Consider the following 115,343-nt stretch of genomic DNA (forward strand, 5'->3'; position numbering starts at 1 on the left):
AATAGTAGGCACAGGGCTGATCAGTTGTGGTGATCTGCTAAAGACAAGAAGCGGCCGTTCATAGAAACCTAATTTGACGTAAGTTTTATTACTTTCTGAACGAGAGAGTTTCTCTCCAGATCATATTGTCATCCACGATCAGATCACCTTAAGTCACAGCCGTTTCGCCCTTTTTGAAGCGCAGCAACAGAGGTTTAATGCACTTGTGAGACAACAACGAAAGAGGGGCAAACATCAATACACCGACAAATGGGATAGCAGGACCAAACACAAATGTTGAGCCAATAACATGCCCAAGAATACATTCCATTCTGTAAAGCGGTAAAAATAAAGCTGAAATTATAACACCTAGAGCCAGGTACATTGTTACGTTCGGAAGGCCAATAACAAAGACGATTGATTGAACTGTGCTTACCAGCAGCATGCCAAAGAATCCTAGTAATACAGACCAGGGAAGTGTTTTTGCGTCCGGCTTAGTAGATATTCTTTTTTTGATTGCTGTAGAGGATAGCAACACAAGAAGAGGCAAAATCAAAAGTCCCCACCAATTCGACAATCCAGGGAGATCAGCCCGCATGAAAAGATAATGAGTAACTACGCCGCCATTAAAGTATTCCCATGTTAAATGACACACTGCGAAAAGTACTACTGCCAGTAACATGCCATTTCTTATTTTATTAAATTGCTTCTCTTCCATTTCATTTTTTCTCTCAATCGGTCACAGAATGTGATAGAGGCTGCAATCGCCGCACCATAAATAAAAACAAATAAAATCAATTAATTACAACAAAGGTATGTTTCCAGCGCTGTACGTTTACTCAGATATTAGCGTTATTGACCAATTTGACGCATTTAAGTACCAACATTGTTCGCACGATTTGCTACCTATCATATTGAATGTCTGATGGTCCGGAATACGTACATTCCTGCTGTTAAGTGCCAGACCCCGAACTGCAGCCTTTGGCACATTCCTGACAGTTAGATTAAGTCTAAAGCATTTGACCATAAACACCAGATCGAGTCTTAGCAACTACAAATAACTTATTTCAAGAAGATATTCTGCCCCGATCACACACCCATTTGGTTGACCGCGGCTAGTGCGTATTAGCAAATGGAGCAGTTGATTATCTGCTAATGTAAACCAAGCTCTTGTTGTTTTGCTTTACTTAACCCTTGCGAGACTAAGCGATAAGATTCAATTAGGTAATACTCTAACTCTTCGTTACTGTGTGAGTCGGATTCAATTTGTTGAATCCACTTCATACCTCGATTGGCGAAATAAGGGGCTGGAATGTATCCTTGCCGTTCGCACAAAAAATAATAGTTTTGTTCAGAAGTTTTGAAGGTAAACGCGGGTTTTTTATCTTTACTCCAGCCTCCAATCGCAAATACTTTTCCGCCAACTTTCCACACATGTGAATTGCCCCATTGCATAACATAGGTCGTTGCTTTGAGTGCGCCACAAAAATGATTAAACTCGTCGTAATTCATATTGATTGTTTAGGTTCACCGTTTAAAATAATGCTCAACAGCCTGTTAATCTTCGGCAATCAAAGAGAAGATCACACTTGATTCATAAGCTGTTTAAATAACACCCCTGCTTGAGTTCGATTATTTAGCTTTAGCTTTTTAAGAATGGCTGAACCATGCTGTTTTATGGTGGTTTCTTTAATGCCTAGTTCATAAGCTATCTGTTTATTTAACAGGCCATCAGCCATCATTTTAAGTACCACAAATTGTTGTGGAGTTAATTGTTCTAAATTTTTCGCAAATTCAGACTCTTCTGCGGGTAACTTTGCTTCAACCTGAGCAATCAGATGTTCTGGCAACCATTGCAGGCCATCCAATACTTGTTCGATGGCATTTGCAATTTCAGACAATGAACTGGATTTGGGAATAAACCCACTGGCTCCCAAGTTAATCGCTTTTTGGATAATAAGTGGTTTTTCCTCACCTGAAACAATCACCACTAACACATCAGGATGCAACAAGCGGATTTGGCTCAATCCAAATAAACCGTCATTGCCAGGCATATTCAAATCCAAAAATACCAATTCAATTTGGGGATCATGATTTAATGCCGACAAGGTTTCTTGCAAGGTTGAGGTTTCAGTGATGTCGTCATCCAATAACGCACTCACGGCCTGCTTAAGGGCAATGCGAAATAATGGATGATCATCGGCGATAAGCGCTTTAACTGACATAATGAATGATTTTACAAGACTACTATGACTGGCAGCATATGAAAGGTTACTGCCAAGCTCAAGTTATATTAATAATAAAAACAAAAAAAGGGCGACCAAGTCGCCCCTTGGGAACAACACAAAGTGCCGTTAGAAAGTGTAACCTACGGTTAGGTGAACAGTACGGGGATCGCCGTAATACCCGATCAACGTTGTATCACCACCTAAGCCAGGTAATAATTCACCATCGGCAGTTCGGCCACCGGTAAAGTTGTAACCACCCACTCGATATTCTTCGTCAGTCAGGTTCTTGGCATGCAATCCAGCAGTCCACTGACCATCATCGCTATACCAATTTAAGCTTAAGTTCACTAATCCATAGCCTTCTTGACGTAACAATTCATCAGGTGATTCGAATAGTTCGTAATCATCGCGATAGTAATAGTTACCATTGAAAACGAAGTCGCCCATATCAGTGGTAAACTCGTATTTCACACCCGCATTAAAGGTAAAGTCAGGAGTATTTGAAATCACAAAATTATCAGATAAATCAATGGGGTTACCCGCTGCATCTACCGAGAATACTTCGGTGAATTCTGCATCAATTGTACCTAATGCACTGGTGAAGGTTAGCCCTTCGGTGACAATATAAGTCAGTTCAATTTCAAGACCATTCGCATCAGACTCCCCTACGTTAGCGATTCGTTGTGTAGGCTCCGCTAAATCGTCCGAAGGTACATTTACAACATACTGTCTGTCGGTGTAATCCAATCTAAATAAAGTAGCGTTAAGTCTAAATGAATCGGTCACATCACTTTTCATACCGATTTCATAAGAATCGACAATCTCAGGCGCAGCTGCTGGTTGGAAGAAAGTCGCGCGAGGGTTGTACATTCCAGATTTGAAACCTTGTGAGTAACTTCCAAAGAACATGGTTGAGTCAGTCAAGGCATATTCCAAACCAAGTCTGGGGGTTAAACGAGACCAAGTTTCAGTATCATCAATCACCACATTTGGCGCATAATCAGGTCTGACATAACCATCAACCCAACCAGAGTTTGGATAAGCTTGACCCAGTCTTGTGCCCGCTTCCACTACGCCGTGTTTTTCGTCTTTGGTGTAACGAAGTCCTACTGTGGTCGAAAGCTTATCTGTAATGTCATAAGACACTTGACCATATAGGGCTAGACTTTTTGTATCTGTACAACCGCTTTGCTCGATTGAAATTCCAAATGCCATCAAGTAAGCGTCGTAGATACCACAAGCTTCTGCATCATAATAATACGCGCCAGATACAAAGGTAATGTCATCGCCAACATAGTTAAGTTGGAATTCTTGGGAGATCTGTTCATCGGTATAAGTTGCTGGCGTATCAAAAATACCTAGCGGCGTGCTGTCAAAATCAATATTGGTTGGCGAGTCACCTTCACGACTAGCAGTAACCGATTTAAATGCCCAACTATCGTTGATGTCCCACTCAACTGTTAAGCTCATGCCTTCGGTTTCAACTTTGTTCCAGGTAGGTAAGCTTGAATAAGAGTCGTAAACACTATCAGGTTGCGGAGCATCCGTTAGGATACTATCTGACAATCTGTAACCACCTTTGGCATTTGACTCGTCTTTGGTTTTGTCATAGTTAAAGCGAACAAATACGTCCTCGTTTGCTTGGTACTCCAAGGTAAAACGTGCAGCCTGAACATCTTTATTATAGTTTTCAGTATCTTGACCTTCTGGCGCAACAAGAAATTCACCAAAACCATCACGATTTAACGTTGCAACCGCAAAACCAAAGAATAAGTTGTCAGTGATAGGGATTTGGCCCATTACTTTTAAGTCTTTTTGTGAGTAACTTCCCACTGTCGCATTCACGGACAGTTCAGTATCACCGGTCATTTTCTTGGTAACGTATTTAATTGCGCCACCAATTGTATTTTTTCCGTATAAGGTACCTTGAGGTCCACGAAGAACTTCCACTCGTTCCAAATCAAACAGGTCTAAAACTGCGCCTTGAGGTCTAGAAATATAGACATCATCAATGTACACACCAACACCTGGTTCAAAACCCCAAACAGGATCTTGCTGCCCCACACCACGAATAAATGCAGTTAATGTAGAGTTCGTTCCGCGACTCACTTGTAAAGTTGTGTTGGGTGATTGCTGTTGGATCTCAGTCATCACTGACATCCCTTTTTCCATTAACTCTACTGCTCCAAGAGAGGTAACAGAAACTGGAACTTCTTGCAGACTTTCTACGGTTTTACGCGCAGTAACTTCTATTCTTTCTAAACCACCTTTAGATTCTTCTTGTGCCGCTACTTGCCCTGAAAGACAAGATAAAGCAACAGCTGATGCGAGTGTCGAAAGTTTTAAAAACTTTCCCTTTTGAACGATAGATTGTGTGTGTGTGTGTTTCATAGAGTGTCCTTCTTACACAGTTTCTTTTTATACAATTATTCGATTCGCTGCGGTCACAGTGACAGTGTGATTACTCTAATCTACTTCAAAATATTTTACCTTAGTACCATAGTACTATGTCCCAAAAGGTAAAAAAGATTAACACTATATACCGCGCTCAAAACTGTATTTAGATACACGAAAGAGCAAAATGGTATGACTCTCTGCGGTCACAGATTTTTGTATCATTAAAAAAAAGGGAATAAAAATGCTGAGTCTAATTGGCTTAATCGGCGGCTTATTTTTGCTCATAGTCTTGACTATCAGAGGCATGAATCTTTTTATTGCAGCCCCTCTATGTGCTCTAATTGTTGCGTTAACGAGTGGTTTACCTGTCTTTATCGGCGATACCAATTTTGTAGAAACCTATATGTCGGGTTTTTCTGGATTCGTAGCAAACTGGTTCTTCATGTTCTTATTGGGAAGCCTGTTCGGTAAATTCATGGAAGATACTGGCGCAGCTGATGCTGTGGCAAAGGCAATTATTGGGCGCTTGGGTAAACAACATGCGGTAGCCGCAGTGGTCATTGCCTGTGCAATCCTAACCTATGGTGGGGTGAGCGTTTTTGTCGTGGCATTCTCTGTTTACCCCATGGCTTTGAGTCTGTTTAAAGACGCCAACTTACCAAGACGATTCATTCCTGCGGCACTGGCTTTTGGCTCTGTTACGTTCACTATGACATCAGCAGGCTCACCCGAAATACAAAATTGGATCCCGATAAAATATTTAGGTACATCCCCTTTTGCTGCATGGGAAGTCAGTTTAGTGGTGGCAATTTTCATGGCGACATTGGGATTCTGGTGGATCAGAAGAATGATGAACAAAGCGTTAGCCGCCGGTGAACGATTTGAAAGCAAAGATCACGACCCTAAAATTTCAGAACGAGATTACCCTCATTGGGTCACAGGTTTAATCCCCTTGTTGGTGGTACTGGTTTTATCCTATACCTTCCATGAATCGTTACAACAAATGGCGCTGATCGTTGCGTTAGGTGGCGGAGTATTAACCTTGATGATAATCAATTTCAAATACTTCCATAACCTAACCGCAGCAGTTGGTGTGGGTACAACAGGTGCGCTTATCGCCATTGGTAACACCGCAGCAGTGGTTGGTTTCGGCACTATTGCTAAATCTACCGAAGCCTTTCAAACAGCAGTGGAAGTCATGACTCAAATTCCAGGAAACGAATTAATAGGCGCAGCGATTGCGGTTAGTGTTATCGCAGGCTTAACCGGTTCGGCTTCAGGAGGACAAGCAATAGCGTTACCTTTAGTTGGGCCACACTACATGGATCAAGGTGTCGATCCTGAGCAGTTACATAGAATCGTTTCAATCTCTTCTGGGGCGTTGGATTCACTGCCCCATAACGGTTATGTTGTAACAACCATTCGAGGCATTTGTCATGAAACACATCAACGTGCTTATTGGGCAGTAGGTGCATTGACGGTGGTTATTCCACTAATTGGATTAAGTTTAGCCATCGCACTGTTTACTTTCTTTTAAATTTGTAAGTGGATATGAGGAGAATAGAGTTGAGATTACATCCTACCATCTGGCTAAAAGTCTGTTTTTTGCTGGTATGTTTAAGCATGCAATCGGCTTGTGCGAATACCCAAAGTAGCGCAGCCAATGTGGTCAGTTCTGCTGAGGTTGAACCTTTACCTTTGGTTCAAAAAAAGTCATTTACGACTAAAAACTTCCAGACATTTGGCGGAAAAAGTATTGAAACGGTCACTGTAGGTTGGGAAAGTTATGGCCGCCTGAACGCCAACAAAGACAACGTAATATTAATAACTCACTATTTTACCGGCAACTCCCATGCTGCCGGAAAGTATCAACACAGTGATAGCGCAGCGGGATATTGGGACGCCATCATTGGCCCAGGTAAAGCCATTGATACCAATCGTTTTTATGTTGTAAGTGTAGATAGCCTAGCCAATTTAGGTGCCCATGATCCCAATGTGATCACCACCGGCCCGGCCTCAATGAATCCAAAAACAGGTCAGCCATACGGTCTTGATTTCCCGGTAGTAACCATTCGTGATTTTGTAAACGTCCAGAAACAATTGCTAACGTCGTTGGGAATTTCAAAATTATATGCCGTAGTAGGTCCCTCTATGGGCTCAATGCAAGCTCTGGATTGGGCAGTTGCTTATCCTGACTGGGTAGAACGAATGATATCGGTTATCGGTTCAGGTGAAGCAGACGCATGGACATCGGCTAAACTCGAACATTGGTCGACACCCATCAAATTGGATAAAAACTGGCAGCAGGGAAATTATTATTCTGGCCTGCCGCCAACAGACGGATTAGTGGCCTCTTTAATGCTAATAACCCAAGATGCACTCTACCCTGATTTTTTTAATCAAGTTGGACAATCTATTGATTTCTCCCCATCCGAAGTAGCGCCACTTGAAGATATTCGACAATCACCAAGCATCGTTAATTGGTTGCGAGCAAGGGCTGAGGCACGGGCGGAGGCGATGGATGCAAACCACCTATTGTATTTAGTTCGAGCCTGTCAGTTGTACATTGCTGGCCACCAAGGTGATTTAAACAATGCGCTAACAAAAGTTAAGGCAAAAACCTTATTTTTACCGGCAGCCACAGATCTTTTATTGATGCCATATAATTTGCAGGCTACACATCAAATGCTATTGGATAATGGTAAAGACAGTCAGTTATCGATTTTGCCGGGAACCTTAGGGCACTTAGAAGGTGTCACAGGTATTACTGATCACGCCGCGCTAATCCAATCTTTTTTAAATAACTAGGTTAACAAGCATATGAGAAAATTACGTAATTTGGCTATCTGTATGGGATTAACCACTAGCCTGTCCATTAACGCCGTTGTTAATGCCGAGACTGTAGAATTGGATTTAGATATTGACAAGATCACTGTGTCAGGGCTATCTAGCGGTGGTTATATGGCAAATCAGTTTCACATTGCTTATTCTGATTGGGTAAAAGGTGCCGCCATTATTGCAGCTGGCCCCTATTATTGCGCTCAAGGAAGTATCACTACCGCGCTATCTGAATGTGTTAACAAACAATCCGCAGAATTCTCGCTGGATGTATTAACAAACCAACTAAGCCAATATGCAGAACAAGGATTAATTGCCCCGTTATCTCATTTACAAGACAGTAAAGTTTGGTTACTACATGGCAAATTAGACGCAAAAATCTCGCCCCCAGTAGCCAATGCCCTTTATCAGCAATATCAAGGGTTAGTTAAAGACGAAAACCTAACTTATATAAAAGATAAACCTTTTGCCCATCACTTCCCTACCCTGGCAACGGGATCTTCTTGTGATACCTCAGAATCGCCCTTTTTAGGAAATTGTAACTACGATGCAGCGGGTGAGTTGCTTAATTTTTTATACCCAGATTTAACGGCACCCTCAGCTTCATCTAGTGGCCAGATCAAACAAATTGACCAACATGAATTAGGCGGAGATCCTGCCAAAAGTATGGCCGAGAAAGGTTTTGTATACGTGCCTAAGAGCTGTGCACAAGGTGAAGAGTGTCAAGTGCATGTGAACTTTCACGGATGCAATCAAAATGCTCAAACTATTGGTCAAGATTATATCAAAAACAACGGTTTGAACCGTTGGGCTGATAATAATCAGTTAATCATTTTATATCCTCAAACCACTACATCAATGATGCTTCCAATGAACCCTCAAGGATGTTGGGATTGGTGGGGGTACACTGACAAAAATTATGCTACAGCCCAAGGAAAACAACTCGAAGCTGTAAAAAATATCGTGAAATCACTTGCCGTTCAATCGAAATCTAAAGGATAAAAAATGCAAAATAAAACCATATTAATCACCGGCGCTGCAAGTGGGATTGGCTTTGGTATAGGCCAATATTTAGGAAAAATGGGACATAAGATCATTGTTGCCGATATTAATGCCCAAGCCGCTCAAAATGCAGTTGATAAATTAGTTGCAGAGAATATTAATGCTCAGTCTGTTGAATTAGATGTGAGTGACGCCGCCCAGATAGAAGCGTTACCGGAAAAACTGTTGCCAGATACTGTCGATGTGCTGATCAACAACGCAGGCATCCAACATGTATCTCGTTTAGAAGATTTTCCCGCACAAAAATGGCAACAACTAATCAATATCATGCTTGTTGGCCCCGCACTATTAAGCAAAGCGTTTTTGCCCCATATGCGCGAACAAAATTACGGACGCATTATCAATGTTGGTTCCTTGCACTCGGTTGTCGCCTCCCCCTACAAATCCGCTTATGTCGCTGCCAAACACGGGTTATTGGGATTTGCTAAAACCTTAGCGCTAGAAACAGGTGATTGCGACGTGACGATCAACACCTTATGTCCAGGCTACGTTAAAACCCCTTTGGTCGAGCAACAAATTGCCGCCCAAGCAATAGAAAATGGTATCAGTGAAGAAGATGTTATCAATAAAATCATGCTTGAGCCTATGCCTAAAAAAGCCTTTATAGAAATTGAAGAACTGGCCAGCACAGCGGCTTTTCTAATCAGTGATGCCGCTAAAAATATGACCGCTCAAGCGCTAGTAATTGATGGAGGTTGGACCGCTCGGTAAACATTTATTGAGACAGTGTTAACTATCATGCTTGGTTTTCATTACTAAGCATGGTTATACTGAGTTTTTGAATTTAAATAGAAAGTTATGCCTTTTAAAACTATTGGTCTGATTGGAAAGCCTGCACATGAAGGTGCAAACAAGAGCCTTAACGCTATATTGCAATTCCTTAAACGAAAAGGATGTCGAATTCTTGTCGAAACAAAGGTTTCTGGCATGCTACAAGGAAATGGTTTTGAAACGGCTGAGTTAGAAAACATCGGCTTACAAGCAGACCTAGCCATTGTTGTGGGTGGTGATGGCAACATGTTAGGGGCTGCCCGAATACTGGCTAAACACGACGTAGCAGTGGTGGGTGTCAACCGTGGCAACCTTGGTTTTTTAACAGATATCCACCCAGACGATATAGATCGTCAGTTAACCTGTTTGTTCAATGGTGAGTTTGTCAAAGAACAGCGCTTTATTCTGCAAGTTGATGTATTTCGTGAAGGTATGCAACAAAGCTCCAATTCGGCTATTAATGAAGTGGTGCTGCATCACGGAAAAGTAGCCCATATGATGGAATTCGAAGTATATATTGACGATAACTTCGTTTTTAGTCAGCGCTCCGACGGACTCATTGTGGCCACACCCACAGGTTCCACAGCATACTCCCTGTCTGGTGGTGGCCCGATTCTAACGCCTAACTTAGATGCCTTAACATTGGTGCCAATGTTTCCCCACACCTTGAGTAGTAGACCAATAGTGGTGGATGCCAACAGTGTAGTGAGAATGAAAGTGTCTAATGATAACACCGATAATCTACAAGTAAGTTGTGACAGTCACATTGCACTCACTGTGTTTCCTGGTGATGAAATCCATATCAAAAAAAATCAAGACAGATTGTCTCTGATCCATCCAAAAGATTATAACTACTTCAACGTTCTTCGCACCAAACTAGGCTGGGGTTCGAAACTCTATTAACTTTTAGCGTGCAAATAGCAATTCTACTTTACAACTAGAAATTTATGTATATATTTACAGTTACTGTATGTATAACCATGTGTTTGTTTTTATGTTAATTCACTTATCTGTACAAAATTTAGCAGTCGTAAAGTCATTAGACGTCGATTTTAAGCAAGGTCTTAGCGTTATTACCGGTGAAACCGGGGCTGGTAAGTCTATTGCTATTGATGCCCTTGGGTTATGTTTAGGAAATCGTGCCGATGCTGGTATGGTGCGACCTAGTTGCGACAAAGCGGATGTTTGTGCAACCTTTGATATAACAAATCTTCCCAAAGTTAAATCTTGGCTAAATGAGAATGACTTAAGTGAGCATGAAACATCGGAAAACGAACATCAAGAGCTAATGATTCGGCGCGTAGTTTCCTCTGAAGGCCGTTCAAAAGCCTATGTAAATGGTTATCCCGTTCCGGCACAACAACTCAGAAGTTTAGGCTTACAATTAATTAGCATTCATGGTCAACATGCCCATCAATTATTGCTTAAATCTGAAATTCAGAAGCAATTGGTCGATAATTTTGCAGAACATGGCAATTTAGTCAGTGACGTTAAGCAGCAATATGAATTACTTAACACTGCCCAGAAGCAAATGGCCGTGCTATTGGCTGGTACGCAAAAACGTTCAGATCGTCGAAATTTACTGCAATATCAAGTGCAAGAATTAGATGAATTCAATATCGCTGAAAATGAATTTATTGAACTGGAATTAGAGCATAAAAAATTAAGTAACAGCCAAGCTTTGTTAGAACAATCACAGAAGAGCTTTTATCAACTATATGATGCTGATGAAGGCAGCGCTTTAAATGCAGTGCAAAGTAGTATTGATATGCTCGGAGAATTGCAAGAGCATGATCCTGAATTAGCGCCTATCGTTACCATATTAAACGAAGCACTCATTAATATTGATGAAGCCTCTAGCCAATTGCGCGCCTATACTGACCGCTTAGAAATTGATCCCATGAGGATGCAACAAATTGAACAACGTTACTCTCAAGCGTTAGATTTGGCTAGAAAGCACGGTGTGCGTCCTGAAGGACTGTTTGAGCATCATCAACAATTGTCTACTGAGTTAGCCGAATTAGATAATCAAGACGAGTCTCTGGAGGAATTACAGGGCAAACTCACGGTATTACAACAAAATTATATCAGTGCAGCAGAAAAACTAAGCGCCAGTAGAAGCAAGGCAGGCAATAAATTAGCAAAATTGGTCGAACAACATATTCAAGAGATGAATATGTCGCAGGCAAAATTCTCAGTGTGCGTAGAATTTGATGCCGAACTTGCTCCCTCCCCCTCAGGTTTAGACAAAGTGAAGTTTTTAATTTCCACAAACTTAGGCATTAAAGCGGATACTTTAGAAAAAGTAGTCTCCGGTGGTGAACTTTCTAGAGTTGGTCTTGCCTTACAAGTGATTAGTGCCAAAGGTAACTTAATTCCAACTATGATTTTTGACGAAGTGGATACAGGTATCAGTGGACCAACGGCATCTGTAGTTGGAAAGTTATTGCGGAAACTAGGTCAAACAAGCCAAGTCATTTGTGTAACCCATTTACCGCAAGTAGCAGCAAGTGGTCATCAGCAAATGTTTGTGACTAAGTTTTCAGATAAAAAAACCACTGAAACACACATGATTTGTTTACAAGAAAATGAACGAATTGAGGAATTAGCTCGCCTACTAGCTGGGGACACTTTGACCAATTCAGCTATTGCTAATGCAAAAGAATTACTCAGCAGTTATCATTAGTCTCGATTAATTATTGATTGCAGACCTAATGCTGAGTTAGCATGCGTGTCCAGAAATAAGCTGGCTCATTGGGCTAAGCTAGATTAATTATTTAACTTAAATGAAAGAATGAATGAAGTATAAAAGTATAATAGCGGCTGTTGTAACAACATTGTTTTTGTCTGGCTGCACAGATTGGATATACCGTATTGACGTTCCCCAAGGCAATTTCCTGCAGGATAAAAGCGTTAAACAACTGCGTGTTGAAATGACCAAAGAACAGGTTATTTACGTACTAGGGCGTCCAGTGGTTCAGGATTCTTTCGACCACGATACTTGGTATTACATATACGAGATGAAACGCGGTATGAGCAAGCGAGGTGAAGACTTTCGCAAAGAATTAATCATTCATTTTGAAGATGAAAAAGTGGCTAGCGTAACTGGTGATTTTGAGCTTTCCGAAGATTTTAATACACCGCTAGATCAATAGTTCTTCTCTAATTTATCGAACCTTTCCCCCACCTGACATATTTAATGGAAGGTGGGGAAATCGATGATTTCTTCTATCACTGTGCTGCAATCTAATTGTTAGTTAACCTATCTTATTGATAATTCATAAAATCCCACCCTTACCCTAGCCCAAAACGCGATTAACGGGTTAAAACGGTGCTTCGCGATTTAAATCAACAAACCCCATCAAAATAAAGTTATTTGTGGCATAATCCTGCGCAAAATTTATATGTCTTTAATCTATAGGAATTGCCAACGTGTTAGCTACTGCCAATATCACCATCCAATTTGGTGCCAAGCCTCTTTTTGAAAATGTGTCCGTCAAATTTGGAGAGGGAAATCGTTACGGTCTTATCGGAGCTAACGGTTGCGGTAAATCCACGTTTATGAAAATTCTGGGCAATGATTTAGAACCATCGTCAGGTAACGTCACCAAAGATCCCAATGAACGAATTGGTAAACTAAAACAAGACCAATTCGCCTTTGAACAGTATTCTGTAATCGATACCGTCATTATGGGCCATGAAGAGTTATGGAAAGTAAAAGAAGAGCGTGATGCGATTTATGCTAATCCGGAAATGACAGAAGAAGATGGTATCAGAGCAGCCGAACTGGAATCTGAATTTGCCGAAATGGATGGATACACTGCTGAGTCTCGCGCGGCTGAATTGCTTACCGGTGTGGGAATAGAAGAAGCTTTACATTACGGTCCAATGAGCGAAGTAGCACCAGGTTGGAAATTACGGGTGTTGTTAACCCAAGTTTTATTCGCAGACCCGGATATTATGCTGTTAGACGAACCGACCAACAACTTGGATATTGATACCATTCGCTGGTTGGAAGATACGCTAAATTCACGTAACTGTACGATGATTATTATTTCTCACGATCGTCACTTCTTAAACAGTGTTTGCACCCATATGGCTGACCTCGATTATGGTGAGTTACGACTTTTCCCTGGCAACTATGATGAGTACATGACCGCTGCTACTCAATCCAGAGAACGTTTACTGTCTGACAACGCCAAGAAAAAAGCACAAATTGCAGAGCTAAAAACCTTTGTCAGTCGCTTCTCAGCTAATGCGTCAAAATCTAAGCAAGCTACATCTCGTGCCAAGCAAATAGACAAAATCCAACTGGATGAAGTAAAACCTTCTAGTCGTCAAAATCCATTTATTCGTTTTGAACAAGATAAAAAGCTGCATCGATTAGCCCTAGAAGTAGAAGGTTTGAGTAAATCCTTTGAAACTCCCCTATTCTCTAATCTGGATTTAATGATCGAGGTAGGCGAACGGGTTGCGATCATTGGTCCCAATGGCGCAGGTAAAACAACCTTAATGCGTTGTTTATATGGAGACATTGCAGCCGACAGCGGGAATGTAAAATGGTCTGAAAACGCATCTATAGGCTATTACGCGCAAGACCACGCCCATGACTTCGAAGAAGACAAAACCTTATTAGATTGGATGTATCAGTGGGGTAAAGAAGGCGATGATGAACAGGTTATTAGAGGAACACTAGGCAGACTATTGTTTTCTCAAAAAGAAATTGATAAATCAGTTAAAGTCATATCTGGTGGTGAGCAAGGTCGAATGATTTTCGGCAAGCTTATTTTGCAAAAAAATAACGTATTACTAATGGACGAACCAACCAATCACTTAGATATGGAGTCCATAGAATCGTTAAACTTAGCCCTTGAAAACTACCCAGGCACACTGTTGTTTGTTAGCCATGACCGTGAATTTGTATCTTCATTGGCAACCCGGATTTTAGAGATTACTGAAGATGGGATAATCGACTTCAAAGGCAACTACGAAGATTATCTAAGCAGTAAAAAGCTCGTTTAAACAAACTAACTTAAATAACCTGTGGGCGGTATCAGTATGCAAAATAAAGCTAAAAACATCGGCGTTTTTGTTGATGTGCAAAATGTTTACTACACCTGCCGACAGGCTTATCAAAAACAGTTTAATTATCGCCAGCTTTGGCAACAACTTTCAGAACACGGCAATATAGTTGTAGCCAACGCTTATGCGATAGCCCGCCAAGATGACCAACAAATTAAATTCCAAGATGCCCTTCGGCATATTGGTTTTGAGGTTAAACTAAAACCCTTTATTCAACGCAGTGATGGTACCGCCAAAGGTGATTGGGACGTCGGTATTACCGTTGATATGATCGACCAGTCAGCGCATTTAGACGAAGTTATTTTACTCAGTGGGGATGGCGATTTCGCGGTACTGATGGGCTACATTAAAACTAAGTTTGGCGTTTCTACACAGGTTTATAGCGTGCCTAAATTAACCGCCAAAACATTGAGTGATTGTGTCGATGTGTATCATTCAATTGAGGCTAATTCTCCGTTACTCAAATAAATAAACATCAATCACAATTAATACTGTCCAAACATACAGTAGTTTGCTATATTTAATTTCGACGGCACAAAACCTACTGAAATTTGAGGATATATTATGGCGATTATTGTGAAATATGTTGTTGAGCGAAATGGAGAAGAGAAACTTGTGACTTCAGACAAAAAAGCCGCTGACCAATATGACAAAATGCTTGATGTAGCGGATAACCTAAGTACCTACATTCAGGCTAAAGGTATTAAATTACCTAATGATGTATCTGAAGAGCTGACTATTTTACTGTCTAAAAACAAAGATGTGATTAGTAAGTTGTTTAAAGGTACAGATGCAGATTCAATTTTAGAGCAAGAAAAAGCAGAAGTGGTAAAAATGGATAAGAAGAAAGCCTGAGCAATAATTTAACTTCTTATTTCAATACCAAGTATTGAGCAACTGTGCACGATTTAGCGAAGCCCTCCTTGCTAATTAGTTACGCTGATTAAATCGGATAATAGGCCTTTGGTAAAATATCAAAGGCACTCTTTTACTCAGTTAGTAATACTTAATTAAAAATACTCAACTAAAAATTCTCAGCCCAAAAATAGTAATTGAAGTGACGGCGACAAAACGCAACGATTACAACAATTCCAATCTACTTAGAACGCCAAAATAGCCACAGAGTATTGTGTTTTGCAGCATGCAATTACAGATAGATTTTATTCCTGATCAATCGTTGCTTTAACACTATCAATAAACTCAAAACGTTTCCGATCTAGATTAGCATCAGTGGCAGTTGGCCAATTGCCATTAAATGCAATCACTAGGTCTCTATTCGGATCAATAAATATTGTTTGTCCAAATATACCTCGAGCAGTATAACTGCCATCTTCAAACGTCCACCATTGATAGCCATAACTTCTTTTCGAAGTTGGAGAAGTCTCAACTCGGTTAGTCGTCGCTTTGCTAACCCAGTCTTGTGGGAATACGGACTCTCCATGTATGTGACCAGCCTCTAACATAAATAAACCGTAACGCGCAAAATCACGCAGGCTTGCTTGAATGCAACAACCGGATATTTCATTGCCATCAGGGCCTAAAATCCAAGTCGCTTTGTCAGCCATACCAAAAGGTTGCCAAATTTTCTCCGTCAAATAATCGGCAAGTGTTTGGCCTGTGGCTTGTTCAACCAAAATGCCAATTAGATTTGTCTCACCAGTGGAATAATGCCAAGTTTCGCCAGGTGGGTTGGCTCTTGATAATCTGCGCATGTAGCTGACGATTGTCGGTAAACCATCTACTGCTTTGTGATTGTTAAACAAAGCAACGTCTGAATTTGGATCAGAATAATCCTCATTCCACGCCACTCCTGATGTCATAGTAAGCAATTGTTCAATGCTCACATCATCATAAACAGAACCTTTTAAGCCCGAAATGTAATCTGAAACACTATCATTAAGACTGCTTATAAGACCCTCTTTTAAAGCGATACCAACAAGACTTGAAGTAAATGATTTCGCCACTGAAAAACTCGTCCATCTAGAATCAACAGAATGGCCAAGTCCGTATTTTTCCAATCTAATTTTACCTTTGTGCAGGATTAAAGCACCGGCTAATCGTTGTTCTTTAAAAAAGTCATCAATATTTTGATTTAGTACTAACTCATCGCCCACTGCTAATTCTCTGCTATTACTACTTGGTGTAATTGCAAGAGACTTAACCAGAAAGGGAGCCTGATCCAACACTTTAAAACCAGCATCTCGCTGACTTAGATTCCAAAAAAGAATGTCAGTATTTTTAGGTGGGTCAAGTATTAAGGCGCGCCAAGCTGGACCTATCCACCACCAGCCTATTGCAACAATTAGAGCAAGGCCGAGGAAAGTACTGATGGTCCATTTGAAAAAGGTTTTCATATTAATTTGTCCCTGTAACTACCGTGAAAAGTATTCGTCATCAATGAAGAATTAATATAAATACTAAGTTAGTATGTTTCGATTGCTTATTTTAAATCAATTAATAGGCAGTAAATTAATCACTTTCCCCCCAACCGTCAGTCTCTGAACAATGAGTAACTAAGCAGCCGATCCAGCTTAATATACAAGACTAACAAAGTCTAAAATATGATGGTTGTCTTAAAGGTACGCTAAAAGTGCGCCGAAGGTTCGATATTATTATGTAGTCTGGCATTTGTCTGCTCAATCAAACACTTACCAGAAACAAAAAAAGCCAGTCGCGTTAGCAACTGGCTTAAAATAGTTAACCTTCAATTGTCGTCAACAATAGGCCTATTTACCACTTTTCAAATGGTCTGCTACTAAAAATGCCATTTCTAACACTTGGTCAGCATTCAAACGCGGATCACATTGGGTTTTATAAGCCTGGGCAAGATCGTCATCACTGATTTGATACGCGCCACCAGTACATTCCGTCACATGCTGGCCAGTCATTTCTAAATGAATACCACCTGGATGTGTACCTTCAGCACGGTGAGCAGCAAAGAACTGCTGAATTTCGCTTAAGATGTCATCAAAGTTTCTAGTTTTATAACCACTAGATGCTTTTTTGGTATTGCCATGCATTGGATCTGAACTCCACACGACTTTTCGTCCTTCCGCTTTTACTCGGCGCAGTAATTTTGGCAAATTTTGCTCAAGCTTATCTGCCCCCATGCGCGTAATGAACGTCAAACGACCAGCGCTATTATCTGGGTTCAAGGTGTCGATTAATCTCATCAATTCGTCTTCTTGAATTGTTGGACCAATTTTAACCCCAATAGGATTATGTATGCCGCGGAAGAACTCAATATGGGCGTGATCCAATTGACGGGTGCGCTCACCAATCCACACCATGTGTGCAGAGCAGTTGTAAGGCTTACCTGTCAATGTATCAATGCGGGTTAACGCTTGTTCGTAATTTAGTAGCAACGCTTCATGGGAAGTAAATAAATTAGTTTCATGCAAAGTTGCGTTATTCACATGATTAATACCAATCACATCCATAAATTCCAATGCATCTTGCAAGCGGTTGGTGACGTCTTGATAACGATCACGTAACGGATTGTTCTCAAGAAAGGTCATATTCCAACGATTCACCTGATGCAAATCCGCTAAACCACCTTGGGCAAATGCGCGCAATAGGTTTAAGGTTGAAGCGCCTCTATGGTATGCCTCTAACATCCGATTAGGATCAGGCATTCTAGACTGCTCTGTAAATTCAAAGCTATTGATGATATCACCACGATAACTCGGTAAAGAAACACCATTAATCGTTTCTAAATCAGAGGAGCGTGGCTTTGCATACTGCCCTGCCATTCTCGCAACTTTTGTTACTGGGCATTTTCCAGCAAAGGTTAAAACAATTGCCATTTGCAGAATAACTTTAAAGGTATCTCTTATTTTAGGCGCATTAAATTCGTCGAAAGATTCCGCACAATCACCACCCTGTAGTAAGAAACCTTTGCCTTCGGCTACATCACCAAGTTGTTTGTATAGTTGCCTTGTTTCTTCAGCAAAAACCAGCGGAGGATAACTATGAAGTTTGCTCTCTACTTCTTTTAATAAAGCTTGATCTTGATAAGTAGGTTGTTGCTGGATAGGTTTAGATCTCCAGCTATCCGGTTGCCATTGGCTCACACGCATTCCTTAAATACAGTCAAAAAAAGCAGGCTATACCTGCTAAATAAAAATTACGGGGAAATTACCCTAAAACGCCTTTATAGTACAATGTCAATACGCGCTAATCTATTCAACTATGGACTATAACATCGATTTAAATTGTCATAGACAATATAGACAATGAGATGGGAATAAATTCAAACGTACTTACGATTGTTAATCATCTAGAACAATCAGAGCAGATATATGCTCGATAAGACCATCAGCTGATGCCTCGATTAAATCAAGAACATACTCAAAGCCTTTCTTTCCGCCATAATAAGGATCTGGGATTTCCTGTTCCTCTAACCCAGAAAAAGACATAAACAACTTTATTTTATCTTGATACTCTTCTGGGCATTCACTTTGCAAACCACGAAGATTCATTTCATCCATGGCGATCAGAATATCGAAGTCACTAAAATCTTGTTTGGTGATTTTGCGACAATTTATCCCTGAAAAATCATAACCTCGGGCTTCCCCCACGGCAACAGAACGCTCATCGGGTTCCGCGCCAGTATGATATCCTTGGGTTCCCGCTGAATCTATTTTCAACAGCAAACCTTTTTCATGGGCTTTTTTCCTAAATACTGCTTCTGCGCTAGGAGAACGACAAATATTGCCCAAACATACAAACAATACAGAGCGAATTGTTACAGCCATTCGAGTTGTTTCCTATTCCTGATTCTCTTATGCTTAAGAGTCTATTCTATCTAGCTAAAAAAGCGCGTCTAGCGTTAAATTCATTTCAAAGGAAAAAAATGTCAGAAAAACGTGTACTCATGTTGAGCAGTTCAAAAGTTGGCAATGAAGAATACCTAGCTAACCCCAGAAAAATGATATTGCCGTTTTTAGATAAGGTTAAAACTGCGATTTTCATCCCCTATGCAGGCGTCACTATGTCATGGGATGACTACACTGAAAAAGTGCAACAGGCGTTACCAGAGATACGTATTACTGGTATCCACACATTGCCAAATGCAGCCGATGCAATCAATAACGCCCAAGCAATTATTGTCGGTGGAGGCAATACCTTTAACTTGCTTTATCAATTGCAGAGCAATGACATAATAAAAAGTATCCAAAATAAAGTGAATTCTGGTACCCCTTATATCGGCTGGAGTGCAGGTTCAAATATTTGTGGTTTGAGTATTAAAACCACGAACGACATGCCAATCATTCAGCCTGAATCATTTTCCGCTTTAGCCTTTGTTCCGTTACAAATTAATCCCCATTATAGCGATTATCAGCCACCTGGTCACAATGGTGAAACAAGGGCTCAACGGATTGCTGAATTTTGTGTATTGAACCCAGACACCCATGTAATTGGGATAAGAGAAGGAAGTGGTTTGCTGCTCCAGGGCGATACATTTACGCTAATTGGTGAACTCGACGGTGTTATCTTTAAAGGGAATCAACAACAAACCATAGCTGCTAATACAGCTCTAAATAACTTATTGAAATAACCTATCAATCGACAAATACTCTGCAGCTTGTTCGGTGTTTTTTAGCTTAGGCACAACACCGAGACAAGGTGCGGGGATCAATTGCTTTAAACTCTCAATATTGTCCTGTAAATACAACATCTGCTCATCAATCTGATTAGCTACCCAACCGATAACCTCTAGACCATCAGCGCAGATAGCTTGATAGGTGAGTAATGCGTGATTCAAACAGCCCAACTTTATACCAACCACCAACACCACAGGTATTTTTTGTTGGATCGCAAAATCTGATAAGAATGCCCCTTCGCCTAATGGCAAACGCCACCCACCCGCTCCTTCGGTTAGCAGTAAATCAGCATTTGCAGAGAGTAAATCTGTATAGGCTGAGGTTATTTGTTGTAAATCGAGGGTCACTCCCATGCGCTGAGCGGCTAAATGGGGTGCGACAGGATCAGCAAACGCGATGGGATTAATTTTTTCATAGGGTAATTGCAATGTGCTAACACGCTGCAGGGCCACTGCATCATCGTTTCTAAGACCTTCCGCGGTTTCAAAACAGCCGGCAGAAACCGGTTTAAAACCTATGGTGGAAAGCCCTCTTTTTGCCGCAAGCTGCAAAATGGCTGAGCCAATAACGGTTTTTCCTGCATCGGTATCAGTACCTGCAATAAAAATAGAGTTGATCATATATCTTTGCTCAAAATCAAAAAACTAACTTGGTAAGACAAGGGTAACTGGTCTTCAACGGCAAAACGTTGCTTATAAATCCGTTCAAATTCAGCTAAAGACTGTCGACTCAGTTTTGAGTGGTTACCGGTTTGAGGCACAACATTTGCGCCAATATGGCGAATACTATTTAACACGCTAATCGCGTTAGGGTGCCAGGTAGTATAGGTTTTTTGTTGCTCAAGCACTTTAAACCCGCACTGTTGTGCTGCTTTTACCAATTCGCGATGGGGAATGAATTGGTTGACTCTAGGGACGGAATCAATTTCCCCCCAAGTTGCCTGTAATTCTGACATAGAACCTTCGCTAAGCAGCGCTAAGACGGCGCGGCCATCATCGGTTAAGACCCGATTCGCCTCCGCTAAACTCTGCTGAATTGGCGTACACCACTGTAATGCCATACAAGAAAAAATCGAATCAAAGGACTTATCTGGAAATGGCAAAGATTCCGCGTCTGCTATGTGGAAGTCAATGAATCCTTTATTGTCGTCAGTTGGATTAAGTTTTTTCGCCTGCTCAATCATGCCCGCTGCTAAGTCTATGCCGCAGACATGTTGAAATTTGTCCACCAGCATTCGGGTTAAACGAGCGGTCCCACAACCAATATCCAACAATTTTCCGAGTGTATTAGCTTGCACCAACTGAATTGCATCAAAACCAATATCTAATTGCACTTGTGCGACATCATCATAACGATATGCTGATTGACTAAACTGGTAGGCTATTCTGCGCTTTTTATCCACAACGGTGTCAATCATGGGTTAATACCTGATAACGCTTAAGCACTATTACTAAAGCATCAACAAATGCATCTATGTCAGTGTGTTTATGACTGGCTGATAAGGTAATTCGTAGCCTGTCAGTTCCCTTAGGAACAGTGGGATAACGTATGGCTGTGACCCAAAGCCCAAGCTGCTTCAAATCCTCACTAATTTTCACACACTTAACTGGGTCGCCAATAACAATAGGTTGGATGGCAGTTTGTGAATCAGTTATCGGCACACCCGTTTGCAAGCATAACTGTCTAAACTGAGCAATTCGTTGGGTTAACGTTTGCTGCTTGACACCATCAGCTAACGATTGAAAACTCGCATAGGTTGCCATCGCCATAGCAGGAGGCATTGCGGTGCTATATACATAATGCTTGGCAAAGTTCACCAAGTAGTCGATAAGCACTTGCGAGCCTGCGACAAAAGCACCAGAGGTGCCAATTCCTTTGCCAAAAGTCCCCATTAATATCGGCACCTGAGATTGACTTAGATTCAATTGTTCAGCGCTGCCTAAGCCGGTTTTACCCAATACTCCCATGCCATGCGCATCATCTACCATTAACCAAGCATCATATTGCTGAGCCACTTTGTGCAGTTCATCTAAACGTCCCAAATCACCGTCCATACTAAATACCCCTTCGGTGGCAATAAGGTAATCCTGAATGTTAGCTTGAGACTGTTGCGGTGCTTGTCGGTTACTCGAAGCGAATAACGTTGTCAGATGATCAATATCATTATGCCGAAAGCGCTTGTATGTGCCGTCACAATGTTTTGCCGCTTCCACAAATGATGCATGCATTAACTTATCCGACAAAATACACAAATTCGGGTTTGCTAATGCCTGACAAATAGCTTGGTTGGCGGCAAAGCCAGAATTAAATAATAAAGCGGCTTCACGCTTTAAACCACTGGCTAAAAACTCTTCCAATTGCTGATGCGCACGAGTATGGCCGGTAACAAGTGGCGAAGCCCCACTGCCCACACCATAGCTGGAAATGCCTTCCACCCAAGCTTGCATAACAGCAATATCTTGACGTTGTCCTAGATAGTCATTGCCGGAGAAACTCAAAAAGTGCTGCCCATCAACCTCAATCATTGCGCCAGCAGAAGAATCGATTATCCGCCGTTGACGCAACAAACCTTCACGTTTACGTGCATTCAGAGCCGCTTGTAAATAAGCAAAAGCCACTGACTAATTAGTCGTCTCAGGCACAGCGACGACAGGTTTACTGGCATCGTAGAATAATTCATTTCCAGCTTGCTCTGACTCACCCGCCTGAATCTCTTCCATTAAAGCGGCTTCATGGGCTTCATCAGAATACTCACGAGTTTGTTTAGAGTTGATTCCCAATTTTTTGAATAGCATGACATCTTCATGGGTCTCTGGATTAGAGGTGGTTAACAATTTACAACCGTAAAAAATTGAATTTGCGCCAGCCATAAAACACATGGCTTGCATTTGTTCATTCATAGCCTCACGCCCCGCCGACAAACGAACAAACGACTTAGGCATTAAAATACGGGCTACAGCAATAGTACGAATAAATTCGAAAGAATCTAAATCTTCCACATCATCCAATGGTGTACCTTTTACTTTCACCAACATATTGATCGGTACACTTTCTGGGTGATGTTCTAAATTGGCCAATTGCATCAACAAACCAGAGCGGTCATCGGCCTCTTCACCCATGCCGACAATACCACCAGAACAGACATGCATACCGGCATCACGCACATTTTGCAGTGTATCTAAACGATCTTGATAGGTACGGGTTGTAATGATATCGCCATAATATTCGGGTGACGTATCCAAGTTGTGATTGTAATAATCTAATCCAGCTTGCTTTAGTGCTATCGCCTGATCACGGGTTAACATACCCAAGGTCATACAAGTCTCTAGGCCAAGCTTTTTAACTTCTTTGACCATTTCCAAAACATATGGCATATCACGCTCTTTTGGATTTCTCCAAGCCGCCCCCATACAAAAACGCGTTGACCCTGTTGCCACAGCCTCTTTGGCGCGCTGAATAACTTTTTCAATTTCCAAAAGGCGTTCTTTTTCTAGGCCAGTATCGTAACGCGCACTTTGCGGGCAATATTTACAGTCTTCCGGACAAGCCCCAGTTTTAATCGACAATAATGTGCTGACCTGCACATAATTAGGATCAAAATGTTGGCGATGAATACATTGGGCCTGGAAAAGCAAATCATTAAAAGGCATAGCGAATAATGCATTCACTTCGTCTAATGTCCAGTCGTGTCTTATCTGTGCTGCACCTGAAAAATCTGCTGGGAACGCCATATTTGGTCCTTTACTATCGAATTATGTTGGCTTAGTCTAAGGCCGACTTAAACATTGTCAACTCTTACCAGATACTTCGATTTACAAGTGAGCATTATTTGAACAAATCTAACCTAACTGATATCGAATTTGACCAAAAACATATTTGGCATCCATACACATCTGCGATTAACCCTCTTCCTTGTTATGAAGTTGAATCAGCAGAAGGGGTTTTCCTGAAACTGAAAGATGGCGAACGTTTAGTCGATGGCATGTCATCTTGGTGGGCAACCATTCATGGCTACAATCATCCAGAGCTAAATAAAGCGGCCAATAAACAGTTAGAAAAAATGTCTCATGTGATGTTTGGCGGAATCACTCATAAACCCGCTATCGATCTTTGCAGAACACTAGTGGATATTACACCTGAAGGCTTGGAGCGCGTGTTTTTAGCTGATTCTGGCTCAGTTTCGGTAGAAGTCGCAATGAAAATGGCATTGCAATATTGGGCGTGCCAAGGTGCTCCAGAGAAACACCGTTTTATATCCCCTCGCAATGGTTACCATGGTGATACCTTTGCGGCTATGTCGGTATGTGACCCGGTAAACGGTATGCACAGTTTATTTAACCAAGTGTTATCTTCACAAATATTTGCCCCAGCACCACAAACTCAATTTGATCAAACTTGGAATGAAGATGATATCGGACCCCTTGAGGATTTGATTCTTACCCACAAAAACGAAGTCGCAGCACTTATTATCGAACCAATAGTGCAAGGAGCCGGAGGTATGCGCATATACCACCCAGAATATCTTCATCGTTGTCGACAGTTATGTGACGAACACAACATTTTGTTAATTTGTGATGAGATTGCTACTGGGTTTGGTAGAACAGGTAAACTGTTTGCGTGCGAACATGCTGGTATAAGTCCAGATATCATGTGCGTAGGCAAAGCGTTAACCGGTGGTTATATGACACTTGCAGCAACGCTTTGCACAGAAGATGTTGCATTAGGGGTCTGTGCGTCTGAACCGGGCGTGTTTATGCACGGCCCTACGTACATGGGTAATCCGTTAGCTTGCGCGGTAGCTAATGCCAGTTTGGCTTTGTTGGCACAGAATAAGTGGCAAGCACAGGTCGAAAGAATTGAAAAACAACTGCAACATCAGTTGTTCCCCTTAAAAGACCATGTTGCTGTAGAAGACGTCAGAGTATTGGGCGCAATTGGTGTCGTTGAATGTAAAAAGGCGGTTAATGTTGCTGAGTTACAACGTGTTTTTGTTGATAACGGCGTTTGGATCCGACCATTTGGAAAACTCATTTACATTATGCCGCCGTTTATTATTAATCAGCAACAACTGACTCAACTGACCGCCGCTATTGCGATCAGTTTACAGACACTCAATTAGTGATATTTCAAAGATCAGATAAGATCCAAACTAATACCACTACGCTGATTGCCAATAAAATAACTACGTTTATACCAAAATAGTCATTTCGGCGGCGAGTTCTATATCGCCGCATGAAAAGTACAAACAGACTCATGAATGTGCATAGGCAAAGTAACATAATTAGATAAAGACTAAGAGACATAGCCCAATCTTGTCGACCAGATACTCCCCAATATTCTTGCACGCCAGATATCAATTCTGGCCGTGCATAATGGAAAACTATCAAAGAAGCGACAAATATCACCCAAGCAACAATATTCAATCCCAATACAATTTGGTAAAATTTATCGCGGCTTCGAGGCGTTTTTCGGCGGTTTTCGCCCTGCCAAGGGAATTGTTCAGACATATTCTCTATTTAGCGCCTATTTTTACTTGAGTCTGTCATTTAGCTAAGTAAGATTACACACCTTATTTATGCGACAGATTCTAGTGACATTTTAATTATCCAGCTTTAGTTACTGTAGAGCATTAATTTGGTTTCATCTAGGTTATTGTTTATCCTAGTCGTTTGTCTTATTTTAGTTTGTAATCAAAAATTTGCAGGTTAACCCTGCTGTAGTGGAGAATATCAATGGCGCATGCCCCAGTGGTTGACGTGTTAACTGGCAAGTACCCAATCGGGGAACAAGTAGTTTTAAAGGGATGGGTGAGAACCCGCAGAGATTCTAAAGCAGGATTATCTTTTATCAATTTGCATGATGGAAGTTGCTTTGACGCTATTCAGGTTATTGCACTGAATACAATGCAAAATTACAGCGATATCCAGCGTCTCACTACAGGTTGCTCAGTTGCAGTTACTGGCGAAGTGAAAGAATCACAAGGTAAAGGTCAGTCGTTAGAAATAGAAGCGACCCAAGTTGACATCTTAGGTTGGGTTGAAAACCCAGACACTTACCCAATGTCAGCAAAACGCCATAGTATTGAATACCTGCGGGAACATGCGCACTTGCGTGCTAGAACCAATGTCATTGGTGCGGTAACCCGTGTTCGCAATTGTTTATCTCAAGCTATCCATCGCTTTTTCCACGAACAAGGCTATTTTTGGATCAGCACTCCCATATTAACTGCCAGTGATACTGAAGGGGCTGGTGAGATGTTCAGGGTTTCGACCTTAGATATGATGAACATCCCTAAAACCGAACAAGGTGAAGTCGATTATTCACAAGATTTTTTCGGAAAAGAAACCTACTTAACAGTATCAGGTCAATTGAACGTTGAAACCTACTGTACAGCAATGTCCAAAGTGTACACTTTTGGGCCGACCTTTAGAGCTGAGAATTCAAACACAAGCCGCCACTTAGCGGAATTTTGGATGATCGAACCAGAAGTCGCCTTCGCAGAATTGTCTGACGTAGCGCAACTTGCCGAAGATCTTTTAAAGTATGTGTTTAAAGCCGTATTGGAAGAACGTGCCGATGATATGGCTTTCTTTGCGCAGCATATCAATAAAGACGTTAAAGATAGAATGGAAAAAGTGATCGCCCAAGATTTCGTCAGAATGGATTACACCGATGCCATTGAAATACTCAAAAACTGCGGTAAAAAATTCGAATTCCCAGTTGATTGGGGTGTGGACTTGTCGTCAGAACATGAGCGTTACCTTGCAGAAGAGCATGTAGGTGCGCCGATTATTATGCAGAACTATCCAAAAGATATTAAAGCATTTTATATGCGCATTAATGACGATGGCAAAACAGTGGCAGCAATGGATGTATTGGCCCCGGGTATTGGTGAAATCATCGGCGGCTCTCAACGTGAAGAACGCCTAGACGTATTTGACCAACGACTTGAAGAAATGGGACTGGATAAAGAAGACTACGCTTGGTACCGAGACTTGCGTCGCTATGGCACAGTTCCACATTCTGGATTCGGCTTAGGCTTCGAACGCCTAGTTGCTTATGTCACAGGTATGCAGAATATTCGTGACGTAATCCCCTTCCCTCGCTCGCCAGGTAATGCAAATTATTAATCGATAAAGTTTATTTACTTTTCTCGCAGACAAAAGCCATCTTAAAGATGGCTTTTTTTTACTTATTTTTCCTAAAAAACAACTACATTTAGTGATAACGTTAGCCTTACCCTCAACTAAGAAGTACGACTATGTCAAAAATACAAAAACACATGTTCGAGCAAGTTCGTACTTCTGCTCTGTTAAAACAAGCCTGCAAAAGTGCACTTGAATACCAGACAGATACAGATGAAAAAACAATCTATCCAAGCAATAAGGATTTGGATCTGCTCAGCGCATTTGATGGCGACTTACCGGAAAATATTGGCGACGCAAACGCGCTGTTAGATTTACTCGCCAATCAAGGGGCACAAAATACCGTACGTTACTCAAATGGTCGTTATTATGGTTTTGTTAATGGTTCGGCACTGCCCATAGGTTTGGCGGCAAAATGGTTAGCTGATGTTTGGGATCAAAATGCAGCGCTATTTGTCATGTCACCAATAGCGGCAAAATTAGAGAGCGTTTGCCAACAATGGTTACAACAACTATATCAATTGCCGGAAAATACTGTGGCAGGGCTAGTTGGAGGGACTTCAGTTGCCAGTTTATGCGGTTTGGCGGCTGCCCGTTATCGTCAATTAACGCATTTAGGATGGGACATTGCACAACACGGACTTTTTGCAGCGCCTGCCCTTCGCATCATTTTAGCTAAACAAACCCACGGAACTGTGGTGAAAATGTTGAATCTATTAGGATTTGGTCAACAGCAAATTGAATGGGTTGAATGTGATGAACAAGGTCGCATGCGCGTTGATGCGATTCCTCCGCTTGATCATAGTTGTATTCTCGTTTTACAGGCTGGAAACGTTTGTAGCGGGGCTTTCGATGACTTCCAAACCATCATTCCTAAAGCCCAAGCCGCTAAAGCCTGGGTGCATGTTGATGGCGCTTTCGGCTTATGGGCGGCAGCATCCGCAAAGTTTAATGAACTAACCAAAGGCGTTAATCTGGCGAATTCATGGTCTGTTGATGGTCACAAAACCTTAAATGCGCCCTACGATTGTGGAATTATTTTATGTGCAGATCCCAAAGCGTTAACGCAGGCTCTGCATCAACAAGGTTCCTATATACAAACCAGTGAAAACCGCGACAATATGATTTTTACACCTGACATGTCTAGGCGTGCCCGTGGAATAGAATTATGGGCATGTTTGGCTTATTTGGGTAAAAACGGTATTGCAGAACTTGTTGAGTTATTGCATCAACATGCCGTCTACTTCGCCAAAAATATCCGAATTGCGGGTTTTAAAGTACTTAACGATGTTGTATTTAATCAAGTTATAATCTGCGCTGATTCAGATGAAATTACGGTTAATACACTCAAAGCAATTCAAAACTCTGGTGTAACCTGGTGTGGTGAGGCGACATGGATGGGCCGAAAGGTGATTAGAATTAGTATATGCTCTTGGGCAACCACAGAGACTGAAATAGATAAAAGTATCGCGGTATTTTCTGAATGTTTGGATAAACACATACAACTGGCTAACGGTGTTTATAAATGAGTCAACACTTATCCGATCCTATCCACAGCGGGCAAACGGTCTGCCAACAATGTGATACATCAGTAGAAATACCTCGTTTAGCTCATCGCCAGAAAGCAAAATGCCCATGTTGTGGGCACGTATTGACGCAACACCTCGCAAGGGCCAATCAAAGAATAATCATGTTCGCCCTTAGCGCTTTAATTTTTTTACTGTTATCAATGCCATTTAACTTTCTTGGATTTAGCAGCAACGGGCAAAATCATGCAATTGGGATCATTTCCGGCTTAGACGTATTAATCGTCAATGATTATATGTTTTTAGCGGTGATCCAATTGCTGTCTATTATCATCGTCCCCGCCATAGTATTGCTGGGTTTACTGCTAGTCGTTGTGCCATTGCCTGTAAATAAAAATCCAGCCACTTCAAAGACTATCTTAAATATCGTTTACGCCCTCATTCCATGGAGCATGGCAGAGATATTTTTAATTGGAGTACTCGTAAGTTTAATCAAAATCAGTTCTTTTGCAGATATCAGTATTGGCCTATCATTTTATGCTTACATCGGTTTCACCTTATGCATGGTAGCCACATTGTTATCCATGGATAAACACCAACTTTATATCAACGCCACCCAAACCCAACACCGCCGTAAAAGACTTCCGAAGTCCGAAAGTATACAGCGTACTTGGGCGTTATTACTGACCTCGATATTGTTATATATTCCAGCTAACACTTTACCTATTATGCACACGGTATTTTTAGGTACCGATGAACCCAGCACCATACTGGGTGGGGTCATCTCCATGTGGCAGAACAAGTCGTATCCAATTGCGTTGGTCATTTTTATTGCCAGTATAGTTGTGCCCATAGGTAAGTTGGTAATATTAATCTGGCTTAACTATTGTGCGCAAAACGGTACAATCAAAAAACAAAACACCCGTATATTTTGGTACCGATTAACAGAGTTTATAGGTCGGTGGTCAATGGTTGATATATTCGCCGTTGCGATTTTGGTTAGTCTCATTCAACTAGGTAATACCATGAGTGTATTTCCTGGTCCTGCTGCAATGGCATTTTGTGGTGTGGTGATACTAACAATGCTAGCAGCGATGACTTTCGATCCTAGATTAATTTGGAGCAATTCGGACGCACAAGATGATAGACAATAAAAACCAACAAGTAAGCGCGCAAGAAGCAGATGTAGAGTCTAGTCGAATAATCTCAAAATTTTGGCTGATTCCATTAGTCGCCCTGTCTATTGGAATGTGGATGGTGTATCACCAGTGGGCAAATCAAGGCCCGTTAATTAACATTGAGTTTGTTTCAGCCTCTGGTATTGAAGCAGATCAAACAAAGATAAAAACCAAAGATGTCGAAATTGGTGTGGTTAAAAAGGTAGAACTAAAACCCGATTTAAGTGGCGTAATTGTAACCGCAAGAATGAGCCCAAGTGCCGAAATGCTGCTTGGAAAAGATAGTAAGTTTTGGCTGGTGAGGCCCCGTGTCTCTCTTAATGGTGTATCTGGATTAACCACCCTATTTTCCGGCCCTTATATTACTTTGGAACCAAGCACCGAGGGCGAACTGTCTACTGAATTTATCGCATTTGAAAATCCCCCTGCCACAGCAGCTGGCACACCAGGATTACAGATAACCTTAAATAGTGACGAAGAACTATCCTTTAAAGCCGGTGATCCGATTATTTATAAAGGATTGAAAGTCGGTGAATTTGAAGACATGCATTTTGATGTAGATAGACGCATAGTTTCTTACAATGCCTTTATCCAAGCGCCTTACCACAAACTTATCACTGAAAATACCAAGTTTTGGAATGCCAGCGGTATGAGTCTTGATCTTGCCGCCAATGGGATAGAAATAAAAACAGGAAGTATCGAAACCATTCTCACTAACGGTGTCACATTTGGCATTCCTGAGGGTATGTCAACGGGCAAGCTAGTCACAACACAAGCGTCATTTGAAATATATAAAGACTATAAAAGCGCTTCAAACAAAAGATATAAACTGGGGGTTAATTTTGTATTGATGATCAAAGATAGTATTCGCGGATTAACTGTCGGCGCACCTGTAGAATACCGAGGTTTGCAAATTGGTAAAGTGATTGAAATTAACCTACCAGGCGCAGCGCAGAGTAAATTACTTGATGATGAATTTGCGATTCCAGTCCTGATCAACATCCAGCCAAGCAGAATGCAGCAACCCGATGACCACACGGGTGTAGAGATTGTTAGAACACAAACATTACGTGGAATAGAACAAGGTCTTAGAGCATCCCTTAAAATTGGTAATATTGTGACCGGCGGCTTGTACGTTGATTTACAGCATTATGAGGATGCTGAACCGGAACCTCTGAGTAAGTTTCTTGGCTACAATGTGATTCCTACAACATCAGGGGAATTTGCGCAAATCACTCAAAAAGTAAGTGGTGTTTTAGACAATATAAATGCCATTCCTTTTGCCCAAATGTCTGAAGATGCGAGTCAACTAATGCAAACCTTTAATGCCACAGCTGAGGCATTAAAAGAGACCGTTGACACCCTCGATAGCCTGCTGGTTGACGTGAAGGACCAACAAACAAGTCAGAATATTAATCAAGCTGCCGAATCGCTAACTAGCTTACTCAAAGATTACTCTGCAGGGTCTAGAACTAATCAAGAATTAATTTCGACAATGCAAAGGTTTCAAACGACCTTGCAGCAACTCACTCCATTATTGCAACAACTCAACCAAAAACCGAATAGTTTAATATTCAGCGACGCTACGCAGCCAGAAGTTGAACCCAAAGCGCAATCTTTAAATCAGGAAACCGACAATGACTAAGCCAACCTTTTACCTATTCGGGCTGACTCTGCTGCTAGCGGGTTGTGCGAGTGAAGTGAACACAAATGTGCACTATTATCTACTCGATAACGCAGCCTCTATTTCAATGCCCGATGATATTGCACAGCGCCCTACTACAGTAGCAATTCAGACTATTGAGTTGGCCGACTACCTCAAACAAGCCAGTTTGAATATGCAAATGGATAATCATCAAGTGTTCTACTCTAAACAACATTATTGGGCGCAACCATTACAAACGAGCATTCGTAATTCATTACTAAATGATCTCAATAAAACGTCGAAAACTGCCTACTTTGTTGATCCACAATTAGTTAATTTCAAACAAGCAGACTTAACATTAGGATTAAAAATAAACCACTTTCTGCCTACATATGAATCAAAAGTGGTGTTAGCTGGACAGTATTGGATATATAATGATCAAAGCAACAGAAATTTAACTGACTCAATATATAACTTTAAGTACGAACTACCACTGGCAGAAAATGGTTATGGACATGCGGTGGGCAAACTACGAAATTTACTAGAACAGTTAAGCAAAGATATCGTAATAAACATGGAAAACGTTGAAATCTAATGATCAGAAAAATGACCAAGTGGATGCTGGCTTATCTTTATTTGGGTGTTGTTGGCGATAGAAATAGCGAATCTAATCAACAAATATTTGTCTCCAATCTTTTCTCCTGCATTGGCTATAGCCTCACTCTTGTTTTAGGTATTTCCGCCGCTTTCGGTGGCGAAATGGTGTTATCCATCTCTCTTTTTTCAGCCTGTTTTTTATTCTTTTTAAGTCACCAAATCCATCGTTTTAAACGAATTAAAAATACCTACAAAATATCTACCCGCATTATTTTTATATGTTTGTTATTTTTAATGCTTTATTTAGTTTACACCGGTGGCCATGCCAACACTGGACCATTATGGATTTATATTCTGCCTCCTGTAGCTTTCTTTTTTGGCGGTTTGCGTAAAGGCTTAGTCAACATTGGCCTATTTGTTATTTTGATTAGCATCATGTTGTTCTATCCAGGCGAAGTTTTATTAAATACATCCTACACCCACGAATTTAAGTCACGTTTAATTTATTCCTTTTTAACAGTTACTTTATTATTTGGCTTCTACGAATTTTCACGGCAAAAATTCATTACTTTTATGCAAAAATTAAGTGACCAATTCGAACGACAAGCAATGCAAGATCCCCTTACGTTGTTACCAAACCGTAGGGCCATGAAAGATTATTTGGAACACGAATACAATCGTGCACAGCGCAGTAAAGTCAATATGTCGTTATTGCTGTGCGACATTGATCACTTTAAAAAAGTAAATGACCTCCACGGCCACGATGGTGGAGACTACGTACTGCAAAACTTATCGGCGCTATTTACCTCAACGTTGCGTAAACAAGACAAGATATCTCGTTGGGGAGGAGAAGAGTTTTTGTTCCTTTTGCCAGAAACTAGCGAATCTGATGCACACTTTTTAGCAGAAAAAATACGCAAAAAAGTGGCTAATCATATTTTCAAATATGCTGGCAAAGAATTTAGTGTTACCTTGAGTATCGGTGTTAAAGAAGTAACCAAGAATATAAGCGTAGATAAAGCTATCACAGCTGCGGATAAGTTTTTGTATCAAGCTAAAGAAGAAGGACGTAACCGCACCATGCCTAAAGTCGTCCACGCCCATGCAGATTAAACCACTTCTTTCTAGACCATCATAAAAAGGCTCTAGCAGTTTAACTAAACGCATTTTTGAACCACTGCAAGATTTTCAAACGACGAAAAGCTGTCTCAACAATATGCATCAATGTTATCTAAACTAGATATGGCACTTATATTGCTATACTGATACATATTATAAAAAATCTGTTGGGTTTCATGAAAAATATAGCCGATAATTTAGTGCATTTATGCACTCACAAACCTAAATCTGTATATGCAATATTGTTGCTTTTTGTGGTGTTATTAGCGGCCCAGATCCCTCGAATTCAAATAGATACAGATCCAGAAAACATGCTGGATGCAGAGCACCCTGCACGAGTGTTTCATAATCAAATTAAGCAAACATTTAGTATGCACGATGCAATAGTTGTTGGGGTGGTTAATACACAAGATGAAAACGGTGTGTTTAAGCCTGATGTGCTTTCTGACATTTTTGACATTACAAAGACAATTATGTCATTGGACGGGGTTGTTTCCGCAGATGTCATGTCAATTTCAACAGTTGACAATATCAGTCAGGAAGGAACAGGTGCGATTCGTTTTGAATGGATGATGCCCACCCCACCGGAAACCATTGCAGTTAGTCAACAGATACAACACAACTTGTCCCGTCTGCCCTTGTTACAAGACACTTTGGCATCAAACAACGGTAAAGCCGCTGCGATTTACGTACCTATTTTAGATAAAAACCAAAGTTTTAATATTGCTGAACAAATTCGCGGCGCAATCGAAAACCGTGATAGCAGCGCACAGTGGTATATTACTGGGTTGCCTGTTGCCGAAGACCAATTTGGTTTCGAGATGTTTGTGCAAATGGGAATTTCAGCGCCCCTAGCAGGCTTAACTATATTCATTCTATTGTTTATTTTCTTCCGCAACATTCCGTTAATTATCGCGCCTATGATAGTGGCGATGGCAACCGTCATTATTACCATGGGGGCATTAATAGGAATGGGATTCACTGTTCATATCATGTCATCCATGATTGCGATTTTTCTAATGCCGATTGCGGTGGTAGATTCAGTACATATTTTATCGGAATTCAGTGACCGTCATAAACCAGGAGAAGATCTTCAGGCCACGATTGAGGAAGTGGTAGGACATTTATTTACGCCCATGCTGTACACCTCAATAACCTCTTCCGTAGGGTTCTATTCATTAATGTTAACTCCTATTCCTCCGGTACAAATATTTGGTGCTTTTGTAGGTTCAGGTATCCTACTCGCGTTTTTAATTACCATTACGTTTATGCCTGCTTATCTGTCGAGAATGAGTGAAAAGTCGCTACAAAGTTTACAGGATGTGATGCATAGCCAGCAAAGTGGCGGTACTAGAATTGCAAAACTTGCAGGCGCTTTGGGTAAGATTGCAATGAACTTCAAAGGCGCATTGATATTGAGTTTTTCAGTGGTGTTCGCCATCTCCGTGTGGGGAATTACCCAAATTCAAATAAACGATAACCCGGTGCGATGGTTCAAACCTGATCATGAAATTCGCATAGCCGATAAAGTCTTAAACGAAAATTTTGCAGGTACTTACGATGCCTACATAGTGCTAAGTCAGCATTCATCTTTGGTGCCTGTGGAGAACTTATTATCAAAAAATATCCCTGCAAGCTTAACCAATTGGCAACAGGAAACTTTAGAAAAGCTTAGAGATGAGCCGCTAAATGAACAATATCAGCAACTTATCATTGAAATAGAAGATAAGATGTTTACTGATTTAAGCTCACAAGAAGAACAATTTTTAAACGACTTGTTAAACCTGACAGAGAAAGCCCTGAGCCAGTCAAAAGCTTTTCAGTCTCCGCAATTACTTGCCTACATAGAGTCTTTACAAACAGCTTTGCAGGCATCAGGCTTGGTCGGTAAATCTAATTCCCTAGCCGATGTAACTAAAGTGGTGAATCGCGAACTCAGATCTGGCGAAGCCAAGGATTACCAGATCCCGAATTCACCGCAAGCTGTGGCGCAAACCCTAATGCAATATCAATCTTCTCATCGTCCTAATGACTTGTGGCATTTTGTCACGCCCGATTACCAACAAACTCTGGTTTGGTTGCAATTAAGCAGTGGCGATAATCAAGATATGACGGAGGTAATCCAGTTAGTAGACGATTATGTAGCCAACAACCCACTGCCAGCGAATATTGAACTAGGATGGGCAGGCAAAGCCTATATTAATGTCATTTGGCAAGAAAATATGGTTGCAGGCATGCTCGATAGTTTAATAAGCGCATTTATTATTGTATTTGTGATGATGGTAATTTTGTTCAGATCCTTAGTATATGGTGTGCTTGCGATGCTGCCGCTAACAATTACCATCACCTTCATTTATGGATTGATTGGTATTATTGGCAAAGATTACGATATGCCAATCGCAGTGTTGTCTGCATTAACACTTGGTTTGTCTGTTGATTTTGCGATCCACTTTTTAGAAAGGGCCCGCGCCTTATTTAAACAAACCAAGGATGTGAAACAAACATTGGCCTTGATGTTTCAAGAACCAGCCACCGCAATCACTCGCAACGCGTTAGTTATCGCCCTAGGATTTACCCCCTTGCTCTTTGCTCCACTTGTTCCCTATATCACCGTGGGAGTATTTTTAGCTAGCATAATGGCAATTTCGGCCTTGGTGACGCTACTTATCTTGCCCGCTGTGATGTCGTTAGCAAAACAATTGGTTTTTAAAAACTAGATGATTAGGAGTTTTAGAATGCCTAGATTTACATTATTTACTTTATCGTTATTTATGTCGTTACCGACCCTTGCTGCTATTGATGTTGCCGAATTAATTAGCAGCGCTGAAAAAGTGGCTTATTACAGTGGAGAAGACGGTCGCTCAGATGCACGCATGATGATTGTTGATTCTCAGGGACGCAAACAAATGCGTCAATTCACCATTCTCAGACGAGATGTTGAAGACAATGGTGATCAACAGATGATGGTATTTTTCAGTCGTCCAACAGATGTAAAAGACACTGTATTTAGAGTGGAAAAACATGCAGATATTGCAATAGACGATGACCGTTGGCTGTACTTACCTGCGCTGGATTTGGTTAAGCGCATTTCGGCTGGCGATAAACGCACGTCCTTTGTGGGATCGCATTTTTTCTATGAAGATGTGTCAGGCCGTGCCGTATCAGAGGATAACTTTGAATTACTGAATGAAACCGCTGAACACTACATCTTAAAAGCAACCCCGAAGTCAGCAAATAGCGTTGAATTTAGCTACTATCAAGTCAGTATCGATAAACAATCAAAGCTACCTGTGAATATTGATTTTTTCAATGAAGATGGGGTTAATTACCGACGTGTTGAAGCGATTAAAATCGAAGATATCCAAGGTTTCCCTACCGTTGTCCGCTCGAAAGTAAGTGATTTGATTAACGGCGGTTATACATTAATGGAATTTAGAAATATCAGTTACGATTTAGGACTTCCGGATGATGTATTTTCGGAACGCAGTTTACGTACGCCTCCACGTCAATGGCTAGACTAATGAAAAAAATTTCATCCCTCGCCAGCGGTTTATACATAACTGTAATGCTCTTCACATTCAATGCTGTAGCGCAAACTTCAGAAGATGAATGGGATATGGGCGATTGGTCGGAAGAAGAAGTAGCAAAGCCGCTATTTACCGGCTTTGTCGACTTTAGTGCTGGCAACAGAATATCCTCTGATCCTGAAATTGATCAAGCCAAAACCCTCAGAGATATTCGTTTACAAGTACAATGGGAAAAACTGCTCAGCCATTCTAGCGTAACTATTACTAGCGACTTATATTATGACGGTATACTCGATGAGGTAAAAGTAGATATTAGGGAGTTTGCTTGGCAAGGAAGATTGGACTCCTTAGGCGAATGGGGAAAATATTTTGATCTAAAATTAGGTCAACAAGTGCTGACCTGGGGAACGGGAGATTATTTATTTCTAAATGACCTTTTCCCAAAAGATTATCAATCATTTTTTGCAGGTCGTAATGATGATTATCTTAAGGCCCCTTCCCTATCTGCAAAGTTATCTGGATTTTTTGATTGGGGTAATATCGACTTGGTTATTACCCCTGAATTTGCACCTGACAACTATATTAACGGCGATTATTTTTCCTTTTTCTCACCACAATTTGCTAAAAACATTGCGCCTGGTTTTGACGTGAGCCCACCCTACCGACCTGAGTCGCCAGAATATGCACTGCGTTATTACAAAACCTTAGGATCATCTGAAATTGCTGTATACGGTTACCATGGATTTCATAAATCGCCTAGCAGTCAAACGGCACAAGGCCAACCTTATTTTGCTAAACTCAACGTTTATGGCGCCAGTGTAGTCAGCCCTGCTTTTGCAGGTTTAATCAAAGCTGAAGTCGCCTATTATGCCTCTGGTTATGATAGCCAGGGTACTGAAGCATTGATCCCTAACGATCAAAGTAGAGTGTTAATTGGTTATGAACAAGAACTAATAAAAGATTTATCGGGGAGTTTACAGTGGTATATGGAGCGCACTCATGATTATTCAGCACTGCGTTTAAATTCACTTACGCCACAATATGATCCTAACCGCAGTCGTATCGTCGTTACGCAGCAACTGGTGTACCGGTTAATGCAGCAAACCTTAACCATTAATGCATTTAACTTTTACTCCACCAGTGATCAAGACGGATTTTTGAAACTGCGTGCCGATTACAGCCCTGTAGATGAGTGGCGACTGTCTGCTGGAATGAATCTATTTTACGGTGAAGAGCAATACACCTTTTACAATCAATTCGAAGATGCTAGTAACCTTTATGCTAGTTTCAGATACTTTTATTAACTATGGCTATCCGATAAAAAAGAGGATGTTTATGTCTGCAGAAAGAGCGTTAACCGCATTTGCTGGTTTTATGGTGTTAGTATCCGTTGCATTAACCGTTTGGGTTCATCCAAACTTTGTATGGTTTACGGTGTTCATTGGTGCCAACTTGTTTCAACAAAGTTATACTGGCCTTTGTCCTGCAACCTTTGTTATTCGCAAAGTATTTGGTTTTAAAACTGAAAAGGAATTAGCTAACGGTCAATGAATCGTATACTTTATTATTAAATATCAAAATCTTATATCAGTCTGAGGCGAGATTTAAGCGCACTATCTCAAGTCAGACGCCCTCGTATTTTAAGCCATATCTCTGAAGTTTACGGTAAAACGTTCGAGGGCTGACGCCCAATTTCTGAGCCAGTTCATCTACCGGTAAAGTGCTTGCAAAACACAATTGCGATAGATATTGTTTTTCCATATCGTCCAAGGAAATAATTTGATTCACTTCTTTGGCTTCAAAACCACCGGTGTTAATCACGAGTTCCGGCAAGTCCTCCACTTCAATAATATCTTCATTTGCGAGCAATGCCGAATGTTCAACAATACTTCTTAGTTCACGAATATTACCGGGGAAATCATATTGACACAGCGCAAGCAGCGCTTTTTCACTAAACTTTTTGCGATTCATCTCAGATTGTTTCAAAAAGTGTTCTGCCAAAATCGGGATATCAGAGCGTCGCTGAGCCAAAGACGGCAACATTATTGGAAAGCCAGCAATGCGATAATACAAATCTTTCCTAAACTCGCCTGACGCTACCAAATCAAGCAGGTTTTTATGGCTTGCACAAATCAGCCTAAAATCTGCCTTTTTCTGCTTAATTCCGCCAACGGTTCGATAACAATGGGTTTCAAGAAGACGTAACAATTTCACTTGCATTGCTAATGGCACATCGGCGATTTCATCAAAAAAAACGGTACCACCATTGGCCATTTCTATCAGTCCCTTTTTGGCATGGGTTGCACCAGTAAAAGCCCCCTTTTCATGACCAAATAATTCAGATTCGAATAAGTTTTCGTTAAGGCCTGTGCATTCAATTATAACGAAAGGCTTTTGTGCCCGAGCGCTCGACTCGTGAACCGCTTTAGCAACTAGCTCTTTTCCTGTGCCGGTTTCACCATGCAGTAATACCGCGATATCGGCCTTAGCAGAGCGGTTAATTTTATTCAGCATGGTTTTAAACGGCTCTGATGCACCTATCATCAGCTGTGCATTAGACTCATTAGAGGCAAACCTTATGCGATCAAGCACTTCTAGAAAACCTGTGGTTATGCCATTTTCATCTTTAATCGGTTTCATCAAAATATCGCAATAGGTTTTACCATAAGGCGTATCGTGAATGTGAATGACACTGCTGGTTCTATTGGTTTTTTTACATTGCTCCATAGGACAGTCTTCGCCATGTTTATCGCAAGGAGATGAATTACCGTGAGAAATTTCAAAACAACTGCTTTTACCAACAATGACTTCATTTTCGTAAGTATCTCGATAGGCGGAATTTACCGCTAAAATACGATATTCAAGATCGATAAAAATTGCCGGTTTTTCCATGGCATCGATCATCGATTGCACTACACCAATATTCATATCCAGATAGCTCGCCAGTAAGTCAATATTGACTCATTCTGTGACAAAAATGACAAAGGAATCAAGGTTTATCTAAGCTAGTTCATCAATACTTAATAAACTGCATACTTTTCAACATGTTAAATTTTTTGAATTTATAGCACGCCTCTTGCTTACATAATGTTCACATATCGTAACTATTAACAACGATAAGATAAGTGAGGAACTAAAATGGCTAAAGTAGTGATCTTAGGTGCAGGAACCGGTGGCATGCCAGCGGCTTATGAAACAAAGGAAATACTCGGTAAAGAACATCAAGTCGTTGTCGTCAATGAACGACCAGAGTTCCGTTTTGTGCCATCGAACCCTTGGGTCGCAGTTGGCTGGCGGGAACCTGACGCCATAACAATGCCGATTGAAAAATATCTGAACAAAAAAGGCATAGAGTTCATTTGTGCAAAAGTGGACAAAATTGATGCCGCAAACAAGGTTATTTTAACCCATGAAAATGAAAGCATAAGTTACGATTATTTGATAATCGCTACAGGTCCAAAACTCGCGTTTAGTAATATTAAAGGAGCTGGCCCAGATTATTATACCCAATCCATATGTACCTTAGATCATGCCAAACAATGTTATCTAGATTTCGAAAAACTGCTGAAAAACCCCGGTCCAGTTGTGGTTGGTGCGTTTCAAGGCGCAAGTTGTTTTGGGCCAGCTTACGAATATGCGTTTATATTAGATAAAGCTCTTCGCGATGCCAAAATCCGCCATAAAGTTCCAATCCATTTTGTTACCAGTGAACCCTACATCGGACACATGGGATTAGGTGGTGTTGGAGATTCCAAAACCATGTTGGAGTCGGAACTCAGATCTCGAGATATAAAATGGACATGCAATGGCACTGTAGATGAAGTCTGTGAAAATATGATGCATGTATCCGAATTAAACCGTAAAGGAGAAGTGGAATTAGAACATCAGCTGCCTTTTCATCACGCCATGTTAATACCGCCTTTTAGTGGCGTGGATGCAGTCGCAAATGTTGACGGCTTGTGCAATCCAAAGGGATTTGTTGTTACCGATGAATTCCATCGTAATCCAACTTATCCAACTATTTTTTCGGGCGGTGTTTGTGTTGCTATTCCACCAGTTGAGACAACACCAGTGCCCACAGGGACGCCTAAAACCGGTTACATGATAGAAACAATGATGACAGCTATTGCGCACAATCTAAAAGCTCTCATTATTGACAATCAACCACCGCAAACCAAAGGTACTATGCACGCAATTTGCCTAGCCGACATGGGAAATACTGGGGCAGCATTTGTGGCAATGCCGCAAATTCCTCCCCGCAATGTCGCTTGGTTTAAAAAGGGCAAATGGGTGCATTTAGCCAAAATCGCATTTGAAAAGTATTTTATGCGCAAAATGCGCACCGGCACCAGTGAACCTGTTTACGAAAAGTATGTGTTAAAAGCACTTGGAATAGAACGTTTAGAGTAGGAATAATTATGAACAAGATTTTGGCAATATATTCAACGACAGTTAGCTTATCGATCATATCCGGTTTTGGGTTATATATGACGCTAGCCAATGCAAATGAAATAACAAAATCAAATATACCATTGGCCAACAATAAAGTTGAAAATCAACAAGATAATGCAGCGTATAAACAAATCGCCAAGGAAAAAATGGCGCAATTTGGAAAGCAACTCAAAAGCGCATTATTGGACGCAATTGCTACTGGCGGTTTTGAAAATGCAGTGGAAGTTTGTCAGAATGAAGCACCGAAAATAGCCGCCGAACTATCCACTGATGGCTGGCAATTAAGTCGCACTAGCTTAAAAACTCGTAACCCTCTTAATCTGCCAAATGAATGGCAAAAGCCTGTATTACTTGAGTTTGAACAACAAGCTCAAAATGGAAGACCGATAGATAAATTAGTATTCAGCGATACCGTAAACGGTCAATTTAGGATGATGAAAGCGATTCCTACTGGCCAGCTATGTATCGCCTGCCACGGCACAAATATTTCACCTGAATTATCCAACAAAATTAACCAGCACTACCCACAAGACACAGCAATCAACTTCTCTTTAAAGGATATTCGCGGTGCTTTTAGTGTCACAGCGCCTATAGGTCAATAATCTACTTGTGATTAAATCACATATTGTCACTTATGACAGAACCTCTGTCATAAGTGACAACCACCCCCCCTATTTAGAGCCATGGTAAAAATAAAACCCTCGTAATTTCATATGGTTACATGAATTTCAAAATTTGGCACGTTGAATGCAATTCTGTTGATTAGGATCAACTCCGAGTTAGAAATCTTCGGAATATAATAAATTTCGCTAACTCTTTATGCGCAAACACATTTTTAATCACTAGGAGAAACAGTATGAACGAGACTCTTATCGAGTTATCTCGTTGGCAATTTGCCTCTACCGTCATGTTTCATTTCATATTTGTTCCATTAACCTTAGGGCTGAGCTTTATGCTTGCCATAATGGAATCAGTTTATGTTTTGACTGGCAAAGAAATCTACAAACAAATGACCAAGTTTTGGGGTAAGTTGTTTGGGATCAACTTTGCCATTGGCGTTGCCACAGGCTTAACCATGGAATTTCAGTTCGGTATGAACTGGTCTTATTATTCCCATTATGTCGGTGATATTTTCGGCGCACCTTTGGCAATTGAAGGGCTCATGGCGTTCTTTTTAGAGTCTACATTCGTTGGTTTGTTTTTCTTTGGTTGGGACAAAATGACCAAGGTAAAACACTTAATGACTACTTGGCTGGTTGCAATTGGATCTAACTTCTCAGCACTTTGGATTTTAATTGCAAATGGTTGGATGCAGTTTCCAGTAGGAGCTGAATTCAACTTTGAATCCATGCGGATGGAAATGACCAGTTTTGCAGAGGTAATTTTCAACCCCGTTGCACAGGTTAAATTTGTACATACCGTTTCTGCAGGATACGTCACAGGCGCTATTTTTGTATTAGCGATTTCGTCATATTATCTACTGAAAAATAAAGACGTTGCTTTTGCTAGACGTTCTTTTGCCATTGCCGCCAGTTTTGGTTTGGCCTCGGTGATTTCGGTCATTATATTGGGTGATGAAAGTGGCTACGAATTAGGTGATGTTCAAAAGGTAAAATTAGCGGCAGTAGAAGCAGAATATGAGACACAACCTGCTCCAGCGGCATTTACCCTATTTGGGATACCCAACGATGAGACCCAAACAGTCGATTATGCAATTCAAATTCCCTATGCCATGGGTATTATTGCCACTCGTTCTCTAGACGAAGAAGTGGTCGGATTAAAAGAGCATAAAGAGCGTCACAGAGAACGAATTTTATCTGGAATTATAGCCTACGACTTACTAGATAAAGTCAGGAATGGAGAAGCGACTGTCAATGAGCGCGCTGACTTTGAACAACACAAAGACAATTTAGGCTTTGCCATGTTGTTGCAACCATTTACCGAAGATGTCAGCAACCCGTCGGAACAAGCTATTCAACAAGCAGTAGACTACAGCATCCCTAAAGTTGCTCCGTTATTTTGGAGTTTCAGGCTGATGGTTGCATCTGGGTTTGCGATGTTAGTACTGTTCGCCCTTGCGTTTTACTATTCCACTAAGCATCAGATTACCAAGCCTCGTTGGTTGTTGAAATTTGCACTTTACAGCCTGCCGCTTCCTTGGATTGCCTCTGAAGCCGGATGGTTTGTAGCAGAATATGGCCGTCAACCTTGGTCGATTGCAGAAATACTACCCGTACATGCATCGGTATCAAATTTATCTGTGACTGATGTCGTCATTACAATAATTGCCTACACATTTTTCTACGCAATTATGTTTATTGCAGCCTTCTATCTCATGCAAAAGTACGCCAAAAAAGGACCTAGCGAGACCTTCGCTGACGCCGAGCGTGAATTAGAAGAAGCCGCTCAGTTACTGAATAATGAACAACCTCAAGGAGCAAACTCATGATTGACTATGAAACGCTGCGCGTTATCTGGTGGGTGTTAATTGGTGTATTACTCATAGGCTTTGCTGTTACCGACGGTTTTGATTTAGGCGTAGGCGCATTGTTAACGCTGATTGGCAAAACCGATCAAGAACGACGAGTTATGATCAACACAATTGGTCCCCATTGGGATGGAAACCAAGTATGGTTTATCACTGCCGGTGGTGCCATTTTTGCGGCTTGGCCAATGATTTATGCCACTGCTTTTTCCGGTCTATACTTAGCGTTAGCCTTAACCTTAATCGCACTTTGGATGCGTCCACTTGGGTTTGACTATCGCAGCAAACTAACCAATAAAAAGTGGCGAATGATGTGGGATTGGGCACTATTTGCTGGCGGATTCATCCCTGCCCTAATATTTGGTGTGGCATTTGGTAATTTGCTACTGGGTATCCCATTTGAGTTAGATGAGACATTGAAATCAACCTATACAGGCTCATTCTTTGGTTTACTCACCCCTTTTGCTTTGCTTACTGGCCTAGTTTCGGTTGCCATGCTGCTAAATCATGGCGCAACTTGGTTACAACTTAAGTCTGATGGTGACCTGTATCAACGAGCGCGCTCTGTTGCGGTGATATTGGCTTGTACAAGTGCGGCGCTTTTCGCTTTAGCAGGTGTTTATTTAGCCCTGGGAGTCGATGGTTATCAAATCACCTCAACCATAGATGTTGCCGCTACGAGTAATCCATTACATAAAACCGTATCGGTTGTCAGTGGTGCATGGTTGCAAAACTACAGCATTTATCCATGGATGGTAGTCGCTCCTGTTCTAGGTATCGTTGCAGCACTCGCCTCTGCCTTGTTTTCAAGTAAAGGAAAAAGTGGTTGGGCGTTTACTGCAAGTGGCTTAAGTATTGCTGGCATCATTTTAACCGCTGGGTTTTCGATGTTTCCGTTTCTACTACCAAGCAGCATCATGCCTGATGCAAGTTTGACTGTGTGGGACGCAACGTCTTCATTTTTAACCCTGCAAACTATGTTTATTGTGGCCTGTGTTTTTGTACCTATAGTGCTGTTTTACACCGCATATGGTTTTTGGGTCATGAGAGGTCGAGTAAAACAAGCTGACTTAAGTAAGTCACACGCAATTTATTAATGTAAAAGGAAAAAGATTATGTGGTATTTCACGTGGATTTTAGGCGTTTTATTGGCTTGCTCATTTGGCATCATTAATGCCATGTGGCTTGAGTCAACAGAAGATATGGATCGTACGGACGAATCATAATGGAAAATCAAATAACACCTCAAGCTATACAATGGTTAAAGCGGCAAAGCATGGATTTTCGCGTGCCGCAAATGAAGGTGTTTTTGGTCAGGCTAATACAGTTTATTGCTCAAATCTTCACATTCTGGTTATTTGCCGAAATGATGATGTCGATTGTTGTTGAGCAACAAGCATTTGATGGGCGCAAGGTTTTATACTTAGCGGTCGCATCATGTATTTGGTTGGTCAGTGTATACGTTGCAGATAGCTTATCGGCTATCTGCAAAAATAAAATTGAAAGCCAAATTGAATCGGATATCCACGCAATTTGGCAACAACAACAAACTTCATTAATACGCCGATACTCGTCGGCTTATTGGCAACAATTAATCTTTGATCACATTGCTGATGTAGGAAATTACGTCAGTCAGTACTGTGTCCAAAAATGGATGGCCGGGATAACGCCACTGGTGATCTTATTGGTGATCGCCCCCATCAATTACGTGGTAGCAGTTTCTCTACTGCTTTGTATGCCAGTGGTTCCTTTGTTTATGATTATCGTCGGCAAAGGCGCTGCGGCACTGCATCGTAAACATTTTATCGCTTTAGAACGTTTAGGCGCGATGTTCTCAGATAGATTAAAAGCCTTGCCGCTGATTACCAGCGCTAATCAGCATCATGAGCAACAGATGCGCTTAAGTCATGCCAGCAATATTGTAAATTCAAAAACCATGAAAGTGGTATCTGTGGCTTTTTTGTCTACCACGGTTCTAGATTTTTTCTCGACCTTATCAATTGCACTGGTGGCCGTATTTATCGGTTTCAGTCTAATTGGTGAATTTGAATTTGGACCGTCAATGAATCTACACACTGGTCTGTTTATGTTACTGGTTGCACCGTTATTATTTGCCGAATTAAAAACATTAGGCCGATATTACCACCAAAAATCCAAAGCCGAAGCGAGTGCGGAAAGGTTTGCAGAGATATATCAAGAGGTTAAACCTAACGTCATCCAACAAAACTTCAGCGGAATTGATTGGCTTAATTTTCAAGTTAAACAACCAAATATTTGCGCAAAAAAGATTTCCATCCAGCCCAGTGAATGGATATTTCTCGAGGGTCAATCCGGCGCAGGCAAAACCGTTTTGCTAGAGGCATTGATGGGTTTTAGGGAAGCTTCACATCAATTCCCTGCGCTAAGTTACTTGTTAACTCAAGATACCGTAGTGCTAGATAATACGCTGAGATATAACCTCACCCTAGGGCGCGATTTCGCCGATCACATGCTTTGGGAGGTGTTAGTCGACGTAGAACTGAATGACTGGGCGATCAAACTTGAACAGCAATTAGATACACCTTTAGGTGACTACCCTCCACTTTCCGGCGGTGAAGCCCAGCGTTTAGCCCTTGCGCGCATCTTACTGATTAACCCCGAAGTGGTTTTTCTCGACGAACCCACTGCTCACCTGACTCAGGAACAGCATAGAATCCTAAGTTTACTGCTGCGTCAACGCTTGCAACACAAGACTGTAATTTGGGCATCACACAAGTCCATTCCAGATCACTGGTTTACACAACATTGGCAACTTGAAAATGGTGTATTGAGGATCCCAAATGAAGCATAAAAAGCTATTAGCCGTCAGTTTGTTTCTGGCCATAGTGCACTTTCTGGTGGGATTCACTATTTTACTGGTGTCTTCTTGGTTTATTGCCGCCTCAGCCATTGCTGGCATAGGCTTCAATTACATGTTACCGGCTGTCATCATCCGCGCCCTTGCTATATTGCGGATTGCGTCTGGCTATTTCAGTATGTTGTTTGGCCATCAGCACTTGCTTGGCTCTTTGGCAGACATTCGTTTATCGGTGTTCAAGTCCCTCGCCGACAATAATGTTACAGCTAGAGATGTATCCTTAAACGCACTTGCTTATCAAAGTGAAGAAGTGGCTTCTATTTGGATTGCTTGGGTGGGGCAAAATGCAGGTGTGTTATTATCCATCAGCGCACTTATGTTTTGTGCTGTTGTATTTACACCGACATTAAGTTGGCCATTAATCGTTTTCTTTAGCGTATTTAGTCTCATTTACGCCACTTTAGTACTCACAACTTTGCACAACGCTAAGCGCTTAGCCAAATATCAAAAAGCGACGCAATTACGCTTAATTCAGCATATTGAAAGTGCGCCTATCTGGCATATGCAAAATCAACTGCAACCACCACAACTAAATAGCATTAGAAAAATACAAAACCGAATCCAACAACACACAAGATTAGCTGCTTTGTTGACCTCTATAACCAGTATCTCAACCTTGTGTTTTATTTTAGTAAGTCACGCTAGTACTCACTTAGGAAACAGTTTGTTTGTGATTATTCCTATGGCGTTACTGAGTGTAAATGATTGGTTGGGTCGCTCAATCGAATCTCAAAACAAGCTGGCAAGTTATCAGGTTGCCAATAACAACATTGCTCAATTAGTAAAAGAGTCAGTGCCAATTTCGCGACTTAATCCCCATGTTAAGAATGTCGAAGTTTCGAACTTTAAAGCTCAAAATACAGTAATGCCGGAAGTGTTTGGCACATTCAACATAGCAAGTTTGAGCTTACTGGTGGGAAGCTCTGGCTCTGGGAAAAGTCGTTTTTTACAGGCTGTCGCAGGCCTTATCCCCAACCAAGGTAAACGTTTGATCAACCATAGCGATATGCCTGAAGGGTTACTTAATGACAGCTTATACATAGAACAATTTCCATTTTGTTTATCAGATACCTTAAAAAGTAATTTACTTATTGCCAATCCAGAGGCGTCCGATAGATGTTTAATTGAAACCCTGAATGATGTTGGTTTGGGCTACATGAGCGATATTAATCAATGGATTGGAGAAAACGGTAGACGTTTTTCTGGCGGTGAGAAAAAACGTTTGGGCTTGGCTCGAGCACTATTAAGTAAAGCAAATTTAATTTTGATTGACGAACCATTTGAAGCCTTAGATGAAACCAATATTGAAATTGCCTGCCGCCAACTCAACACATTGGCCCAACATAAAATCGTGTTGGTTGCCTCTCATATTATTCCACGTCAACTGAAAATCGATCAGCAAATATCTCTTGATCCTCCATTGCATTCGGAATTAAACAAAGAAGGTGCCATTCATTATGAATAAACTCATCATTCAACCATTTTTGGATGAAACAACCAATACTGTCACATATGTGGTAACTGACAAAACATGTAACCTATCCGCGATTATTGACCCAGTATTAGATTTCGATCCAAATTCCGGCACGCTTTCCTCCACCAGTGCCGATAAAGTGATCAAGTATTTAGATGACAATAATTTATCCTTGGAATGGATACTGGAAACTCATGCTCACGCTGATCATATTACTGCGTCTCAATATATTAAGGAAAAACGTGGTGGCGAAATCGGCATAGGCGAGCATATACGCAAAGTCCAATCGACCTTTAAAAAAATCTTTAATTTACAACCAGACTTTGCTTGTGACGGGAGTCAATTTGATCACCTTTTTAGTGACGGTGAAATGATCAATTTAGGCCATCTAAACATTCAAATAATGAATACCCCAGGTCATACACCTGCCTGCATTAGCTACTTGATTGAAGACACTGTGTTTGTTGGTGACACACTGTTTATGCCCGACTATGGTACCGCGCGAGCAGACTTCCCCAATGGCAGTGCCAAAGCCTTGTACCAGTCCATCCAGAAAATACTTTCACTACCTGACGAAACCCGTATTTTTGTCGCTCATGATTATAAAGCCGAAGGTCGTGACGAATATGCGTGGGAAACCACGGTATTTCAGCAAAAACGCAACAATATCCATGTAAAAAATGGCACCACTGAAGAGGATTTTGTCAATATGCGCAATCAACGTGACAAAACATTAGCCGCGCCAAGACTTCTGCTGCCATCAATTCAACTTAATATTCGCGCTGGACTGCTGCCAGATAGCGAGGATAACGGTGTTGCGTATCTCAAAATTCCGTTAACCACAAAATTGGCTTAAACCATGAACGATCCAATGATTTGGTTAGGTGCAATTGCTATGGGATTGAGTCTTGGGCTACTGGGCTCCGGTGGCAGTATATTGACCTTACCCTTACTGATTTTTATTGCCAAAGAACCTGAAAAGTTAGCCATTGCAGAATCTCTACTTATTGTAGGAATAGTGGCGTTAGTTGGCACTATATCCCACTATCTAAAAGGTAATATCATCTACAAATTGGTATTGTATTTTGGCATTCCTAGTATGTTTGCGGCATATGGAGGCGCTTATTTAGCGCAGTTTGTCAGCGCAAAATTACAACTGCTTACTTTTGCAGTAATAATGCTTTTAGCGAGTTTTTTTATGCTCAAACCGCTCGCCCCTAACCTCACCCAAACAACCAGTCCGCAATCAGGGTTTTGGCTAATTCCTGCGAGCTTGTTGGTGGGCTGCTTAGCCGGCTTAATTGGTGTAGGTGGTGGTTTCCTGATAGTGCCGGCACTTATGTTTATTGCCAAAATTCCCATCAAGCAGGCAGTGGGTACCAGTTTAGTCATTATTGTAATGCAGAGTATTAGTGGCTTTTCCCAGTACTTAAAAGTATTTCAAAATGCTGATATCAGCTTAAATTGGCCGTTAATCTCGCTGGTCAGCAGTTGTGCAATAGGCGGAATATTAGTCGGGTTGCGAATCGCAGATAAACTTCCCCAATTGGTGATAAAGCGCCTATTCGGTGCTGGGCTAATTGCGCTATCGGCCTACACCTTTATGACCAACGTTTAAACCAGGATTTGCCATGCCTATCATCAACCTAAACGACCACTTTTCAATATCTGGTGAGCTCGATAATGAATTACTCTCACAGTTAGTTGAAAATGGCTTAACCATGCTAATTAATGTTCGCCCCGATAATGAGTCTGCCACTCAAATAAATAGTCACCAATGGCAACAGATATGTCGTTCACTTCGAATTGAGTATCAGCATATTCCGGTTAAATCGGGTATTTACTCAAATCAACAAATTGCGTTATTTAAACGCTTGCTTGAACAACATAAGGGCTTAGTACATTGTTTTTGCAGAAGTGGCACTCGTGCAGTGCACCTTTGGGCGTTGAGTCAAAAACAACAGGCCAGCTTCCAACAGTTACAACAACTATGTTCCTCAAAAGGTTATGATTTGTCAGCAATTAAAGACTATTTTAAGTGATTAAGTTTTGAATCAACAAAAATAGACTAGACTGAAAGAAAAAGCATAACGCGGCAGCAAGCGTCGCCTAAAAGTTGGGCTGCAATAGTCGAGGAATTAGCAATGATATTTTTACGCAATTTTTCATTGATATACCGATTAAGTTTTATTGTCATTTTAATGGTGCTCGTACTGGTACTTCTGAGCTTCAGTGTGTTGAACCATCATTATGAAGCACTGGAACAACAAGCCTACAAAGAAAACAAAAGCGTTGTGGATGTCGCATACAGCGTAATTGAACACTTCCATCAATTAGCCAGTACCCAACAACTCAGTGAAGACGATGCAAAAGCAATGGCGATTGCAACTGTGAGTGAGCTTAGATACGACGACAATAATTATTTTTGGTTACAAGATGCAACCCCCAATATGATTATGCATCCCTTCAAACCGGCGTTAAATGGAGAGTCTCTATACAACAGTACTGACGCCAATGGGAAAACGTTTTTCCGAGAAATGTCGCTATTAGTCAAAAAACAAGGCAGTGGTTTTGTGACATATGTTTGGCCACTACCAGGTGAGGAAGAACCAACCTCGAAAATATCCTACGTCAAAGAATTCCGGCCGTGGGGATGGACTATAGGCTCGGGAATTTACTTAGATAAACTTGACGCCTTTTACGCCAAACTGCGTAATTCATATATCCTCGAAGCTTTTATCGGATTGCTTGTTATTCTTGGCGCTACTTGGTTAATTAGCAGGAGTATTACTGCGCCGATTCAAGAAGCAAGTGAACGAATGCGTGACATTGCTCAAGGTGAGGGAGACTTGACCCGTCAATTGCCGGTAAAAGGAAATGATGAAATAACCCAGCTAAACCAGTTTTTTAATCAATTTACCTCCAAAATACGAGAATCTCTTCTGCAAGTGCGCACAATCGTTGAAGAGTTAATAGAACAATCCAATTCGGTTGCCAGTGTTAGTCAAAGCAGTAACACCTTTGCCCAACAGCAAAGTGACGCCACCTTACAAGTAGCAGATGCTATTGATCAAATGACGAAACAAATTAGCGAAGTTAGTAGCAGTGCATTGAATGCTGAAAACACCACAACTGATGCTAAAACCAATGCCCAATCGGGAGCCGTAGCGGTGAATCGCACCGTAGAGGATATTCAATCATTAACCAGTAACATCGATCAGGTTAATTCGGTTGTATCTCAACTGGCCAAACAAAGCGAAAACATAGGTAGCGTACTCGATGTGATACGAGCGATTGCAGAACAAACCAACCTGTTAGCATTAAACGCGGCGATCGAAGCGGCTCGCGCAGGAGAGCAAGGCCGAGGATTTGCTGTCGTTGCCGATGAAGTCCGTACCTTAGCCAGCCGCACCGGGCATAGTACTGACGAAATTCAAACCATGATTGAGAAATTACAGAGCGATGCTAAAGCCGCAGTGGAAGCAGTAAAAACCAGCCAAGACACTTCTCAAAAAACAGTAGGAAACATAAACGAAGCGAATGAAACACTGCAAGAAGTTGCAAGATTAATGGGCCAAATGTCGCAAATGAACAGCCAGATAGCCCAAGCGACAGAGCAACAAACTCAAGCCGCGCAAGCCATTAACTTGCGACTTAATGATTTAAATGATGCCTCAGAACAATCTGTCACAACGGCAGCCACCTTAAACCAAGCTAGTCAGGCGCTAAAAGCCCTCAGTGATAAAGTGCATACTGTAGTTAATCGCTTTAAATTGTAGTTTTACAAGCTGTTTAACCTATTTAGACTTTTGCTGACTGTGCCGCGGCGAGCTCAGAAAAATGAAAAAGCTCTCATAAAATGTAAACTTAAGAGTTTTAAAGGTTTTTTGTTAAGCCGTTCTTAAGGTTAACAATATAAAGTTCATACATACATTTATTGGTGGTTGTATGAACTTAAACCTTTTCACTGTTTTTATTATAATTTGCGCGACTTTATTTTTGCCGTCTAAGCTGCTCGCTCAGCAAGAAAAGGAGTGTAGTCAAACTGACAAGGTTCACTTTAAACCCAACGATATATTCAACTTAGAAGATGATGACAGTATTTTCATACACGATTGGGCCAACTTTCTACATATCAAAACCAAGCAAGATACCCTCGAAAATGAAGCTGCTTTTTTCCTCAAAAAATGTGAGGTTAACTACGATGATTTACTCGAACTGGAACGACATCTACGCAATCAAAAATACATAAGAGACGCGAAAGTAAAATATGATGAGAATAATTTAGTTTCGGTAGAAACTTGGGACAACTGGACGTTATTGCCAACCATAGATTTCAGTCGTAAAGGCGGTAAAAATAAGTTTGCTATTGGTATAAGAGATCGTAATTTGCTTGGTTTGGGAATAGGTGCAGAAATAGAATATTTCAGTAATGAACAGCGCACGGGTTATAGACTTGATACCCAATTCCCCCTTTATCTAAAAAACAATATTAATGCCTCTATCACGCTAACGAGCAACGATGATGGCAGCTCAAAGGCTGCATTTATTAATAAGCAATTTGTGAGTTTCGATACCCAATATGCATATCAAATAGGGTTTGATAATTTCAGTCAAATAGACACACAATTCGAATTGGGCCAGCAATCTAACCGCTTTAGCCATGAACAAAGATTCTCCACTATTGCGTGGCAATGGCTGCAAACAAATTCATCCACAGATACGTTACGCTTTGGTGTCGGTTACACGCGGGAATCACATCGTTTTTCAGATTTAATCAAAAATGCACTCAACGAGACTAACCTTTTGCCCAACGACAGAGAGTTTAATTATCCCTTTGTTTCCATCGAGTATTTGCAGAAAGATTTTAGGAAATTAACCAATCTGCACTTAATCAACCATATCGAAGATTACAATTTAGGCTGGCATGTCAGTGCTAGTATCGGTACTGATTTTTCAGATAGAGATAACGCCCCTAGCCTAATCTGGCAATCCAACTTATCTAAAGGAATCGAACTATCTGAAAATGCGTTAGTGTATTTTGATGTCTCACTTGAAGGCGAGCAATACAACAATTCGCAACAACAAGACAGAGTCCTACTCAAAACCAGTGCTGAGTATTTCTACAAGTTCAATCAGCATTGGGGGGCATATTTTAAAAATGCCAATGTAATAAGTGACAATCAGTATTTAGACTCACCTGTGGTTTTAGGTGGTGAAACTGGTGTACGAGGTTACCCATTGCAATATCAGCACGCCACAAAGAGCACACAATTTACCGCTGAGGCCCGCTATTATCCGCAGATTAATATCTACAAATTATTGGAGTTAGGTGGCGCTGCATTTATAGATTCCGGTAAAGTATTTGACCAATCAGAGTCATCAGAAAAGCAATCTTCATTAATGACATCCGTTGGCCTTGGAGCTCGATTTTATTCCACCCGTACCAGTGAAGCACGGGTAATTCATATTGATGTTATTAAGCCGATTAGTTCAGATCCGAATGTAAACAGTGTTGAATTTAGAGTGACCACTAAACATAGATTTTAGCTAATCTATAGTGTTTTACTTAAGACAAGCGATTGCCCATCACTTTAATCGCTTATCACTATGGTTAAAGCAGCATTTCCGCGTATCGAATAACATCACTTTAATCGTGCTAATAACTGAAAATTACTTAGCTCGACAACTGATACACGCAAATATTCACTGCACTGGCTAAATTAAGTGAATCAATTTTTCCACTTCCAGCAATAGTAAAGGCGTCGGCATCACAGGCCGATAAGGCATTAGTAGGCACGCCACGCGCTTCGTTGCCAAACAAATAACACTGGTATTTGGTAAAATCTGTACTTTGAATTTGTTTGCCTTGCATATCTAAATAGGCAAAGCGCTTAAAGCGTGTTTGTAGATCAACCAATTCAACCTCCAACTCAATGGGCACATGAAATATCGCGCCCATACTGGCCCTTACCACTTTGGAGTTAAACGGATCGACACTGTTGGGACTGAGCAATAAGCGAAAACCACCAAACCAAGCTAAGGTTCGTAAAATGGTACCTAAGTTACCGGGATCTTGTACTTCATGAAGATAGATACAGCGTTCACCCTGCAGGTTCGCTTGCTGCAATTTAGCGGCCTTTGGCAATGGCACACAAGCAATAATGCCCTGCGGGGTTTTGGTGTCACTGAGCTGTGCCATTTGCTTTTTATTCAACACAACTAAAGCACATTGATGAGTAAATCGTTTGCCCCAATCTTGATATTCTTCAGTGACATACAAGGTAATATCATCTAATCCATGTTCTGCTTTTTGAAGCTCTAAAACCAGATGTTCACCTTCCACAAGGTAATAACCAAACTGCGAACGATATTTCTTTTGGTGGAGCTTTTTTACATCATCAAATTTCATATTAACTTGCCTTTATAAATTGGTGCAGCATGGCACAAGTTAAATACTGCAAGTTCGGTCATGTAAAATCCTAGTCTGTAGATTGGCTAAACGAAATAATAAATACTCAAGGTTGATAATTGTAACGCTTTGCTCAAATCAAGTCAGGGAAAACAAGTTAAAGCAAATAAATTACCGTTAAAAACGCTATTTTCGCCTAGGTAATTTGCAAATTTGCCGTGCCAGCTTACAATAAGCGCCGTTTAAACCATCAAAAATAGCAGACTCACTTTATGGCACGCTCTAAAACCAGTAAAAAATGGCTGGACGAACACGTTAACGATCCCTACGTAAAAAAAGCACAAATTGACGGATATCGTTCCCGTGCTAGTTATAAACTTATCGAAATTAATGAAAAAGATAAGTTAATTCGCCCCGGTAGTATTGTCATGGATCTAGGTTCAGCTCCTGGTGGTTGGTCACAAATAGTCGCTCCCTTAGTAGGTAAAAAAGGCCGAGTGATAGCCTCAGATATTTTGCCAATGGATTCGATATTGGATGTAACTTTTATCCAAGGTGATTTCACCGAAGAAGCGGTTTACGATCAAATTGTGGCAACCTTAGACAACGAACAAGTTGATGTGGTGGTGTCTGACATGGCGCCGAACATCAGTGGTGTCAATGCCACTGACCAATACAGCTCAATGTACCTTGTCGAGTTAGCACTAGATATGGCCCGCAATGTATTAAAGCCTGGCGGCAGTTTTTGTGCAAAAGTGTTTCAAGGTGTTGGCTATGAAGAATATTTGAAAGACGTTCGTAGTTCTTTTAATAAAGTGGTGATCCGTAAACCTGATGCCTCTCGCCCACGCTCTCGCGAAGTGTACATAGTCGCAAAAGGATTCAAAGGCTAAAACAAGATCTAAATAATGACTATCGCTCTAACAACGGCAACTTTTCGACAACACCGTTCCATTTGTCGGCATCTTCTGGAGGGGCTTTTAGTTCAGTGATATTCGGCCATTCTTGGCTCAATTGTTCATTTAGCGCTAAGTACTGGAGTTGATCGGCTGGCAGTTCGGTATCTTGAAAAATCGCATCTGCCGGACACTCTGGGACACATAACGCACAGTCTATGCAAATTACTGGATCGATCGCCAAAAAATTAGGCCCTTCAAAAAACGCATCTACAGGGCATACGGCAACACAGTCGGTATATTTACATTTAATGCAATTGTCGGTCACTACAAAGGTCATTGAAAGCTATTTTGGTTAGGCTGAAAATATGCCGACAAGTTTAAAGAAGCACGATAAAAACACAAGTTTCTTTGAAATTTTGTTGTGGTTAACAATAACCAGATGTTTTCAACCTAAATACAATTTAACAGGGCTATCTATCACAGACTAGCTGATTTAAAATATCGCGCCCTGACAGAAAGGCTGTCCGGCGTTTAAAGAGTGTGTATTATGTTACGTTTGACGGATATTAAATTACCCCTAAATCATCAAGAACAGGCTATTGAGCAAGCAATACTTAGCAAACTCAAAATCACCCCAAGCCAGTTAATATCCTTCAATATGTTCAAACGAGGCTATGACGCTCGCAATAATAGAGACATTCAACTCATTTACACCCTTGATGTGGAAGTCAAAAACCAATCTGAACTGCTCGAACAGTTTGAGCGGGATCCACAAGTTCGCATCACGCCTGACATGCAATATAAATTTGTCACCCAAGCACCAAATGAATTAACCGAGCGACCAGTAGTGGTTGGACTAGGACCATGTGGTTTATTTGCCGCATTAATTTTGGCCCAAATGGGGTTTAAGCCGATAATATTGGAACGGGGCAAAGAAGTTCGAGAACGGACCAAAGACACCTTTGGTTTTTGGCGCAAAAAACCACTCAATCCAGAATCAAATGTGCAGTTTGGTGAAGGTGGTGCTGGTACATTTTCCGATGGCAAACTTTATAGTCAGGTAAAGGATCGCAAACATTACGGGCGCAAAGTGCTACATGAATTTGTCGCTGCAGGCGCACCTGAAGAAATCATGTACGTAAGTAAACCCCATATTGGGACCTTTAAATTGGTCAATATGGTCGAAAAAATGCGTGAAAAAATCATATCTTTAGGGGGTGAATTTCGCTTCAGTACAAGAGTAGAAAAACTCGATTTAGAACCGCAAAATGACGGCTATAAAATAAAAGGCTTACATTTAGCTGATGGGGATTACCTTAGCTGCAAACACGTAGTATTAGCAGTGGGTCACAGTGCAAGGGACACCTTCACCGCACTGTATGAGCAAGGCGTGTATATTGAAGCTAAGCCATTTTCAGTAGGCTTTCGAATCGAACACGAACAAAGCATGATCGACAAATGTCGCTTCGGCGACAATGCCGGCAACCCTATTTTGGGTGCAGCTGACTACAAACTAGTCCACCACTGTAAAAATGGACGCACCGTCTATAGTTTTTGTATGTGTCCAGGCGGCACGGTAGTCGCGGCAGCATCAGAACCAGGAAGAGTCGTTACCAATGGCATGAGCCAATATTCTCGCCACGAACGTAACGCCAACAGTGCCATAGTCGTTGGCATTACCCCAGAACAAGATTATCCAGGTCATCCTTTGGCAGGTATCGAATTACAACGTAGTTTAGAAGATCTGGCCTTTGCAGTTGGAGGTGAAAACTATCACGCTCCGGCGCAATTAATTGGAGACTTCCTAGCAGGTAAAGCCAGTGCAGAATTAGGTGATGTAAAACCTTCATATACCCCAGGTATCACCCTAACTGATTTATCCAAAGTGGTACCTGATTTCGTAACCGAATCCATTCGCGAAGCCATTCCAGCGTTCAATCGTCAGACCAAAGGATTTGCCAAAGCGGATGGTTTACTCACTGGCGTTGAAACCCGCACCTCTTCACCGATTTGTATTAAACGCGGTAAAGATTACCAAAGTGTCAACGTAGCAGGTTTGTATCCCGCTGGCGAAGGAGCAGGTTATGCTGGCGGCATTTGGTCGGCCGGAATTGATGGTATTCGCGTAGCCGAAGCTGTGGCGTTGGCCATAGTGGGCATAGACGAAAAACCTGAATAAACGCAACCAAACAGGCTAATAAACCTTTATGCAGCAAAGTATTAAGAAAGATCGGTTTATTCCGTTACGAAAAACGGATCTTATCAACGCCTGTTTGCAACAAGGCCAGCTCAATGAAAAGGATAAAAATGCGTTCATAGACTTGTGCCATATTCTGGTGAGCACCTTACATTTTGAATATCATCAGACTCTTGAAATATTAAAAGATAGTTACGCCCCCTTTGATCCTAACTCAGACACCCTGCCCGTTCATTCAACCTCTAAAGATTCCTTAGATAACAAACAACAGGTTTTCGCGCAAACCTTTGCTCAGGTGTTAAATGCCGCAAACTTTGAAAAGGTTACCGAACAGGATTTACAAGAGGCGTTGCATGAAGCGTCTTTATTTAAAGTTAGGCTGGAAGTGGAATTTGAAGATTTCGCCGAAGTGGTATTTTATCGCCGTGGCGAATACCAGAAAACCGAAACACTGAGCAAGTTTTGGGGTCTGAAGAAACAGCAGGTAAGCTTCACCAACTATGACAAAGTAGCAGTTTATATAAAGTTTAAAAACGCTGAATACTTTGCCTCAAAGAAAATGAAATCGACTAATTTTGAACCTGACTCAACCATCATCAAGTTATTCCAAAATGTACCAAAAGCGGATTTAGAAATGCTGTTCCCCAACAGCGAAGTGCGCATGCGCACCTTAGACAAAGCCATTATCGGCGGCTCTGCGTTAGTTGGCGGAACCGTGGTGTTAGTGACAAAACTAGGGGCGTCTTTATTATTGATGGCAGGCATTATCAGTTATTGGATTGGTCTGTCAGATAAAGCAGTGACAATTGGCACTCAAGAACTCATCGCTCTTTGCGCAGGAGCTGGGGTAATTGGCGGGTTTATATTCAAAGAATGGAGTAAGTTTAAAAATCGTAAATTGAAATTTATGAAAGCACTGGCTGATAACCTCTATTTTAAAAATCTCGACAACAATGCTGGGGTTTTTCACCATCTAATTGATGCTGCGGAAGAAGAAGAATGTAAAGAAGCGATACTAGCCTATTATTTTTTACTGACATTTAAACAGCCTATCAGCAGTGAACAACTAGATCAGCAGATTGAAGATTGGTTTACCAGCCGATTCGATTTTGAAATAGATTTCGAAATTGAAGATGCGTTAAATAAATTGCTTCGATTTGGCATAGTTAACAAACAAAATAATATGTATAGCGCCATATCGATACAAGCCGCCCAGACCCAACTGGATCGTGAATGGGATGACATTTTCAGCTCAAAGGTTGAGTAACTCCAACAGCATAAAAACTCAACGTCAGGCTCTAACTAACCTGATATAACTTATTTAAATAAACCATCATAAGCATTAATCAATCTAGCATTTCACCTATCAATATAGTTTTTCAATAGTCTGATATTGCAAATAGATTGCTCGTTAAAACCCTGTGTAACATCACTTTCATTACATAAATGTAAATTAAATGTTCACTCATTAACAAACTTACTTGCTTTACGAGACTCTAAAACATAACATAACTTGCATTAAAGAACTCACTGCGTTTATTTGTCGGTCGAAGACTCAGCTATTTGCTCGACAATCTCCCATAAAACGCATTACTTTGGAGAACATTTTATGCCCGCTTACAAAGCACCACTTCGCGATATTCAATTTGTTATGGATGATCTGCTTAACTTTTCCAACCATTATCAACAATTGAATATTGATGTTGAGATAGATCGTCAAACTCAAACGGCAATCATTGAAGAAGCGGCTAAATTTTCTGAAAATGTAATTTCTCCACTAAATGCGGTTGGTGATCAAGTGGGGTGTAAGTGGAGTGCAGATGGCGTTACCACACCAACTGGCTTTAAAGCCGCTTATCAACAATATTGTAAAGGTGGTTGGCCATCATTGGCAATGCCCGAACAATACGGCGGACAAGGCCTGCCGGAATCTATGAACATCATTGTCAATGAATTGGTATGCAGTGGCAGCGTTGCGTGGTCGGGTTACCCAGGTTTACGTGAAGGCGCGATAAAAACACTGGTTAGTTATGGCAGTGAAACGCTTAAAAATACCTTTCTACCAAATTTAGTCAGCGGTAAATGGACAGGAACAATGTGTCTAACCGAATCTCATTGTGGAACGGATTTAGGCCAATTAAAAACCAAAGCTACGCCTATATCTGATACCGAGTTTACCCTTACCGGAACAAAAATATTCATATCATGTGGTGAACACGATATGGCCGAAAACATCATTCATATTGTGTTAGCTCGTTTACCCGATGCACCAGCTGGCAGTGCAGGTATTTCGCTTTTTGTGGTGCCAAAGTTTTTGGTAGAAAACGGAAAATTAGCTGCCAGAAACAAGGTTAACTGTGGTTCCATCGAACATAAAATGGGTGTCCATGGTTTTGTCACCTGTGTAATGAACTTTGATGGTGCCAAGGGTTACTTACTTGGACAACCAAATAAAGGCCTTGAAGCCATGTTTACTTTTATGAACTCAGCTCGGTTAACCACCGCTTTGCAGGGCTTAGTCCATTCAGAAGTGGCCTATCAAGGCGCTGTCCCCTACGCCAAAGAAAGATTAGCAATGCGTTCACTAAGTGGAGTGAAAAATCCAGATGGCCCTGCCGACCCCATCATAGTTCACCCTGACGTCCGCCGTATGCTACTAACCATTAAGTCATTTGCAGAAGGGTTTAGAGCATTCGCTTATTATGTTGCCCAACAGCTCGATATTGCCGAACATGGACAGTCAGTTGAAGAAAAAATCCATGCCAAACAATTACTAGCGCTGCTAACTCCTATCTGCAAGGGATTTATGACGGAACTAGGTTGTGAAGCAGCCCATCACGGTGTGCAAGTTTATGGCGGTCACGGCTACATTAAAGAATGGGGTATGGAACAAAACCAACGTGATAGTCGTATCTCTACTTTGTATGAAGGTACCACAGGTATTCAAGCCTTAGATCTGATCGGCAGAAAAGTGATGGGCTCTAAGGGCAGTTTATTAACCAACTTTACCGACATCATTGTGAGGTTTTGTCAAACCCATCAATCTACCCCCAATATGCAAGAATTTATCGAACCACTTAAGCAATCAACCAATGACTGGTTGGAATTAGCCAATACAATTGGCAAATCTGCGGCTTCAGATGCCGATGAGTTAGGTGCCGCATCAGTGGACTTTTTAATGTTTTCTGGCTACACCATATTGGCTTACTTTTGGGCACGAATGGCGCTAGTTTCAATTCAAAAACTAGATACTGAAACAGAAGACAAAAATCTTTATACCAGCAAAGTCAATACCGCCCGCTTCTACTTTCAACGCATATTACCGCGCACTGCGACCTTAAAGTTAACTATTCAATCTGGTGCAAAAAACTTAATGGAAATCAATTCGGAGCACTTTTAAATGGCCATAGCTATACACATTTTAGTGCCCAATAATTTTTGGCAATTAACCAATATTTTGAGTTATTTATGAATACTAATAACAACTTAGCATTACCGGAGACCGCCTCCTTGCAGTCTATTTTTGACAAAGGCTGTCAACAATATAGTCAAAACAACGCTTTTAAATGTGGCTCACAAAGTATTAGTTATATGGAGTTGGACCATCAATCAAAAAGTTTCGCTGCCTATTTACAAGAGAATACCGAATTGCAACCAGGTGATAGGATTGCCCTTCAGTTACCTAATTGTATTGCCTATGCCGTAATAGCTTGGGGTGCTTTGCGGGCGGGGTTAGTGATAGTCAACGTTAACCCGTTATACACAGAAAATGAACTGGCCCATATGTATCAAGACTCAGGAGCTAAAGCGCTAATTGTATTAAGTTCATCTATAGAAATGGTCAGCAATTTAGTTAACGAGTCTGATATCTCAGTTTTGTTTTACATCAATAATGCAACCGCAGAACTTAACAACTTAACAGTTGATACAATTGAATATACGGATTGTTTAACCCAAGGCAGCAATTGCAAATTTACGCCAGTCTACGCCTCTCCAGACGACACAGCCTTGTTACAATACACTGGAGGTACAACAGGATTAGCCAAGGCAGCGGTATTAACCCATGCAAATTTGGTTAGTGCCGCTCGCAGCTTTTGGGATACCACCGGGGTATTTGAAGCTGGTAATGAAATTTTCGCCGCACCTTTACCCTTGTATCATGTTTATGCTTTTGTAGGTCATATTGTGGTGGGCGTAATATATGGTGTAACCAGCATTTTAATTACCAACCCACGAGATATACCTGCGCTGCATAATGCGTTAAAAGACAGCAAGTTTAGTCTTTTTGTTGGCATCAACACGCTATTTAACATGTTATGCCAAGATCCGTTATTTAGAACCCTTGATTTCTCAGGCTTAAAATTCACCTTGTCTGGAGGAATGGCTCTTAACCAGCGTGTTGCTTTACGTTGGGAAGAACTAACACGCTGTCAGATTAATGAAGGTTACGGGTTAACAGAATCATCGGCTGGGGTCATTATTAATCGCGGCGAACATGATCGTCGATTAGGCTCCGTTGGCAAACCAATGCAAGGAGTAGAAATTAAGGTTATTGGAGATAAAGGACAAAGATTAGCGGCCGGCGAAAAAGGTGAGTTGTTTATAAAGGGTAAGCAAATCATGAAGGAATATTGGCACAATCCAAGTGCCACAACTGCAATATTACAAGACGGCTGGTTAGCAACAGGTGACATAGCGTTAATCGACGAGGAAGGTTTTGTCTATATTGTTGATCGCATAAAAGATGTGATTATTGTCTCAGGATTCAATGTTTACCCAGCAGAAATAGAGCAAGTGGTTAACCGACTTTCCGATGTTCAGGAATGTGCTGCGGTAGGAATAGAGTCAGAGGATACCGGTGAGGCTGTCCAACTGTTTGTTGTGCTAAAAGAAAATGTCATTTCTGAAGCCACTATTATTGAACATTGTCGTAAAAACTTAGCTGCTTACAAAATTCCCAAAGTGATAAAAGTGATTAATGAATTACCTAAATCGCCTGTCGGTAAAGTGTTGAAACGCATGCTTAAAACACACTGAGAATTAGCTTTAAAATAGTAAGTTAAACTATTTGATAACAGTAAACCCCACTTTATCTGGTTGGGGTTTGCTTAAACAAACTGCACAAATCACATCCACATCAAGATCATGTCCGCAGGCTTTATGAATAAGTTTATAAGGTCGTTCCATAGGTGTAAAATAATCTAAAACCCATTGCCTCAATGCTAGCGTCATACCGTACAAGGACTCTCCTTTTTCGGTGAGTTTATATTCATAACGGGATGGTGACTGTTGGTACAAATTCCTTTTTAGCACCCCTAAGTCGACCATTTGCTTAAGTCTATCTGCCAATATATTTGTAGCAATACCTAGGCTGTGCTGAAAATCGTCATAACGGCTTAACCCCAAAAAGACACTCGCTATAATCAGACTACTCCAGCGATCACCAATAATTTCGATAATATGTCCAAGTCGATGATCCGCATCGGATACAGTGGAACCTCTTGAGCGCCTTTGGGTATTCATACTATCTACAACATTGCCAGTGTGAACTATACCAATACTTTTGTTCTCTACTCTTGTCACATCTTTATAGGTAACCTCTAAGCGGCAATTCCGGCATACACAGATTGGCTTTAACTCATGTTGGCTATCTACATTGTGTTGTAATACCAAGGGCAACTTAGCATTTGGTTGATTCACCCAATGGGTTTCCCACTCCCAAACCATTAACGCCCAAGGATATAATGCAAGACCTTTAGTGGTGAGTTTGTATTCATAACGAGGCGGAGTTTGGCTATAAAGTACTTTTTGTAAAACCTCTTGTTCAAGCAAAAACTCTAAACGATTGGTCAATGTTCCTCTGGCAATTTTACTATATTCTCTGAATTCGCTAAATCTATGCCGTCCTAAAAATGCATCTCGCAAAATCAGTATAGTCCAGCGATCGCCGACGATTTTTAGTGCTCTGGCCACAGGGTTGGTGATTATTTGAGTTTCAATATTCATACATAAACTCTATCCCATTCAATCATTAAAACAAAGCAAGGGGTTAACAATAACAACATTCATTTTCTAATCATAAATCGTTAATACGCTGATATTTAACCACAAGTTGTGGAAATCAAATAAATTATCAAACTTCCGCCCCTCCTATAGTTACATATTATTAAATAAATACACATTTAATTAACAATAAAGCTTGCATTAAGAAACCCACAAGTATATTGTCACATCACTTGCGTTATTAGACCAACAAATTTATTCAATAAACATAATTCACGGTTTGAAGCATTTAGGAGCAAACGATGCAAATTAAATACAGAAAAAAGCCTATAGCTATATACATTTCAGCACTTTTAATGGGCTACAGTGTTAACTCAATAGCGCAAGAGACCAAGGACACAAATTCAGAATTATCGCTAGAAGTGATAGAGGTAACAGCACAAAAAAGATCCCAAGGATTACAGGATGTTCCTATCTCCATCAGCGCAATATCTGGCGACATGTTAAAAAACACCAATATTAATTCATTAACTGATATGTCTAGTTCTGTTCCTAATCTTACGATTACCAAATCAGGCATAACCAATCAAATAGGCATACGCGGTATTTCATCGGGCGGGAATAAAGGTTTCGAACAATCTGTAGCTATGTATGTTGATGAAGTGTATTACGGTCGCGATCAACTCATTCAGTTACCGCTAGTTGATTTAGAACGAGTTGAAATTTTACGTGGACCACAGCCAATCTTATTTGGTAAAAACGCCATTGCTGGGGCTATTAGCCTATCGTCTGCTCGACCTACAGATGAATTTGAAGCGTCCATTTCTACCCTATATGAATTCGAACAGGAAGAATTTAAAACAGTCGGCATTATTTCCGGCCCGCTAACCGAAAATCTAAAAGGGCGTTTTGTTGCCTCATACCGCGAAATGGATGGTTGGATAGAAAATACAACATTAGAGCGCACTGAACCCAATACCGAGCAGCTTTATTTACGCGGTATGCTTGAATGGGATTATGACGACCTTAACATTTTACTGAAAGCCGAAACCGCTAATTTTGATACCGCCGGAAGAGCCATTGAAAACCACTCTCCTATTGGTACTTATTCAAGCATTTTTAGTGGCGCACTCTACGTTGAAACTGATGAAGATTACAAGTCGCAAAATAACGGCCAAGAAAGCGACAACAAAGTAGAAAACGTAATGCTAAAAGTGGAGTACGAGGTAAATGACTTTACGCTCACTTCAACCTCAGCATACTTAAAGTATGACACCGATGAACTCATTGACGTGGATTATACTGGACTAGATCTGTTCAACGGCTCAGTTCAAGGGGAACGTTTCAAACAATGGAGCCAAGAACTACGAGTTGCCTCGCCAACCGATGGTGATATTGACTACATTGCCGGAATTTATTTACAAGACAATGAGTTAATTACCTACGATAACGTTTTATTTGGCTCTACGTTTGCGGCAAACCCTGCTTTCGTACCTATTGTTAACGGTAGCTGGGACAGAGATTTTTCACAAGACTCCCAAGTATTCTCAGCCTTTGCTCAGTTAAATTGGCGGATAACCGACAAGCTGTCTTTGACAGCTGGCGCAAGGTATAGCAAAGAAGAAAAAGATGCACATCGAGTACTGAACTTACCCGGCGAAAATACCAGTGGTATACCAGCCGATGCATTGTTCCCAGGCTCTCCTGCATTTGGCCCCCAAGCCGGCTTCGAAGTTATGATGGGTGCGATAAAAATATATGCCCATGATTTAGAGGGTACTCGAAAAGAATCTCAACTCGATCCATTACTGAATATTCAATACGAATTGGATGACGATACCATGTTTTACGCCTCTTATACCCAAGGTAGTAAGGGCGGAGGCTTTGATATTCGCTCAAATAGTTATCCTGATAATCCCGTTAATCCAGGCTCTTTCGAATTTGAAGATGAACAAGCTACAAGTTATGAAATAGGCGGTAAATTTGGTTTTGGTTATATTGAAATCAATGCCGCTACCTTCTTCACGCATTACGAAGATCTGCAAGTCACTCAATTTGATGGCACTGTCGGTTTTAACGTACAAAATGCAGCCGAAGCAGAAACCAAAGGTATCGAATTAGACGGTCGCTGGCTGCTTTCCGAGTCTTTGGTACTCAACGCTTCATTGGCTTACTTGAATTTTGAATACCTTGATTTTGATGTGGCGCAATGTGCTCCAGATCTGGTTTTACCTGATCAGGTATTAAGCTCTAGCGTAGATGGATTATGTAACCTTGCTGGTGAAAGCGCGATTTATACACCTGAGCTTACTGGAAGTCTGCGACTGCAATACCAGCAAGATCTCGGCGATTGGGCCTATCTGACTTATGGATTAAATATGGAATATAGCGACAAGTACAACGCGGGTGTCACTATAGATCCGAATACCGAACAAGATGCCTATACTAGATGGGGAGTACGGGTAGCCTTAGCCGATTACGACGACCAATGGAAAGTGGCGCTGATTGCTAACAACATCACCGATGAAAGAGTAATGACGCTATCGAACTCATTACCATTTTCAACCACCCTAACCGGCGGAACAGGTGTTGCCTATTACGGCATATACGATCGCCCTAGAAGTATTGCCTTGGAACTAACCTATAACTTCTAAAATTTAAGTTGTTAATTCACACCGCCTAACTAGGCGGTGATTTAGCGTCACTCTAATAGAGGATTACGATTTATGACCTTTGTAATGCAGTTCAGCCATCACCTTATGCCGACTCCCCGAACTCAATCGTTAGGAAAGTCAAAATTTAGCCATAAGTCTGAAAGCAAACACATTTATCAGGTCAATTAGGGTATTTAGTATGATAATTTCGAAACAAGATAGACTCACCCAGTACCACAACTCTGGAGAATGGGGCACACAAAGACTTCATGACTTATTTGAAGCAACTGCCGCTCGTTTCCCTGAACGTGATGCCTTAGTTGACCCACTAGATAAACAAGATTTAGTCGGCAGCGAACCTCAACGGTTAACCTATAACCAGCTAAAAGATAAAGTAGATCAGTTAACCAAGGTTTTATTGAACAATGGTTTAGGTAAAGATGACATTATTCTGGTGCAAATGCCGAATGTAGTGGAATTAATATTTACCTACCTTGCTGCCTCACGTTTAGGAATTATTTTAAGCCCAGTGCCTGTGCAATATCAGGAAAGCGAACTATCAACCATCCTTAACGTACTGCAACCCAAAGCAATTGTTTTAAACCCAGAATTTAAACAAACCTCATTATTAGAACGCATGCAGCGCAGTATTCAATTAGCGGAGCTACAAACTCAGCCACCCAAAATACTGAGCTGGGGTGAAGGCGGTACTGTATCTAATTTGTCGTTACAGATGACCCAATCCTTACAAGCATCTTTATACAATGATTACCGCCAGCAGCACACCATTAGTGCCGATGATCTCATTACAATTTGTTGGACATCAGGCACCGAAGGCACCCCGAAAGGCGTTCCTCGTAGTCACAACCAATGGTTGGCGATTGGTAAAGCCACCTACTTAGGAAATCAAATTCAAGATAACGAGACATTGCTTAATCCTTTTCCGTTGATCAACATGGCATCTATCGGTGGAATGTTTTTAAGTTGGTTATACAGCGGTGGCAAACTGGTATTACACCACCCTTTGAATTTACCGGTTTTTTTACAACAAATAGTGACTGAAAAAGTCAATTACACACTTGCACCTCCCGCGTTGCTAAACACGATACTCAAAGATGAAAAGCTAAAAAATGCCGTCGATTTTTCAACTATTAGAGCTATAGGCTCAGGTTCAGCGCCGCTAGATGTGTGGATGGTTGAAGGCTACAAAGAACTTTTCGATATCGAAATAGTTAATCACTTTGGTTCAAACGAAGGGATGAGTTTGTTGTGTGGCCCAAATGAAACTGATCGTCCAGAGAAACGGGCAAGATTGTTTCCCCGCGCAAGTAGCCTGCTAGAGACTCGATTAATTGACGTTGAAACTAATCAGCAAGTATCGGCTCACGATAAGTCTGGTGAACTGCAAATTAAAGGTGCTGGTGTATTTGATGGATATTATAAATCTCCTGAAAAAACCGAAAGTTGCTTTACCGATGACGGATTTTTCAAAACTGGTGATTTGTTTCAAATCTCCTCTGAAGATCCAGATTTTTATACCTTTATTGGTCGATGCAAGGACTTAATTATTCGTGGCGGAATGAATATCGCGCCCGCTGAACTAGATAACCTTTTAAATGCCCATGACGATATTCTAGATGTTGCGGTAGCCCCCTACCCTTGTGAAATATTGGGTGAACGTATCGCCGTATTCGCCACCTTAAAACCAGAAAAACACCTCACTTTGGCTGATGTTGTTAACTACTTAAAACAACAAAATATCGCATCATTCAAGCTCCCAGAGAAACTCATTCTAGTGAATGAAATACCTCGTAATCCATTAGGTAAGGTTATGCGTCATAAGCTCTCCATAGCATCGTAAATAACCGATTAAACACGATTTACAGCAGAAATTGAGTACTATAAGGAAACCCCATGAAAAGTAATTTGATTAAAGAGTATGAGCAACAAGATACACCTGAATGGACCGCTTCCGAAGATCACTATCACAATGTTAACCCCTATTTACACGGAGCATTAGGTCCAACAAAGTTCGAGCACAGCGAACAAGAACTGGAGGTTTTAGAAGGTCAAGTACCCGCAGATCTCACTGGCATTTATGTGAGAAACGGTGCTAACCCGCGCTTTGCCAGTAAAGGTCCACATCATTGGTTTGATGGAGACGGCATGTTACACACCCTCTCGTTTAAAGATGGTAAAGCAAGTTATAAAAATCGCTGGATCCGAACCAAACACTTTAATATGGAAAGTGAAGCGCAAAAAATATTGTGGCCAGGATATGCGATGCCTCGCCCTGATCCTAACTCTCCTCCAGGCAGTGGCAGTGACTTTTCCATCAAGGATGCCTCAAATACAGATGTGGTTTGGCATAACGGTGCTCTTCTAACCACCTTTTATCAAACCGGCATTCCTTACAGAGTAAACCCTGTGACACTGGAAACGGAAGGACAGGAAACCTTTAATAGTAAACTGCCAAGACAGATGTCCGCCCATTGTAAAGTTGATGACGCCACAGGTGAATTGATGTTCTTCGATTACAACATGGAAGAACCATATATGACATACGGTGTAGTGGATAAAAACGGACAGCTGACAAACTATGTTGAAATACCTTTACCTGGGGCAAGGCTTCCTCACGACATGGCGATTACTGAAAACTATTCAATCTTGATGGACTTACCATTGCATTGGAATAAAGGTAGCCACGGTTTACACTTTTTCAAAGACCGCCCAAGTCGTTTCGCCGTCATCCCCAGACATGGAGATCAAGCAGACATTAAGTGGTTTGATGCTAGCGCATGTTATATGTACCACACGGTTAACGCCTATGAAGAAGATGGCAAAATCATCATGGATGGATGCCGCCAACCTGAGCCTATTTCACCGCGCAAACCTGGAGATGGGGTAATAGAAAGAATGGAGTCTGCAGGCACCTGGAAAGATGTAAAACTGTATCGTTGGACATTTGATTTAAGCACCGGAGAAACCCAAGAAGAGCAACTTGACGATGCCAATGTTGAGTTTCCCATGATCAATGCCGACTTCTACACAGGTAAAAAGTATCGATATAGTTATTCCACACTCATGCCAACGGATTCGTTAATTAATTTTAGTGGCGTGTTTAAATTTGATCACCAAACTCGAGAAAAGCAAGTATATACCTTCCCAGAAGGTTCTTGTGGCTCTGAAACACCTTTTGCACCAGCAGATAATGCGGTAAATGAAGATGATGGATATCTCATTAGTTTTCTCACCTATGCTGACACTGGTGAAAGTGAAGCCATCATTCTAGATGCAAAAAAAGTGGATGCGGGGCCGATTTGTCGACTAAAAATACCCAGTCGCGTGCCTGTTGGATTCCACACATGCTGGGTAAACGGCGAAAAAGCTGTCGGGTTATAAAAGTTTTAGTAATTAAAAGAGAACGCTATGAATGAGCAAAACATTTACATTTTAGGTGGTCATCAGACTGATTTCAGTCGCAATTGGGCTCGAGAAGACAAAGGTATTTACGACTTATTTGAAAGTTGTTTGCAACAAGGTTTAATCGACTCTAAGCTTGACGCAGAAGATGTGGATGTTGCTCATGTAGGCAACTTTGTTTCAGATCTATTCACCGGACAAGCGCAACTAAACGGTTTTTTTGCCCACGCAGCACCGGAGTTTGGTGACATTCCAACGTCAAGACACGAAGCTGCATGTGCTTCTGGCTCAATGGCCTTATTAAGTGCCATGCGCGATTTAGAATCTGGCCATTACCAAGTAGCTTGTGTGATGGGCATAGAACTAATGCGCAATGTCAACTCTGCGCTGGGGGCTGAGTATTTAGGATCGGCCGCTTGGGTGGGGAAAGAAACCGAAGGTTGTCGTTACGTTTGGCCTAAAATGTTTGCTGACTTGCTGGAGCATTATCAGCAAAAGTATGGCCTCGATACCCGTCATTTATCAAAAATAGCGGAACTTAACTTTGCAAATGCCAAACGCAACCCCAATTCTCAAACCCGAAATTGGCAATTTTATGCACAAAGCTTTACCGATGATAATGAATTTAATCCAATTGTCGAAGGCCGATTGCGAAAACAAGATTGCGGACAGATAACCGATGGCGCAGCAGTTGTATTTCTAGCAAATCAAAAATACGCGGCAGAATATGCGGCAAAAAACAACATTTCATTATCTTCAATCCCTAGGATAAAAGGCTGGGGACATCGCAGTGCGCCTTTATTGATGAATCGTAAGTTAGAGTTGAGCGAACATAATGGCTTGATATTTCCCCATGTTAAACGCACCTTTGACGATGCATTATTGCGCGCAGGTTTGGAAAGTGTGCATAGTTTAGATTTATTAGAAGTGCACGATTGTTTCTCAATGACCGAGTACATGCTGATTGACCATCTCGGCTTAACCGCCCCTGGCGAATCTTGGAAAGCCATTGAAAACAACATCATCAACTTTGACGGTGACTTGCCTATCAACCCCAGCGGAGGACTCATTGGTCTTGGCCACCCAGTTGGCGCTACTGGCGTCAGAATGATGTTAGATGCGTATAAGCAAACAACCAATCAATGTGCTGATTATCAAATTAAAAACGCCAATAACGTCGGAATTTTTAACCTTGGAGGCAGTGCAACAACTTGTGCCTCTTTTATTGTTGGCACCGATAATCACTAATTCACAAGAGACTAAAGTATGTAATTAGCATAGATTGGCAAGAATTTAGTGCTCAACTTAACCAATGAGCATATTTATTACTTTCATTAAAAAACCAATTAGCGCTTAAGCTTTTTGTGCATAATTTTAAGGTTACGCTTTCGAAATTGTGGGTTATAGTATAGAGAATCACAAACGATAATCGCTGTCGTTAACTTTCATAATCACACCCTTATAAATATCGAAAATAGTAAAATTGGAAACTGTCAGAAGTGGTAAAAAATAATGAATCGACTAATTTGAAGAGTACTTCGGCAGATGTAAAACTCATTCAAACTTGTTCAATTTGGCGTGCACTTGAGATTATAGGTGATAGCCCTGTTTTGCTAATAATGGAAAGTTATTGGCTTGGAGCCCGTCGCTTCGATGAATTTTGTCAACAAACAAAACTCTTAAAACCGGTAGTAAGCAATAGGCTTAAACGACTAATCGATAAAGGTTGTATGGTTAAAGTTGCTTACAGTGAAAGACCAAAACGATATGAATACAAGGCCACTGAAAAATTTGTCGATCTCTACCCTGTTGCATTAGCAATGCTCCATTGGGAACGTCAATGGGGGCAAAAATCCGGTAAACTCGAGATTATTCTAACCCATAAATCCTGTGGTAACACCACCGAACCTTTTCCTGCCTGTGCGTCATGCGGTACTGAAATTAGTCCGCTAGATGTGAGCTGGGAAACCGGTCCTGGTGCCGGAGAAATGGAAGCTAAGTACAGCGCTAGACGGCGACAATCATCAAAAGCAGGCAGTAGCACAACTTTACTCGATGACAGTATTCAAATCATCGGCGACCGTTGGGGAATGTTAATATTTCGCTCATTATTCAGTGGCATCAATCAGTTCCAAGAAATTCTTAAAGCCACTTATATCGCCACTAATATATTATCCAATCGTCTTTCCGAGCTATGTGAAGACGGATTCCTCACCACCACAGAAGTGCCGGGCGATTCGCGTCGGATTCAATATAAACTGACCAAAAAAGGAATCGGTATATACCCTATCATACTGACCTTGTTGCAGTGGGGGGACAAATGGCTTCCGTCTCCAGAAGGTCCACCGCTTCTACTCACCCATAAAATATGTGGGAACCCACTGAGGCTTGAAATGGCTTGCTCGTCTTGTCATCAAGAAGTCCTTCCTACTGACACTACTTACACGCTGCAAATAAGCAACAGTCGTGGAAAGCTCAATAAGCAGGATGATTAACCACCTTAAATAACGCCGTTTGCTTTAAATCCTTTAATATCTTCCGCGCTAAAACCAATCTCATTAAGTATATCAGTTGTGTGTTCTCCCAAGGTTGGTGCTCGCTTGAAGTCTTCTACCTTGGTTTTCGAATAACGGATTGGATGATCAGCAATAGGTGCTGTTTTTGCTACTCCAGGATATTCGCAATACTGGAACATATTTGCTGCCACGATATGCTCATTACTAACGACTTCACCAGGACGCAACATTTCTCCACATGGAATACCCGCTTGGGCTAACTCGGTTAGTACTTCGCTGTTTGTTCGTTGCTCACACCACTTTGACATGCGCTGACAAATGATATCTGCGTGATCGCCGCGAGATTGATCGGAGCTGAATCTTGGATCATCTAACCACTTTTTCTCTGCCATTAAATTAGCCCAACGTTTAAATATGCCAGCGCCGACCACTTGCACAGTGACATAACCGTCGAGGGTACGAAACGAATCGGTTGGAGCATTGTACTGGCCTCGAGTGGCACTACCTGTTCGTTCTAGACCAGTAACAGCGGCTTCCATTAACGCGGCATTATTGAAAGTTAACGCGGTGCCTAACAATGTGCCTTCTACAATTTGCCCTTCCCCTGTTTTTGAGCGATGGATAAGCGCCGCCAAAGTACCAAATGCACTCAATGATGCGGTTCCAAAATCGCTATAAGGTGCAAAAGACTTTGCTGGTTCATCTGAACTACCACTTAAATACATACTGCCAGACATAGCCTGAGCGACAGTATCAAAACCACCTCGCGTGGCATAAGGGCCGGTAGAACCAAATGCAGAACCAGTTGTAAGAATAATATCCGGCTTGATACTCACCAGAGTTTCATAATCTAGGCCTAATTTTTTAAGCGCAGGATAAGGCAAGTTCGCGACGACAACATCAGCGGTTTTCACCAAACGACGCACCACTTCACGCCCGTCTTGTGAAGCTGGATTTAAGGTTATACCGCGTTTGTTACGGCCAATCTGCATGTAATATGCGCCTTCTCCTGCGTCATTAATCGGTACGGTGAAACGATCTTCGCCGCCTGCAGGTTTTTCGATGCGAATCACATCTGCACCTAGATCGGCAAGCAGTGTGGCGCAAAAAGGACCCGCAATGTAACGACCAAAATCTAAAACACGCACTCCATCCAATATGTTGTTCATACTACTAGCACCTTGTTTTACTTACTCAAGAAAGATTCACTGTCGTTAACGGCTTAATTTCAAACTGATCTTTTTATTGTTCTCGTGTTAAACCGTTCTATCGCAGCAGCATATTCTCGCTCTAGATCAAAAACGATATCGGCAACGGCTTCAATTGCACGACTGCGGCCAACGCCTTGTCCAGCCGCCCATATATCTTTCCAGCGTTTATTGTCTCCGCCGCCAGAATAATCTCTGTTCGCACTATCGGCTAGCGTGTCGAGGTCGACTCCAGCTTTTTGCAAACTCGGTTTCAACCATGATGCTTTTGTTCCAGTAATTGCGGCTGACACAATCAGATCATCAGCGTTCGCTGCCACCACCATGTCTTTATATTCCGCTTGCGCCATGCTTTCTTTAGCCGGCAAAAAACGCGTTCCCATATAAACAAAATCAGCCCCCGCGGCTATCGCACCTGCCACACCTGCACCGTCTGAAATACCACCGCCCACCGCGATATAACCGTCAAAAAACTCGCGCACCGCGGATATAAAAGCAAAAGGAGAAAGTTGACCGGTATGTCCACCCGCACCGGCACTAATACAAGCTAAGCCATCAACCCCAGCTTCAGCTGCTTTTTTAGCAAGTTTTAAGTCCACAACGTCGGCGAATACCATTCCGTCGTAGGATTTTACGGTTTCCATAACCGGCTTTGGTGAACCAAGTGCGGTGATCACAACTGCCGGTTTATACTTGGCCACAAGTTCTAATTCTTGCTCTAAGCGCGTGTAGGTTGAATGCGTGATCAGATTCATAATCCAAGGCGCATCATTTGTGGTTAATGCACTGGAAATTTTGTTCATCCACTCATCTAACTCTTCAATCGTGCGGGTGTTGGTCGAGGGAAACGAACCAGAGATACCTGCTTTACAAGCAGCGATCACTAATTCCGGACCAGAAACTAAAAACATCGGTGCACAAAACACCGGCAGTCTTAGGTTTAACGCTTTAGGCTCATTCATCTGTACCACTCTCATTGGCTGTTTTATCTAAATTATTCGTCGCCAAGCACGGGCATGGAACAGGCTTGGTAAATAAGGTTGAAGATAGATAGCGAATTAGATTCGTCCTAAATCAGGCTTTTTCCAATACCGCCACTGTGGTTACTCCCTCTTCCACGCCAAGGAATCCACCGCCATTTTCAGCGACCGCTATGCGGGCACCTTGCACCTGTCTAGCGCCAGCTTCACCACGCAATTGTGCAGTTAACTCGTACATTTGTGCGATTCCGGTTGCACCAACAGGATGCCCCTTAGCAAGTAAGCCTCCTGAAGGGTTAATTGGTGCTCTGCCACCAATTTTGAAGTCTCCTTTTTTGAGGCCTGCTCCCACCTCCCCTGGTTGACACAAACCTAAATTTTCAATTTGCACTAACGTAGAAAAAGCCGTTGCATCATGTACTTCAATGACGTCTATATCTTTAGCTTCAATGCCAGCTTCGGCATAGGCAGCTTGTGCTGCGCGACGACTAATGTGATGGGTGTAATCGAACTTGTCGCGGCTAATAGTGCTTAACAAGGCGACAGAACAAAGACGCACCGCTCGTGAGCGACCAATTTTTTTAAGCGCGTTGTCGCTGCAAAGAACTAAAGCTGAAGAGCCATCACTTACAGGTGCGCACATAGCGCGGGTAAATGGATAGACGATGCTTTTATCCGCCAATACCTGCTCAACCGTAAAAGGTGTGCGGTACTGGGCATTAGGGTTATGTTGCCCATGACAATGAGTATTGGCAGCAATACGGGCGAAATCTTCTTGAGTGGTGCCAAAGCTATCCATATGTACGCGAGCTTGAGCGGCATACAAATCCATAAACAAACTGCGATCAGGACCGGGTTTTTCGCCACCAATAGAAACAATATAATCAAGAACACTTTGCTGATCGTGAATATCAGTGCCACCAGCAAATGCAGCGGCAACTTTCTCTGGTCTATCTTTGTAAACCATTTTCTCAGAGCCAACCACCAAAGCAATATCCACCATGCCGGCTCTTATTGCAGTCATCGCCTGATGGACCGCAGTAGAGCCTGATGCGCAGGCATTTTCTACATTGATAATTGGAATACCTTCAATCCCAGCAGCTCGCAACGCAATTTGCCCACGTATGGTATTTTGACCTTCGAGCATTTGTTGACGAGTATTCGAAAACCACGCCCCTTGCACGGCGCGTTTCTCTACCCCTGCATCTTGCAATGCTGCTTCAACTGATTGAGTCGTTAATGACTTGACTGTATCTTCTAATCGTTTGCCAAAGGGCGTCATTGCTGCGCCGACAATATACACATTCTGACTCATGCTACGCCCTTGCTAATAGGTCTACGTCGTTGAGCTATGCGAAAACGAGAAGCCACAAAGGACAGATCGGCTAAACAGGCATTACCTGCGGGGTTCAATCCTGTAACGTGATAATCACTGTATGCCGCAGCAAAATTAATCCACATGGCCCCAGTCAGATTAATTGTAAGGTTTGCCCCTGCTTGAGCGTATTCATCAACCCAGCGATCGATGTAATCTTCATTGGTTGAATACATATAACACGAAATTGTCCCCCGAGTTTTCGCCAATTCTGTGGCTTCAGCAGCCGCCGCATCGGCACTTTGTGCCGCTACAATAAATAGCACCGGACCAAAACGTTCTTCTGAATACATTTGCTTATGTTCAGATTTGGCCGAGATCACAAGTGGTGTGCGTGTTCGTGCATTGGGGAAATCTGGATGTGGGTAAGCTGTGGCTTGTCGTAAAATGGCTAATCCTTTTTGATTAGCCATAGCAGTGGCAGCTTCCACAACATCAAGGCTAACTTGCCCCTGAATCGCCCCCATAATACCCGCCGCGACTTTGGGATCCTCAGCAATGGCGTCAATTTCATTCACGATTGTTTGCGCTACTTGCTCAAAACTAACCTGTCCATTGGCGGTTTTTATCCCATCCTTTGGAACATATACAACTTGCGGGCTGGTGCACATCTGCGCCGAAAATAAACTCGTCGCCCGAGCAATGGCGCGCATCGATTCGGCTAGGTTGTCTACCGACTCAACAACAACGCTATTTACCCCTGCAGTTTCGGTATATAGCAACTTACGAGTAACAGTATTTTCCAAATAACTGCCAAAACGAGGGCTACCAGTAAAGTCGATAATCTGCACATCAGGATGATCAATGTATTGCTTAGCAATTGGCTCAGCAATAGTATCGGCAGCCAAGGTCACCAAATTGGGATCGAATCCAAACTCTGCCAAAGTCGCACGACAGGTTTCAACTACAATAGCCATGGGCAGAATAGCGATAGGATGAGGTTTCACCACAACCGGGTTACCTGTGGCTAAGCTTGCAAACATTGCCGGATATGCGTTCCACGTAGGAAATGACGCACAGCAAATTACCAAGCCAACGCCTTTAGGTACAAGTGTGTAAGTTTTCTCAAGGTTTACTTGTTCCCGACCAAATGTGCGCTGGTATTGCGCTTTTGGAACCACATTGTCCATGGCAATAGATGCATAAGCTAATGCTTCAATGCCACGATCTAAGGCATTGGGACCAGAGCCACTAAACGCTTGGGTATAGCTTTGCCCAGCAACATGCATAACTGAGTGGGCCATTTCAAAATTTCTATCGTACAGGCGCTCAGCCATTTCTAGGCAAAGTGCAATCCTTAAATCAGGCGTAGCTTTTGCCCAATCCGGCATGCTTTTTTTCGCAGCAGCAATGCTAATCTCAGGATCACAAAGAGGATACGTTATGCCAAGTGCTGCTTGGGTAAAAGGCGAAACTTCAGCCCCCGCCCAAGCTTTAATGCCCGGTAAATCAAGTTTAAAAGGTTGATTCAAATGCGCTTCAAATGCAGCTTTACCCAAAATTGGCTTTTCAGGGCCGTGTATTTTAGTAGATGGTGAGTCTTTAAAAGGACTCCAGTTTTTCCTACTTTTAACGGCATCTATGGCCTGCTCGAGGGTTATTTTATGCTTAGCGACAATATCGATTGTTTTTTGCTGCTCACTCATTCTATTCCCCTAATCTCTCAACTATCATGGCACTGCCTATACCCGAGGCTCCCGCTGCGACCACAAGACCATAACGTCCGTTCGCAACGTCTAAGGTATCCAATAAGGTTGATAACAATATTGCACCTGATGCGCCTAAAGGATGGCCTTTGGCTAAATGTCCCCCCGCAACGTTAACTTTTTCGGGCGCAACATCAAAATCACGGATAAATTTGACAATACTTACCGCAAACGCTTCCATGTATTCAATCCTGTCCATGTCAGCCAATGACAAACCAGAGCGCTCAAATACCTTTTCCATCGCTGCAATACCGGCAGTTAAAGACTCTGCAGGATCACCACCGACTTCAGCACAGGCCACTATTCGTGCCCGAGGTTTGGCATCAATGGCATCTTTTGCGCCAATTAACGCCAAACCAGCGCCATCTGAAATGGGTGGTGCATGGGCGATAGTGTGGCGATGGTCAATTTCTCGACCAAGGATGTCTTTGTAGTATTTAGCCGCGCCGCCAAACGCAGGCTTGAGCGATGCTAACGACTCTATGCTACCAACATGCAGACACTCTTCACGGTCTAAACCGTTTACAGCAATTCGTGATGCAACTAGGCCCGTCCCTTCACCAGCCTGAGTTAATTGCTGAGAAGATAACGCAGCTTGGTCAAGTTCTTGTCTACTAATACCCTGCTCTTCAGCCAAGCGATCAGCGGCTAGAGCAACCAATAAATAACGACTACGAACGGGTAATGTTCTGTCCGTGTAAAAATCTGCGTTATCTGCCATAAATGGCACACTAGACATCATCTCAACGCCTCCGGCGAGGACAATTTCTCCTTGTCCAGCCTCAATCATTGCGGCTGCTTGGGAGATAGCAGTAAGTCCAGATACACAAAAATTGTTGAGTGAAAAAGCCGTTGTAGAATCCGGTAATTTCGCTCTAAATTTTGAAACCAAGGCAATATTGCCACCTTGAGAACCAACTTGACCTACAGCGCCTAATATCAAAGCATCTGGTTTCATTTCATAATTGGTACGTTGTTGTAACGCTCCAATGAGCTTAGACACCAACTCGTCAGGCTTCATTGCTGCGAGCGCACCGCCCTCTTTCCCCTTGCCCCGCGGAGTTCGTACCGCATCAAAAATATAAGCCATTTTATTATCTCCTGCTTCTCCGACATAATCGGATACTTAGCTAAACGCGGTGTAACTCGCCTTACTTTTATTATAAGACCATCATCACACACGTAAGTATGATTACGCAAGCTTATATGTTAATAAATTGTATTCCTGATATTCTTAATCTAACAATAACGACAAATAAAATTGATAATTCGGGGCGTTTAAAATACAAAATCGATCTTAATAGATCTTAAATTGCGATTATTGCAGATACCAAACAAGCCCATAAATTGGAGGTTTAAAAAGGTTTTATTTGGCATTATTCAGAAATTATTGGTGCAGTTCTATTGATAACGATTACTGCATCTTTTGATGATGATAATGGTATTTTACGTAACTGGAGAGCAAATCAACCGGAGTAGAAAAAACATTACTGAGTTTTAAGTTGCAAGTTAATGACAAGTAAACAGTCACTTAAATAGCTATCCATTCTACTCAATAATCAGTTTCTCGCTGGTGATGATAAGTTACAAAAAATGACGGTGGGGTTGCCTTAAATTAAAGCTCGAATTTGAGTTTAAAGCCATACTAGCGACTATTATTCTTTGGGGTGATATTTACCCATGGAAAGTGTGTTAATCATAATTGAACCAGTAAAAAGTTGCCCAACAAGTAGCTAGGTTGATTGCATAGCCACTATATAGCGTATAACCTCAACTAACTTGAATAGTTAAGCATGGCATTGTTAATTTTATGAAATTACGCATCGAGCATTTAACCCGTCATACTTACACTGGGCCTGTTAGTTTTTCAGGACATAGTTTATATCTGCGTCCAATCGAAGGTCACTTAAGACGTGTCCATCGTTTTGATGTTGAGACCATTCCCCCTTCACAACAAAGTTTTGTGCGTGATGTTGAAGGTAACTCATTACTCAAGTGTAACTTCGGACTGACAGAGTCAGAAATTTTGGAATTTTTGACGGTAATCGATGTTGAGATTGATGATGACAACCCCTACGACTTTTTACTTGAATCTTACGCCCTTGAATATCCATTTGAATATCGTGGTGCTGACGTAAAAGCGCTCACTCCCTATATTCTAGATCCGCAACAACAGAACCAATCGCAAGTTCTCGATTGGTATCAGCAAGCGGTTCCCTCGCCTTCGAAACATCCGGATATTATTCAATTTTTAATGGATATAAACCAAGCGATTCGTCGAGACATTCGTTATATACGCAGAGATGAAGAAGGCATACAGCTGCCAAATGACACTCTTTCGTTAGGCTCAGGCTCCTGTCGAGATATGGCCGTTTTGTTTATCTCTGTGGTTCGTCAACTTGGCCTAGCCGCTCGATTTGTTAGTGGTTATTTGTATGATCCTCCGGCCGAAAATGGTGCTGAGTATACTTTCAATCGGGCGGTTGGTTCTATGCACGCTTGGGCTGAGGTTTATTTACCGGGGGCTGGCTGGAAGGGATTTGATCCCACTAACGGCATATTGGCTAACAGTTTTTTTATTCCCACCGCGGTGAGCCATAGTCCCGAAGTGATTGATCCTATTCAAGGGCACTACTTTTCTAAAGATGCCACAGATTCGGAGATAGAGATTCAATTGCATATACAACAGTTAGATGTTGCCACAGATAAATGAAGTGAATACGCTAGCGGCGTGATTTAAACTAACGCTCACAGCTGAATATTGCGTTTCGCTAAATTTGCACCGCCAGTACAAACCAGGTTAAAGCACCCAAACGGTTAACTTTAGCGAAAGGTAAAACCATTAAAAAATCGGCTAATAGCGCACTATGCGCTATTAGCCGCGAATATTAGCCGCAAATATTAGCCGCAAATATTAGCCAATACTGAATTTCAGCAATTACTCTATTGAAAACTCATCGAATAACTGTACTTCAGAATTAAGATTAGTCGGATCAAACACATAACTTTGTACTGTGCCCGTTCCAGTATCTAAGATCGAAAAGACTGACAAGGTATTACTGGTTACAAAAGGCAAGTTTGGATAAGCGTCATTTTCTAAACTCATCGGGCTAAACACCGTTGGAAAACTCATTGCGCGGCCTTGGGGATCGCCATTTGGTGGATAATCTTCAATTGCCCAGCGTGGATTTTCCGAATTTACATCGGCCCAAAAATCGGCATAACTAGAGCGCACATCTTTGGTATACACACCGCTGCTATCAACATAATAAGCACCATAAGAATTGCCCACATTTGAGCTTTCTAAATAATGGAGGTCTTCCACTTGCGCTCGATTCCACAAATGTGAGTGTCCTATGTGCACTAAATCCACCCCATTTTCCAACAGTAGTGGTTCAATATCGTTGAGCCATACGTCTTGAGCTAACGGATATTGATAACGCACTTCAGTGATATTACTGAGCATTGGTTCAACGTCATTGGTCCAGGTCTCAGTGCTCAAAGGAAAGGTGAACTCAGTGATAGTTTCAAGTCCTTGCGCATCCGTTTAAACAAGTTGCATAACCGGTTGTGACAACACCGGCACGGTATTATCACCTAAGCCAAATACCCCTTGGTGGGCCATTACCACTTTATATTTAGCATTTTTGAAAGCATCAGTTTGCATAACCGATTCTAACCATGCGTACTGCTCGGAATCTTTGTCAAAACGTTCAAACAAAAACTCACCAAATCCCCATTGTGAAGGATCTTCTAAGGTGCTTAAGCTTTCCACAAATTTAGACTTGCTAGCACCAGAGACACTCCACGAACGCCAGATTCTCGACACGTTCATTGAAATAATAAACACATCACCAAATACAGTTGCATAATATTCTTCACCACCTTGGCCATCATCAGGGAAAGAGAAAATATCTAAGAAGCTGTTTTGATTATGTGATTGATCAGCAATCCATTGGGCTTTAATCTGAGCATCATCAGTCGGGTTTACGTCGGCTTTTACTTGCTCATAAGCGGCTTCCGCATACCAAGCTGGTTGCGGATCATTAAAGCCACCATTAAGAGAGTAATCATCTTCAGTCGGACGATAACGCCCCATCACTTCATGATTACCAATGGTCCCAAATAGAGGTGAATGTTGCAGTATTTCTCCACCATTGTATGGGAATCCCGGTAGATACTTTTGATAATGTCCTTGTAGTGCAGGGAAAAAACCTGGCGCATTATCTTTTGCCTGATCAAACCATTCAGATGCACGATCCGGTACATTAACAAAGTCACCAGCAAACAATACTGCATCAGGGACACCGACGGTTTCGACTACTTTTTGATAGTTAGCGACAACATTCTTTTTCGACTGTAAGTCTGATGTAAGTAATATCTTCAAAGGAGCATCTTTAGCAGGAGCTGGCGCTAAAGTGAAAGTATCGCTGGCAAATACAAACCCATCTTCATCTTTACTGGAAACTGAATATTCTACACGCTCACCTTGCGTTAAGCCCTCTGCCACCGCCTCGTGACGAAACACAGAGCGATAACTCACTGCATCATAGGTTTTACCAAATTGTTGAGATGACGCATCTTCCATCATACGAGTTAATGAGGTTGTAACAACATTAGTGGTGGTGGTTTCACCGTACTGCAAAGTATGCTCAGTACCCTCGAAATTGGTAAACCACACCACACTGACGGAACTCTCAGTAGGTAATTGTAAGAATGGGTCGGTTAACATTGCATGCTCTGCGTTAACCATCACAGGTATTTCAACTGGTACTTCTACAGGCACTTCAATTTCTACAATTTTATCGTCGTCACAGGCAGCAAGTGTGGCAACAAGACACAGCAAACCTAACGAACGAGCGTTCGCAAACTTAGTTTTCATTATAATTTTCCCATCAAATATGAGTTGATTTTTCAATTCCACACAAAGTAAAACGCGCCTAATCGGTACTTTTTTAACTTTGAGAAAGCCAAGACAAACCACTAAAAATCAGCACAAAAAACCCGAGAAATATTGCATTTCACGTGAATATTTTTTGAGGAATAAATAGTGCAGAAAAAAACTAGCAGATAAAAAAGACAGTTCTATTACATAAAAAAAATGTGATAAAAGCTTCATAAAACAACAGGATTAATGACAGATTTATGAAAGATAAAAGATTTATATTTTTTCAATGAGTCTACTTTCACTCATTTTTCGCACATCGTTGTTGCTCCAAGTACTTTATAAATCAGCTAAAAAATCATTTGTATTCAACAGCAAACCACGGGCAATTTGATACACTGCCTTAAACAATAAAATGACAATTTACTAATGGAAAAATTATGCAGGTGATTTTCTCTCACGGAAAAGAAAGTGGTCCTTGGGGCTCTAAAATAACTACCTTGGCAAAGATTGCGCAACACCATGGTCATCAGGTAGATAGCCTCGATTATTCAGCCATTGCCAATCCAGATGCACGGGTAGAAAAGTTAATTGGGCGTTTAGCCGAGGTTACTGAGCCTGTATTACTGGTGGGTTCATCAATGGGCGGCTATGTTTCACTGGTAGCCTGCGAGCGTCATCCATGCGCAGGTGTATTCTTATTAGCACCTGCCCTATTCATGCCAGGTTATGACAAACAAAGTTACTCATCAGGCAAGCAACCGATTTGCATCGTGCATGGTAAAGAGGATGAGGTAATACCCTATCAACACTCAGAAAAATACGCTGCCCAATCTGCTTGTGAATTACATTTGATTACTGGAGATCACCGACTTAACTCGTCAATGGATCAAGTTACAAGGTTATTCACTGACTTTTTGAAGCGCTTTTGATAAATAGCAACAAAGCGTCATCTAAATTAAGCAAAGGTTTATGTGCGACTTAAGTAAAGCAGCGGTGTGCAGTTGAATAAACTGTACTCAACCGGGCTTTTGGCTAATGTTGATAAATACAATTTCTTCCAGAACGTTTGGCCTCATACAAAGCACTATCTGCACGTTTGAAGAGACTTTCAAAATCATCATCAGCTTGCATTTCGGTTATCCCGATGCTGATAGAAAGAGGTTCACCATCATTCAGTTGCATACCATTGATATGCGCCAATAGACGATTTCCAACCATCATTGCCGTTTGCTGATTGGTATCAGGCAGCAGAACAATAAATTCATCGCCACCAAAGCGCCCCAATAAGTCATTTGGACGTAATAATTGTTTAACGCTTTCACTGAGTATTTTTAGAGCCTTGTCTCCCGCATTATGGCCGTGGGAGTCGTTTATCTTTTTAAAGTGATCAATATCATAAACCAACAAACATAAATCTTTGTTTTCCCATTGAGCATGACGTAATTCAGAAATAGCGCGCTGTATTAGGTATTCTCTGGATGCCGTTTGGGTCAAATTATCGGTAAAAACTTTGCTTTTAAGTTGGTGATTGTGTGCAGTTAATGCAGGCACAGCAATGGCAAACATCGCATTAGTCGCTACCACGTTAATCGCATATTGATAGACCATAACAAACTCCATCAGCTCTAACGCATCGACTAAAAATACCACCAGCAAACTACTCACGGCCAAACTCAAAATATTGAAAAAGGCATTTTCAGTGCAGGCAATCCACATATGCGGTATGACCAAGAAGAAGATTGCAAACGAGCTATCCATAGATTGAGTGAATTTGGCCAGCAACATAGCTATTACAATTAATGCTATTGAAACCAACAACTTGTACTTATACTGCGGGGTTGAGGTGCTTAACTGGCCTTCAATATGCTCAAGTAACATAAAGAATTTTTTCGGATAAATAACATGCATGATGCTAAAAAATAATGGGCTGAGCACAACAATACCAGCCATATCCCCTATCCAAAACGGTAACCAAGTAGACATAATCTCTTGCAATTGCATCATATCGGAGAAGACCAGCGAATTTAAAACTAAAAAAGTCGCGATTAATGATGCAACCGCAGCAATTAGCAAAAAGCTGATAATAGATAGTGGTAAGGTAAGTTGCTTTGTTTGCGTTAACCAACGCAATAATTGACTAGCGGCATAATAAGGAAGGATATGGGCAACGCCAAACAGCACGCCCCCTTCTATGGCTTCGACGCTTTGCAGTTCAATTTGGTAGTCTTTGTTAGTAAACAAAGTGACCAAAATCGCCGCCAACATGACGATTGGGATAGCACGAGCGCCCACCACAAAAAACACAGCAAAGGTCAACCCCGCTGGCGGAAACCAAACACTGGCATGGTGAGAAAATTCAACCAAAGCGCCACTGAACCAAACCAAAACCCAACTAATCAGCAGTAAAGCGGCTCTCGCGCCAGCTGAGTTTTGTAAAAAATGTAGGCCTTTTTGTTTAATACTCAGTTCATCAACTTGGGATGATAAATTACCGGTTTGCATCTACTGCTATCTTCCTTAAAGTCACTCTTAATCCTTGTACTTTGATAAGTCCATATTGAATGCATGAAAAAGATATCAGCATCTTGATAACCTCTATCATAGCAAACCCGTTAGTGGTTAATATACTCTGAAAGCATATTAGATTTGCTAAACATGCTTTTTTACCAGTCATCCTCGCCATTTACCGCTAGTCATATAATCCACAAATGAGCAATCCAGATAGTTAAGCTTTGTGTCACTAACTAACTAGAGGAAATAAAAAATGTTCAAAACAAAACCGTTAATCTCTTTCATCATTATTTTTTGGGGCTTGCTACCCGCGTTTAGCGCTTTGGCAAATGTGATTGGCAGTTGGCAAGGTGAGTTAAAGGTGAATGAAAACACCAGTTTGCCGATGATCGTGCATTTTTCTCAAGAAAGTGACCAAATCACCGCAACCTTAGATAGCCCAGCACAAGGTGCAACTGGCATCCCCATCAACGAAGTGGTAGTAGCGCTGCCAGAAGTCAGCTTTAAAGTAAATGCGATTGGCATGCGCTTTACAGGAAGCTTCAGCAATCCAGACACCATAACCGGCACCTTTACTCAAGGTAGTGCAAAACTGCCACTGGTGCTCAACCGCAGCATTGAAATAGTAAAAGCGCCAGAGCGTCCACAAACCCCAGGGGCTCCCTTTGATTATGTGATTGAGGACGTTGTATTTAAGAATAGCAAAGCAAATATCAACTTGGCCGGTACCTTGACTAAACCTAAAGGTGAAGGCGATTTTGCCGCAGTCATTTTAATTTCAGGATCAGGTCCACAAGACCGTGATGAAACGCTGTTTGGACACAAGCCCTTTGCAGTAATTGCAGACTATTTAACCACTCAAGGCTTGGCAGTATTGCGCTTTGATGACCGAGGAACCGCGCAGTCTGGAGGCAACTTTGCCACCGCCACCAGCGAAGACTTTGCAAGTGATGTACAAGCCGCATTTGAATTTTTAGCTGCCCGCTCTGATATAAAACAACATAAAATCGGCCTTATTGGTCACAGTGAAGGTGGAATGATTGCGCCCATGCTTGCCAGTAAAAACCAAGACATTGCCTTTGTGGTGATGATGGCTGGCTTAGGGGTTGATGGCGTGAGTTTAGTCACCCAACAATCTTTTGATATCCAAAAGTTAATGGGCGTGGAAGAAGCTGCCCTAAAAGCACAACGTCAACAAGATACACAGCTTTATAAACGCATTGTTAACGGCATGAGCAGCGAGGAGATTCATGACTATTTCATTCAAAAAGGTGCAACTGAAGCCGCTGCAACGGGCAAAGCTCAGCAACTTGGTTCACCGTGGATGCGCTTTTTTCTAGGCTACCAACCTAAACAATATTTAGATAAGGTTAGCTGCCCTATTCTAGCCATCAACGGCGCTAAAGATTTGCAAGTAGCAGCTCAGACCAATTTAGCAGCGCTAAACACCCTATTAACAGCGAACAATCATGCAGATTTCACGATTAAATCGCTGCCCAATCTAAATCACTTATTTCAAAATGCAGACACAGGATTACCTAACGAGTATGCTAGTATCGAACAAACTATGGATACCCATGTGCTTGTTTTAATGGCTGAATGGATTAACGCTAGAATTTAATATGATGTCACGTTCGTTTATATTACTTCAATTAATAGGTTGGTTGCTGTTTGGCGCAATCAACTTTTTTAGCCGAGCCTTGTTGCAAGGCGGTTCTTGGGCAGAGTTCATCTCCACTAGCGTATTAGTGCTTGTTGGTTTGTTCGTTTCATCGGTCTTACGACGTTTTTATCACTTGTCTAAAGTACTATCGTTGCCACCACCGATGTTAACCTTAACTGCGTTTGGCGCTAGTATCATCGCGGGCATATGCATTACCTTACTCGTGTTTATCATTTTTGAACCCTTTGCTGAGGCATTGTATAACACCCCTACGCTGTTCACCTTGATGCAATTTGTGTCAAATATCATTAACTTGAGTTTAGTGATGTTGATTTGGTCAGCACTTTACTTTGCTATTAAGCGCTATCATAGATTTGAACAAATCAAGGCAGAGAAACAACAACTCGATGATACCCTCAAACAAGTCAGTTTAGAGGCGTTAATTAACCAACTAAACCCCCACTTCATGTTCAACACCATTAACAATATTCGCGCCCTGATTTTGGAAGATGCCAACAGGGCCAGAGACATGCTAAGTCACTTAGCTGATATGTATCGCTACACACTCAATTCTAATAACAATCACTTGGTTACTTTGGCCGACGAATTAACCATGATTGAAGACTATTTAGCCTTAATGGACATTCAACTTGAAGGCCGTTTGCAAACCGAGTTCGACATTCAAAGGGATACCCGAGAGGCATTTATTCCTCGCATGATGCTGCAATTGTTAGTTGAAAATGCGATTAAGTACGGCATTGCTAACAAAAAACAAGGTGGCCAATTATGTCTAGTGGCAAAACGCCAAGAACACAGTTTATTTTTGCAAGTACGCAACAGCGGTAAGATCCAAAAAAGTGCGCAAGACAGCACGGGTATGGGTTTAAACAATATCCAACAGCGTTTGGCTCTGCTTTATGCCGACAACGCGACTATTACCATGACCGAACAAGATGAACAGGTTGTGGTCAATATACTACTTCCATGGAGTACCAGCGATGATACGCGCTGTAATAGTTGATGATTCGCGACTAGCACGATTAGAGCTAATTAACTTGTTAGAACAGGTTAATGATGTAGAGGTGGTGGGCGAAGCCCAAGATGTTGACGAGGCTCTTGATCTAATTGATGAGACCAATCCAGATTTGATATTGCTGGATATTAATATGCCAGAAAAAAACGGCTTCGATCTGCTCACAGAACTAGACTCTGTTCCCCAAGTAATCTTCACCACGGCTTATGATCAATATGCCATTAAGTCATTTGACTTTAACGCCTTAGACTATATTTTGAAGCCGGTCACTGCACAACGTCTCAACCAAGCGTTGGAAAAAGTAAGGGATAAACTCCGCCCCCATAGCCCGTCCTCCGATAAAGCGGACTTGCTAACAGCTGATAGCCAGTTTTTTGTAAAAGATGGCGAACAATGCTGGTTAGTGAAAATAGCGGATGTGCATCTAATTGAATCTATGGGCAACTATAGCCGTCTTTACTTTGACCGCAATAGACCGATGATTTACAAAGCCCTGAGTAAAATTCAAGCGCGCTTACAACCTGGTTTATTCTTCAGGGCAAATCGGCAGCAGTTGGTAAATCTAAACGAAATTGATCAGGTTTCACCACTGCTGAATGAGAGTTTAGAATTAACCTTAAAAAATGGTACTAAGGTCACGGTATCGCGCCGCCAGAGTGTCGAGTTCAAAGGATTGTTTAGGTTGTAAAATACCAGCCCCAGCCGCGAGAAATCTAAGAATGAAAACTGCGGCTCGATTAAGCTCAGGCTAAGCTGCGCGTATTAGATGTAGCCGTGCTTTTAAGATCAAGAACCGCAGACTTTAAATGCCTTGCACGCGTAGGAATAACTAACCGGTTTTACCTGACGAAGTGCAGCCATCTTTTTGGCTTTAAAGGCTTTTTCAAATTCAGTGATACGTTGGTAGTAATCGTCTAAAAGTTGTTGTTTCGTTTGCTCGTCAACAAACGAAAATGCCAGAGAGTTTGCGCCTGTTTTAACTAATTCCGACCACGACATATTAAAGTTTGTCACCGCAGTATAATACTCATCGGTCATGTTTGAGTCCCACATGCCTCGGTCATCCGTGGATAATGCTACCGGCACTCCTAAGCGTAAATATTCAGGAAACGGATGCTGTGAATAATCATCTACATATTCCAATAAAAGATTACTGATGAGGTTAATTTCAATCAGGTATTGGTTGTAGCGCATCAACAATAAGGTATCGGCATCGTCGATTAAATTAAATCCATGACCGATGCGAGTGGCACCGAGTAACAGGGTATCGCGAATATGCTGATTAGGCTCATCAGTTTCACCAGCATGAATGGATAAGTTAACGCCGTGATACTGATGTCTGAGTTTCCGTAACGTGGGTAAAAAGCGCAACGGATGGCCTTTGTCGTTGTCTTCACGGCCAACCATATCAACGGCGACATAAAGCTCTGGATGTTCAGACACAAACTTATACATCCACTCTAGTCCGTCTAAGGCCTGCGAAGAAAACCGCAATAACGCGTATTGCAGACGAACCGTGACACCCGTGTCGATGGCATCTTTTTGCGCAAAGCGCTTTAGGTATATTTGATACACTTCTTCATGCCCAAAACTGCTGCCATCTGGATGCACAAAACCACGCACTCCAGCATCGGTTTCTAAATAAGATAAACCCTCAGCGCCAAAGGCTTGCATGTTTTTGACAATTAAATTGGCTTGCATATAGGGGTTGAACATCAACGAATTAAGTCGCGCCCAATGGGTTTCAAAAAACTCATCACGTCCCTCAGTGGGTTTATCTAAACGAATGCTATTCATCCAAGCTTGTTTTTGTTCTGGGTTAAGATCTTGCAAGCGTTTATATTCAGATTGTTCACAGCTATCGAGTTTTTTGTATTCAAACTCCTGAATATTCACAAACAGCATTAAATAAGGTGGGCTTGAATTTTGCCCTGCTGCATAGGCTTTGCAATTGTTTATTTTCACTTTCGTATAGTAAATATAACCGTTTTGCTGCTGTTTTATGGCTTCATCAAACCACCATTTTGACAGATTCGAACCCGTGGAATGATTGTGTAAGTCGCCCCCTTTGGGCATCGCATATAAAAACCGATAAAGCTCATCAGCCGAGGCCGTTTTTTTAAAAGCTTCAAACTCTTTATCAAAGGTTGCGGCAAAGGTATTACACACAAGGCTCATACAAAAGATAGAGAGTAAACACACCAATTTCATTGTAATGGCTCCAAAAGAGAATGGTTTATTTTAAGATTGATTGGTTTTTAGCAGGTTAATTTAACCTGCTAGTTGAACAAAACCAAATTAATGCCTGTTATTTCACTTGGTAAGGTAACGTATTCTCATAAGTACCCCAGTTTTTCACAATTTCCTGAACAACTGTATTCCCCACTACATAAGCCGCATCTTTAGCAGGATAACCACCATCAGGATACGGCGCAGTGACACTCCAACTGGTTAACTTGTCGGCAGGCGCCATGGTGTAATTACTCACCGTTCTTAACACCATCACTCTTTGCGGATCAACTTTACCAATCCGAGCCAAGCGTAAAAGTGAGGTTAAGGTGCCTGAGTCTTCCATATTACTGGTCATAAAGTTTGCATCATCACCACCGTATAACTTCAACCAATCGTTGGCCCACTCATTTAGGTGCTTACCATGCCAGTATTTGCTTGCACTTAATGTGTCGCCTATGGTCACAAAAGGTGGCTTCTGCGCGTTCGGCATGGTTTTAAATAGCGCTCTAAACTCTTTAATCCCCTCACTATCGGCCAATTCAATGTCTTTGGTTTGAGTGTAAGCCCAATCGGCTAACTGACTGTTTAGATCGAAAGAAACTGTATCTAGTGTCCATCCGGTAGAAATGTCTTCTGGCTCTTGGGCAGGCTCGGTGGCACCTAATGGAATAATCCCATATGGCCATGATTCAGGTATCTCTCGGGCGTCTATTTGATAAATAAGATCACCATCAACAACATGCTTCGCCCATGCAGCCGAGCCCAACGATAAGTCTTCTGGATCACCACCGGCAATCCCTGCAACTACCCAATAGGCTTTGCTTAGATCAAAGCGTGGATCTAAGCCCAGTGCCATAATCGATGCCGTTGCATTGGGAATACCGCCGCCCACACAAATCACCAAGACGCCATCTTTATTAAGATATAAATCGTATTCACCGAGTGGGAAGTCTAATTGCTCAGAGAAATCACCGCGCTCCAACCAGAGTTGCAGCTCACCCGCCTCATCTCCCATTGCATCGCCAGACTCGTACATGGTCACCACTACCGCTTTAATTGCATGGGTTTGTTGAGCTACTTTTAGCGTACTGACAGGCTCAACTTGTGTTTTAGGCGTTTCGGTATTACCACAGGCGACTGTGTTAGCTGCGAGCAAAACCAACATGGCGGGCTTAGCGTATTTCAAAAATGACATATTTATACTTCTCCACTGAGATTACACTTAAAAGTTGACCATCCGGTCAGCAATTTTCATACCGTGGGCGTATAATTACGTATAAACGAGGTACAAGCAAACATTCAGACTGAGTTAACTTATTGATTATTGGATACTAGTAGCAAAAACAGTGAGGAAGATTTAGCATAATTACTGTTAAACGTTTTTCATCAAATGTTATTTTTTTAAAAGACTAAATGGCTGTTATGGTGCAGGGGCATACAAACAATGCACGAAAAAATAAACAACGAATAGCCTTGAGCAGATCTAACCAAAAGACGTAATAGACAAACGTAACAGACAGGCAGAAGAAGAATAAATACACAATTCAGACGTTTGCTAGGCAGACTGACCACCTAGCAAACAATCGATAAATTAAATCAGAAAATAGCTTACTTAGCACTTACCTCGGTAAACACATAAGAGTGCTGCGTATCGATCAATTTTAAAGTCCGTTTACCGGATTCGTTTTGTCCAATAACCAACTCCATTCCAAACATGATTGGGTTAAGCATCACAATAGAATTTGAGCCATCTGAACTGGTTTTAGTGGTTAACGGGCTTTTCCAAACGCCAGGATCGAAGATGGTTTCTCCCGCTACCGTTGAAATTGACACTTCGCCTAAAATATCATTTTCGTAGTGAGTGGCTAAATTAGCTAAAATCGCAGCATCGCCAGGTAAATCCATTTCATCTAAACGCGATGCATTGATTTTTTGTTGTTCAAGGGCAAATACATCCACTTCGTCAGCCGCTTTAGGCTCGGCATCATAGAGCAACTCTATTAATTTGCGCTGAAATGCAGAAGTTAAGTAATAGCCTTCATCCGAGTTGGTCAAAATAACCGCGGCGACATTGGCACTGGGTATCACAATGAATTGCGATTTAAAGCCAGCCATACTGCCGCCATGTTCAATAATCTCTACCCCTGCGATTTTCTTGGTCGACAGTCCCATCCCGTAATATTCATCTTTACCAGAAGACACACCCGGTATACGTCTTTCCAATAAGGGCGTTTGTGCAAAAAGCCTTTTACCTTGTGGGCTGACACCGAGCGTCAACTCATTAGCAAGATACTTGAGCATATCCGAAACGGAAGAAAACGCGCCGCCAGAAGGACGATAAGGCAATATAGTCAAATTAAATCCTTGATCACTAGTCTGTTCAACTTCCTCAATCTCAGATTCAAAATTGATTGCATAAGGTGTAGCAACATTGCCCGCTAAGGCCGTTTCAAAAGAAAAAGTGGTGTTATTCATTTGCAAGGGATCAAAGATAAATTCTTGCATTGCTTTGTCGTAAGCGGCGCCTATTTCCATGTCAGGATAGAGAATATGACCTGCTATTAAACCGGCCACTGCTGGCATTTGATTATTGTATTGGTATAACTCTCCAAAATCACTGGTAGGCTCTACATTGGCTAAATCTTCTACTGCCATTAACGCTGGCGCATCTGGCCCACTATTAAATACCCATGTCATATCTTTACGAGGTAAACCTGTACACGCACAAACGAGGTGACGAATAAGCACTTTATCTGTGGTTTCTTGGCTACCTAGTTTAAATTCAGGATAGTGATCGGTGACTTTATCATCCCAATCAAGCTTGCCCATCTCAACAAGTTTAGCCAACAATAAAGTGGTCATTCCTTTGGTATTCGAAGCCACCATAAACAAAGTATCTTTATCTACAGGCTCGCCACTGGCGATATTTTTCACCCCTACTCCACCTTCATATACCACATTACCATCTTGCACCACCGCAATCCCAGCACCGGGTATTTTCAACTTCTTGGCAGACTCATTTACGAAACTCAGCAACGCCTCTACTTTTTGTGAATCAAGTTTGTGGGCAGACGCACTAGCGAAGTTCTCACCGTCATAGCCAAGCACGGTATAACTTTGTAGTAAGGTGTTTAACTGAGAGCCGCGTTTACCCAACACGGCAAAGCTAGAATCAACCAGCACCACATGCCAGTCGTCAGCGTTACGCAAAACAACGGCATAAAACCCCCGCTCTTCAGAAATCGCGCTTTCATATTCAATAAAGGTTTGCTGTTGCCAACCATTGTTAGCTACTTCATCGTTAATGAAACGCACTTCACGGGCAAAGCCAGGAGAAAATTTTTGCCAAGCTAGCATGGCCGCCTTAGCAGCATCATCGGCACCTTTCACCACTGTGATTACCATGAAGCTATCATCTTCAGGTGCAGTGTATTTAATTAGCTCAGGCCCCTTATCCTCAACCCAACTTTCTGGAGCATCATAGGTTGCCCCTAACCAATCATCAGCTCCTAAAGCCTGATCAACTGATTCAGAAAATTCGGAAGTTTTAACACTTTGAGTATCAGCAACACAGGCAGATAAACTAAAGGCAAAAAAGAAAATAACCGGGTAGAAATATACATTTCGCATAATAACAGTCCTTTGATCTGGTTAAATATTAGTCTATACGAGCAATGAGATTTAATAAAGTGAACTGCGATAATTTTGATTTTTATATTTGCTACTAAATTTTTTAGTAGCAAACATCAATCAGTGTGTTTTCATTTTGCGTAAATCACGTACATAAGTACCTGAACCGTTTTTTCGCTTCACTTCAAATAAATCGATGGCAGCAAATAAATCACTGAGTTTTTTAAACCCAAAATTTCGTTGATCAAAAGATGCATGATTCGCAATATGCGTCCCTATCGCCCCCAAGTTAGCCCAGCCGTCATCATCTTCAGAGGCTTCAATTGCTTGGCGCAACATATTCATTAATTTCGTATCGCTTTTGATACTAGGCTTTCGATGGGTTATTGGTTTTTCGTCTACAGGTTCTTCATCGAGGTAAAGAAATTTCGAACAACTATTCACAAATGCAGTAGGTGCTTTCCGCTCTCCGAAACCAATCACAAATTTACCATCAGCCAAAGCTCGGGTAACTAGAGGTGTAAAATCGCAATCAGATGAGACTAGACATATTGTATCAACATCTTTGGTATACAGAATATCCATTGCGTCGATTACCAATGCGATATCAGTGGCATTTTTGCCTTTGGTTAAATCAAATTGCTGGATAGGTTGGATAGCGAATTCATGCAGCACATCTTCCCATGGCTTAATATTAGGGCTTTTCCAATTGCCGTAAGCTTTGCGAATATTGACTACACCATAACGCGCCAATTCTGACAGAATTATGCCAATTTTTGCAGCAGGCGCATTGTCTGCGTCAATAAATAAAGCGATTTTGTCCTGTTCTTTCATCCTTTAAAATTCCTTTTTCAGCCCCTTTTAATGTAAAAAACATAATGAAACGCCAACAGCAATGAATCAATTATTTTTAAGATATGACAGTATGAGTGGGGATACGTTATACAGTGAAATTTGATGAGTCGAATGAAAACACTACTGAATTATTTAAAAATCTGTTGTGTGCAATTAGTTATGCTTTTTTAACTCTTAATATTTAATAAATTTACCAAGCAAGGTATTGTAAAGCTGACCAAAAAAACAATGCTTCGATTAAAAAGGAATTTATTTTGCCAAAGAACTTTAGTGATCTTAAAGCCAGACAAAGAGCAGAAAGAGATTCTTATTCAGATAATTTAGGTTTGCGAGTTCACAGAGCATTGAGTTGGTTAAGTAGAGCGGAAAAAGAGAAAGATGATTTAGATGCATCTTTTATATTCTTATGGATATCGTTCAACTCTGCATATGCCAATGAAATTCACGATCATAAAATGTTTACTGAACAAGAAACATTTGGAAATTTTATTAAACGCCTATGTGAGTTAGACAATGCTAATCGACTGTCTGATTTAGTTTGGAAAGAATTTGCGACTTCGATAAGATTGCTTTTAGCAAACAAATACGTGTATGCAGGCTTCTGGGAATTTCAACGACAAAATAAAAGTGAACAACAATGGACTACTGAATTTAAAGCTGCAAATGCCGCTGCTAATAAAGCACTTGGTAGTAAGAATACATCTTCGGTTCTAAGTATAATATTTGCTAGACTCTATACTTTGAGAAATCAAATGTTGCATGGCGGAGCAACATGGGATAGCAGTATAAATGGCGATCAAAAGCGTGATGCAGTAAACTTTCTAGCTAAATTTGTACCTTCGATTATCGAGATAATGATGGACAATTCTGATGTAATATGGGGAACTGCAAATTATCCCGTTGTAAAAGATTAAAAAGAGAATGTTCAATTGATTTACTTTGACTCTGCCGCTTCTTATCCAGTATTACCAGAAGTATTAAACTGTTTGACGACTTCATTCGAATCACTTTACGGAAATTCAACGGCGATTCATTCCAAAGGTAATGAAGCAAATGAAGCTATAAATGCAACTCGTGGTGATATTGCAGATTTAATTGGTTCTTACGATAGTGAAATTATTTTTACCAGTGGGGCTACCGAATCAAACAATATCGCATTTAAAAGTATTTTGTTAGGTAATCCAGAATTTAAAGAAAAGCGTCATATTGTCACCAGCTCAATAGAGCACAAATGTGTATTAGTTATTTGTGCTTTTTTTAAAACAATCGGCTTCGAAATTACATATGTAAAACCAAACAATGATGGGATTATTACTAAAGATGCTATAGATCAATCTATTCGACCAGACACAGCCTTGGTTTCTATTATGCACGTCAATAATGAGCTTGGGACTATTAACCCGATTGAAGAAATTGGTGCACTATGCTTTTCCAAAAGTGTTTTATTTCATGTTGATGCCGCACAAAGTTTTTTAAAGTTACCTATTGATGTTGATGACATGAACATTGATTTATTGTCAATTTCTGCTCATAAAGTTGGCGGACCTAAGGGTATTGGAGCGGTTTATATACGAGATTTACGTAAGCGCCACCTTGAACCTGTAATTCATGGGGCAGGACAAGAAGAAGGCCTCAGAGGTGGTACTGTCGCAGCCCCTTTAATTAGAGCCTTTGGTGTTGCAGTCCAGCAATTTCCTAAATACTATGGAAAGTTAAAGAAAAACAATCTTAAGCACTATTTTATTAGTAAGTTAATACCGACAAATGTGGAATATATAATCAATGGGCAAAGTGAATCTACGTTACTCAGTATTTGCTCTATCACTCTTCCTCAAATAGATGTTAGTTTACTAATACGAGCAACTGAATCACGGTTTTGTTTAGCACAAGGTTCGGCTTGTTCTTCTCAAGAAATTGAGCCTTCACATGTATTAACCGCAATAGGCTTGAGCAATGAACACGCTAATAAAACTCTGAGATTAAGCTTCAGTCATTTTAATTCGACTGAAGAAATTGACTTGTTTATATCCGATTTATTGGAGATTTAAAAGTTTTCTAACTTTTGAAGGTATTCAATGCCATCTTGAAGTGAAGTGAAATTAAAGTCACTAGAGTACCTAACCATATCAAAATACCGTTTTCTAGGGTTTTCAAGCCCTTCTTCTACAAATATGATCAATTTTCCAAGTGCTTTTGCGTATCCGATTTCCAATGCCAATGCGTAACCAGCAGGATTAGACACTTCCATATATGCGAACACAATATCCGCCTCCCTAACAGCTTTCAAATCAAATTCTGTATACTCCTTAGGATTAACGATGTTATGCGAACTAGGATCAAAATATGAATAATGTTCACAACATTCTTTAACAATATTTTGCCAACCACTTTTGAACCCACCAGCCAAATAAACATTTTTAGGTATCATTATTACTCTCTTTGTTCAAAATTAAATTAGCCATTGCCGCAGAAAAAGGGACTTCTTTAGCTCGCCTTTTGAAATTCTGAGATCTCAATTCAACTGGATAAATAATTAATATAGTTAAAAGCATTAAGATAGTAACTATCGACAAAATAGTCACAAATATATTCAAGTCAAACTTGTAAATAGCCAAAAACCTCAAGAACTCATATGTTGTTAAAAAAGGCATAAAAATCAATAGTAAGATGACAGTTGATTTACAAGATAATGATAAAAACATAAATCGCCGGCCAAGATCAGCCGCCTCTTTGGAAACTGACATAGCGAGACTTCTTAATTCATTTAGTGGTAAATTTGATACATCAACACCACTATTTTTTTCATTAAGTAATTTAACAAATAAGTCTTTAGCGTTTACAACGTCTGAGTCTTTGGCTTCATTAGTTAGATTTTCATTAGGTTTACTAAAAATATTTACAATTAATCTTAGAGATTCGTCTAAAGCTAATACTATATGCCCTACGCTATAACTAATGCCAAAGAACATTAATATTGCGGAGGTGTGTTGTGGGAGTTCGAAGTCTGTAATTGAACACAAAACTAAAACAACTAAAGCTCCAGGTATAACTTGAGCTATTAGATCATTAAAAAATTGTTCTAGTGCTTTAATGCTATCAGCCATATCAACCCTATAGTTTACTTAATTTCACTAATCACTTATAACAAGTCACGCAAGCTCCCCCACCTTCGATATCATCGTAAATCTCGTCTAAGTCTGTCATTTCACAGACCCCACCGATATCTCCAAGAAGTGCATTTCTGCGACGTTTTTTCTTAAAACGTTCAACTTGTTTTTCATGGTTAGCTATAATTGAAGCTTTCTTTTCAGGATTCTCAAGGGTTTCTAAAGGTTCACCTTTACCCATCCAATAAAAGCGCTCTCCAGTAACGTTATTATTTTCACCTTTTTCGAATTCTTTTGCTTGTTCAAACAACTCTGGGTGTTTCTCTTTCAACCTTATCCATTCAATTTTTTTCTGGAAAAAACAAAATGAACACCCTGACCTAGAGCGCCAAGAATAATAGGCAGGAAGCTCTAAACCATTACGCTGAAGGATATTTTCAATATCACTTTTAACAATTCCATCTTCTCTAAAAGGCATAATGGATTCAATAGGTTTATCAATTGTCATGAAGCCAGTGCGTTCTGGCTCATCTGCACGAATACCAACATAATTTTTAACAATGTAGCCTTCTGCAATAAATCCATCAACCCATTGCTCAAATGGTTTTAACTTCATTTGAACAGTACACCAACGGTCTCGTTGTGAAGGCAGATAATTCTGATGCTTTTTCAATAAGCTTTTAAACTCGACCTCTCCACGGCCTTCAATATTATTTAAAGAGCGTGCATTTAATCTATGTATGAAACCAAGCTTTTCTTCGAGTTGATCAATAAATTCATTGGTTTCAGGAAGCTCATACCCAGTATCTGTAAAAAAGTACTCAACATCAATTTCGGGACGAGTTTCCTTTACATAAAGTGCTAACGCGCTACTATCTTTTCCTCCAGAGAGGCCTAAAACATGTTTAACCTTTTTAGCTTGCATTCTCACCACTCATAACTTTTTCCATGTTATTAATTAGTAATTGACTCAAAGCTGCCCGCTTTTTATCTATCGGCATATCTTTTAGCAAAGAGTTTAGTTTATCAACAATTCCTACTACTTCTTTATCATCATCTAAAGATTTTGATAAATGGATTTCATACTCTTCATGTTTACCTGAATCACCCTTAGTAATTAAAGCAACTGGCTTAGAAAATCCCACATCAGAGAAGCGGCTAAAAGATTCAATCCGCCTAAATTGAACACAGAGATTCTGGATTTCATCCAGCGCATTACGAATATGTCTATCCGTCCAATTCCGTTCATGTGCTCCAGCGGCTGTAGCTATCACCATTTCGAAACCTAACTTACCATCAATAAACTTTGCTAAACGAGTTGCAAACTCTTTAACTGACGGGCGTTGAGAAGCATTTGATACATTTTCACAACGGTGTTTGAGATCGTTATCAAACTTACAGCCAAGTAAGTCGATGACAATCTGTTTAAACCCATTGGTTAACATTTCATGCTGTGATGACAAGTCTTCAATTGCACTTTTAAGCTTCTTAGCTAAAGTTTCTTTGCTATTTTCAGTCGTTGTATCAATTGAGAAAATTGAAGGTAAACTTTCTAATATAAGTTTATAGGGGTCATTTGCTCTCAAAACTTCATTTCTGAAGGCTCTAGCTTCACCAGTCAGCCCAAGTTTACTGCCGTCAATAAAGCTATCTCCTGAGGTCTTTTTAACCCAAGTTGGTAACAAGTGAATTAGCTTTACAATATGCTTTGCGATCTCCAAAATGGAGGAGTCTTTTTCAGTCGAAGAATGAGTTGCTTCTGCAATCTTATTTATCAAATCGGATTGGATACCGGAAATTTCAAAATAACGGACCCCAGCTTCTTGTGGGTGTTTATGTAATTTGTTGACAAAAACTTCATCTAATTCGGGAATAAAAATTGAGTTTTTCGTAGAGTCATTATCGTAAAACGCAACTTGTCCTTCCAAAGATTTCAATAGTGCTAAGCCATAAATCCGACATAACCCCGAAGTAAGTCCAAATGGAGGTGCCATCCAGTGTCGATATAATTGGTCCATAGTAACCATACCGCTACTACCTTTAATCAAATCAACACCACTTTGCCACAAGTTGTACATTTTAGAATGCGTCGATTTAGCTTTTTCATCCCATTCATATGGAAAGATAAAGCCTTCAGCAGTTTTTTTATGCCAACCTTTACTTTTTAAGCATGAAAGGTAAATACCTTTTTCAGGCGGGAATGAATCAGGTTCGAAGCCCAAATCTTCCTTACTTGCATTTTCTAACATGCATAACATCAATTTATTTATAGCTGCATTTGCACTTCCAGAGGGTTTTGAGCGATTCACCAACTCATTCAACACAACAGGAGCGTCGCTAAAAATACTATCTGCGACTTGCGAAGCGATAGCACTTAACGGTAAATAAGACAGCTTTTTCCCTTCAAACATCCAATGACACTGCTCTAAAATTTCATGGAATTGTTCATCGAGGTTCCTCTTAGCATCCTCGATTCGGCTTTCTAGTTCATTTTTCGCTATAAGATCATGACTTATTTGGCGTTCATGCTTTTTAATATGTTCAAGGGCAAGTAATTCGATAGCAATTGCTTTTAACGGTTCGATTCCTTCTGGTGATGCAAGGATAATGGCTGGTGAACCCAACGAAAAAGACTCTAACTTTTTCTCACTACACTTTTTAGCTATTACGACAAATGTTGCAAATGCTTGTCCTGAGAGCTGCTCTTTTTCTAAAATACTGCTATCGATGCTCTCAAGCTTGTCAACAATAAGTGTATTAGTCCAACGCATAGATCCCGTTTTGTGATAATGGGATGTCGCCAATACAGGAGATTGAACATTACATACTGATGTCCAGTCTACGCCTTCACTAATAGATTCTATTGTTTCAACTACAAGTGAGTTTATGTCAATGTCACTCCCTTGAAAAACAAAGAGAGCATTATGTTTTTGTCTAAAAATTATCACAGTCCACTTTTCTAATTCTGTGATAACAGTTTCAACTTCCCCTCTGTCCTCCCCTCTTTCAGTTAAATATTCAACTAAGAATTCTCGGGAAGCATGTATATGATTTTGAAATCCAAAAATAGTCAGTAAGGCAATTATCTTAGTGATACTTACATGAAGGTCACTTCCCTTTTGTGCGGCTCGTTGTATCGCATCGCATGCCTCTAACCATGCTTTACCGTCACTTGAGGTGACAATAATATGATGTAAATTATGTTCTAAATAATCCCATAACGATTCAGGACTGTATAAACATAAATTATCTAGTCCAACATCATAATACTGATGTAAGAAAGCTCTAAAACCAAATTTTTCATTGGACGCAAGAAAGCCAAAAAGACTTCTCTCATTTTGCGAAAAGCGTCTGCGTGAAATAGGACCAAGAAGTAAACTAACTAATGGATCTAATGGAAACGTATTAATTAACACATTTCGGTTTTTAGATTGCCCTTTAAACGACTTAGTAGTGATATCTGCAAGCTTTGAAAACTTCTTTTGTAAGGTAGATGATGCTTGTTTACTTTTTTGAATCGAATCACCAACTAAAACCAAGGATTCATCAATACTTGGATTAAACCCAAAATCAACGTAGCGACCTTGTACCTTTGCCCACTCCTTTTGAGTAAGCGCATCTTTGTTCTTTGCGTACTCGGCGAACGCTTGATGAAGAAAACCTATTACAATTACATCAGTACTCGCCTGCTGAGCGATATCGGCAAGCTCCTGGAAAAAGTACAAATCGGCCCCAGAACGAGATTGAAAATCAAGAGCCTTGCCTAATTCATCTAAAAGTAAAATATAACCGTCACATTTATTAACTTTGCGATTAAAAATAGTTTTAATTTGCTCTAAACATTGAGCATCTGATAATTCTGAAACTTCTTGTTCATTGAGCTTATGTTTAGTTTGAGTTGCGATACTTAACAATATTGATTGAGCAGGCGAACTTAACCCACAAACATGTTTAATTGGTTGCCAACCTTTTGTTAAACGAAAAGCATTTTTAACTAAATCAGTCAATCCTTCTACATTTGCTATTTTCTCTTGAGCGTAGTTTCGTTCTTCACTATTTTGAGATAGTAAAAAAGTTATAAAAAGAGCAATAGTTGATTTACCAGAACCATAAGGGCCGGTTAATGTGAACGTGCGTTGTGCACTATTTGAAAAGCTCCGGCAAAATGTTTCAATCGTATTGATAGCTGTACCATGCAATACAAACTCATCAATAAACTCTTGGAAACCTCCTTGACTGTCAATTCGAGTAGAAGATTTATAACGAGGATTAACGGAAACCACAGAATGACTATTCACAACTATCTCCGTAATATTGATATATATATAATTCAGGTTTAGAAATTAACTCTTTACTTACTCTTACTTGTCTCAAACCTAGAGAGTCAATCCACTTAATTTTACTATTCGTGATACGCTGCGCCTCGTCTAATTTGTGGCCTAAACCAGACTCAGATAGCCTAAATATTCGACCTGGAGAACATGGTTTCGACAAAATTGCGTCAAATTCAATAGAGTCCACATTGGAATCCTGATTTTCAACCGCGATAAATTTAATCAGCGCGTAAATAAATATTTCTATCGGTAAGTTATGCCTCTCACCTAACTCACTGATATAAAATGAGTTACCATTTTCTTTAAGCAAATTTAACTCACTCAGAGGAGAGCTAAAATGCTCCTCATCGACAACAGCTCCTTTTTTAGATGAAGCAGCTTTACGTTTTTTACTGTAAGTATTAATAAAGCAATCAAGGTCTTTTCTTAGAGTCGAAATATTAGAAGGTTCAGACTTCGTCAAATGAATTGATTCATCAACAAAGTCATCTAAAAGCTTTTTCTTCTCGAAACTCTGCACGTTTGAATAATTAAAAAAGTAGCGATAGGCAGAAAGAAAGTCATAATTAAAATTCAGTAAAAAATGCACTAACCAAACTGAACCTATTCTTTCTAAATAAGGATCTGCTCCTTCAGTTTCTCCAGCGGAACCGAAAATATAGCTGCCGAGGTCAGAAACAAAATGTTCTATTCTTCCATTCTCACTTTTAGGCTCTACAAAAGAAGAAGCCTCCGCCCAATAACGAATAGCATTGACCATATTTTTGCCAACACCCAATTTCACTATCGCATCACGTGTATGAGCTTCATTTGATGTTTGAAATTTTCCATTATTATTCAGATGGTTAATAGATTTAAACAACCATCCATACCTTAACGGAAAGGTATCGTGTCCTGTGTATTTTGCTTTCATGCTGCCTATTTTGGAGAAATCATCCAGAAGTTAATGGTAGGCAATTTTTTAAATGGATGGAAGTACTGAAGTGAAATTAATGCTGTGTATAAGCACAGGTAGAGTATTGAAAACTATGAATAGAAAGAAGTCAGTAGGTTTCAATATTTTCATTCGGAAAAAGCAATTTTTTTTAACAAAAAAAGCTTGTTTCATTTATTAATCGTGTTTAGAAAAATTATTTTAAAGTTTTTATACTTTCATTTTAATAGGATTAAAGTGTGCAAAGCACTGATAACAATAAAAAACATCACATTTATTTTTCTGTCTATTAGTGTTAGTGTTATTTTCCTAAGATCTATAATTGTGAAGTACCGGGCAAATCTTTGACCTATTAGAGTAAAGCAAAGCATCGGAAACTTGTAGTTTAAAAGGAATTAGAATTGTCTTTAATCAATAATCAGACCTTTCCATTTAATAAGTGGTGGTTTCACACCGCAATGTCTCTTGTAGAAAAAAACCCTTCTTGTTTTTCAAGCAAATATACAGCCCAAACGATGGCCGTCATGATTGCCGGTTCCAATGTTGTTAAAGCTATTCAAGAATGGTTAATTGCATCAGGTATTGTTGAATCAGCGCCTAAACAAACTTATCGTTTAACAAATTTTGGAAAAGCCATTCATAGTTATGATTCTAAACTTGAACATTCAGGCACATGGTGGGCGATTCATTTTGCATTGGCATTTTCGAAAAAAGCTGATACGTACTCCCAATATTTTATTGAGTTTGATTGCCAAAATAGACCTGAGATAATACTAAAAGATCTTGAGAAAAATATTATCGAAAAGTTTGAGGCTAGTTCAGCTGTCGCGTCGATAGAAAAAAGTTTTCAAGGAGTCAATAGACTTTTTGATAAGCATTATCCATTTAGTGAGTTAGGATTAATTGAAAAATCGGGAGACGGAAGTATTTTACGTATAGGGACTCCCGACTTAACAAATGATATAATCATACATGCCCTCATTACGGTAAAGTACCAGCTATTTCCTTCTAGAGAGTCAGTGTCCTTTTCACAATTTTGTGAAGAGTCAAATATTCATAAGTTTTTATGTATTTCCGCGCAAGAGCTTAGAAAGCAGCTAATAAAACTTAGTCAATCTACTGAATTTGGCAAGCTTTTATCGTTTCAAACATCAATAGACATCGAGTCCTTATCGTTTAATGATGAACTAACACCTCACAAAACAATGCTACGATTAATTCAAACGAAAGAAGAAACATGGAAATAGGACTAAAAGTACTAGCAGAAAAAGCAAAACAGGTGCTAGATACAGTACATTTGAACAATAAAGTACGATATCGTTCAGTGTGTTTCATGAGCCAAGATATAAGTGTAACTGAAGGCCTAAAAAACTCTTTTTATATCGAATTATCTACTTATGAGAGATGGCTTGCACCAAGCCAAGGTGGGGCACCAGCCTATGGCACTACAAGAAGCACATTTGAGAAACTAGTTATTAGTAACACAGCAAAAGGTTTGTTGATCTACAGACCTGAAGACTGGATAACTAACTGGCCCAAAGTTGATCAGGCAGCGTTTTGGTCATTTATCTCAATGCTGCACGGGCAGAGAGAAATTGTTTTGATAACGAGTATGAACCCTAGAAGCGATATAAAGCGCTATATGAATGAATTTGCAATAGAAGATACAGGCGTGTCTTACTGGTTATCTAATAAAGAGAGAAAATAGGGAAGTTTTTGAATATGAATTTAAGCGACATAATCAGTATTAACGCTCATATAAACGATGCTGCGATTGTATTAGATAAAGGAATATCTAACTCATCTCTTGTTGGAAGCTTTATGCCAACGAAAGCTTCTATTAAAGTATTTGAACATTTAAGTAAAGCAGTGTCTCCCTCGGCTACTCAAGAACAAAGAGCAATTAATGTCTATGGTAGTTACGGATCTGGTAAGAGCCACTTAGCTGTTGTAATCGCTCACCTGTTAAAGTTTGGCGCGGATGGCGAAGGTTTTGAGCAACTCCTCTCAAAAATATCAAGTTCAAAAAACGAAAACTTAGCTAAGAATATTAAAAATACTTTTTTATCAGATGCTGACGCTAGGCCTTATTTATTCGTTTCATTATATGGCTCAAATACAACGTCTATTGGCGCAAAGTTGCTTCAAGGGCTTTATGATGCTTTAGATAGAGAGGCGGGATTAGAACCTTCAAATATCTTGCCAAAAACTGAATTTGACGCTTGCAGAGAGAGGCTTCAATCGGTTATCGAACTTAAGCCAGAAATTTTGAATCAAGACTTAGATGAATTTGGAATTTCTGAGTATTTAGATATTGAATCATTGCTTGTCGGGTTGGAAAACCATGAGAATCAGGCTGTCAAAGCTTTTTTAGAATGGCATAAGAAAGAAACTTTTGGGATGGACTTTAACATAGCAGTACATGGGGGTAGAAGTTTTGTTCATGCATATAAAGAGGCTGGGGCGAGTCTTTATAAAAATCATAATTACGCTGGTATAGTGGTTTTATGGGACGAGTTCGGGCACGCTATTGAAGATCTTATTTCTAGCCCGTATAGAAATTCAGGTGAAGAAATCATGCAACTTCAAGAGTTCGTCGAAACCACATGTTCACCGTCTTATGGGCACACAATTTTTATTGGTGTGACACACGTATCTTTTGAAGAATACGGTGATAGAACAAAAGCTGACAATGTCGTAAAAGATGGTTTAGCAAAAATATCTGGGAGGTTCAACACTCCGTTTAGAATCGAATTGAGCGCGTCAGAGAACGAAGGCTATCACTTATTGGATATGCAAAAATCTTGGACACAGCTTGGCACTGAAGTGGCTAATAACTCTAAGGTTAAAGAGAAAGCACTAATTGACAGCTGCTTTAATCTTTCTATGTTTGAAAGTCTTAGGGATGAACTGGGCCAAATAATTTATAACGTATACCCCCTGCATCCAGCGTTAGCCTCAGGACTTTTTAATCTAGCTCAAATTGCTGCACAAGCAAATCGAACTGCACTTACTTTTTTCAGAGATAACTCAGACGACATATTGGATATAGAAGTGCTTGACGAAACTATCTGGGGTGATGAATTAATTAGACTACCCAAAATAGTTGATTTTTATGATGAAAAATTCCAAGCATTGGATTCTAAAGTTTTCCAAATGTATCAGAAGTCTCTTTCAAAAATAGGGGGAACTAAAGTTGAAATTGAGCGCCGGAAAGATATTCTAAAACTAATACTACTATCTAGTTTCTTAGGCGAAAACTTTCAAATTACAGAAAACTTTCTGAGCGCTGTACTTTACGATTGTGATTCTAAATCACACAAAGCGACTACTCTCTTTACAGACTTAGAATGGTTAAAAAGTGCCAACTTAGTTTGGAAAAATGTCGCTACAGAGCATTGGCAGTTAACTGGAGAGTCCGGTATATCAGTAGATGATATTGTGTCTGAAGAAATTGATGCATATGATAATCTGACTTTGAGCGAACTAATTGAATACAACCCCAAAATAAAAGATGAATTTTTTCCCATGTTGGGGGTCGGAAATTTTGAACCGAAACCTGATTCTGGGATTATACGTTCCTACTCTGTACGAATGCGTACTGATATTCTATCTCAATTTAAAGATGACCCTGCTATTTCTATCATAGTGAATATGGTTCCAGTGAATAATGGATTCGAAGCAGATGAGCTAGTTGCGAAAGTTAAGGCGGCAGACCCTACGCACGAAGTTTATTATTGGATACCGAAAAATGGCTTTGAAGATGTATGTTTGGAAGTGGAAAATGTTGAGAAAAATCTTTTAGAGTTGATGAAAGAGTATTTGGCAATAAATAAAATTTTAGTTAATTCCACTCTTATTGATTCTGTGAAAAGCCAGTTAATAGGCAAAAGGCAATTAGTTAATAGGAGTATAAAGCTTCTGGTTTCAAAACTATTTGGAAAAGAAGGCCTATCCGCAAATGAAACGTTGTTGATAAAATCTGGAAGCACCTCTCCAATTTTGAACCTCAAAAATTGGAACGACATAAAACAACACTTAGAAGCTCATTGCCATTCGTTATACCCTAAAGATATACCAGTAAGATATATGAAAATGAATTTTTTGTATAAAAATAAAGATATTGGAAACGTTCATCCAAATGCACCATTAATAGCGAATGTGGTAGACAAGATTCTAGATTATTCAAGCCATCCTGCCTATCACACTAGATTTTTGGGAGAGAAGTCTGAGACATCGCCAGTGAGTGGTGTAATTAATGGGGTTTTAGGTGAATATGCGAATAACATATTTATTGAACGACCTGATGATTTAGACTTGAAGGGGGCAGACGAGGTAAGCGAAAACCTTAAAGAGATTTTGACGTTTATCAAGAAAAAGATTCTCAAACGTCGCGACAAACCTTTTGAAGTTATGACCTTAGAAGAAGAGTTGAATGCAGCTCCATATGGTTTACCGAGTTGTGTTTTACCTATATTAATTGCGCTATCAATACGTAATGACTCTACGAGAGTAAGTTTTTTACACAAAGAAAAAACTGTGGGAAGTGCTTTCGCAAGATGTTTTATGAATCAGAAGCCTCTTAGAAGCAGGATGGTAGAATTCACTTCTAAGCAAGTCTCTGTTTTAAGCTTGTATGGTCAAGTCTTAAGGGAAATAGGGGTGCAAGGAGGTGAGCAAAGGTCAAATTATTTAGCTGAACAATCCTTGGCAGAATCGTATGTGAAAGAAATGAAGAATTGGTTTAAGTATTTGTCCGAGGCCACGATAACTTCTAAATTACTTTCTGAAAAAGCAAAATCAATTTCAAAAACATTTACAACTATAGGAGCAACGAATCAAGATATCGCCGATGCGACCGTTAACATACTAGAACTAACAGGAAGTTTCTCCTATGACAAACTAGATACATATATAGATTCATTATCATCAATATTTAGAGAGTTTGCTCAGATTGAAGATCTCAAAAAGCAATTGCTACTTGATGCATGGACTAAAAACTTACCAGAAGATGACGATAAAATTCTGAAAGTACGAGCATATTTAAACAACTTTAATGATGATTTTAGTCAGGGGTTGGTTTTGCTTCTTGATAAAGCTAGAGATAGTGAATTAGTTACACCAGAACAGTTAGTCGAGTTAAAATATTCAAAACGCCTTGACGCTTGCACAGATATGCAGATACAAACGCTATGTAATGAGGTTGAGTTTTCAATTAAAAATGGTTTAAGTTACCAACCTACTCCATTGATTCCTGGAAATAATCAGTCAGTCTTTTGTGAAAAAGTTATTCAATTGATTGAAAATTTTAAATTGGAACAATATAGATACCTGCTTGGCGTCATAACTTTTTTAGATGAAAAGAAAGGGGTAATTGCGTCAGAACTTTTAAAGTCAATTAAAGATGGAGATACTCTAGACTTAGATTTGATAGTTAAAGACGCAACAGGCAAAGCAATCGAAGAAATAGACGAAACTGAAAGAGAAAAAGTCCGCGACAGTATCGTAAAACTTTTAGACACAGCTTTATATTCAGCGATCCGAAAAGAAAAATTGAAAACCAATGACGGTTTACGACTAGAGTTCAAAAGGATATTAAAGTTGTCTTCGATGTCCACAGTCGAAAAAGTCGAGTTGTTAAACGAATTGCTAAATGACTTGTCTAGTGATGAGCGGGTAATATGAGCGTAAAGTTTGTTTTTGATGAGTTTAATTTATCATCTCATGATGACTTTGATATTATAATTACGAGTAATTTATCTTCTGTATCTGCTGCTCGCACGCAAATAGTCCAATTTTTAAGTAATGATAACAGCTCGCAGTTAAGCGTGCTGTTAAAATCTCATGCAGTTTTGAAACGTATTGATGACCTTTTGACAACAAAAGGTGTTGAACCGCTCCAGATCTTGAATCCACGACAATTATTAAGTGCTAAGTTAGGTTTTCAGCCACCTGTATGGCTTTATGATTCAGCAATAGCTAAATTGAACCTTTTGACTAGGGACAAATTAAAAATAGATCAATTGTTTTTCCTTAGAGATCTTTTGAGGGCTTGCAATTTCGAATTATTTGGAATGACAACATTTGAAAAACTAATGTTATTCATCAGTTCTCAACCTGATATGTTTTCTCTGTTTCTCGGGTTTACACCGTTTAAAGAAGAGTTAAAAAGGTACTTAGAGTTAGAGTTGAACGTTAAGAAGAGCACAGCAATCGAGTTGGTTGATATGTTTGACACAAATATCGATTTAATTGATTGCCTTCATTTAATCTCGCACAATCAAGCTGTTTTTTTATTAAAGAAAATTGCAAATGAAAATAAAATAGCATTTGCTTCACCTCCTCTAGAGGTGTCCAATTCTATAGCTTGTTTACCGTTAATTAATCTTTATTCAAATGACTCTGATTTAGAAACAAAATTTATTGATATTTTGGAAGCGCTTATAAAGTTTTCCTCTCCAGAAGATACTGCTAGTGAAATTCAAAAATTAGCTATACATCCATGGCCGAAGCTACTGCAGGCTATAGAGCGCGCTATACGAAAGAACCCTAAATTAAACAGTAAAGGTCTTATAGAAAGGCTTCAAACCATAGAAAATTCTGACAGCATTGAATTAGCAGCAACTTTGCAGTCAATGGTTAACCTCGGTTCACTTGATCCTCTTGATAAAGGTGCCGATATTAAAACAGTTGTGGATTGGTCGTATAAATATTTTGAACAAATTAGAATAGAGTTTGAAGCTGAGTCATTGGAATATGAAACCGAACTGGCAAAATCTTTCGGTGACTGGCTAATTTCACAAACTTCGAGAGTAGAAAAATCACAATATGACTGGCGACAAGTATCAGAGTCGATTAAAGAAAGCCTAGCTCAAGACCACATAACAGTTGTGTTCATGGTTGATGCATTGTCTCAAATCCACCATAAAGCCTGCGAAGAAATCTTAAATACAATTGACAATCTGTCATTTCAGGCGAATTTAGTCTTCGCTCCACTGCCAACAATTACAAAGATAGGCAAGAAATCTGTACTTAGCGGCTTGTTGCCAAGCAAAACTTCAGGTAGTGATTTAGACCTATTGGTGAGTCAATACGGTAGTACAAATTTGACTTCGGATAACATACTAATCTTACAAGACTGGAAGCGAGCAAGCTCAAATCAACTATCAAACAAGACAAAACTAGCTGTAGTATTTATAAATGAGCTGGATGACAGATTACATAAAACGAGTACGTTCAACAAGCATGCGAATGATGCTCGAACGATTATAAAGTCTATACGGAAGACCATAGAAAAATGGCTTCAAATTAGTTACTCACTAGGTAAAGAAATATCATTCTACGTTACAGCAGATCACGGTGTGACCTCTTTAAATAGGAAGGTTCCAAATAGTTTTAATGGGAAAGTGGGAGAGCGAGTTGTCGAACTAACTACTAAACCGGAGAATATACCAAGCGACTTTTATTACTTACCCTCTTACAAGAGTTCTGCTGGATATATAGTACCCAGACTTAGAGCTAGTTTTGATAAAGAGTGTGCTCTGTCACATGGGGGTTTAACACCAGAAGAGGTATTAATCCCTTTTATTAAGCTAAGCACAGTAAGCAACTCTCACAAGCAAAATGTTTTTGATATAGATACTGATATATTAGACTGTAAAATTGTTGCGGATAAAGAATGGAAGCTTCAAATAACCTTAAAAGTAAACTGTAATCTCTCTAATTTACACTTAAAAGCTATACCACCTTTCTTTGGACAAGCTAACGTGATTAACGCTTCTAAGTCTGATTTACTGAACATACCTCTTTCCTTAACTTCTAAACACTCTCAAGAAGGACATACAGAAATTACAATTGCTTGCCGTTACGAAAAGGATTCACAACAAATTGAGAAAAATTTGGATTTTGTTGTTGATATTCCCAAACCACTCTTAAAACAAACTGAAAGTTCGAAGAACTTTGGAGCAATGTTCGACTTATGATTAATGACAAAATTAGGGAAAACTTTAGAGAGTTAACAATAGACAAAAGTTTAGTAAGAACTCTTGGTATAAGAGACAAGCAAGCGATCCCGTCTTTCGTCGAAGAATGGTTAGTCTCTCGATACCAAGACAATGAATCTTCGAATGCGGAAATTGAGCTAAAAATTACAGATTTCATGAGCAAACATCTCCCCTCTAAATCTGAAAAAGAACTTATCAAAAACCGAATTATGAGGGGTGAAACAGTTGTTGTCTTGGATAGGTTCGATGCAAGAGTAGATATTAAAAAAGCAAAAAGACTAGTTTCAATACCCTGTTTGGATGAGTCGCAAGCTTTGATAACGGATGCTGTATTAGATGACAATGAATCATTACTCGAGGGGGGACAGTGGGGTGCCGGACAATTGTCGATGGAAAAGGATGGTAAAAGTAATGCAATAGCATTGATACGTTTTAGTCCTATGGAGTCCGGGGTGGTTGAGTTATCAAGTATTGTTGAAGCAAGGAAAAACTTTTCTACGATAGAGTGGATTCAATTTTTGATGCGAACTATGGGGTACGAACCAGCAACATATTCTTCTAATGAACAACGAAAAGTTATACTTCGCTTGTTACCGCTACTTCAGAGTAACCTAAACATGATGGAACTTGCTCCCAAAGGTACTGGTAAGTCTTTTATTTACTCAAATCTGAGCAGATACACTTGGCTTAATAGCGGGGGAGCGTTGTCACAAGCTCAATTGTTTATGAACATGAACACAAAAGAAAAAGGAATTTTGGTCAGGCATGATCTTCTTGTTTTAGATGAAGGCCAATCTATAAACTTTAAAGGCGCAGATGACATTCATGCTAAGTTCAAGGACTATCTAGAATCAGGTCACTTTAGTATTGCCAATAAAAAGTTAACAAGCGATTGTGGGCTTATGATTTTGGCAAATATCGACTTATGGGAAGGACAACCTAGGCAAGCTGATTACATAAAGCATTTACCCGAAATGTTTCACGATGACGCGTTAATTGATCGTTTCCATGGAATAATTCCTGGTTGGGAAATCCCTCGATTTACTACTGAGCATGCCGCAAAAGGATTTGGTTTAAAAGCAGATGTATTTGGACAATACCTTCATCAATTAAGGAAAGTGAGTCAGAGTACATTTCCTTATGGCAGGCCACCAACATTAGAAGGTGATAGTCGTGATGTAAAAGCGGTGACTAGGCTTTGCTCTGCTCTTTCAAAGTTGCTTTTGTTAAATCCTGAAGATGATGACTACGATGAATTTGTATACCAACCAGCATTAGAGTTAAGAAAAAGAGTTCGTGAGCAATTAGCAGAATTAAACCCACATGAATTCAAACCTTTGGTTAATGTGAAGATAAAAAGCTAACTTGATTAATTTAGACCAAAAGATTTTTAATCTTGAGCGTAGGAAAAGTAGCAGTTTTGATATAATCAAAAAAATCAACATCTTGCTCTGCCATTTTAATTTTTACTCGTTCTTTCAATCGAGGCTGTTCTGCGGTCTCGAAGTCTTCATACCCAAGTAGAGTAAGCTTACCTGACGTGATATGTATTTTTATAAGCTGTATATCATCTAGCTCACCATAAAGCTGGAGCGCGGAGCTCACATACACTCGCAACAAAGGTGAAAGTAGGTCGAGATATTGTTTATGAAACGTTAGTGAATGCGGGTGTTCGTGTTCGTAATCCAATACGCTAGCAGGCAAAGTTTCATTCGCCTCTATACATTCCCGTTCGATTTTTTCTACATCTGCTATTTGGAACAATAATTCAGTGGCTTGGGTTTGAGCTATTGTATTTGTTCCGAAAAATTCCTTAATATCTCGCTTAGTTTGCTCTGGCTGATGTTTATATGGTTTACGTTTGCCAAATAGACTAACGGCAAAATAGACGAGCAAATCCTCTTTGCGCATTTGTTGAGCAATGGTTAAATCCTTAACGTCATAAAAACTTTTACATAGCCTAAAGGCTTTTTTGATCGTCCCTACTAAATCAATAAGCTCACTAGATTTAGAAAATTCACCGACAGATGGACATCGCCCTAACAATAAGCAACTCTCCCAAAAAGATTCAAATAATTCACTATGTTTGGAAAAAAGTAATTTGGTTGAGGCTTCTTTGATATCTATAGGTTGAGCTTTATGTTCCCATGAATGACTGCGCCTATGACGATTTTGTAAAAACTCCTGTTCAATTTCCTTATCCTTGAAAACGAAATATATTCCAGGAGCAACGGCGATAGCTTGTTCATCTAAGCTAAGCTCTATAAATATTTTAAGTTCACTTTGATTATAGTATTTTTGGAAAGTATTCCGGCTAGTGATAATGCCGTCTTTATAGGGGGTAAACTGAGCAAGGTAACTTTCATTGGCAAGCATTGCCGATACAACCAACAGTTTATCCGTTAGTTCCCATGCTCCTTGTAACGCTTCTATTCGTTCGTTTCTATCTTCTATTACATTGATCACAAAACCAATATTGACTAAATCTGCATTAAGTTTTTCTGCGTCGGGCAGGAAGTTGGGATCCCAACCAAGCGCATCTAAACCATGAGCTTCTAACTCTCTTAAATCATCCCCTCTCCCACAACCGTAATCAAAAATGCTGTATTGACCTTCCAGAAAACCATTTTTTGCCATTGTTTTCATCGGTGCAGACAATTCATATCGGACAATGGCTGTTTTATCTCTATCTATTTTCTGCTCGTTAGGGTCACTTAATAATGCGGAATTGCGAAAAAGCCGCCCATCTACCAATTCATATCCATGAGAATGAATAATAGCTTCCCAAGACGCTTTGAATCCAATATGTCGGGGATTCTCGTATAAGCCAGCCTGTTCACCCTCTTGAGTAATTAGGCAAAACTCATCGTAGCAGTGATGATCTGAGGTAATCATTGTCTCTTTACGATGTAATATTGGTGGATTGTCGTAGTTAGAGTAATCCGTTATTTTATGAGTCAGTTTTTCTAAATTGACAGTAACACTTTGCTTGATTGCAGGATAAGATTCTGTAAAAAAGGTAGGATAATGCAATAAACTCATAGAAAAAGATTTGCGAGACAACTTAACTAAGTTCCAATCTTCTTTTGAAACTTTAAGCGCTTTGCTTACTGCATTTATTACATTTGTTAATTTTTCAGGAATATTGCACAGAGCACTTTCATGCAAATAAATAGCATCTGGGAGTTTTTTGCCTACTTCGATTTTATTTACTAATTTAGAAAAAAGTGCAGCGTCCAAAATTAAAGCTCCTCAGCTAATTTAATTGCAGCTTCACCAAACGCCTTTTTACTAGGATGTCTTCTACCCAACTTACTTTCTCCCATAACTTGTAAATGTTTAACAGGCGCATCATTAACACTTACGTGAATAGGCCGCTGTTCACCATAAAAATATAGCCTATCAAAGTTTAAGGTTTTCACAATATAGCGAGTAACCTCAATCATAGAATAGTTTGAGACTATAAAATCACAGGCACAACCTGAGCGTTTTGAAACAGTGTTTTCATTACTGTTTATTTCACATCCAGCATGTTGGTCTAGTTTAGGCGCTGTGCCCTGTGGAGAGAATTTCGCTATATAACGAGCTAGTTCCTTCGATGTAAAACCATAGGTAATTTTTATATTTCCGAACTGGCGCTCTACAGGTATTAGAATTTCAGCAATTAAATATTCTAAAAATCTTTTAGTCTCTATAGCTCTTGGAATGTTTGGAATATCGCTTGAATGACTTTCATGATGCCAGTTTAATAACTGCTCCCCCAAAGGATGTTGTAACAATGAAATATGAGAAGGTAACTCGTACTTAAATGCCCTGCCCTTTTTATGGAAATTTAGTTCACCAGATTCGCGCAAGTGCATCAATTTACAATCTGAAATTTTTAGTATTTTTTTTATTTCTGAAGATGAAAAATACAAATTATTTCTCAACAAAATCGACGTTCCAATTATTCATTTATAAACCTTTGAATATTAATCTCTAATGAACTCACCAGTTAATTGGTAATTTTCTAATTTAGATTGTAATTTTTCAAGTTTATATAAATTTTGGGAAAAAGTACTCTTAACTCCTAAATCTGCACTCAAACAAATATGCTTTTTCATTAATTTAATTAATGAAGTAAAATTAGCGGACTTTCCTGCTTTTTGCTGAATTAAATTTTCTTGCTCTATTTGCAGTGTCAATTTTAGAAGCACTATATCCATTTTTTTCTCAATTTGTATATTAACAATTTAGGGATTTAACTCATTTTCGGGGGTAGAACTACCCCCGAAGTTATTTCACTTCCGAATAACTTAAAAACATTCCCAACTCTGTTAAATATTCGTTTTAGTGCTTTTACCATAAATGCATTTGTTCACCGCAGTGCGCGGTTGCGAGCTTTTTATTTATCGCATATTTTGGTTACATTGATAGTCCTTGCACAGGTCACCTGTGATTTCACAACGGTTTAACTTGGCTTGTAATTTTTCGAGGTTTTGCAAGTTGTCAGCAAAAATGCTTGTGGAGCCTAATTCTTCACTTAACACAATATGGGCTTTGACTAATTTAATTAGTTTTGTAAAGTCCGCTGATTTTCCGGCTTTTTCAATAATTGAATTTTCGCGACTTATTTGCATCGTTATGTACAGAAGATTTGGGTCCATGATGACTTCTCAATTTTTGTGCTCAATTATTAGAAAATGTTTGGTTTGGGGCTGTTAACTGTCCCAAGTATTTTCAACTAACTTTTCTTATCTAAGAGAAATATTCGCTGAACATGCCTTCGCGTTT

94 protein-coding genes (1 of these 94 running past the window's edge) are annotated in these 115,343 nt (G+C 40.5%); 56 read left to right on the forward strand and 38 right to left on the reverse strand.

What is annotated here, in order from left to right:
• Nucleotides 1–148: 148 nt before the first annotated feature.
• The 4 genes from ABWV72_RS13795 to ABWV72_RS13810 all read right to left on the reverse strand — a co-directional run bounded on the left by ABWV72_RS13795 (nt 149) and on the right by ABWV72_RS13810 (nt 4,598).
• Entirely contained in the window at nt 149–697 is a 549-nt protein-coding gene (locus tag ABWV72_RS13795) for a hypothetical protein (RefSeq protein ID WP_342804570.1), read from the reverse strand.
• Between the two features lie 434 nt (nt 698–1,131).
• Entirely contained in the window at nt 1,132–1,491 is a 360-nt protein-coding gene (locus ABWV72_RS13800) for an MmcQ/YjbR family DNA-binding protein (RefSeq protein ID WP_353371197.1), read from the reverse strand.
• Between the two features lie 71 nt (nt 1,492–1,562).
• Nucleotides 1,563–2,204 carry a response regulator gene (locus ABWV72_RS13805; protein WP_216048438.1) on the reverse strand — a complete coding sequence of 214 codons (642 nt, stop codon included), beginning with the start codon at nt 2,202–2,204 and terminating at the stop codon, nt 1,563–1,565.
• Between the two features lie 129 nt (nt 2,205–2,333).
• Nucleotides 2,334–4,598: a TonB-dependent receptor gene (locus ABWV72_RS13810; RefSeq protein ID WP_353371199.1), complete on the reverse strand. Its 2,265-nt coding sequence runs from the start codon at nt 4,596–4,598 to the stop codon at nt 2,334–2,336.
• A 247-nt stretch (nt 4,599–4,845) separates the two neighbouring features.
• Between ABWV72_RS13810 and ABWV72_RS13815 the strand changes: the two genes are divergently transcribed.
• The 10 genes from ABWV72_RS13815 (at nt 4,846) to ABWV72_RS13860 (ending at nt 15,212) form a co-directional block, all read left to right on the forward strand.
• A complete protein-coding gene (locus ABWV72_RS13815; RefSeq protein ID WP_353371201.1) occupies nt 4,846–6,141 on the forward strand; it encodes a GntP family permease in 1,296 nt (431 codons plus the stop codon).
• A gap of 86 nt (nt 6,142–6,227) precedes the next feature.
• Entirely contained in the window at nt 6,228–7,412 is a 1,185-nt protein-coding gene (locus ABWV72_RS13820) for an E22 family MetX-like putative esterase (protein ID WP_353371357.1), read from the forward strand.
• A gap of 12 nt (nt 7,413–7,424) precedes the next feature.
• Nucleotides 7,425–8,444 (forward strand): extracellular catalytic domain type 2 short-chain-length polyhydroxyalkanoate depolymerase, encoded by a 1,020-nt coding sequence (locus ABWV72_RS13825; RefSeq protein ID WP_353371203.1) that lies wholly within the window; start codon nt 7,425–7,427, stop codon nt 8,442–8,444.
• Nucleotides 8,445–8,447: 3 nt separating this feature from the next.
• Complete coding sequence (locus ABWV72_RS13830) at nt 8,448–9,215, forward strand: 3-hydroxybutyrate dehydrogenase (RefSeq protein ID WP_216048434.1); 768 nt, start codon at nt 8,448–8,450, stop codon at nt 9,213–9,215.
• Between the two features lie 87 nt (nt 9,216–9,302).
• Complete coding sequence (nadK, locus tag ABWV72_RS13835) at nt 9,303–10,178, forward strand: NAD(+) kinase (RefSeq protein ID WP_353371206.1); 876 nt, start codon at nt 9,303–9,305, stop codon at nt 10,176–10,178.
• A 91-nt stretch (nt 10,179–10,269) separates the two neighbouring features.
• A complete protein-coding gene (gene recN / locus ABWV72_RS13840; RefSeq protein ID WP_353371208.1) occupies nt 10,270–11,961 on the forward strand; it encodes a DNA repair protein RecN in 1,692 nt (563 codons plus the stop codon).
• 112 nt (nt 11,962–12,073) lie between these two features.
• Nucleotides 12,074–12,430 (forward strand): outer membrane protein assembly factor BamE, encoded by a 357-nt coding sequence (locus ABWV72_RS13845; protein ID WP_353371210.1) that lies wholly within the window; start codon nt 12,074–12,076, stop codon nt 12,428–12,430.
• A 277-nt stretch (nt 12,431–12,707) separates the two neighbouring features.
• Nucleotides 12,708–14,297 (forward strand): ABC-F family ATPase, encoded by a 1,590-nt coding sequence (locus ABWV72_RS13850; protein WP_353371212.1) that lies wholly within the window; start codon nt 12,708–12,710, stop codon nt 14,295–14,297.
• A gap of 36 nt (nt 14,298–14,333) precedes the next feature.
• Complete coding sequence (locus ABWV72_RS13855) at nt 14,334–14,825, forward strand: LabA-like NYN domain-containing protein (RefSeq protein WP_216048429.1); 492 nt, start codon at nt 14,334–14,336, stop codon at nt 14,823–14,825.
• Nucleotides 14,826–14,921: 96 nt separating this feature from the next.
• Nucleotides 14,922–15,212 carry a YebG family protein gene (locus ABWV72_RS13860; RefSeq protein WP_342804574.1) on the forward strand — a complete coding sequence of 97 codons (291 nt, stop codon included), beginning with the start codon at nt 14,922–14,924 and terminating at the stop codon, nt 15,210–15,212.
• Between the two features lie 305 nt (nt 15,213–15,517).
• Here the strand turns inward: ABWV72_RS13860 and ABWV72_RS13865 are convergent, their stop codons facing one another.
• The 3 genes from ABWV72_RS13865 to ABWV72_RS13875 form a co-directional block, all read right to left on the reverse strand.
• Nucleotides 15,518–16,711 (reverse strand): serine hydrolase domain-containing protein, encoded by a 1,194-nt coding sequence (locus ABWV72_RS13865; protein ID WP_353371215.1) that lies wholly within the window; start codon nt 16,709–16,711, stop codon nt 15,518–15,520.
• Between the two features lie 372 nt (nt 16,712–17,083).
• Nucleotides 17,084–18,430, reverse strand: a complete 1,347-nt coding sequence (locus tag ABWV72_RS13870) for a class II 3-deoxy-7-phosphoheptulonate synthase (protein ID WP_216048425.1) — start codon at nt 18,428–18,430, stop codon at nt 17,084–17,086.
• 198 nt (nt 18,431–18,628) lie between these two features.
• The gene (locus tag ABWV72_RS13875; protein WP_216048424.1) at nt 18,629–19,114 is read right to left on the reverse strand and encodes a low molecular weight protein-tyrosine-phosphatase; all 486 of its coding nucleotides are present in this window, start codon (nt 19,112–19,114) and stop codon (nt 18,629–18,631) included.
• A gap of 98 nt (nt 19,115–19,212) precedes the next feature.
• Here ABWV72_RS13875 and pepE point away from each other — a divergent pair, with 98 nt between their 5' ends.
• Nucleotides 19,213–19,917, forward strand: coding sequence for a dipeptidase PepE (gene pepE, locus ABWV72_RS13880; protein ID WP_353371218.1), 705 nt, complete (start codon nt 19,213–19,215; stop codon nt 19,915–19,917).
• Here pepE and bioD read toward each other — a convergent pair.
• From bioD to bioB, 4 genes are read right to left on the reverse strand one after another with little or no spacing between them, the layout of a single operon-like run.
• On the reverse strand, nt 19,906–20,583 hold the full coding sequence (gene bioD, locus ABWV72_RS13885; protein WP_353371220.1) for a dethiobiotin synthase: 678 nt from the start codon (nt 20,581–20,583) through the stop codon (nt 19,906–19,908). The genes pepE and bioD overlap by 12 nt on opposite strands.
• Nucleotides 20,580–21,380, reverse strand: a complete 801-nt coding sequence (locus tag ABWV72_RS13890; protein WP_353371222.1) for a methyltransferase domain-containing protein — start codon at nt 21,378–21,380, stop codon at nt 20,580–20,582. The genes bioD and ABWV72_RS13890 overlap by 4 nt, the downstream gene beginning before the upstream one ends.
• The gene (locus tag ABWV72_RS13895) at nt 21,373–22,581 is read right to left on the reverse strand and encodes an aminotransferase class I/II-fold pyridoxal phosphate-dependent enzyme (RefSeq protein WP_353371224.1); all 1,209 of its coding nucleotides are present in this window, start codon (nt 22,579–22,581) and stop codon (nt 21,373–21,375) included. The genes ABWV72_RS13890 and ABWV72_RS13895 overlap by 8 nt, the downstream gene beginning before the upstream one ends.
• Before the next feature lie 3 nt (nt 22,582–22,584).
• Nucleotides 22,585–23,694, reverse strand: a complete 1,110-nt coding sequence (gene bioB / locus ABWV72_RS13900; protein WP_216048419.1) for a biotin synthase BioB — start codon at nt 23,692–23,694, stop codon at nt 22,585–22,587.
• 98 nt (nt 23,695–23,792) lie between these two features.
• On the opposite strand from bioB, the gene bioA reads away from it, so the two are divergent.
• Nucleotides 23,793–25,082: an adenosylmethionine--8-amino-7-oxononanoate transaminase gene (gene bioA / locus ABWV72_RS13905; protein WP_216048418.1), complete on the forward strand. Its 1,290-nt coding sequence runs from the start codon at nt 23,793–23,795 to the stop codon at nt 25,080–25,082.
• A 7-nt stretch (nt 25,083–25,089) separates the two neighbouring features.
• Here bioA and ABWV72_RS13910 read toward each other — a convergent pair whose 3' ends face one another.
• On the reverse strand, nt 25,090–25,470 hold the full coding sequence (locus ABWV72_RS13910; RefSeq protein ID WP_216048417.1) for a hypothetical protein: 381 nt from the start codon (nt 25,468–25,470) through the stop codon (nt 25,090–25,092).
• A gap of 225 nt (nt 25,471–25,695) precedes the next feature.
• Here ABWV72_RS13910 and asnS point away from each other — a divergent pair, with 225 nt between their 5' ends.
• The 10 genes from asnS (at nt 25,696) to ABWV72_RS13960 (ending at nt 38,251) form a co-directional block, all read left to right on the forward strand.
• Complete coding sequence (gene asnS, locus ABWV72_RS13915; RefSeq protein ID WP_342804581.1) at nt 25,696–27,093, forward strand: asparagine--tRNA ligase; 1,398 nt, start codon at nt 25,696–25,698, stop codon at nt 27,091–27,093.
• A 131-nt stretch (nt 27,094–27,224) separates the two neighbouring features.
• Nucleotides 27,225–28,637 carry a pyridoxal phosphate-dependent decarboxylase family protein gene (locus ABWV72_RS13920; RefSeq protein ID WP_353371227.1) on the forward strand — a complete coding sequence of 471 codons (1,413 nt, stop codon included), beginning with the start codon at nt 27,225–27,227 and terminating at the stop codon, nt 28,635–28,637.
• The gene (locus tag ABWV72_RS13925; RefSeq protein WP_353371229.1) at nt 28,634–29,788 is read left to right on the forward strand and encodes a paraquat-inducible protein A; all 1,155 of its coding nucleotides are present in this window, start codon (nt 28,634–28,636) and stop codon (nt 29,786–29,788) included. Before ABWV72_RS13920 ends, ABWV72_RS13925 begins: the two co-directional genes overlap by 4 nt.
• The gene (gene pqiB, locus ABWV72_RS13930; protein WP_216048413.1) at nt 29,775–31,457 is read left to right on the forward strand and encodes an intermembrane transport protein PqiB; all 1,683 of its coding nucleotides are present in this window, start codon (nt 29,775–29,777) and stop codon (nt 31,455–31,457) included. The genes ABWV72_RS13925 and pqiB overlap by 14 nt, the downstream gene beginning before the upstream one ends.
• Nucleotides 31,450–32,052: a PqiC family protein gene (locus tag ABWV72_RS13935; RefSeq protein ID WP_216048412.1), complete on the forward strand. Its 603-nt coding sequence runs from the start codon at nt 31,450–31,452 to the stop codon at nt 32,050–32,052. Before pqiB ends, ABWV72_RS13935 begins: the two co-directional genes overlap by 8 nt.
• The gene (locus ABWV72_RS13940) at nt 32,052–33,167 is read left to right on the forward strand and encodes a GGDEF domain-containing protein (protein WP_353371232.1); all 1,116 of its coding nucleotides are present in this window, start codon (nt 32,052–32,054) and stop codon (nt 33,165–33,167) included. Before ABWV72_RS13935 ends, ABWV72_RS13940 begins: the two co-directional genes overlap by 1 nt.
• Before the next feature lie 182 nt (nt 33,168–33,349).
• Nucleotides 33,350–35,890 (forward strand): efflux RND transporter permease subunit, encoded by a 2,541-nt coding sequence (locus ABWV72_RS13945; protein WP_353371234.1) that lies wholly within the window; start codon nt 33,350–33,352, stop codon nt 35,888–35,890.
• A gap of 18 nt (nt 35,891–35,908) precedes the next feature.
• Nucleotides 35,909–36,694, forward strand: a complete 786-nt coding sequence (locus ABWV72_RS13950) for an outer membrane lipoprotein-sorting protein (RefSeq protein WP_252729100.1) — start codon at nt 35,909–35,911, stop codon at nt 36,692–36,694.
• Nucleotides 36,694–38,004, forward strand: a complete 1,311-nt coding sequence (locus ABWV72_RS13955) for a hypothetical protein (RefSeq protein WP_353371236.1) — start codon at nt 36,694–36,696, stop codon at nt 38,002–38,004. The genes ABWV72_RS13950 and ABWV72_RS13955 overlap by 1 nt, the downstream gene beginning before the upstream one ends.
• Before the next feature lie 31 nt (nt 38,005–38,035).
• Complete coding sequence (locus tag ABWV72_RS13960) at nt 38,036–38,251, forward strand: YgaP family membrane protein (protein ID WP_353371238.1); 216 nt, start codon at nt 38,036–38,038, stop codon at nt 38,249–38,251.
• Between the two features lie 72 nt (nt 38,252–38,323).
• Here the strand turns inward: ABWV72_RS13960 and ABWV72_RS13965 are convergent, their stop codons facing one another.
• Complete coding sequence (locus ABWV72_RS13965; RefSeq protein ID WP_353371240.1) at nt 38,324–39,628, reverse strand: sigma-54 interaction domain-containing protein; 1,305 nt, start codon at nt 39,626–39,628, stop codon at nt 38,324–38,326.
• A gap of 210 nt (nt 39,629–39,838) precedes the next feature.
• On the opposite strand from ABWV72_RS13965, the gene ABWV72_RS13970 reads away from it, so the two are divergent.
• The 12 genes from ABWV72_RS13970 to ABWV72_RS14025 all read left to right on the forward strand — a co-directional run bounded on the left by ABWV72_RS13970 (nt 39,839) and on the right by ABWV72_RS14025 (nt 53,557).
• Entirely contained in the window at nt 39,839–41,110 is a 1,272-nt protein-coding gene (locus tag ABWV72_RS13970) for an NAD(P)/FAD-dependent oxidoreductase (protein ID WP_353371242.1), read from the forward strand.
• An 8-nt stretch (nt 41,111–41,118) separates the two neighbouring features.
• Entirely contained in the window at nt 41,119–41,754 is a 636-nt protein-coding gene (locus ABWV72_RS13975; protein ID WP_353371244.1) for a Tll0287-like domain-containing protein, read from the forward strand.
• Between the two features lie 254 nt (nt 41,755–42,008).
• A complete protein-coding gene (locus ABWV72_RS13980) occupies nt 42,009–43,601 on the forward strand; it encodes a cytochrome ubiquinol oxidase subunit I (RefSeq protein WP_303500627.1) in 1,593 nt (530 codons plus the stop codon).
• Nucleotides 43,598–44,734 (forward strand): cytochrome d ubiquinol oxidase subunit II, encoded by a 1,137-nt coding sequence (cydB, locus tag ABWV72_RS13985; RefSeq protein ID WP_303500625.1) that lies wholly within the window; start codon nt 43,598–43,600, stop codon nt 44,732–44,734. The genes ABWV72_RS13980 and cydB overlap by 4 nt, the downstream gene beginning before the upstream one ends.
• An 18-nt stretch (nt 44,735–44,752) precedes the next feature.
• Nucleotides 44,753–44,863 (forward strand): cytochrome bd-I oxidase subunit CydX, encoded by a 111-nt coding sequence (gene cydX / locus ABWV72_RS13990; protein ID WP_100643419.1) that lies wholly within the window; start codon nt 44,753–44,755, stop codon nt 44,861–44,863.
• Complete coding sequence (locus ABWV72_RS13995) at nt 44,863–46,467, forward strand: ABC transporter ATP-binding protein/permease (RefSeq protein WP_353371247.1); 1,605 nt, start codon at nt 44,863–44,865, stop codon at nt 46,465–46,467. Before cydX ends, ABWV72_RS13995 begins: the two co-directional genes overlap by 1 nt.
• On the forward strand, nt 46,457–47,998 hold the full coding sequence (locus ABWV72_RS14000) for an ATP-binding cassette domain-containing protein (RefSeq protein ID WP_353371249.1): 1,542 nt from the start codon (nt 46,457–46,459) through the stop codon (nt 47,996–47,998). Before ABWV72_RS13995 ends, ABWV72_RS14000 begins: the two co-directional genes overlap by 11 nt.
• On the forward strand, nt 47,991–48,863 hold the full coding sequence (locus tag ABWV72_RS14005) for an MBL fold metallo-hydrolase (protein WP_216048400.1): 873 nt from the start codon (nt 47,991–47,993) through the stop codon (nt 48,861–48,863). Before ABWV72_RS14000 ends, ABWV72_RS14005 begins: the two co-directional genes overlap by 8 nt.
• A 3-nt stretch (nt 48,864–48,866) precedes the next feature.
• The gene (locus tag ABWV72_RS14010) at nt 48,867–49,625 is read left to right on the forward strand and encodes a sulfite exporter TauE/SafE family protein (protein ID WP_252729097.1); all 759 of its coding nucleotides are present in this window, start codon (nt 48,867–48,869) and stop codon (nt 49,623–49,625) included.
• 13 nt (nt 49,626–49,638) lie between these two features.
• The gene (locus ABWV72_RS14015) at nt 49,639–50,049 is read left to right on the forward strand and encodes a protein tyrosine phosphatase family protein (RefSeq protein ID WP_342804593.1); all 411 of its coding nucleotides are present in this window, start codon (nt 49,639–49,641) and stop codon (nt 50,047–50,049) included.
• Nucleotides 50,050–50,151: 102 nt separating this feature from the next.
• Entirely contained in the window at nt 50,152–51,786 is a 1,635-nt protein-coding gene (locus ABWV72_RS14020) for a methyl-accepting chemotaxis protein (protein WP_353371253.1), read from the forward strand.
• A 169-nt stretch (nt 51,787–51,955) separates the two neighbouring features.
• Nucleotides 51,956–53,557 carry a BamA/TamA family outer membrane protein gene (locus ABWV72_RS14025; protein ID WP_342804595.1) on the forward strand — a complete coding sequence of 534 codons (1,602 nt, stop codon included), beginning with the start codon at nt 51,956–51,958 and terminating at the stop codon, nt 53,555–53,557.
• 127 nt (nt 53,558–53,684) lie between these two features.
• Here ABWV72_RS14025 and ABWV72_RS14030 read toward each other — a convergent pair whose 3' ends face one another.
• Nucleotides 53,685–54,419: a TrmH family RNA methyltransferase gene (locus ABWV72_RS14030; RefSeq protein ID WP_353371255.1), complete on the reverse strand. Its 735-nt coding sequence runs from the start codon at nt 54,417–54,419 to the stop codon at nt 53,685–53,687.
• A 272-nt stretch (nt 54,420–54,691) separates the two neighbouring features.
• Here ABWV72_RS14030 and rlmE point away from each other — a divergent pair, with 272 nt between their 5' ends.
• Nucleotides 54,692–55,312, forward strand: a complete 621-nt coding sequence (gene rlmE, locus ABWV72_RS14035) for a 23S rRNA (uridine(2552)-2'-O)-methyltransferase RlmE (protein ID WP_216048395.1) — start codon at nt 54,692–54,694, stop codon at nt 55,310–55,312.
• A gap of 19 nt (nt 55,313–55,331) precedes the next feature.
• Here the strand turns inward: rlmE and fdxA are convergent, their stop codons facing one another.
• On the reverse strand, nt 55,332–55,655 hold the full coding sequence (gene fdxA / locus ABWV72_RS14040) for a ferredoxin FdxA (protein ID WP_216048394.1): 324 nt from the start codon (nt 55,653–55,655) through the stop codon (nt 55,332–55,334).
• 210 nt (nt 55,656–55,865) lie between these two features.
• On the opposite strand from fdxA, the gene ABWV72_RS14045 reads away from it, so the two are divergent.
• From ABWV72_RS14045 to ABWV72_RS14060, 4 genes are all read left to right on the forward strand, one after another.
• On the forward strand, nt 55,866–57,497 hold the full coding sequence (locus ABWV72_RS14045; RefSeq protein WP_353371258.1) for an NAD(P)/FAD-dependent oxidoreductase: 1,632 nt from the start codon (nt 55,866–55,868) through the stop codon (nt 57,495–57,497).
• A gap of 40 nt (nt 57,498–57,537) precedes the next feature.
• On the forward strand, nt 57,538–58,782 hold the full coding sequence (locus ABWV72_RS14050; RefSeq protein WP_353371359.1) for a TMEM143 family protein: 1,245 nt from the start codon (nt 57,538–57,540) through the stop codon (nt 58,780–58,782).
• A gap of 342 nt (nt 58,783–59,124) precedes the next feature.
• Nucleotides 59,125–60,915 carry an acyl-CoA dehydrogenase C-terminal domain-containing protein gene (locus tag ABWV72_RS14055; protein WP_353371260.1) on the forward strand — a complete coding sequence of 597 codons (1,791 nt, stop codon included), beginning with the start codon at nt 59,125–59,127 and terminating at the stop codon, nt 60,913–60,915.
• 68 nt (nt 60,916–60,983) lie between these two features.
• A complete protein-coding gene (locus tag ABWV72_RS14060; protein WP_353371262.1) occupies nt 60,984–62,552 on the forward strand; it encodes an AMP-binding protein in 1,569 nt (522 codons plus the stop codon).
• 27 nt (nt 62,553–62,579) lie between these two features.
• Here ABWV72_RS14060 and ABWV72_RS14065 read toward each other — a convergent pair whose 3' ends face one another.
• Nucleotides 62,580–63,521 carry a winged helix-turn-helix transcriptional regulator gene (locus tag ABWV72_RS14065; protein ID WP_303500607.1) on the reverse strand — a complete coding sequence of 314 codons (942 nt, stop codon included), beginning with the start codon at nt 63,519–63,521 and terminating at the stop codon, nt 62,580–62,582.
• Nucleotides 63,522–63,820: 299 nt separating this feature from the next.
• Here ABWV72_RS14065 and ABWV72_RS14070 point away from each other — a divergent pair, with 299 nt between their 5' ends.
• The 5 genes from ABWV72_RS14070 (at nt 63,821) to ABWV72_RS14090 (ending at nt 72,090) form a co-directional block, all read left to right on the forward strand.
• The gene (locus tag ABWV72_RS14070; protein WP_342804601.1) at nt 63,821–66,172 is read left to right on the forward strand and encodes a TonB-dependent receptor; all 2,352 of its coding nucleotides are present in this window, start codon (nt 63,821–63,823) and stop codon (nt 66,170–66,172) included.
• Between the two features lie 199 nt (nt 66,173–66,371).
• Complete coding sequence (locus ABWV72_RS14075) at nt 66,372–68,033, forward strand: class I adenylate-forming enzyme family protein (protein ID WP_353371265.1); 1,662 nt, start codon at nt 66,372–66,374, stop codon at nt 68,031–68,033.
• A 53-nt stretch (nt 68,034–68,086) separates the two neighbouring features.
• The gene (locus ABWV72_RS14080; RefSeq protein WP_342804603.1) at nt 68,087–69,574 is read left to right on the forward strand and encodes a carotenoid oxygenase family protein; all 1,488 of its coding nucleotides are present in this window, start codon (nt 68,087–68,089) and stop codon (nt 69,572–69,574) included.
• 27 nt (nt 69,575–69,601) lie between these two features.
• Nucleotides 69,602–70,843, forward strand: coding sequence for an acetyl-CoA acetyltransferase (locus tag ABWV72_RS14085; RefSeq protein WP_342804604.1), 1,242 nt, complete (start codon nt 69,602–69,604; stop codon nt 70,841–70,843).
• Nucleotides 70,844–71,094: 251 nt separating this feature from the next.
• Entirely contained in the window at nt 71,095–72,090 is a 996-nt protein-coding gene (locus ABWV72_RS14090) for a winged helix-turn-helix transcriptional regulator (RefSeq protein ID WP_353371268.1), read from the forward strand.
• Between the two features lie 5 nt (nt 72,091–72,095).
• Here the strand turns inward: ABWV72_RS14090 and ABWV72_RS14095 are convergent, their stop codons facing one another.
• The 5 genes from ABWV72_RS14095 to ABWV72_RS14115 all read right to left on the reverse strand — a co-directional run bounded on the left by ABWV72_RS14095 (nt 72,096) and on the right by ABWV72_RS14115 (nt 78,470).
• The gene (locus ABWV72_RS14095) at nt 72,096–73,280 is read right to left on the reverse strand and encodes a CaiB/BaiF CoA transferase family protein (RefSeq protein WP_353371270.1); all 1,185 of its coding nucleotides are present in this window, start codon (nt 73,278–73,280) and stop codon (nt 72,096–72,098) included.
• A gap of 59 nt (nt 73,281–73,339) precedes the next feature.
• Nucleotides 73,340–74,281 (reverse strand): NAD(P)H-dependent flavin oxidoreductase, encoded by a 942-nt coding sequence (locus tag ABWV72_RS14100; protein WP_353371272.1) that lies wholly within the window; start codon nt 74,279–74,281, stop codon nt 73,340–73,342.
• A gap of 112 nt (nt 74,282–74,393) precedes the next feature.
• Nucleotides 74,394–75,614, reverse strand: a complete 1,221-nt coding sequence (locus ABWV72_RS14105; protein ID WP_353371274.1) for a thiolase family protein — start codon at nt 75,612–75,614, stop codon at nt 74,394–74,396.
• Nucleotides 75,611–77,320: a phenylacetic acid degradation protein PaaN gene (gene paaN / locus ABWV72_RS14110; RefSeq protein ID WP_342804608.1), complete on the reverse strand. Its 1,710-nt coding sequence runs from the start codon at nt 77,318–77,320 to the stop codon at nt 75,611–75,613. Before paaN ends, ABWV72_RS14105 begins: the two co-directional genes overlap by 4 nt.
• Nucleotide 77,321: 1 nt before the next feature.
• Nucleotides 77,322–78,470: an acetyl-CoA C-acyltransferase gene (locus ABWV72_RS14115; protein WP_342804609.1), complete on the reverse strand. Its 1,149-nt coding sequence runs from the start codon at nt 78,468–78,470 to the stop codon at nt 77,322–77,324.
• Between the two features lie 720 nt (nt 78,471–79,190).
• Between ABWV72_RS14115 and ABWV72_RS14120 the strand changes: the two genes are divergently transcribed.
• Complete coding sequence (locus tag ABWV72_RS14120; protein WP_353371276.1) at nt 79,191–80,093, forward strand: transglutaminase family protein; 903 nt, start codon at nt 79,191–79,193, stop codon at nt 80,091–80,093.
• A 225-nt stretch (nt 80,094–80,318) separates the two neighbouring features.
• Here ABWV72_RS14120 and ABWV72_RS14125 read toward each other — a convergent pair whose 3' ends face one another.
• Both ABWV72_RS14125 and ABWV72_RS14130 read right to left on the reverse strand, forming a co-directional pair.
• Nucleotides 80,319–80,882, reverse strand: a complete 564-nt coding sequence (locus ABWV72_RS14125) for a hypothetical protein (RefSeq protein WP_353371278.1) — start codon at nt 80,880–80,882, stop codon at nt 80,319–80,321.
• Between the two features lie 45 nt (nt 80,883–80,927).
• The gene (locus ABWV72_RS14130; protein WP_353371280.1) at nt 80,928–82,262 is read right to left on the reverse strand and encodes a metallophosphoesterase; all 1,335 of its coding nucleotides are present in this window, start codon (nt 82,260–82,262) and stop codon (nt 80,928–80,930) included.
• 443 nt (nt 82,263–82,705) lie between these two features.
• On the opposite strand from ABWV72_RS14130, the gene ABWV72_RS14135 reads away from it, so the two are divergent.
• The gene (locus ABWV72_RS14135) at nt 82,706–83,197 is read left to right on the forward strand and encodes a YqiA/YcfP family alpha/beta fold hydrolase (RefSeq protein ID WP_342804612.1); all 492 of its coding nucleotides are present in this window, start codon (nt 82,706–82,708) and stop codon (nt 83,195–83,197) included.
• A 103-nt stretch (nt 83,198–83,300) separates the two neighbouring features.
• Here the strand turns inward: ABWV72_RS14135 and ABWV72_RS14140 are convergent, their stop codons facing one another.
• Nucleotides 83,301–84,770, reverse strand: a complete 1,470-nt coding sequence (locus ABWV72_RS14140; protein ID WP_303500592.1) for a sensor domain-containing diguanylate cyclase — start codon at nt 84,768–84,770, stop codon at nt 83,301–83,303.
• Nucleotides 84,771–85,032: 262 nt separating this feature from the next.
• Here ABWV72_RS14140 and ABWV72_RS14145 point away from each other — a divergent pair, with 262 nt between their 5' ends.
• Genes ABWV72_RS14145 through ABWV72_RS14155 form a run of 3 tightly spaced genes read left to right on the forward strand, consistent with a single transcriptional unit; the run spans nt 85,033 to nt 88,163 of the window.
• Nucleotides 85,033–86,400 carry an alpha/beta hydrolase family protein gene (locus tag ABWV72_RS14145; protein WP_353371283.1) on the forward strand — a complete coding sequence of 456 codons (1,368 nt, stop codon included), beginning with the start codon at nt 85,033–85,035 and terminating at the stop codon, nt 86,398–86,400.
• Between the two features lies 1 nt (nt 86,401).
• The gene (locus ABWV72_RS14150; RefSeq protein WP_353371285.1) at nt 86,402–87,463 is read left to right on the forward strand and encodes a sensor histidine kinase; all 1,062 of its coding nucleotides are present in this window, start codon (nt 86,402–86,404) and stop codon (nt 87,461–87,463) included.
• A complete protein-coding gene (locus tag ABWV72_RS14155) occupies nt 87,441–88,163 on the forward strand; it encodes a LytR/AlgR family response regulator transcription factor (RefSeq protein ID WP_353371287.1) in 723 nt (240 codons plus the stop codon). The genes ABWV72_RS14150 and ABWV72_RS14155 overlap by 23 nt, the downstream gene beginning before the upstream one ends.
• A 98-nt stretch (nt 88,164–88,261) precedes the next feature.
• Here ABWV72_RS14155 and ABWV72_RS14160 read toward each other — a convergent pair whose 3' ends face one another.
• The 4 genes from ABWV72_RS14160 to ABWV72_RS14175 all read right to left on the reverse strand — a co-directional run bounded on the left by ABWV72_RS14160 (nt 88,262) and on the right by ABWV72_RS14175 (nt 94,171).
• A complete protein-coding gene (locus ABWV72_RS14160; protein ID WP_353371289.1) occupies nt 88,262–89,686 on the reverse strand; it encodes an adenosine deaminase family protein in 1,425 nt (474 codons plus the stop codon).
• Nucleotides 89,687–89,783: 97 nt separating this feature from the next.
• Nucleotides 89,784–90,902, reverse strand: coding sequence for a purine nucleoside permease (locus ABWV72_RS14165; RefSeq protein ID WP_353371291.1), 1,119 nt, complete (start codon nt 90,900–90,902; stop codon nt 89,784–89,786).
• 413 nt (nt 90,903–91,315) lie between these two features.
• Complete coding sequence (locus ABWV72_RS14170) at nt 91,316–93,337, reverse strand: serine hydrolase domain-containing protein (protein ID WP_353371293.1); 2,022 nt, start codon at nt 93,335–93,337, stop codon at nt 91,316–91,318.
• A 120-nt stretch (nt 93,338–93,457) separates the two neighbouring features.
• On the reverse strand, nt 93,458–94,171 hold the full coding sequence (locus ABWV72_RS14175) for an NYN domain-containing protein (protein ID WP_342804620.1): 714 nt from the start codon (nt 94,169–94,171) through the stop codon (nt 93,458–93,460).
• Nucleotides 94,172–94,446: 275 nt separating this feature from the next.
• Between ABWV72_RS14175 and ABWV72_RS14180 the strand changes: the two genes are divergently transcribed.
• Nucleotides 94,447–95,106 carry a hypothetical protein gene (locus ABWV72_RS14180; protein WP_353371296.1) on the forward strand — a complete coding sequence of 220 codons (660 nt, stop codon included), beginning with the start codon at nt 94,447–94,449 and terminating at the stop codon, nt 95,104–95,106.
• 15 nt (nt 95,107–95,121) lie between these two features.
• Nucleotides 95,122–96,240, forward strand: a complete 1,119-nt coding sequence (locus tag ABWV72_RS14185; RefSeq protein WP_353371298.1) for a cysteine desulfurase family protein — start codon at nt 95,122–95,124, stop codon at nt 96,238–96,240.
• Here the strand turns inward: ABWV72_RS14185 and ABWV72_RS14190 are convergent.
• The 5 genes from ABWV72_RS14190 to ABWV72_RS14210 are packed head-to-tail and all read right to left on the reverse strand — an operon-like array spanning nt 96,237 to nt 102,546.
• Nucleotides 96,237–96,620 carry a nucleoside 2-deoxyribosyltransferase domain-containing protein gene (locus tag ABWV72_RS14190; RefSeq protein WP_353371300.1) on the reverse strand — a complete coding sequence of 128 codons (384 nt, stop codon included), beginning with the start codon at nt 96,618–96,620 and terminating at the stop codon, nt 96,237–96,239. The two genes, ABWV72_RS14185 and ABWV72_RS14190, sit on opposite strands and share 4 nt — an antisense overlap.
• Entirely contained in the window at nt 96,610–97,296 is a 687-nt protein-coding gene (locus ABWV72_RS14195; RefSeq protein WP_353371302.1) for a hypothetical protein, read from the reverse strand. Before ABWV72_RS14195 ends, ABWV72_RS14190 begins: the two co-directional genes overlap by 11 nt.
• Before the next feature lie 31 nt (nt 97,297–97,327).
• Nucleotides 97,328–98,224: a phosphoadenosine phosphosulfate reductase family protein gene (locus ABWV72_RS14200; RefSeq protein ID WP_353371304.1), complete on the reverse strand. Its 897-nt coding sequence runs from the start codon at nt 98,222–98,224 to the stop codon at nt 97,328–97,330.
• Entirely contained in the window at nt 98,214–101,597 is a 3,384-nt protein-coding gene (locus ABWV72_RS14205) for a hypothetical protein (protein ID WP_353371306.1), read from the reverse strand. Before ABWV72_RS14205 ends, ABWV72_RS14200 begins: the two co-directional genes overlap by 11 nt.
• Nucleotides 101,590–102,546: a DUF4007 family protein gene (locus ABWV72_RS14210; protein ID WP_353371308.1), complete on the reverse strand. Its 957-nt coding sequence runs from the start codon at nt 102,544–102,546 to the stop codon at nt 101,590–101,592. Before ABWV72_RS14210 ends, ABWV72_RS14205 begins: the two co-directional genes overlap by 8 nt.
• Nucleotides 102,547–102,968: 422 nt before the next feature.
• Between ABWV72_RS14210 and ABWV72_RS14215 the strand changes: the two genes are divergently transcribed.
• Genes ABWV72_RS14215 through brxL form a run of 5 tightly spaced genes read left to right on the forward strand, consistent with a single transcriptional unit; the run spans nt 102,969 to nt 111,934 of the window.
• Nucleotides 102,969–103,814, forward strand: a complete 846-nt coding sequence (locus tag ABWV72_RS14215; RefSeq protein WP_353371310.1) for a DUF4007 family protein — start codon at nt 102,969–102,971, stop codon at nt 103,812–103,814.
• Nucleotides 103,805–104,275 carry a hypothetical protein gene (locus ABWV72_RS14220; RefSeq protein ID WP_353371312.1) on the forward strand — a complete coding sequence of 157 codons (471 nt, stop codon included), beginning with the start codon at nt 103,805–103,807 and terminating at the stop codon, nt 104,273–104,275. The genes ABWV72_RS14215 and ABWV72_RS14220 overlap by 10 nt, the downstream gene beginning before the upstream one ends.
• A gap of 14 nt (nt 104,276–104,289) precedes the next feature.
• Nucleotides 104,290–108,252 (forward strand): hypothetical protein, encoded by a 3,963-nt coding sequence (locus ABWV72_RS14225; RefSeq protein WP_353371314.1) that lies wholly within the window; start codon nt 104,290–104,292, stop codon nt 108,250–108,252.
• On the forward strand, nt 108,249–110,549 hold the full coding sequence (locus ABWV72_RS14230) for a PglZ domain-containing protein (protein ID WP_353371316.1): 2,301 nt from the start codon (nt 108,249–108,251) through the stop codon (nt 110,547–110,549). The genes ABWV72_RS14225 and ABWV72_RS14230 overlap by 4 nt, the downstream gene beginning before the upstream one ends.
• A complete protein-coding gene (gene brxL / locus ABWV72_RS14235) occupies nt 110,546–111,934 on the forward strand; it encodes a BREX system Lon protease-like protein BrxL (protein WP_353371318.1) in 1,389 nt (462 codons plus the stop codon). The genes ABWV72_RS14230 and brxL overlap by 4 nt, the downstream gene beginning before the upstream one ends.
• 10 nt (nt 111,935–111,944) lie before the next feature.
• On the opposite strand, the gene ABWV72_RS14240 is transcribed toward brxL, so the two are convergent.
• The 5 genes from ABWV72_RS14240 to ABWV72_RS14260 form a co-directional block, all read right to left on the reverse strand.
• Nucleotides 111,945–113,810, reverse strand: coding sequence for a DNA phosphorothioation-associated putative methyltransferase (locus ABWV72_RS14240; protein WP_353371320.1), 1,866 nt, complete (start codon nt 113,808–113,810; stop codon nt 111,945–111,947).
• Between the two features lie 2 nt (nt 113,811–113,812).
• The gene (locus tag ABWV72_RS14245; RefSeq protein ID WP_353371322.1) at nt 113,813–114,502 is read right to left on the reverse strand and encodes a hypothetical protein; all 690 of its coding nucleotides are present in this window, start codon (nt 114,500–114,502) and stop codon (nt 113,813–113,815) included.
• A gap of 39 nt (nt 114,503–114,541) precedes the next feature.
• Entirely contained in the window at nt 114,542–114,775 is a 234-nt protein-coding gene (locus tag ABWV72_RS14250) for a hypothetical protein (protein WP_353371324.1), read from the reverse strand.
• A 183-nt stretch (nt 114,776–114,958) separates the two neighbouring features.
• Nucleotides 114,959–115,216, reverse strand: coding sequence for a hypothetical protein (locus ABWV72_RS14255; RefSeq protein WP_353371326.1), 258 nt, complete (start codon nt 115,214–115,216; stop codon nt 114,959–114,961).
• 77 nt (nt 115,217–115,293) lie between these two features.
• Nucleotides 115,294–115,343: the final stretch of a hypothetical protein gene (locus ABWV72_RS14260; RefSeq protein WP_353371328.1), read on the reverse strand. Its footprint extends 283 nt past the window's final position; the window shows 50 of its 333 coding nt (coding positions 284–333); the start codon falls outside the window, past its right edge; its stop codon occupies nt 115,294–115,296.

Source organism: Aliiglaciecola sp. NS0011-25 (genome assembly GCF_040370605.1).
GTDB lineage: Bacteria > Pseudomonadota > Gammaproteobacteria > Enterobacterales > Alteromonadaceae > Aliiglaciecola > Aliiglaciecola lipolytica_A.

Coding starts and splice junctions, on each gene's coding strand:
- ABWV72_RS13795 (WP_342804570.1), bottom strand. CDS start 697: ATGGAAGAGAAGCAATTTAATAAAATAAGAAATGGCATGTTACTGGCA.
- ABWV72_RS13800 (WP_353371197.1), bottom strand. CDS start 1,491: ATGAATTACGACGAGTTTAATCATTTTTGTGGCGCACTCAAAGCAACG.
- ABWV72_RS13805 (WP_216048438.1), bottom strand. CDS start 2,204: ATGTCAGTTAAAGCGCTTATCGCCGATGATCATCCATTATTTCGCATT.
- ABWV72_RS13810 (WP_353371199.1), bottom strand. CDS start 4,598: ATGAAACACACACACACACAATCTATCGTTCAAAAGGGAAAGTTTTTA.
- ABWV72_RS13815 (WP_353371201.1), top strand. CDS start 4,846: ATGCTGAGTCTAATTGGCTTAATCGGCGGCTTATTTTTGCTCATAGTC.
- ABWV72_RS13820 (WP_353371357.1), top strand. CDS start 6,228: ATGCAATCGGCTTGTGCGAATACCCAAAGTAGCGCAGCCAATGTGGTC.
- ABWV72_RS13825 (WP_353371203.1), top strand. CDS start 7,425: ATGAGAAAATTACGTAATTTGGCTATCTGTATGGGATTAACCACTAGC.
- ABWV72_RS13830 (WP_216048434.1), top strand. CDS start 8,448: ATGCAAAATAAAACCATATTAATCACCGGCGCTGCAAGTGGGATTGGC.
- nadK (WP_353371206.1), top strand. CDS start 9,303: ATGCCTTTTAAAACTATTGGTCTGATTGGAAAGCCTGCACATGAAGGT.
- recN (WP_353371208.1), top strand. CDS start 10,270: ATGTTAATTCACTTATCTGTACAAAATTTAGCAGTCGTAAAGTCATTA.
- ABWV72_RS13845 (WP_353371210.1), top strand. CDS start 12,074: ATGAAGTATAAAAGTATAATAGCGGCTGTTGTAACAACATTGTTTTTG.
- ABWV72_RS13855 (WP_216048429.1), top strand. CDS start 14,334: ATGCAAAATAAAGCTAAAAACATCGGCGTTTTTGTTGATGTGCAAAAT.
- ABWV72_RS13860 (WP_342804574.1), top strand. CDS start 14,922: ATGGCGATTATTGTGAAATATGTTGTTGAGCGAAATGGAGAAGAGAAA.
- ABWV72_RS13865 (WP_353371215.1), bottom strand. CDS start 16,711: ATGAAAACCTTTTTCAAATGGACCATCAGTACTTTCCTCGGCCTTGCT.
- ABWV72_RS13875 (WP_216048424.1), bottom strand. CDS start 19,114: ATGGCTGTAACAATTCGCTCTGTATTGTTTGTATGTTTGGGCAATATT.
- pepE (WP_353371218.1), top strand. CDS start 19,213: ATGTCAGAAAAACGTGTACTCATGTTGAGCAGTTCAAAAGTTGGCAAT.
- bioD (WP_353371220.1), bottom strand. CDS start 20,583: ATGATCAACTCTATTTTTATTGCAGGTACTGATACCGATGCAGGAAAA.
- ABWV72_RS13890 (WP_353371222.1), bottom strand. CDS start 21,380: ATGATTGACACCGTTGTGGATAAAAAGCGCAGAATAGCCTACCAGTTT.
- bioB (WP_216048419.1), bottom strand. CDS start 23,694: ATGGCGTTCCCAGCAGATTTTTCAGGTGCAGCACAGATAAGACACGAC.
- ABWV72_RS13910 (WP_216048417.1), bottom strand. CDS start 25,470: ATGTCTGAACAATTCCCTTGGCAGGGCGAAAACCGCCGAAAAACGCCT.
- asnS (WP_342804581.1), top strand. CDS start 25,696: ATGGCGCATGCCCCAGTGGTTGACGTGTTAACTGGCAAGTACCCAATC.
- ABWV72_RS13920 (WP_353371227.1), top strand. CDS start 27,225: ATGTCAAAAATACAAAAACACATGTTCGAGCAAGTTCGTACTTCTGCT.
- ABWV72_RS13925 (WP_353371229.1), top strand. CDS start 28,634: ATGAGTCAACACTTATCCGATCCTATCCACAGCGGGCAAACGGTCTGC.
- pqiB (WP_216048413.1), top strand. CDS start 29,775: ATGATAGACAATAAAAACCAACAAGTAAGCGCGCAAGAAGCAGATGTA.
- ABWV72_RS13935 (WP_216048412.1), top strand. CDS start 31,450: ATGACTAAGCCAACCTTTTACCTATTCGGGCTGACTCTGCTGCTAGCG.
- ABWV72_RS13940 (WP_353371232.1), top strand. CDS start 32,052: ATGATCAGAAAAATGACCAAGTGGATGCTGGCTTATCTTTATTTGGGT.
- ABWV72_RS13945 (WP_353371234.1), top strand. CDS start 33,350: ATGAAAAATATAGCCGATAATTTAGTGCATTTATGCACTCACAAACCT.
- ABWV72_RS13950 (WP_252729100.1), top strand. CDS start 35,909: ATGCCTAGATTTACATTATTTACTTTATCGTTATTTATGTCGTTACCG.
- ABWV72_RS13955 (WP_353371236.1), top strand. CDS start 36,694: ATGAAAAAAATTTCATCCCTCGCCAGCGGTTTATACATAACTGTAATG.
- ABWV72_RS13960 (WP_353371238.1), top strand. CDS start 38,036: ATGTCTGCAGAAAGAGCGTTAACCGCATTTGCTGGTTTTATGGTGTTA.
- ABWV72_RS13965 (WP_353371240.1), bottom strand. CDS start 39,628: ATGAATATTGGTGTAGTGCAATCGATGATCGATGCCATGGAAAAACCG.
- ABWV72_RS13970 (WP_353371242.1), top strand. CDS start 39,839: ATGGCTAAAGTAGTGATCTTAGGTGCAGGAACCGGTGGCATGCCAGCG.
- ABWV72_RS13975 (WP_353371244.1), top strand. CDS start 41,119: ATGAACAAGATTTTGGCAATATATTCAACGACAGTTAGCTTATCGATC.
- ABWV72_RS13980 (WP_303500627.1), top strand. CDS start 42,009: ATGAACGAGACTCTTATCGAGTTATCTCGTTGGCAATTTGCCTCTACC.
- cydB (WP_303500625.1), top strand. CDS start 43,598: ATGATTGACTATGAAACGCTGCGCGTTATCTGGTGGGTGTTAATTGGT.
- cydX (WP_100643419.1), top strand. CDS start 44,753: ATGTGGTATTTCACGTGGATTTTAGGCGTTTTATTGGCTTGCTCATTT.
- ABWV72_RS13995 (WP_353371247.1), top strand. CDS start 44,863: ATGGAAAATCAAATAACACCTCAAGCTATACAATGGTTAAAGCGGCAA.
- ABWV72_RS14000 (WP_353371249.1), top strand. CDS start 46,457: ATGAAGCATAAAAAGCTATTAGCCGTCAGTTTGTTTCTGGCCATAGTG.
- ABWV72_RS14005 (WP_216048400.1), top strand. CDS start 47,991: ATGAATAAACTCATCATTCAACCATTTTTGGATGAAACAACCAATACT.
- ABWV72_RS14010 (WP_252729097.1), top strand. CDS start 48,867: ATGAACGATCCAATGATTTGGTTAGGTGCAATTGCTATGGGATTGAGT.
- ABWV72_RS14015 (WP_342804593.1), top strand. CDS start 49,639: ATGCCTATCATCAACCTAAACGACCACTTTTCAATATCTGGTGAGCTC.
- ABWV72_RS14020 (WP_353371253.1), top strand. CDS start 50,152: ATGATATTTTTACGCAATTTTTCATTGATATACCGATTAAGTTTTATT.
- ABWV72_RS14025 (WP_342804595.1), top strand. CDS start 51,956: ATGAACTTAAACCTTTTCACTGTTTTTATTATAATTTGCGCGACTTTA.
- ABWV72_RS14030 (WP_353371255.1), bottom strand. CDS start 54,419: ATGAAATTTGATGATGTAAAAAAGCTCCACCAAAAGAAATATCGTTCG.
- rlmE (WP_216048395.1), top strand. CDS start 54,692: ATGGCACGCTCTAAAACCAGTAAAAAATGGCTGGACGAACACGTTAAC.
- fdxA (WP_216048394.1), bottom strand. CDS start 55,655: ATGACCTTTGTAGTGACCGACAATTGCATTAAATGTAAATATACCGAC.
- ABWV72_RS14045 (WP_353371258.1), top strand. CDS start 55,866: ATGTTACGTTTGACGGATATTAAATTACCCCTAAATCATCAAGAACAG.
- ABWV72_RS14055 (WP_353371260.1), top strand. CDS start 59,125: ATGCCCGCTTACAAAGCACCACTTCGCGATATTCAATTTGTTATGGAT.
- ABWV72_RS14060 (WP_353371262.1), top strand. CDS start 60,984: ATGAATACTAATAACAACTTAGCATTACCGGAGACCGCCTCCTTGCAG.
- ABWV72_RS14065 (WP_303500607.1), bottom strand. CDS start 63,521: ATGAATATTGAAACTCAAATAATCACCAACCCTGTGGCCAGAGCACTA.
- ABWV72_RS14070 (WP_342804601.1), top strand. CDS start 63,821: ATGCAAATTAAATACAGAAAAAAGCCTATAGCTATATACATTTCAGCA.
- ABWV72_RS14075 (WP_353371265.1), top strand. CDS start 66,372: ATGATAATTTCGAAACAAGATAGACTCACCCAGTACCACAACTCTGGA.
- ABWV72_RS14080 (WP_342804603.1), top strand. CDS start 68,087: ATGAAAAGTAATTTGATTAAAGAGTATGAGCAACAAGATACACCTGAA.
- ABWV72_RS14085 (WP_342804604.1), top strand. CDS start 69,602: ATGAATGAGCAAAACATTTACATTTTAGGTGGTCATCAGACTGATTTC.
- ABWV72_RS14095 (WP_353371270.1), bottom strand. CDS start 73,280: ATGAACAACATATTGGATGGAGTGCGTGTTTTAGATTTTGGTCGTTAC.
- ABWV72_RS14100 (WP_353371272.1), bottom strand. CDS start 74,281: ATGAATGAGCCTAAAGCGTTAAACCTAAGACTGCCGGTGTTTTGTGCA.
- ABWV72_RS14105 (WP_353371274.1), bottom strand. CDS start 75,614: ATGAGTCAGAATGTGTATATTGTCGGCGCAGCAATGACGCCCTTTGGC.
- paaN (WP_342804608.1), bottom strand. CDS start 77,320: ATGAGTGAGCAGCAAAAAACAATCGATATTGTCGCTAAGCATAAAATA.
- ABWV72_RS14115 (WP_342804609.1), bottom strand. CDS start 78,470: ATGGCTTATATTTTTGATGCGGTACGAACTCCGCGGGGCAAGGGGAAA.
- ABWV72_RS14120 (WP_353371276.1), top strand. CDS start 79,191: ATGAAATTACGCATCGAGCATTTAACCCGTCATACTTACACTGGGCCT.
- ABWV72_RS14130 (WP_353371280.1), bottom strand. CDS start 82,262: ATGAAAACTAAGTTTGCGAACGCTCGTTCGTTAGGTTTGCTGTGTCTT.
- ABWV72_RS14135 (WP_342804612.1), top strand. CDS start 82,706: ATGCAGGTGATTTTCTCTCACGGAAAAGAAAGTGGTCCTTGGGGCTCT.
- ABWV72_RS14140 (WP_303500592.1), bottom strand. CDS start 84,770: ATGCAAACCGGTAATTTATCATCCCAAGTTGATGAACTGAGTATTAAA.
- ABWV72_RS14145 (WP_353371283.1), top strand. CDS start 85,033: ATGTTCAAAACAAAACCGTTAATCTCTTTCATCATTATTTTTTGGGGC.
- ABWV72_RS14150 (WP_353371285.1), top strand. CDS start 86,402: ATGATGTCACGTTCGTTTATATTACTTCAATTAATAGGTTGGTTGCTG.
- ABWV72_RS14155 (WP_353371287.1), top strand. CDS start 87,441: ATGATACGCGCTGTAATAGTTGATGATTCGCGACTAGCACGATTAGAG.
- ABWV72_RS14160 (WP_353371289.1), bottom strand. CDS start 89,686: ATGAAATTGGTGTGTTTACTCTCTATCTTTTGTATGAGCCTTGTGTGT.
- ABWV72_RS14165 (WP_353371291.1), bottom strand. CDS start 90,902: ATGTCATTTTTGAAATACGCTAAGCCCGCCATGTTGGTTTTGCTCGCA.
- ABWV72_RS14170 (WP_353371293.1), bottom strand. CDS start 93,337: ATGCGAAATGTATATTTCTACCCGGTTATTTTCTTTTTTGCCTTTAGT.
- ABWV72_RS14175 (WP_342804620.1), bottom strand. CDS start 94,171: ATGAAAGAACAGGACAAAATCGCTTTATTTATTGACGCAGACAATGCG.
- ABWV72_RS14190 (WP_353371300.1), bottom strand. CDS start 96,620: ATGATACCTAAAAATGTTTATTTGGCTGGTGGGTTCAAAAGTGGTTGG.
- ABWV72_RS14195 (WP_353371302.1), bottom strand. CDS start 97,296: ATGGCTGATAGCATTAAAGCACTAGAACAATTTTTTAATGATCTAATA.
- ABWV72_RS14200 (WP_353371304.1), bottom strand. CDS start 98,224: ATGCAAGCTAAAAAGGTTAAACATGTTTTAGGCCTCTCTGGAGGAAAA.
- ABWV72_RS14210 (WP_353371308.1), bottom strand. CDS start 102,546: ATGAAAGCAAAATACACAGGACACGATACCTTTCCGTTAAGGTATGGA.
- ABWV72_RS14220 (WP_353371312.1), top strand. CDS start 103,805: ATGGAAATAGGACTAAAAGTACTAGCAGAAAAAGCAAAACAGGTGCTA.
- ABWV72_RS14225 (WP_353371314.1), top strand. CDS start 104,290: ATGAATTTAAGCGACATAATCAGTATTAACGCTCATATAAACGATGCT.
- ABWV72_RS14230 (WP_353371316.1), top strand. CDS start 108,249: ATGAGCGTAAAGTTTGTTTTTGATGAGTTTAATTTATCATCTCATGAT.
- brxL (WP_353371318.1), top strand. CDS start 110,546: ATGATTAATGACAAAATTAGGGAAAACTTTAGAGAGTTAACAATAGAC.
- ABWV72_RS14250 (WP_353371324.1), bottom strand. CDS start 114,775: ATGGATATAGTGCTTCTAAAATTGACACTGCAAATAGAGCAAGAAAAT.
- ABWV72_RS14255 (WP_353371326.1), bottom strand. CDS start 115,216: ATGGACCCAAATCTTCTGTACATAACGATGCAAATAAGTCGCGAAAAT.